Source organism: Shinella pollutisoli (assembly GCF_024609765.1).
Classification (GTDB): domain Bacteria; phylum Pseudomonadota; class Alphaproteobacteria; order Rhizobiales; family Rhizobiaceae; genus Shinella; species Shinella pollutisoli.
The window spans coordinates 1-84,160 of sequence record NZ_JANFDG010000026.1 but is presented as its reverse complement, the minus strand read 5'-3'; the positions used below and the strand labels follow the sequence as shown (position 1 = coordinate 84,160).

At 65.9% G+C, this 84,160-nt stretch carries 102 protein-coding genes, 1 tRNA gene and 1 pseudogene; 68 read left to right on the top strand and 36 right to left on the bottom strand.

What is annotated here, in order from left to right; genetic code table 11:
* The first annotated feature begins 152 nt into the window (after positions 1-152).
* Positions 153-1,649, top strand: coding sequence for a M10 family metallopeptidase C-terminal domain-containing protein (locus NNZ72_RS19670; RefSeq protein WP_257317249.1), 1,497 nt, complete (start codon positions 153-155; stop codon positions 1,647-1,649).
* Between the two features lie 124 nt (positions 1,650-1,773).
* Here the strand turns inward: NNZ72_RS19670 and NNZ72_RS19665 are convergent, their stop codons facing one another.
* Positions 1,774-2,037 (bottom strand): sigma factor, encoded by a 264-nt coding sequence (locus NNZ72_RS19665; RefSeq protein ID WP_257317248.1) that lies wholly within the window; start codon positions 2,035-2,037, stop codon positions 1,774-1,776.
* A 391-nt stretch (positions 2,038-2,428) separates the two neighbouring features.
* Here NNZ72_RS19665 and katE point away from each other — a divergent pair, with 391 nt between their 5' ends.
* Both katE and NNZ72_RS19655 read left to right on the top strand, forming a co-directional pair.
* A complete protein-coding gene (katE, locus tag NNZ72_RS19660) occupies positions 2,429-4,585 on the top strand; it encodes a catalase (RefSeq protein WP_257317247.1) in 2,157 nt (718 codons plus the stop codon).
* An 89-nt stretch (positions 4,586-4,674) separates the two neighbouring features.
* Positions 4,675-4,931, top strand: a pseudogene (locus NNZ72_RS19655) (YciE/YciF ferroxidase family protein); the annotation flags it as partial.
* A gap of 49 nt (positions 4,932-4,980) precedes the next feature.
* Here NNZ72_RS19655 and NNZ72_RS19650 read toward each other — a convergent pair.
* From NNZ72_RS19650 to NNZ72_RS19615, 8 genes are all read right to left on the bottom strand, one after another.
* Entirely contained in the window at positions 4,981-6,738 is a 1,758-nt protein-coding gene (locus NNZ72_RS19650) for a thiamine pyrophosphate-binding protein (RefSeq protein WP_257317246.1), read from the bottom strand.
* A gap of 2 nt (positions 6,739-6,740) precedes the next feature.
* Positions 6,741-7,571, bottom strand: a complete 831-nt coding sequence (locus NNZ72_RS19645) for a hypothetical protein (RefSeq protein ID WP_257317245.1) — start codon at positions 7,569-7,571, stop codon at positions 6,741-6,743.
* The gene (locus tag NNZ72_RS19640) at positions 7,568-8,905 is read right to left on the bottom strand and encodes an aminotransferase family protein (RefSeq protein WP_257317244.1); all 1,338 of its coding nucleotides are present in this window, start codon (positions 8,903-8,905) and stop codon (positions 7,568-7,570) included. Before NNZ72_RS19640 ends, NNZ72_RS19645 begins: the two co-directional genes overlap by 4 nt.
* A gap of 1 nt (position 8,906) precedes the next feature.
* Positions 8,907-10,718 carry an ABC transporter ATP-binding protein gene (locus NNZ72_RS19635; protein WP_257317243.1) on the bottom strand — a complete coding sequence of 604 codons (1,812 nt, stop codon included), beginning with the start codon at positions 10,716-10,718 and terminating at the stop codon, positions 8,907-8,909.
* A gap of 2 nt (positions 10,719-10,720) precedes the next feature.
* Positions 10,721-11,596 (bottom strand): ABC transporter permease, encoded by an 876-nt coding sequence (locus NNZ72_RS19630; RefSeq protein WP_257317242.1) that lies wholly within the window; start codon positions 11,594-11,596, stop codon positions 10,721-10,723.
* Complete coding sequence (locus tag NNZ72_RS19625) at positions 11,593-12,408, bottom strand: ABC transporter permease (RefSeq protein ID WP_306766380.1); 816 nt, start codon at positions 12,406-12,408, stop codon at positions 11,593-11,595. The genes NNZ72_RS19630 and NNZ72_RS19625 overlap by 4 nt, the downstream gene beginning before the upstream one ends.
* Positions 12,409-12,605: 197 nt before the next feature.
* Positions 12,606-14,153, bottom strand: coding sequence for an ABC transporter substrate-binding protein (locus NNZ72_RS19620; protein ID WP_257317241.1), 1,548 nt, complete (start codon positions 14,151-14,153; stop codon positions 12,606-12,608).
* Positions 14,154-14,188: 35 nt separating this feature from the next.
* Positions 14,189-14,983 (bottom strand): aminotransferase class IV, encoded by a 795-nt coding sequence (locus tag NNZ72_RS19615; protein ID WP_257317240.1) that lies wholly within the window; start codon positions 14,981-14,983, stop codon positions 14,189-14,191.
* Positions 14,984-15,285: 302 nt separating this feature from the next.
* Here NNZ72_RS19615 and NNZ72_RS19610 point away from each other — a divergent pair, with 302 nt between their 5' ends.
* Genes NNZ72_RS19610 through NNZ72_RS19600 form a run of 3 tightly spaced genes read left to right on the top strand, consistent with a single transcriptional unit; the run spans position 15,286 to position 16,800 of the window.
* Entirely contained in the window at positions 15,286-16,125 is an 840-nt protein-coding gene (locus tag NNZ72_RS19610; RefSeq protein WP_257317239.1) for an IclR family transcriptional regulator, read from the top strand.
* 13 nt (positions 16,126-16,138) lie between these two features.
* The gene (locus tag NNZ72_RS19605) at positions 16,139-16,585 is read left to right on the top strand and encodes a DUF2721 domain-containing protein (RefSeq protein WP_257317238.1); all 447 of its coding nucleotides are present in this window, start codon (positions 16,139-16,141) and stop codon (positions 16,583-16,585) included.
* A 26-nt stretch (positions 16,586-16,611) separates the two neighbouring features.
* Positions 16,612-16,800 carry a hypothetical protein gene (locus NNZ72_RS19600; protein WP_257317237.1) on the top strand — a complete coding sequence of 63 codons (189 nt, stop codon included), beginning with the start codon at positions 16,612-16,614 and terminating at the stop codon, positions 16,798-16,800.
* Here the strand turns inward: NNZ72_RS19600 and NNZ72_RS19595 are convergent.
* The 3 genes from NNZ72_RS19595 to NNZ72_RS19585 form a co-directional block, all read right to left on the bottom strand.
* A complete protein-coding gene (locus NNZ72_RS19595) occupies positions 16,773-18,038 on the bottom strand; it encodes an MFS transporter (protein WP_257317236.1) in 1,266 nt (421 codons plus the stop codon). The genes NNZ72_RS19600 and NNZ72_RS19595 overlap by 28 nt on opposite strands.
* Before the next feature lie 733 nt (positions 18,039-18,771).
* Positions 18,772-18,978 carry a hypothetical protein gene (locus NNZ72_RS19590; protein WP_257317235.1) on the bottom strand — a complete coding sequence of 69 codons (207 nt, stop codon included), beginning with the start codon at positions 18,976-18,978 and terminating at the stop codon, positions 18,772-18,774.
* 82 nt (positions 18,979-19,060) lie between these two features.
* Positions 19,061-19,474: a transcriptional regulator gene (locus NNZ72_RS19585; RefSeq protein ID WP_257317234.1), complete on the bottom strand. Its 414-nt coding sequence runs from the start codon at positions 19,472-19,474 to the stop codon at positions 19,061-19,063.
* Between the two features lie 254 nt (positions 19,475-19,728).
* On the opposite strand from NNZ72_RS19585, the gene NNZ72_RS19580 reads away from it, so the two are divergent.
* Together NNZ72_RS19580 and NNZ72_RS19575 are read left to right on the top strand one after the other, a co-directional pair.
* Positions 19,729-20,070, top strand: coding sequence for a helix-turn-helix domain-containing protein (locus NNZ72_RS19580; protein ID WP_257317232.1), 342 nt, complete (start codon positions 19,729-19,731; stop codon positions 20,068-20,070).
* On the top strand, positions 20,070-20,351 hold the full coding sequence (locus NNZ72_RS19575; RefSeq protein ID WP_257317231.1) for a hypothetical protein: 282 nt from the start codon (positions 20,070-20,072) through the stop codon (positions 20,349-20,351). Before NNZ72_RS19580 ends, NNZ72_RS19575 begins: the two co-directional genes overlap by 1 nt.
* A 27-nt stretch (positions 20,352-20,378) precedes the next feature.
* On the opposite strand, the gene NNZ72_RS19570 is transcribed toward NNZ72_RS19575, so the two are convergent.
* Positions 20,379-20,759 (bottom strand): hypothetical protein, encoded by a 381-nt coding sequence (locus tag NNZ72_RS19570; RefSeq protein WP_257317230.1) that lies wholly within the window; start codon positions 20,757-20,759, stop codon positions 20,379-20,381.
* A 106-nt stretch (positions 20,760-20,865) separates the two neighbouring features.
* Between NNZ72_RS19570 and NNZ72_RS19565 the strand changes: the two genes are divergently transcribed.
* The 22 genes from NNZ72_RS19565 to NNZ72_RS19460 all read left to right on the top strand — a co-directional run bounded on the left by NNZ72_RS19565 (position 20,866) and on the right by NNZ72_RS19460 (position 32,287).
* On the top strand, positions 20,866-21,225 hold the full coding sequence (locus NNZ72_RS19565) for a hypothetical protein (RefSeq protein ID WP_257317227.1): 360 nt from the start codon (positions 20,866-20,868) through the stop codon (positions 21,223-21,225).
* A gap of 2 nt (positions 21,226-21,227) precedes the next feature.
* On the top strand, positions 21,228-22,079 hold the full coding sequence (locus NNZ72_RS19560) for a ParB N-terminal domain-containing protein (protein WP_257317226.1): 852 nt from the start codon (positions 21,228-21,230) through the stop codon (positions 22,077-22,079).
* Complete coding sequence (locus tag NNZ72_RS19555; RefSeq protein WP_257317225.1) at positions 22,076-22,537, top strand: hypothetical protein; 462 nt, start codon at positions 22,076-22,078, stop codon at positions 22,535-22,537. The genes NNZ72_RS19560 and NNZ72_RS19555 overlap by 4 nt, the downstream gene beginning before the upstream one ends.
* Positions 22,537-22,764, top strand: coding sequence for a hypothetical protein (locus NNZ72_RS19550; RefSeq protein WP_257317224.1), 228 nt, complete (start codon positions 22,537-22,539; stop codon positions 22,762-22,764). Before NNZ72_RS19555 ends, NNZ72_RS19550 begins: the two co-directional genes overlap by 1 nt.
* Positions 22,761-24,761 (top strand): transposase domain-containing protein, encoded by a 2,001-nt coding sequence (locus tag NNZ72_RS19545; protein ID WP_257317223.1) that lies wholly within the window; start codon positions 22,761-22,763, stop codon positions 24,759-24,761. Before NNZ72_RS19550 ends, NNZ72_RS19545 begins: the two co-directional genes overlap by 4 nt.
* A gap of 78 nt (positions 24,762-24,839) precedes the next feature.
* Positions 24,840-25,850 (top strand): AAA family ATPase, encoded by a 1,011-nt coding sequence (locus NNZ72_RS19540; RefSeq protein ID WP_257317222.1) that lies wholly within the window; start codon positions 24,840-24,842, stop codon positions 25,848-25,850.
* Positions 25,847-26,134, top strand: a complete 288-nt coding sequence (locus NNZ72_RS19535) for a hypothetical protein (protein ID WP_257317221.1) — start codon at positions 25,847-25,849, stop codon at positions 26,132-26,134. The genes NNZ72_RS19540 and NNZ72_RS19535 overlap by 4 nt, the downstream gene beginning before the upstream one ends.
* Positions 26,131-26,430: a hypothetical protein gene (locus tag NNZ72_RS19530; RefSeq protein WP_257317220.1), complete on the top strand. Its 300-nt coding sequence runs from the start codon at positions 26,131-26,133 to the stop codon at positions 26,428-26,430. The genes NNZ72_RS19535 and NNZ72_RS19530 overlap by 4 nt, the downstream gene beginning before the upstream one ends.
* Before the next feature lie 12 nt (positions 26,431-26,442).
* On the top strand, positions 26,443-27,096 hold the full coding sequence (locus NNZ72_RS19525; RefSeq protein ID WP_257317219.1) for a DUF3164 family protein: 654 nt from the start codon (positions 26,443-26,445) through the stop codon (positions 27,094-27,096).
* A gap of 11 nt (positions 27,097-27,107) precedes the next feature.
* On the top strand, positions 27,108-27,464 hold the full coding sequence (locus NNZ72_RS19520) for a hypothetical protein (protein ID WP_257317218.1): 357 nt from the start codon (positions 27,108-27,110) through the stop codon (positions 27,462-27,464).
* Complete coding sequence (locus tag NNZ72_RS19515) at positions 27,461-27,718, top strand: hypothetical protein (protein ID WP_257317217.1); 258 nt, start codon at positions 27,461-27,463, stop codon at positions 27,716-27,718. Before NNZ72_RS19520 ends, NNZ72_RS19515 begins: the two co-directional genes overlap by 4 nt.
* Entirely contained in the window at positions 27,715-27,969 is a 255-nt protein-coding gene (locus NNZ72_RS19510) for a hypothetical protein (RefSeq protein ID WP_257317216.1), read from the top strand. Before NNZ72_RS19515 ends, NNZ72_RS19510 begins: the two co-directional genes overlap by 4 nt.
* Positions 27,966-28,277, top strand: coding sequence for a hypothetical protein (locus tag NNZ72_RS19505; RefSeq protein WP_257317215.1), 312 nt, complete (start codon positions 27,966-27,968; stop codon positions 28,275-28,277). The genes NNZ72_RS19510 and NNZ72_RS19505 overlap by 4 nt, the downstream gene beginning before the upstream one ends.
* A complete protein-coding gene (locus tag NNZ72_RS19500; protein ID WP_257317214.1) occupies positions 28,274-29,086 on the top strand; it encodes a DUF6551 family protein in 813 nt (270 codons plus the stop codon). The genes NNZ72_RS19505 and NNZ72_RS19500 overlap by 4 nt, the downstream gene beginning before the upstream one ends.
* Positions 29,079-29,450, top strand: coding sequence for a helix-turn-helix domain-containing protein (locus tag NNZ72_RS19495; protein ID WP_257317213.1), 372 nt, complete (start codon positions 29,079-29,081; stop codon positions 29,448-29,450). The genes NNZ72_RS19500 and NNZ72_RS19495 overlap by 8 nt, the downstream gene beginning before the upstream one ends.
* Positions 29,443-29,781: a helix-turn-helix domain-containing protein gene (locus NNZ72_RS19490; protein WP_257317212.1), complete on the top strand. Its 339-nt coding sequence runs from the start codon at positions 29,443-29,445 to the stop codon at positions 29,779-29,781. The genes NNZ72_RS19495 and NNZ72_RS19490 overlap by 8 nt, the downstream gene beginning before the upstream one ends.
* Positions 29,778-30,257: a hypothetical protein gene (locus tag NNZ72_RS19485; protein WP_257317211.1), complete on the top strand. Its 480-nt coding sequence runs from the start codon at positions 29,778-29,780 to the stop codon at positions 30,255-30,257. The genes NNZ72_RS19490 and NNZ72_RS19485 overlap by 4 nt, the downstream gene beginning before the upstream one ends.
* The gene (locus NNZ72_RS19480) at positions 30,254-30,910 is read left to right on the top strand and encodes a regulatory protein GemA (RefSeq protein ID WP_257317210.1); all 657 of its coding nucleotides are present in this window, start codon (positions 30,254-30,256) and stop codon (positions 30,908-30,910) included. The genes NNZ72_RS19485 and NNZ72_RS19480 overlap by 4 nt, the downstream gene beginning before the upstream one ends.
* Positions 30,907-31,122, top strand: coding sequence for a hypothetical protein (locus tag NNZ72_RS19475; RefSeq protein WP_257317209.1), 216 nt, complete (start codon positions 30,907-30,909; stop codon positions 31,120-31,122). The genes NNZ72_RS19480 and NNZ72_RS19475 overlap by 4 nt, the downstream gene beginning before the upstream one ends.
* Before the next feature lie 3 nt (positions 31,123-31,125).
* On the top strand, positions 31,126-31,317 hold the full coding sequence (locus NNZ72_RS19470; RefSeq protein ID WP_257317207.1) for a hypothetical protein: 192 nt from the start codon (positions 31,126-31,128) through the stop codon (positions 31,315-31,317).
* Positions 31,314-32,048, top strand: coding sequence for an SAM-dependent DNA methyltransferase (locus NNZ72_RS19465; RefSeq protein WP_257317206.1), 735 nt, complete (start codon positions 31,314-31,316; stop codon positions 32,046-32,048). The genes NNZ72_RS19470 and NNZ72_RS19465 overlap by 4 nt, the downstream gene beginning before the upstream one ends.
* Positions 32,045-32,287 (top strand): hypothetical protein, encoded by a 243-nt coding sequence (locus NNZ72_RS19460; RefSeq protein WP_257317205.1) that lies wholly within the window; start codon positions 32,045-32,047, stop codon positions 32,285-32,287. Before NNZ72_RS19465 ends, NNZ72_RS19460 begins: the two co-directional genes overlap by 4 nt.
* 32 nt (positions 32,288-32,319) lie before the next feature.
* Here NNZ72_RS19460 and NNZ72_RS19455 read toward each other — a convergent pair whose 3' ends face one another.
* Positions 32,320-32,700, bottom strand: a complete 381-nt coding sequence (locus NNZ72_RS19455) for a hypothetical protein (RefSeq protein WP_257317204.1) — start codon at positions 32,698-32,700, stop codon at positions 32,320-32,322.
* Positions 32,701-32,934: 234 nt separating this feature from the next.
* On the opposite strand from NNZ72_RS19455, the gene NNZ72_RS19450 reads away from it, so the two are divergent.
* The 29 genes from NNZ72_RS19450 to NNZ72_RS19310 all read left to right on the top strand — a co-directional run bounded on the left by NNZ72_RS19450 (position 32,935) and on the right by NNZ72_RS19310 (position 57,389).
* Positions 32,935-33,324: a helix-turn-helix domain-containing protein gene (locus NNZ72_RS19450; protein ID WP_257317203.1), complete on the top strand. Its 390-nt coding sequence runs from the start codon at positions 32,935-32,937 to the stop codon at positions 33,322-33,324.
* A 101-nt stretch (positions 33,325-33,425) separates the two neighbouring features.
* Positions 33,426-34,124, top strand: coding sequence for an NlpC/P60 family protein (locus NNZ72_RS19445; RefSeq protein WP_257317202.1), 699 nt, complete (start codon positions 33,426-33,428; stop codon positions 34,122-34,124).
* 14 nt (positions 34,125-34,138) lie between these two features.
* Positions 34,139-34,447 carry a hypothetical protein gene (locus tag NNZ72_RS19440; RefSeq protein WP_257317201.1) on the top strand — a complete coding sequence of 103 codons (309 nt, stop codon included), beginning with the start codon at positions 34,139-34,141 and terminating at the stop codon, positions 34,445-34,447.
* Between the two features lie 82 nt (positions 34,448-34,529).
* Positions 34,530-34,865: a DUF2730 family protein gene (locus NNZ72_RS19435; protein ID WP_257317200.1), complete on the top strand. Its 336-nt coding sequence runs from the start codon at positions 34,530-34,532 to the stop codon at positions 34,863-34,865.
* A complete protein-coding gene (locus tag NNZ72_RS19430; RefSeq protein WP_257317199.1) occupies positions 34,862-35,167 on the top strand; it encodes a hypothetical protein in 306 nt (101 codons plus the stop codon). Before NNZ72_RS19435 ends, NNZ72_RS19430 begins: the two co-directional genes overlap by 4 nt.
* A gap of 1 nt (position 35,168) precedes the next feature.
* The gene (locus NNZ72_RS19425) at positions 35,169-35,807 is read left to right on the top strand and encodes a phage protein Gp27 family protein (protein WP_257317197.1); all 639 of its coding nucleotides are present in this window, start codon (positions 35,169-35,171) and stop codon (positions 35,805-35,807) included.
* 34 nt (positions 35,808-35,841) lie between these two features.
* Positions 35,842-37,455 carry a hypothetical protein gene (locus tag NNZ72_RS19420; protein WP_371747788.1) on the top strand — a complete coding sequence of 538 codons (1,614 nt, stop codon included), beginning with the start codon at positions 35,842-35,844 and terminating at the stop codon, positions 37,453-37,455.
* Positions 37,455-39,083, top strand: a complete 1,629-nt coding sequence (locus NNZ72_RS19415) for a DUF935 domain-containing protein (RefSeq protein ID WP_257317195.1) — start codon at positions 37,455-37,457, stop codon at positions 39,081-39,083. The genes NNZ72_RS19420 and NNZ72_RS19415 overlap by 1 nt, the downstream gene beginning before the upstream one ends.
* A 95-nt stretch (positions 39,084-39,178) precedes the next feature.
* On the top strand, positions 39,179-40,264 hold the full coding sequence (locus NNZ72_RS19410; protein WP_257317194.1) for a phage head morphogenesis protein: 1,086 nt from the start codon (positions 39,179-39,181) through the stop codon (positions 40,262-40,264).
* Positions 40,265-40,367: 103 nt separating this feature from the next.
* Complete coding sequence (locus NNZ72_RS19405; protein WP_257317193.1) at positions 40,368-40,874, top strand: phage virion morphogenesis protein; 507 nt, start codon at positions 40,368-40,370, stop codon at positions 40,872-40,874.
* A 63-nt stretch (positions 40,875-40,937) separates the two neighbouring features.
* Positions 40,938-41,972 (top strand): phage protease, encoded by a 1,035-nt coding sequence (locus tag NNZ72_RS19400; protein WP_257317192.1) that lies wholly within the window; start codon positions 40,938-40,940, stop codon positions 41,970-41,972.
* Position 41,973: 1 nt separating this feature from the next.
* On the top strand, positions 41,974-42,363 hold the full coding sequence (locus NNZ72_RS19395; protein ID WP_257317191.1) for a hypothetical protein: 390 nt from the start codon (positions 41,974-41,976) through the stop codon (positions 42,361-42,363).
* A gap of 9 nt (positions 42,364-42,372) precedes the next feature.
* Positions 42,373-43,266, top strand: coding sequence for a Mu-like prophage major head subunit gpT family protein (locus NNZ72_RS19390; protein WP_257317190.1), 894 nt, complete (start codon positions 42,373-42,375; stop codon positions 43,264-43,266).
* Between the two features lie 77 nt (positions 43,267-43,343).
* Complete coding sequence (locus NNZ72_RS19385) at positions 43,344-43,817, top strand: HI1506-related protein (RefSeq protein WP_257317189.1); 474 nt, start codon at positions 43,344-43,346, stop codon at positions 43,815-43,817.
* 139 nt (positions 43,818-43,956) lie between these two features.
* The gene (locus tag NNZ72_RS19380) at positions 43,957-44,391 is read left to right on the top strand and encodes a gp436 family protein (protein WP_257317188.1); all 435 of its coding nucleotides are present in this window, start codon (positions 43,957-43,959) and stop codon (positions 44,389-44,391) included.
* Positions 44,391-44,981, top strand: a complete 591-nt coding sequence (locus tag NNZ72_RS19375; protein ID WP_257317187.1) for a hypothetical protein — start codon at positions 44,391-44,393, stop codon at positions 44,979-44,981. The genes NNZ72_RS19380 and NNZ72_RS19375 overlap by 1 nt, the downstream gene beginning before the upstream one ends.
* A gap of 10 nt (positions 44,982-44,991) precedes the next feature.
* Positions 44,992-45,177, top strand: a complete 186-nt coding sequence (locus NNZ72_RS19370; RefSeq protein WP_257317186.1) for a DUF2635 domain-containing protein — start codon at positions 44,992-44,994, stop codon at positions 45,175-45,177.
* Positions 45,174-46,667: a phage tail sheath subtilisin-like domain-containing protein gene (locus tag NNZ72_RS19365; protein WP_257317184.1), complete on the top strand. Its 1,494-nt coding sequence runs from the start codon at positions 45,174-45,176 to the stop codon at positions 46,665-46,667. The genes NNZ72_RS19370 and NNZ72_RS19365 overlap by 4 nt, the downstream gene beginning before the upstream one ends.
* A 34-nt stretch (positions 46,668-46,701) precedes the next feature.
* Positions 46,702-47,067, top strand: a complete 366-nt coding sequence (locus NNZ72_RS19360; RefSeq protein WP_257317183.1) for a phage tail tube protein — start codon at positions 46,702-46,704, stop codon at positions 47,065-47,067.
* A complete protein-coding gene (locus NNZ72_RS19355) occupies positions 47,064-47,546 on the top strand; it encodes a hypothetical protein (protein ID WP_257317182.1) in 483 nt (160 codons plus the stop codon). The genes NNZ72_RS19360 and NNZ72_RS19355 overlap by 4 nt, the downstream gene beginning before the upstream one ends.
* A gap of 132 nt (positions 47,547-47,678) precedes the next feature.
* Positions 47,679-50,258: a phage tail tape measure protein gene (locus tag NNZ72_RS19350; protein ID WP_257317181.1), complete on the top strand. Its 2,580-nt coding sequence runs from the start codon at positions 47,679-47,681 to the stop codon at positions 50,256-50,258.
* 3 nt (positions 50,259-50,261) lie between these two features.
* Complete coding sequence (locus tag NNZ72_RS19345; protein ID WP_257317180.1) at positions 50,262-51,515, top strand: DNA circularization N-terminal domain-containing protein; 1,254 nt, start codon at positions 50,262-50,264, stop codon at positions 51,513-51,515.
* Positions 51,512-52,714, top strand: a complete 1,203-nt coding sequence (locus NNZ72_RS19340; RefSeq protein ID WP_257317179.1) for a phage baseplate assembly protein — start codon at positions 51,512-51,514, stop codon at positions 52,712-52,714. Before NNZ72_RS19345 ends, NNZ72_RS19340 begins: the two co-directional genes overlap by 4 nt.
* A 2-nt stretch (positions 52,715-52,716) precedes the next feature.
* Entirely contained in the window at positions 52,717-53,229 is a 513-nt protein-coding gene (locus NNZ72_RS19335) for a phage baseplate assembly protein (protein WP_257317177.1), read from the top strand.
* Between the two features lie 59 nt (positions 53,230-53,288).
* Positions 53,289-53,750, top strand: coding sequence for a phage GP46 family protein (locus NNZ72_RS19330; RefSeq protein WP_257317176.1), 462 nt, complete (start codon positions 53,289-53,291; stop codon positions 53,748-53,750).
* Between the two features lies 1 nt (position 53,751).
* Entirely contained in the window at positions 53,752-54,888 is a 1,137-nt protein-coding gene (locus NNZ72_RS19325) for a baseplate J/gp47 family protein (RefSeq protein ID WP_257317175.1), read from the top strand.
* 1 nt (position 54,889) lies between these two features.
* On the top strand, positions 54,890-55,573 hold the full coding sequence (locus NNZ72_RS19320) for a YmfQ family protein (protein WP_257317174.1): 684 nt from the start codon (positions 54,890-54,892) through the stop codon (positions 55,571-55,573).
* The gene (locus NNZ72_RS19315) at positions 55,573-56,805 is read left to right on the top strand and encodes a pectinesterase (RefSeq protein ID WP_257317173.1); all 1,233 of its coding nucleotides are present in this window, start codon (positions 55,573-55,575) and stop codon (positions 56,803-56,805) included. The genes NNZ72_RS19320 and NNZ72_RS19315 overlap by 1 nt, the downstream gene beginning before the upstream one ends.
* Complete coding sequence (locus NNZ72_RS19310; protein ID WP_257317172.1) at positions 56,802-57,389, top strand: hypothetical protein; 588 nt, start codon at positions 56,802-56,804, stop codon at positions 57,387-57,389. Before NNZ72_RS19315 ends, NNZ72_RS19310 begins: the two co-directional genes overlap by 4 nt.
* A gap of 47 nt (positions 57,390-57,436) precedes the next feature.
* Here NNZ72_RS19310 and NNZ72_RS19305 read toward each other — a convergent pair whose 3' ends face one another.
* The gene (locus NNZ72_RS19305; protein ID WP_257317171.1) at positions 57,437-57,667 is read right to left on the bottom strand and encodes a hypothetical protein; all 231 of its coding nucleotides are present in this window, start codon (positions 57,665-57,667) and stop codon (positions 57,437-57,439) included.
* 133 nt (positions 57,668-57,800) lie between these two features.
* Here NNZ72_RS19305 and NNZ72_RS19300 point away from each other — a divergent pair, with 133 nt between their 5' ends.
* On the top strand, positions 57,801-58,190 hold the full coding sequence (locus NNZ72_RS19300; RefSeq protein ID WP_257317170.1) for a hypothetical protein: 390 nt from the start codon (positions 57,801-57,803) through the stop codon (positions 58,188-58,190).
* 138 nt (positions 58,191-58,328) lie between these two features.
* Here NNZ72_RS19300 and NNZ72_RS19295 read toward each other — a convergent pair.
* The 3 genes from NNZ72_RS19295 to NNZ72_RS19285 form a co-directional block, all read right to left on the bottom strand.
* Positions 58,329-58,405: transfer RNA gene (locus NNZ72_RS19295), tRNA-Met, on the bottom strand.
* Positions 58,406-58,537: 132 nt separating this feature from the next.
* The gene (gene mnmA / locus NNZ72_RS19290; protein WP_257317169.1) at positions 58,538-59,734 is read right to left on the bottom strand and encodes a tRNA 2-thiouridine(34) synthase MnmA; all 1,197 of its coding nucleotides are present in this window, start codon (positions 59,732-59,734) and stop codon (positions 58,538-58,540) included.
* A gap of 229 nt (positions 59,735-59,963) precedes the next feature.
* Positions 59,964-60,713 carry a helix-turn-helix transcriptional regulator gene (locus NNZ72_RS19285; protein WP_257317168.1) on the bottom strand — a complete coding sequence of 250 codons (750 nt, stop codon included), beginning with the start codon at positions 60,711-60,713 and terminating at the stop codon, positions 59,964-59,966.
* A gap of 425 nt (positions 60,714-61,138) precedes the next feature.
* Here NNZ72_RS19285 and sciP point away from each other — a divergent pair, with 425 nt between their 5' ends.
* Complete coding sequence (sciP, locus tag NNZ72_RS19280; protein WP_023515011.1) at positions 61,139-61,414, top strand: CtrA inhibitor SciP; 276 nt, start codon at positions 61,139-61,141, stop codon at positions 61,412-61,414.
* Between the two features lie 30 nt (positions 61,415-61,444).
* Here the strand turns inward: sciP and NNZ72_RS19275 are convergent, their stop codons facing one another.
* Positions 61,445-61,888, bottom strand: coding sequence for a paraquat-inducible protein A (locus tag NNZ72_RS19275; RefSeq protein WP_257317166.1), 444 nt, complete (start codon positions 61,886-61,888; stop codon positions 61,445-61,447).
* 125 nt (positions 61,889-62,013) lie between these two features.
* Here NNZ72_RS19275 and NNZ72_RS19270 point away from each other — a divergent pair, with 125 nt between their 5' ends.
* Positions 62,014-62,295, top strand: a complete 282-nt coding sequence (locus NNZ72_RS19270) for a GNAT family N-acetyltransferase (RefSeq protein ID WP_257317165.1) — start codon at positions 62,014-62,016, stop codon at positions 62,293-62,295.
* A 69-nt stretch (positions 62,296-62,364) separates the two neighbouring features.
* On the opposite strand, the gene NNZ72_RS19265 is transcribed toward NNZ72_RS19270, so the two are convergent.
* Positions 62,365-62,715 (bottom strand): flagellar export protein FliJ, encoded by a 351-nt coding sequence (locus NNZ72_RS19265; protein WP_257317164.1) that lies wholly within the window; start codon positions 62,713-62,715, stop codon positions 62,365-62,367.
* 526 nt (positions 62,716-63,241) lie between these two features.
* Between NNZ72_RS19265 and ctrA the strand changes: the two genes are divergently transcribed.
* On the top strand, positions 63,242-63,940 hold the full coding sequence (ctrA, locus tag NNZ72_RS19260; protein ID WP_203424414.1) for a response regulator transcription factor CtrA: 699 nt from the start codon (positions 63,242-63,244) through the stop codon (positions 63,938-63,940).
* A 139-nt stretch (positions 63,941-64,079) separates the two neighbouring features.
* Here ctrA and NNZ72_RS19255 read toward each other — a convergent pair whose 3' ends face one another.
* Positions 64,080-64,442, bottom strand: a complete 363-nt coding sequence (locus NNZ72_RS19255) for a response regulator (protein ID WP_257317160.1) — start codon at positions 64,440-64,442, stop codon at positions 64,080-64,082.
* Positions 64,443-64,544: 102 nt separating this feature from the next.
* Positions 64,545-65,204 carry a histidine phosphotransferase ChpT gene (chpT, locus tag NNZ72_RS19250; protein ID WP_257317159.1) on the bottom strand — a complete coding sequence of 220 codons (660 nt, stop codon included), beginning with the start codon at positions 65,202-65,204 and terminating at the stop codon, positions 64,545-64,547.
* 181 nt (positions 65,205-65,385) lie between these two features.
* Here chpT and NNZ72_RS19245 point away from each other — a divergent pair, with 181 nt between their 5' ends.
* Positions 65,386-65,970, top strand: a complete 585-nt coding sequence (locus tag NNZ72_RS19245) for a DUF1134 domain-containing protein (protein WP_257317157.1) — start codon at positions 65,386-65,388, stop codon at positions 65,968-65,970.
* A 146-nt stretch (positions 65,971-66,116) separates the two neighbouring features.
* Positions 66,117-67,220 carry a coiled-coil domain-containing protein gene (locus NNZ72_RS19240; protein WP_257317155.1) on the top strand — a complete coding sequence of 368 codons (1,104 nt, stop codon included), beginning with the start codon at positions 66,117-66,119 and terminating at the stop codon, positions 67,218-67,220.
* A gap of 10 nt (positions 67,221-67,230) precedes the next feature.
* On the opposite strand, the gene NNZ72_RS19235 is transcribed toward NNZ72_RS19240, so the two are convergent.
* Both NNZ72_RS19235 and NNZ72_RS19230 read right to left on the bottom strand, forming a co-directional pair.
* Complete coding sequence (locus tag NNZ72_RS19235; RefSeq protein WP_257317154.1) at positions 67,231-68,061, bottom strand: TrmH family RNA methyltransferase; 831 nt, start codon at positions 68,059-68,061, stop codon at positions 67,231-67,233.
* A 7-nt stretch (positions 68,062-68,068) separates the two neighbouring features.
* A complete protein-coding gene (locus NNZ72_RS19230) occupies positions 68,069-68,455 on the bottom strand; it encodes a hypothetical protein (protein WP_257317153.1) in 387 nt (128 codons plus the stop codon).
* Between the two features lie 35 nt (positions 68,456-68,490).
* On the opposite strand from NNZ72_RS19230, the gene NNZ72_RS19225 reads away from it, so the two are divergent.
* Both NNZ72_RS19225 and rpoH read left to right on the top strand, forming a co-directional pair.
* Positions 68,491-69,531: an RluA family pseudouridine synthase gene (locus NNZ72_RS19225; protein ID WP_257317152.1), complete on the top strand. Its 1,041-nt coding sequence runs from the start codon at positions 68,491-68,493 to the stop codon at positions 69,529-69,531.
* A gap of 237 nt (positions 69,532-69,768) precedes the next feature.
* Positions 69,769-70,674 carry an RNA polymerase sigma factor RpoH gene (gene rpoH / locus NNZ72_RS19220; protein WP_257317151.1) on the top strand — a complete coding sequence of 302 codons (906 nt, stop codon included), beginning with the start codon at positions 69,769-69,771 and terminating at the stop codon, positions 70,672-70,674.
* Positions 70,675-70,735: 61 nt separating this feature from the next.
* Here rpoH and NNZ72_RS19215 read toward each other — a convergent pair whose 3' ends face one another.
* Both NNZ72_RS19215 and NNZ72_RS19210 read right to left on the bottom strand, forming a co-directional pair.
* The gene (locus tag NNZ72_RS19215; protein ID WP_371747787.1) at positions 70,736-73,003 is read right to left on the bottom strand and encodes a hypothetical protein; all 2,268 of its coding nucleotides are present in this window, start codon (positions 73,001-73,003) and stop codon (positions 70,736-70,738) included.
* A 102-nt stretch (positions 73,004-73,105) separates the two neighbouring features.
* Positions 73,106-74,410, bottom strand: a complete 1,305-nt coding sequence (locus NNZ72_RS19210; RefSeq protein WP_257317149.1) for an adenylosuccinate synthase — start codon at positions 74,408-74,410, stop codon at positions 73,106-73,108.
* 197 nt (positions 74,411-74,607) lie between these two features.
* Between NNZ72_RS19210 and NNZ72_RS19205 the strand changes: the two genes are divergently transcribed.
* Positions 74,608-75,498, top strand: a complete 891-nt coding sequence (locus NNZ72_RS19205) for a DMT family transporter (protein ID WP_257317148.1) — start codon at positions 74,608-74,610, stop codon at positions 75,496-75,498.
* Positions 75,499-75,616: 118 nt separating this feature from the next.
* Here the strand turns inward: NNZ72_RS19205 and serA are convergent, their stop codons facing one another.
* The 10 genes from serA to NNZ72_RS19155 all read right to left on the bottom strand — a co-directional run.
* Complete coding sequence (serA, locus tag NNZ72_RS19200; protein ID WP_257317147.1) at positions 75,617-77,212, bottom strand: phosphoglycerate dehydrogenase; 1,596 nt, start codon at positions 77,210-77,212, stop codon at positions 75,617-75,619.
* A gap of 78 nt (positions 77,213-77,290) precedes the next feature.
* Positions 77,291-78,472: a phosphoserine transaminase gene (locus NNZ72_RS19195; protein WP_257317146.1), complete on the bottom strand. Its 1,182-nt coding sequence runs from the start codon at positions 78,470-78,472 to the stop codon at positions 77,291-77,293.
* A 576-nt stretch (positions 78,473-79,048) separates the two neighbouring features.
* Positions 79,049-79,291, bottom strand: a complete 243-nt coding sequence (locus tag NNZ72_RS19190; protein ID WP_257317145.1) for a hypothetical protein — start codon at positions 79,289-79,291, stop codon at positions 79,049-79,051.
* Positions 79,292-79,360: 69 nt separating this feature from the next.
* On the bottom strand, positions 79,361-79,525 hold the full coding sequence (locus NNZ72_RS19185; RefSeq protein WP_257317144.1) for a Pam3-gp28 family putative phage holin: 165 nt from the start codon (positions 79,523-79,525) through the stop codon (positions 79,361-79,363).
* Between the two features lie 2 nt (positions 79,526-79,527).
* The gene (locus NNZ72_RS19180; RefSeq protein ID WP_257317143.1) at positions 79,528-80,355 is read right to left on the bottom strand and encodes a glycoside hydrolase family 19 protein; all 828 of its coding nucleotides are present in this window, start codon (positions 80,353-80,355) and stop codon (positions 79,528-79,530) included.
* Between the two features lie 127 nt (positions 80,356-80,482).
* Positions 80,483-80,818 (bottom strand): hypothetical protein, encoded by a 336-nt coding sequence (locus NNZ72_RS19175; RefSeq protein ID WP_257317142.1) that lies wholly within the window; start codon positions 80,816-80,818, stop codon positions 80,483-80,485.
* Positions 80,819-80,820: 2 nt separating this feature from the next.
* Positions 80,821-81,114, bottom strand: coding sequence for a hypothetical protein (locus NNZ72_RS19170; RefSeq protein ID WP_257317140.1), 294 nt, complete (start codon positions 81,112-81,114; stop codon positions 80,821-80,823).
* Positions 81,114-82,034 carry a hypothetical protein gene (locus tag NNZ72_RS19165; protein ID WP_257317139.1) on the bottom strand — a complete coding sequence of 307 codons (921 nt, stop codon included), beginning with the start codon at positions 82,032-82,034 and terminating at the stop codon, positions 81,114-81,116. The genes NNZ72_RS19170 and NNZ72_RS19165 overlap by 1 nt, the downstream gene beginning before the upstream one ends.
* Positions 82,034-82,786 carry a hypothetical protein gene (locus NNZ72_RS19160; protein WP_257317137.1) on the bottom strand — a complete coding sequence of 251 codons (753 nt, stop codon included), beginning with the start codon at positions 82,784-82,786 and terminating at the stop codon, positions 82,034-82,036. The genes NNZ72_RS19165 and NNZ72_RS19160 overlap by 1 nt, the downstream gene beginning before the upstream one ends.
* A partial coding sequence (locus NNZ72_RS19155; RefSeq protein WP_257317136.1) for a hypothetical protein occupies positions 82,786-84,160 on the bottom strand: 1,375 nt, incomplete at its 5' end. The genes NNZ72_RS19155 and NNZ72_RS19160, both read right to left, overlap by 1 nt.

Here is an 84,160-nt window from a genome sequence, read left to right as displayed (position 1 = left end):
CCTCAACGCAAGAATGAGAGACCATCTCACAAAAACGCTTGCGGCCTAACACCGTTGCTTTTTCATGCCAACCGCGCCAGGGTGGCGAAATCCCAAATAGAAGTTGCAACCGGCGGCCGTTTCACTGCATGCTGGCTTTGGGATGGAGCCGGATGGCGGAAGTGGAGGAGCGGGAGATGGTAACAAGGATCAACTACGGCAGCGCGCTCGGAAACGACGGCTGGCTGGAAGACTTCTATAACATGGATAGATTGACGCTGATTTCGAAACAGGGCGGCAAGGCAATCTATCGCGATAATAGCGGCGACCAGATCGTGCTATCCGGCAGCGGCCTTTCTTACAGCGGGAGTTCCGTGACAAGCGGAACGTTGACCGCCATCCAGTTTCTCAACAAATCCGGCAAGGCCTATCTGGCTATCTCCAACACGTCGTTCGACGCATCCGGCATCTCGACGCTGATCGAGGCCAAGGATTTCTGGAACCTGATGAGTGGCCTGACTGCAGGGTTAGACATTATCAGGGGAACCAATCGCAGGGACGACATCCTCGTCGGCACGAATGGCGGGAACGACAAGATCTACGGCCTGGGCGGCGACGACTACATCAGAGGCTCGCCGGGCCACAACTACATCGATGGCGGCAGCGGCTTCGACGAGATTTCCTATACGAGCACAAACTGGGACAATGACGGCGTCGTGTCCGGCATCACCGTCAACATCGCGACGAAAAAGATCGAAAATCCTTGGGGCGGGACGGAAACTTTCAAGAACATCGAGCAGTTCTCGGGAACCTATCTGAAGGACACATTCCTGGGCGGCAAGGGGAACGACGTCTTCACAGGCTTCAAGGGTGCCGACGTGATCAAAGGCGGAAAAGGCCTTGACGAAGTGCGATATCATCGCGACGTCGATTACGGCGGCAAGCTCGGCATCAAGGTCGATCTCGCCAAAGGCACGATCCGCGACGGCTTCGGCACGACGGACAGCGTGAACAGTGTGGAGCGCGTCTACGGCACCTTCTTTAAGGACGTGTTCAAGGGGAACAGTGCCGACAACTACTTCCGCGGGCTGAGCGGGAAAGACAGCTTCGACGGTCGGGCCGGAAGCGACACCGTCAGCTTCGAATGGTGGGAAACGCTTGGACAAAAGCGGGGCGTGGTCGTCGATCTGCGCAAGAGCGTGGGCAACATCCTCAACGACGGTTTCGGCAACAAGGAAACCGCCAAGAGTATCGAGAATATCGAAGGCTCGCGGTTCAACGACAAGATCATCTTGGGCAAGGCCGATGGCTGGGCGTGGGGCGGCGCGGGCAAGGACACCATCGTTGCAGGAACCGGAAAGAACTGGCTCGGCGGCGACAAGGGAGCGGACACGTTCATGTTCCTCTCCTCGAAGCACTCCACCGCCTCCAAGCTCGACACGATCGAGGACTTCTCGCGCAAGCAGGGCGATCGGATCGACGTATCGCGCGTCGCGGACTTCGACTTCATCGGCCGGAAGGGATTTTCAGGCGCAGGCGACGAACTGAAGTACAAGATCAAGGGTGGCGACACCTATGTCTCCGGGGACATCGACGGCGACAAGAAGGCCGACTTCTTCTTCAAGCTCGACGGCAAATACGGCCTGGTCGAAGGCGACTTCATTCTTTAGCCACGGATCGGATTGACGACCAGAGACTGATGGGAGTGCGCCGTTCGGAAGCAGCCGGGTGGCGCACTCATGATCCCAAGGATATCTCCGCCCAGGCCCGAGAAAGAACCCCGGCTTGCCTCGCTCAATGAAGATGGCTGGGGCGCCCATCCATTGCACGCTTCCGACGCTTCTCCTCGGACGCGACCGATCGCTCGTCACGAGCCGCATCGAGGAGGTCGAGAAGCCAGGCCTCGATGTTCGTGCCATCGGGCGGAAGCTTCCTCAACGCCATCTCAAGCGCGCAGCAGACGATGTCATCCGCCTCGACCTGCGAGTTCGTCCACGTCCGTGCGATTGCGCGAAGGCGAGGCAGGAGTTGTTCCACCCGCGGTGCAAGCGACGCCATCGACCCGTCTCCTCGAGAAAGATGGTTAACGCCGCCCTCAACGCTATGTTCCTGGCGAAACAAATCCTTCCCTTCCGCCTTGCCAAGCCCAAGGCAAGGTGCCGGCATCGAAAGGACGACTGCTGTCCTGCTCCGGCTCATCAAGACATGGTCAGCCGAGCTTCGGCCGACAAAGTCGTCGAATTGTTCGGTTTCCCTGTATCGTCCGGCCCACGCTGCTCCTCGTATTCCTGAAACGGCTGCGACAAATGCCCTTCGTCGGACCGCCACCGGAATTCAGCGGCGGTACGACGTTTCTGAATGCCTTCGGACAGACGCGGCCTGCACCTGCTTCGCACCGGAACTTTCCGCCGCATGTCTGGTTTGTCCTTCGCGAACAAGGAGCGAACCCATGGCCAAGAACACCTCGCCAAAAGCGTCGAAACCCGAGAAATCCACCGCGGCAGCCGCAGGTATCCACGACCAGAAAATGATGCGCGGCAATGGCGGCGAACTGCACCAGACCGCCGGAGACGGAACGCCCGTCCTGACCACCGCGCAGGGCGGCCCGGTCGCCGACGACCAGAATTCGCTGCGCGTCGGCGCGCGCGGGCCGCTGCTGGTCGACGACTTCCATTTCCGCGAGAAGATCTTCCATTTCGACCACGAGCGTATTCCCGAGCGGGTCGTGCATGCGCGCGGCTACGGCGCGCACGGCTTCTTCGAGACCTACGAGTCGCTGGCCGCCTATACCAGGGCGGATATTTTCCAGCGCGCGGGCGAGAAGACGCCGGCCTTCGTGCGTTTTTCCACCGTCGCCGGCAACAAGGGGTCGTTCGACCTTGCCCGCGACGTCCGCGGCTTCGCCGTCAAGCTCTACACGCAGGAGGGCAACTGGGATATCGTCGGCAACAACATCCCGGTCTTCTTCATCCAGGACGCCATCAGGTTTCCCGACATGGTGCATGCGGTCAAGCAGGAGCCGGACCGCGGTTTCCCGCAGGCCCAGAGCGCGCACGACAATTTCTGGGACTTCATCAGCCTGACGCCCGAGAGCATGCACATGATCATGTGGATCATGTCCGACCGCGCCATCCCGCGCTCCTTCCGCTTCATGGAAGGCTTCGGCGTGCACACCTTCCGCCTCGTCAACGCCAAAGGTGAAACGACCTTCGTCAAGTTCCACTGGAAGCCCAAGCTCGGCCTTCAATCCGTCGCCTGGAACGAGGCGGTGAAGATCAACGGCGCGGACCCGGACTATCACCGCCGCGACCTGTGGAACGCGATCCAGGCCGGCAACTTTCCCGAATGGGAGCTCTGTCTCCAGCTTTTCGACCAGGATTTCGCCGACGGTTTCGATTTCGACATCCTCGATCCCACCAAGATCATCCCGGAGGAGGTGCTTCCGGCGAAGCCGGTCGGCCGCCTCGTCCTCGATCGCATGCCGGATAACTTCTTCGCCGAGACCGAGCAGGTCGCCTTCATGACCCAGAGCGTGCCGCCGGGCATCGACTTCTCCAACGACCCGCTGCTGCAGGGGCGCAACTTCTCCTACCTCGACACGCAGCTCAAGCGCCTCGGCAGCCCGAACTTCACGCACATTCCCATCAATGCGCCGAAATGTCCGTTCCACCATTTTCAGCAGGACGGCCACATGGCCATGCGCAACCCCGTCGGCCGGGCCAACTACCAGCCGAACTCCTGGGGCGAAGGACCGCGGGAATCGCCGGCCGACGGCTTCCCGCATTTCCCCGCGGAAGAGCAGGGCCGGAAGGCGAGGCTGCGCCCCGAGAGCTTCGCCGACCATTACAGCCAGGCGCGCCAATTCTACATAAGCCAGACCCCGCCGGAGCAGCGGCACATCGCGGCGGCGCTGACCTTCGAGCTCAGCAAGGTCGAGACGCCCGTCATCCGCGAGCGGATGGTCTCGCATCTGATGAACATCGACGAGACGCTGGCCAATACCGTGGCGGCAAAGCTCGGTTTCCGGTCGATGCCGGAGCCCGCCGACGCCGCCGTGCCGACGCGGCAGGACCTCGATCCGTCGCCCGCGCTCAGCATCGTGCAACGGGGACCGAAACGCTTCGAGGGGCGCAAGCTCGGCATTCTCGTCACGGACGGCGTCGACATCGACCTTTTGACCGGCCTTCAGGACGCCGTTCTCGCGGAGAAGGCGGAGGTGGCCTTGATCGCGCCGAAGGTCGGCGGCGTGACAGCGTCCGACGGGTCGTGGGTGCCGGCGCATTTCATGATCGACGGCGGCCCTTCGGTGCTCTTCGACGCGGTCGCGCTGCTGCCGGCGAAGGAAGCCGCTGACGATCTCCTGCAGGAGGCGACGGCGCGCGACTTCGTCGCCGATGCCTTCCAGCATTGCAAGTTCATCGGCTATGTCGCCGATGCCCTTCCGCTCATGCGGATGGCGGGGATCGCTGACAGGCTCGATGAAGGCGTAATCGAGTTGCCAGGCGAGCGAGGCCTTTCGGCCTTCGTCACGGAACTCGGCAAGCTGCGCCTGTGGGCGCGCGAGCCTTCCGTCAAGCTCGGCAAGGCCTCCGTTCCGCCCCAGTAACGGGACGGTGCGCTTCGCCATACATGCGGGGAACGGAGGCCCGGAAGGCCTGTCGATTCCCCGCGCGATCGCGCCCGCCAATCCGGCGCGAGGGACAGGTCGGGCGGCCCGTGCAGGTGTTCGAGCTTCTCGGCAAGCCGGCCGGCGGCAAGATCTGTCCCGCCATCGACGGCCTTCTCGCCGCCGCTCAGGCCGTCGCACGCTGTGGGATCGCCCGTTATGGCACCCTGAAGTCCTGGGCCATCCAGCTCGACCAGACGCTCGCCGAGGAAGGCAAAGTGGACCAGCCCTGACGCAGCTTGCGGATGCGAAGGTCAGCCGCGAAGGAAAGACCAAGGCTGCGTGAACCGGCATGGGTGGAGAGACGGCTTCCCCCCTATCGCTGCCGCCTGTCCTCAAATCGGCCTGTCTCCTTTGGTTACTTTTAGGGTGCGGTTATCAACACCCGGGAGCATCCTTGCGGGATCGCGCGTGACAACGACGTCGATGACGGAGGGGCGGTTGCGTTCCTGATTGGCCGCGACGATGGCAGGACCAAGGTCGTCCGGCCGTTCGACCCGGATGCCGTGGCAACCGAAGTCCTCGGCGATCCTGGCATAATTCATCTCCACGAGATCGGACGACTGATAGGCGCCGTACATGGCATGCTGCAACGCCTTGATGTAGCCGGAGGCAGCGTTGTTCACGATCATCAGCGTGAACGGCGTGCCAGCCCGGCGCGCGGTCTCCAGCTCGCCGATCGTCATGTTGAACCCGCCGTCGCCGGTGATGGCGACGACCGGTTGACCGGGCACGGCGAGCTGGGTGCCCATGGCTCCGGGAAGGCCATAGCCGATCGAGGCAAAACCCCGGTCGGCTACGAACCTCCGGCCTGCCGCCTTGGTATCGTAGAGCAGCCCGCCCCAGTGGGCGGCGAAGCCGCCATCGACGACCAGCACGGATTCCGCCGGCATCGCCGCATTCAATTCATGCAGCATCCGGCCCATGTTGATCGGCATCTCGCTTGAGAGGAGACGGTCGGCAGCTCCGTCCCGCCACTTGCGCATGCGTGCGGGAATCTCCGCCGCATAGTCCGCGCGAGCAGCGCGTGCCCGGACGGCTTCGCCATGCAGGGCGGCGGACAGATCCTCCAGCGCCAGCCGCGCATCTCCGACGAGCGCATGGTCCGTCCGGGTGGTCCGTCCGATCTCCTCCGGAAGCACCTCGACATGGATGACGGGGGCATGGCCGTTGAAAAGCTGGAAGCGCCTGGTGGCGATCTCGCCCAGCTTGCAGCCGACGACGATCAGGCAATCGCTGGCTTCGATCAATTCGTTGGCGATGCGCGAGTAGCGGCCGAACAGGCCAGCCGAAAGCGGGTGCGTGCAGGCGATGGCGCCCTTGCCGGAGAGCGTGTGGGCGACCGGGATCGCGTGGGTTTCGGCGAAGGTCCGCAGCGCTTCGTAGGCCTCGGAGATGTGCGCACCGCCGCCAACCAGCAGGAGCGGCCGTCTGGCTGCCGCGACGACGGCGGCGGCGCGCTCCACATCGCGCGCGTCGGGTCGCGAACGATAGGCCGGGAATCGGGTTGTCGCCGCATCGATCCAGAGGTCCGAGACCGGATAGTCGAAGCTCTCATGTGCAACGTCCTCGGGCACATCGACCACGACCGGGCCGGGCCTGCCGGAGGTGGCGACAGCAAAGGCGCGGCGCACCGCCTCCGGCACCCGGGAGGACCGCTCGATACGGATCACCTCCTTGACCGCCGGGCGCAGGATATCGAGCTGCCGCGTCTCCTGCGTCATGTTCTTCCAGGAATGATCGCGGTGGGTATCACCGACGAAGACGATCTGGGGAATGCCGGCGTTGAAGCTCTCGACGAGCGCCGTCACCAGGTTGGTGGCGCCCGGTCCCAGCGTCGCGTCACATACGCCCGGCCGTCCGGACATCCGCGCCCAGGCGTCGGCGGCGAAGGCTCCGCAACGCTCGTCGTTGATCAGATGATGGCTCAGGCCCTTGCGCCGGACGGCTTCGTAGAAAGGCAGGAGCTGGAACCCGCCCATGCCGAACATCGGCCCGACGTCCGCGCGTTCGAGAATTTCGACGATCGCCTCCCCGCCCGTCAGGCGGATCGTTGCGTCGGACGGTGTCGTGGCCAGCTTTGCTTCGGTCATTGTCATGTGTCCCATGTTGGAAATTGGTCAGCGGCGATGCCGGTCAGGCTGCCGATGAGGTGACGTATCCGCACGCCGGGTCTTGCACCGAGGGCGAGCGCTTTTTCGTTGGCGAAGGAGACGATGCCCGTCTCGAAAGTGGACCGCGCATCGCCGATCCGGGCCGACCCGGTGCTGACGCAGGCCGCGGCCACTCCCTGCCGATCCAGCACGGGCAGGCGCGCGATACCCGCGTCGTCGATACCGACGCCGGCGTCGTTGAAGATGGCGATCAAGGGGCGTGCCTTGATCGCGCGGTCCACCGACCCGGCCGGCAGCCCGCCGTGCGATCCCGTAACGACGATTGCTCCGTCATCGAAAGGCGTGATCGACGATGCGCTGTCGAGGAGGACGAGGCGTCGACCGAGGCTGAGCGAGAGCTTCCGGCGACGAAAGATGGCGTCACCGGTTGCTCCGGAGGGCGCCGTTGCCTGCCCTGCCCTATCGGATAGCAACGTTGCCGCATCCGCGGCCCGACCTCCGGGAGAGATGCCCAGTTCGACGGCAGGTGCATTCGCCCGGCTGATCCGGCCGCGGGCCAGCATGTCCTGCGTATCGCCGATGCGTGCCGAACGGTAATCGACCGCGATGGCCGGGACCGACCGGTTCTCGAGGACAGCCAGCCCTTCGACCCCGGCTTCGTCCAGCCCGATGCCGGCGTCGTGACACGTCAGCGAGGCTATCCCGAATGCGAGCGCATACTCGCCCGTCGCACGGCCGCCATGCGATCCGACCAGGACGGCCCGGCCGGCATGTTCGGGGCGAAGGTCCGTCACGGAACCCAGCGTGATCATGCCGGAACGCTCCCGTGCTGCTCCAGCGCCTCGCCCAGGCCTTCGAGCAGGATGTCGATCTCGTTTTCAGTGATGGTGAAGGGCGGGCTGATCTGGATGTGGTCGCCACCCTGCCCGTAATTGATGCCGGGAATGCCGGCGGCGACGAGAATCCCGTTTGCGCGCATGTGACTGACGATCTTCGCGGTGAAGCCGGCCTTCGGATCGAAAGGCCGTCGCGTCTCGCGGTCCTCCACGAACTCGACGCCCCAGAGAAGGCCCCGTCCCCTGATATCGCCGATCGCCGGATGGCGATCCGCAAGCGCACGCAATCCGGCCTCCAGATAGCGCCCGATCTCCGCACCGCGCGTGAAGAGCCCCTCGCGCGACATGATTTCATGCACGCGGTTCCCGATGAAGCATGCGGAGGGCGTACCGCTGTAGGTAAGCCCGTGGACGAAGCGGCCGCTGCCGGCGGCGAAGGCTCCGCGGATCTTTTCCGACACGACCATTGCCCCCAGCGGCGCGTAGCCGCTGCCGATCGCCTTGCCGAGCGTGACGATATCCGGCGCGACATCCCAGGCCGAGATCGCGAAGGGGTGACCGGTGCGGCCGTAGCCGCACAGCACCTCGTCGGCGACGAAGAGCACGTCGTAGCGGTCGCAGATTTCGCGGATGCGGCGATAGTAGCCCGGGTTCGGCGTGAGGCCGGCGGCCGTCGTTCCGACGATGGTTTCGGCAAAGAACGCCGCGACCGTTTCGGGCCCTTCCATCAGGATCGTGCGCTCGAGATCGTCGGCGCAGGCCAGCGTGCAGCGGCCCCCGCCGCATATCCTGCAACGGTATTCGTAGGGCGGGGCGACGCGGGCGACGGGCAGGAGCAGCGGCGAATAGATCTCGCGCCAGCTGGTGCGGCCGGAGAGCGACAGCGTGGCGAGCGTCACCCCGTGATAGCTGAGCCACCTGGCGACCGCCTTGTATTTCTGGGGCTTGCCTCGTTCCACGAAATACTGGCGCGCGAGCTTCCAGGCCGATTCGTTCGCCTCGGACCCGCCCGAGGTGAAATAGACGCCGGCCATGTTGGAAGGCGCCATGGCAAGGATGCGGCCGGCAAGCTCCTCCTGCCAGGGGTGGGTGAAGGTCGCGTTGTAGACGAAGGTGACCTTGTTCCCCGCCGCGGCCAGGGCATCCCATATCTCGGAGCGGCCGTGGCCGATGCCGACCACGCCCGCGCTTGCCGACGCATCGAGATAGCGGCGGCCGGACGCATCCTCCAGATAGGAGCCCTCGCCCCTGACGATGGATGGCGGGACCGCGTTGAGGTCCCGGTAGAAGACGGCAGAACGGTTGTGCATGTTAGGACGGCTCCTGGACCAGATGGCCTTGGGAAACGGTGCGCCAGATCCGTTCGGGCGGAACGAAGTCCGGCGCGCGGACGGGGCTGGGCAGGTCTTCGGCGGGAAGCGGCGGACGCGTGCCGCGCCGTGCGGGATCCGGCACCGGCACGGCGGACAGGAGCTTGCGCGTATAGGGATGCTGCGGGTTCTCTATGATCGCCGCGCGTGGGCCGATCTCCACGATCTCCCCCAGATACATGACCGCGATGCGATGGCTGACCCGTTCGACGGTCGCCATGTCGTGCGAGATGAACAGGTAGGAGAGCCCCAGCGAGGACTGCAGGTCGAGCATCAGGTTGAGCACCTGGGCCTTGATCGAGACGTCGAGGGCGGACACCGCCTCATCGGCAACGATCAGCTTGGGCGACAGGGCGAGCGCGCGGGCGATGCAGACCCGCTGGCGCTGGCCGCCCGAGAATTCGTGCGGCAGCCTGGTCGCCATGCCGGGCTCCAACCCTACCTTCTCCAGCAGATCGGCTGCGCGCTCCTCCGCCTCGCGCCGGCCGGCAAGCCCGTGCACGACGATGGGCTCGGCAATCGCCCTGCCGACGGGAATGCGCGGATTGAGGCTGGCATAGGGATCCTGGAAGATCATCTGCATGTCGCGGCGCAGCGCCTTGAGCTGCGCTCCACCCATGCCGATCGCCTCGCGCCCCTCGAAGCGGACCGAACCGGACAGCGGCTCGACCAGCCTGAGGATGGAACGCCCGGTCGTCGACTTGCCGCAACCGGACTCCCCGACCAGCGAGAGCGTCTCGCCCCGCGCCAGCGAAAAGGAGACGTTTTCCACCGCATGCACGCGGCCGGAGACGCGCCGCAGGAGCCCGCTGCGCATCTCGAAGCGGGTCGTCAGGCCTTTCACCTCAAGAAGCGGCTCGTCGTGGTAGGCCGGCGAGCGATCCGGCGCGGCGGACGGGCCGGCGCTTTCGCCCCCTTCCGTGAAGTCCGGCATCTTTCTCGGCGCCGCCTCGCCGCGCATCGAGCCCAGCGTGGGAACCGCGGCGAGCAGCCGCCGCGTATAGGCGTGGGCCGGCCCGGTGAATATCCGGGCCGTCTCGCCTTCCTCGACCTTGTCGCCGCGCAGCATCACCAGCACGCGGTCGGCGATTTCCGCGACCACGCCCATGTCGTGGGTGATGAAGACCACGCCCATGCCGAACTCGTCCTGAAGGGAGCGGATCAGATCGAGGATCTGGGCCTGCACGGTCACGTCGAGCGCCGTCGTCGGCTCGTCGGCGATGAGGACCTTCGGCCGGCAGGCGAGCGCCATGGCGATCATCACGCGCTGGCGCATGCCGCCGGAAAAGCGGTGCGGGTATTCGTCCAGGCGTTCGCGCGCCGCCGGTATGCGAACCCGGTCGAGGATATGCAACGACTCGGCCCGGACCGCGACCCTGTCCATGCCGCGATGCAGGATCAACGCCTCCGATATCTGGTCGCCGACGGTCAGCACCGGGTTCAGGCTGGTCATCGGCTCCTGGAAGATCATGGCGATCTCGTTGCCGCGGATACGGCACATTTCTCCTTCCGGCAGGGACAGGAGGTTGCGTCCGCCGAGCAGGGCCGAGCCCTCGACCCGGCCGTTGGCCGCCGGCACCAGCTTGAGAAGCGACAGCGCGGTGACGCTCTTGCCGGAGCCGGACTCGCCGACGATGGCGAGCGTCTCGCGCGGCCCGAGATCGAAGGAAAGTCCCTTGACGACGGGAGTCCATCCCTGCGGCCCGCGAAAGGACGTGGTCAGATCTCTGACGGAAAGCACGGGTTCGCCCATTTTCACGCCTCGTTCTTGAGCTTCGGATCGACTGCGTCGCGCAGGCCGTCGCCGAGCAGGTTGAGGGCGAAGATGACGATCAGGATCGCAAGGCTCGGAACGACGGCCAGCCAGGCGCTGTCGAGGATGTTCTCGAAGCCGGAGCGGATCATGCCGCCCCAGGTCGGGGTCGGCGGCTTGATGCCGAGCCCGATGAAAGCCAACGACGCCTCGGTACGGATGGCATTGGCCAGCCAGAGCGAGCCCATCACGACGATCTCGGCGGCGATGTTGGGCAGGATATGCACGAGCAGGATGCGCGCGTCGGAATAGCCCAGCGACCGGCAGGCCTCGACATATTCGCGCTCCTTGAGCGCGATGGTCGGCGCCCGCGCGATCCGCGCGAAGGGCGGGATCGAGGTCAGCGCGATGGCGAAGACGATGTTGGGCGTCGATGCGCCGAGCATGGCGACGATGACCAGCCCGAGGATGAGCGACGGGAAGGCGAGCAGCACATCCATGACCTGCATCATGACGGCGTCGAAACGGCCGCCGTACCAGCCGGCCAGCAGACCGATGGACGAGCCGACCAGCATGGCGATCACTGTCGAGGCAATGCCGATGGCGAGCGAAACGCGGGCGCCGTAGATCAGTCTCGCCCATGTGTCGCGGCCATATTCGTCCGTGCCGAAGAGATGTTCCATTGACGGGCCGGAAAGCTGCCGCGTGACGTCCTGGGCAAGGGGATCATGTGCCGTGAACAGCGGCGCGAAGACGGCGATCACGATCACGGCAAGCAGGATGACAAGCCCCGCCCAGGAGGTCTTGTTGACGTTGAAGACGCGGATCATGGCGTGCAAGGCGCCGCGCGGCGCGCCGGGAAGAACAGCATGGGTCATTGGAGCTTCACTCGCGGATCTGCAAGGCCGTAGGCGATGTCGGTCAGCATGTTCACGAAGACGACGATCAGCGTGTAGATGACCATCATCCCCTGCAGCATCGTGTAGTCGCGCTGGTTGAGCGCGCCGACGATGAGCTTGCCGAGACCCGGCCGGTTGAAGACGATCTCCGTCAGCACCGAGTTTCCGATCTGGATGCCGAGGAACAGGCCGACCACGGTGATGATGGGAAGAAGGGCATTGCGCAGGGCATGCCGCCTGACCACGACGGGCCACCGCACGCCCTTGGCGCGGGCCGTGCGCACGTAGTCCTCGGACAGCACCTCCAGCATCGCCGACCGGGTGACGCGGGTGATGTAGGCGGCCATGATCAGCCCGAGGCTCAGGGCCGGCAGCGTGATCGACTGGAACCAGGCTCCGACGCTGCCGCTCCGGGCGCTGATCACCGGAAACCAGCGAAGCTGGATGGCGAAGGCCAGCAACAGGATGACCGCCGAAACGAAGGCCGGAAAGGACAGGCCGAGCAACGAGGCGACCCGCACCGCATAGTCGACCGCGCGATTGCGATTGACGGCCGCCCAGACGCCGAGCGGAATGCCGGCGGCCGCGCCGAGGAGGAGCGAGACCGCGGTCAGCTCGATCGTCCAGGGCAGCACCGTCATGATTTCGGTGACGACGGGACGGCCGGTGACCATGGACTCGCCCCAGTCACCGGAGAGCGCGCTGCCGACGAAGTCGAGATACTGGGCCGGCAGCGAACGGTCGAGCCCGAGTCGCTGGCGCAGCGCCGTCAGGCTCTCTTCCGACGCCATGTCGCCGAGGATCACCTGCGCCGGGTCTGCGCGGGCAGGATGCGGACGACGGCGAAGACCAGCGTCAGCACCACGAAGCCGGTTGTCAGCGCCAGGGCAATTCTGCGGATGAGGAATGATAGCATGATGAATTTCCGCCTTGCAGGCATGGCCTTCCGCACCCGCCGGCGCGGAAGGACGGACCTCGGTTGTCGCAGTCACTTGGTGAAGTGCGTCTGTTCGGTCAGTTGCGGCACGAGGTTGAGGGAGCCCTGCAGGTCGTAGCCGAGATCGAGCGCGCCGTTCCAGGCCCAGACGACCAGTTGCTCGGAGAAGGGAACCGCACAGACATCCGCGACGATCTTCTCCTGTGCGATCTTCCACAGTTCTTTCTGCTTGGCGGGATCGAGTTCCCGCTTCGCCGCGTCGATCTCCGCATCGGCAACGTCGCAGTGGGAGAAATTGACCACGCCGCCGGGCGTATTGACCGTCGAGCGGGAATGGAAGAACTGCGTCAGGTAGACATCGGCCACGGGGAAGCGGGCGGCCTGGTAGAGCGTGACCTGAGACAGATCCTTGCGGATGTCGGCCATGTAGGTCGGGTGGTCGACGACCTGCATGTCCAGGGTTATGTTGGATTTCTTCAACTCCGCCTGCAGCGTCTCCATGATCTTGAGCAGGACCGGAAGGCTCGACTGGATCGTCTTGAGGGTTATGCCGTCGGGATAGCCGGCCTCGGCGAGCAGCGCCTTCGCCTTTTCGGGATCATGGGGAAGCAGCCCGGCATTCACGACGCCGAGGTTGCCGTCCGGCACGACGGATATCGCCTCGCGCGCCACCTTGTCTCCCGTGAAGGCGACCATCAGCTTGCGGTCGATGGCATGCGCGATCGCCTGACGGACACGAATGTGATCGAGCGGCTTGACCGTCTTGTTGAGATAAAGCGCATTCAGCTCCGCTGGCTCCATTCCGACGACCACCGCGCCGGGGACCGCCAGTGTCCGTTCCACCCATTGGTTGTTCTGTCGCCCGAAGATCATGTCGACCTCGCCGGACTGGAAGGCCAGATCGCGCGTCGCGTCGGACGGTATGTAGCGGTAGGTGACGGTGTCGAGCTGAGGCGTGCCGCGGAAATACGCCGTGTTCGCCTTCAGCTTGATGTATTGCTGCGGCAGATACTCGACGAACTCGAACGGCCCTGTACCGATCGGATGCTTGGCGAAATCCGCGCCGAGCTTCTCGGCCGCCTTACCGCAGACCATCAGGCCGCCATGATAGTTCGACAACAGGCCGAGCAGGCTCGGGATAGGGTTCTTGAGCGTAACCTTCACGGTATACGGATCGGGCGCCTCGACCTTGTCGAATACGGCAAAGTCGCCGGAGAAAGCGGAGGTCTCCTTGCTTGCCGCCCGCCTGATCGAGTAGACGGCGTCCTCCGCCGTGAATTCGCCGTAGCCGCCATGGCACTGCACGCCCTGGCGCAGCGTGAACGTCCACTCCGTTCCGTCGGCACTCGACGTCCAGCTTTCCGCAAGGTCGGGCTCGATGAATTCAGGGCTCGTCTCGCCCGGCTTGATGCGCACCAGCGCGTTGAACACCCAGTTCAGGCCCCCCTTGTCCGCGCCGGCCGAGGCCAGATGCGGATCGAGCCTGCCGGCGTCGGCCTGGGACGTCGCCACGACGAGGTCGCGCTTGGGCTCCTGCGCGACCGCGGGAGCCGCGAGCATTGAGAATGCGATCGCTGCTGAAAATGCACTGCGTTTCATGATCTTCCCCTTGCTTTGTTGTGTGCGGTTGCGGCTCAGGCGGCGGCCAGATAGGCCGGCCCGGCCTCCGGCCCATCGATGAGGGCCGCATAGGCGGCCGAAAGGCGCGCGAAGGCGGGGCCGGGCGCGCCGCCGCCCACGGCGCGCCCGTCGATGCCGCGGACGGGCAGCAGCCCTCCGGCGGTGCTGCAGACGAAAATCTCATCGGCCGTATAGGCGTCGTAGAGGCCGAGATCGCCCTCCTCGACCGCAAATCCGAGGCCAGGCGCCAGCTCGATGACGGCGGCCCGCGTGATGCCGAACAGGATGTCGCGGTTGGGCGTCAGCAGCCGCCGGCCCTTGACGAGGAAGATGTTGCAGCCGGTCGCCTCGCAAAGCTGGCCATCCAGCGTCAGCAACAGCGCCTCGTCGGCTCCGGCCGCCTTGGCCTCCATTTTGGCCATGACGAGATTGAGGTAGTTGAGGCTCTTGACCTGGGGCGCCAGCACCTGGCCGGAGGGCCTCCGCCATGCGACCGTCTTCAGGACGATGCCGCGGGCGGCCCGCTCCGCCGAGACGCGCTGCAGGTAGGGCTGCACGATGATGATCAGGTTCGCAACGCAACCCTGCGGATCCATCAGCGGACGCCCGTTCACACCGCGGGTGACGATCCACTTGATGTAGGCGTTCTCAAAGCCGTTGCGCCGGGCCGCCTCCAGCACGAGCGCCCTCAGTTCGGATCGGGAGAACGGCGGATCGAGGGCGATCGCCGCCATCGACTGGAAGGTGCGTTCGATATGCTCGTCGAGCCTGAAGATGCGACCCCGCCAGCCGAAGACGGTATCGAACACGCCGTCTCCGTAAAGAACCGCATGATCGAGGATCGAAATGGAGGCGCGAGACTCCGGAAGGAACTCTCCATTCACGTAGGCGACGGGCTCTGGCATCGTGTTCAGCCTCATGTTGTTCCAATTTTTATAATTTAAAACACATAAAACGGAACATCGTCAAGTGACTTCCGCATGGAAAATCTGTTCGCATGGCTGCTTGCGGCAAAATTGTCGAGACGCTATCAAACTGAAGGTTCGAGGCCGTTCCGAAATATTTTCTTCTGCGGACGGCCGTTGGTACGAGCGGAACAAGGGATGACAGGGTGAAGAAGCAGGACGATCTGCCCGAGCAGTCGGCGAGCGACAGTCCGCGCAGCGCGGAACGCCTGATGATCATACTGGACGCGCTGTCGCGGGCGTCCACGCAGGGACTGCGTCTGGCCGACTTGGTCGAGGCCACATCGCTCGGGAAGACGACCGCGCATCGCCTGGTCAATGGCCTGTGCGACCATGGCCTCGTCGATTTCGATCCGGAGACGGCCCGCTATTTCGTGGGCATCAAGCTGCTCAGCTTCGCTTCGGCGGCGCGCAACCGTTTTTCCGTCGCCAAGCTTTCCGAGCCGTCCTTATCCCGGCTGGTCCGCAAGACGCAGGACACGATCTACCTGATCGGCAGGTCCGGCGATCACGCGGTCTGCCTGGATGCACGAGAGGGCGCCTTCCCGATCCGGGTGCTGACCCTCAACATCGGCGACCGGCGGCCGCTTGGTGTCGGCGCCGGCAGCCTGGCGATGCTGGCCGCCATGACGGACGCCGAAATCGAACGGGTGCTCGTTCAGCAGAAGATGGAAAGATCGCGCTTTGCGTTCAGCGACGACCAGATCCGGTCCATGATCGCCGCGACCCGGGAGCAGGGCTACAGCTACAACGACACGCACATCTACAAGGAAATGGCCGACATCACCGGCATGGCCGCCATCGCGGTGGCCTTGAGGCGCTCGGACGGACAGCCGGCCGGCGCCATCCACCTCACCGCCATAACGCAGAGAGTTGCCGCGCCCCGCCGCGAAAGTCTCGTCGAGATGCTTCGTACGGAGGCACGGAGGCTGGAGGAAGAGATTCAGCCGGTTCTCGATGCACCGATGCTACAGGGCAGACCATAAAAGCAGAATGAGAATGCTGTCCGACGTGGTGGGTGTTATACAGACAGCGCTGGCACCTGTCTTCCTGCTGGCGGGAACCGCAGCCTTTCTCAGTGTATACACTGCACGTCTGACGAGAGTGGCTGACCGAGTCAACACGGTCGAGCAGAAATACGAACAGGTGCCAAACGGGAGCTTGCCTTCTTCTCAAGACTTGCGGCACTTTGGATATCTTCAGAGGCGCACGCTTGCGCTCGAAGTCGCGGTGATCCTAGCCACATTTTCGGGTTTCTGCACCTGCATATCCATCTTGGCGCTGCTCGGCGGAGCAATCGGAAGAGAGCTGAGCGAAGCCACACTGTTCTGGTTCTTTTCTGGAGCTATTGCGTCGCTTCTCCTCTCGTTCGTGGCCTTTCTATTTGAGATTGTGTCGGCTTGCCTCAGCATGATGGCACAGATGTATCGACTGGGCAGATATTGAAGCACCAATGGAGCTGATCATTGCCGATGACGCCTACCGCCGACTTCGGCGATACGGCGAAGCGCCTCCGAAAAACCAACGACACGATTGCCGGTGCAGACTGGTATGGGCGGTCGATTGAGCGGGAAAACACGCTCTTCGTCGATCTTGATGTGACCGAGACGCAGACACTCGGCGTTGCCATGCCTCAGCGGGCCATCGCCACCTTACCGTGACGGCGCCACCTCGGCCAGATCAGCAGCCAGCCGACCAGAACCAGGTTCACCAAGTTCCACAGGAAGCCGTGCAGGAAGGCAAGCCGGTAAGATTGCGTGGCATCATAGATGAAACCCGAGGCCAGGCCTCCGCAGGCCATGCCAAGCACGGTCGCCATCATCACCAGACTGATGCGCGTGCCGGCCTCGCGCGGCGGCAGGAACTGGCGGATGATCACCGCATACATCGGCACGATGCCGCCCTGGAACAGGCCGAACAGGCCCGAGATCACCCATAGCGACGACAGGCTGTTGAAGATGAGGTAAAGCAGCAGCGCCAGCGCCTGCATGGCCGAGCCGGCCAGCAGCATCGGCCCGGCACCGATGCGATCGGCCAGCACGCCGGACGCAAGCCGGCTGACGACGCCGAGCCCCAGCATCAGGGCGATGATCTGGGTGCCGACGGCGACGCCGTAGCCGAGATCGCCGCAATAGGCGACGATATGGACCTGCGGCATCGACATCGCCATGCAGCAGGAAAAGCCGGCGATCACCAGGATCGTCTGGAGCGCACTGGCCGAAAGCCCGAGTTCGCCGCGCGCGGCCGCCGTGGCGGCCTCGGCGGCCGCGTAGGTAGTGGTGGCGGGCCGGCGGATGAGCGCAAGCGCCAGCGGTGCCATCACGGCCGGCACGAACAAGCCGATGCCGACATGGGTCGCGCGCCAGCCGTAGGCGGACTGAAAATGCTCGATCACCAGCGGCCAGACCGCACCGGCGAGATAGCTGCCGGAGGCCGCAAAGGCAACCGCCAGCGCCCGGCGCTTGCGGAACCAATGCGAGAGATCGGAGATCAACGGCGCGAAGCCCGCCGCCGAACCGAGGCCGATCACCGCCGCAAGCGCGGCGAATTGCCAGATACTGGTGGTGAACGCTGTGAGCACATAGCCCGCGCACAGCAGCGCCGCACCGATCAGCACCGGCACGACGATGCCACGCCGGTCGGCGAGGCGCCCCATCAGGACGCCGCCGACGGCAAAGCCCAGCATCGTGCAGGTATAGGGCAGGGACGCCCCGCCACGCAGCGTATCGAACTCCACCTGCAGCGTCGGCAGGACGACCACGACCGACCAGTTGCCGACGCAGGCGACCGTCCCGAGGACGAGGGTGAGAACGAGGCGCAGCCAGGCATAGGCCGAATCGACGCCTTCAGACCCGCCGGGCTTGTAGCGGATGGCTCCATCCTGCGGCTGACTGACCATTCGTCCTCCTCATTCCCCGCGCCGGGTTCCCGCGCGATCGTGCGCGGTGATTCTCGCCGATCTGAAAGGCATCTTCCCGTCGCGGCTCGAAGTTTTTAACGCCCCATTGCGGAGGATCGGAATCGGCGAACGCGATCAGGCAGACGCCGAAACGGGAAGCACCACCGTGCCGGCGCTCCTGCCCGCGGCGAACTCCACCTCGACGCCATAGACTAATGGTATCTCTATCGAGGGCGAATTTGTTGACAAACCCCATACCGCATACTCAATTCAAGAAGCGGTATGGATTTGCCGCAAAAGCGTGATTGCATCAGGAATCAGCAATTCATTGTTGTCTGACACATATATCCGGACAGGCGGGAATATCCGGGAATATCCGGGAACTCGCGATAATTCAGGGGGTTAAGGGAGAACCGAGCGCGATTGTCGATTCCGGATCGCAACAGTGGAAACGAGGAAAATCGCGGCGCAGGCGATAGTATCGTTAAAAATGCCCCGGGCTTCAAGGGAGGCCTCAAAAATCGTCGAAAGGCGTTCGAGGCGTCTTCAAACCATTGAAAAACATAGATTGGAGATGGCGGGGCGGCGGTGCCAGATGCGCTCGGCGGCGGGCCGAAACTGCAGCAAATTCCAATTTGAGGTTTCTCACCTTGAGAAACCTTGCCGCTGAAACCACACTAAAGCGCTGAAAACAATGGATAAACCTTGAAAAACGGCATCATTTTCAGTCGCCTCAAGGTTTCTCCTGCCCCGGCCGCTCGACGAGGCTTTCGCGCCAGTTGCCGGTGAAGGCGAAATCGGGGGCCTTGATCATCTCAGCATGCCAGAAATCGGTAAAGGCTGCGACGTCCGGCGTGCAATACCAGTGCGCCTTACCATCGGCATCGACGGCCCACCAGCGGGCGCTCTTCGGCGCAAGCCTCCAGTTGATTTCCGCCATTTACTATACCCCAAGTTTCAGATTGAGATCGGCGCGGCCGGCATTAACGTCCCATTAAGGAACAGCCATAGGGTGGTCGACTTCACAAGGATGAAGCCGAGGGTTTGCCGGTGCCCGGCTCAGCGACAGCCTCCCGCAGGCGGGCTTTCAAATCGTCGACCAGGACGGGAATGACGGCGTCCACGATCCGGGCCTGACGGATATCCGAGACCTCCTGCAGGAGGGAATTGTACAGATTGCCGGCCTCGACCGCGATACTGTCCTCATCGGGCACCAGGTGCCCGGCATCCTTGTAGGCAAGCCTCGCAGCGCGGTGGAGCCTGCGAAGCAACTGCGGATCGACGGCGACAGCCGGCGCAGGTGCCTTCGACGGATCGTCGAATATTTCTCCCTCACCTGTAATCAGCCACGACAGACTTACACCATACTTCGTGCGGAACCCAGAAAGAGCCGAGGCTTCGGGTTTTCGATCACCTCGCTCATAGTAGCCCAGCATTGGCTCCGTGAGGCCTACACTTTCAGCAAAAACCGCTCGCTGATTAGGGAACCCCAGCTTCTCTCGAATTTGGATGAGCCGGTCGCCCAGCGGTGTTTTCGACGGCTTCGTTTTTTTCCCCAACGGTCATTGATCTCACAATTTGGTATTTACAATCTACCAATTTGTGATATCCCTTTCCCATAAATACGGACCAAATCACCTTTGAAAAGGGAGGCTTTGCAGAGCCTCCCCGTCCAATACGAGGAATCCTTATGCACCCTGACCGCATCGCGGGCAAGGCCGCGAAAGCGCGCCTTGACGAGGCCACCCGCGTCAAGAACAGGCTCGACGAGCTCGGCTTCTCCCTGCTCGATGTCGACAGGCGCTTCAACCTGCCCCGCGGCACGGCCGGAACGACGCTGCGCGAACCGAACGCGGCCGGGGAGCGGGCCATCGCGGCCCTGCTCAAAACGCGCCCTCACCTCATCTGGCGTTCCCGCTATCACGCGGACGGCCGGCGCAAGAGCCCGCAGCCCTCCGAGAACTACCAGCGCTTCACGAAACGGGACCGCCGCCAGGCCGCCGAGGCGGCAATCGGCGGGGAGGCAGCCTAATGCGTGGCGCCGACAAGAACGCTGCTCTGGCCTTGCGCGGTACGAACCGCAGGACCTCCACCGGTCCCGGCCGTCAGACCCGCTCCGCCGACGCCACATCCGGACAATCGCAGAGGGCGACCGCTGCCGATAGGGCAAAACATGCGGCCAAAATCGACGTCGTTCCTTTTGTGCCTTCGCACTCGGCGTTCTGCCGCAGGGCGGAGGCGCTGCTGCTTTGCGGGGTGCCCTTCGCCTCGCTGGCGGCGGTGCTCGCCATCGTCCTGCAGAGGGCGATGTGATGGGGCACGCCTCGGACTTCGACCCCTTCAATCGGTTCTCTGCGCCGGTGGTGGCCGCTTACGTTTCGAGTTTGCTAGTTTCAGCTGGCTGCGAAGAAACTCTGCGCTCTCTAGTTTGTGGAGTTCTTCCAGCACCTGTCCCTCTTTCCAGTCAGAAACGTCTAGCCATTCACGCAGACGGGACAGGCCAATTTCTGCGTCACCAACATCGCCAAGCGCGCCGACGTAGTCAGCAGCCAAAATTCCGTGGAGGCTCTCAATGATGCCTAGCAGCCTCGCTCGGTCGATCGAGCCTTTGTCGATGAGTGCGAGAGCAACCGCTGCGATCGCCATCTGCTGCCCGTCCAGCATGGATTGCGTAGCCAAAATCAGCTCGTCCGTTTCTTCATCCATTTCAATCGTCTCCAAGTGGTCGCTTCGCTTGGGGATGCCAGGCGCCAGGTCGGGTTGCCGCCCCACCTGGCGCCGCCAGCTTGTCATGAGTCTCGCGGCACAACCAAAGGGAGTTTTTGTTTTGCGTAATCCCTATTCCGAAGACGAACGGCTGACGGCGATGGTGAGCGCCACCTTCCGCGCCACCCGCTCGCACTTCAACCACCTGCCGATCCGGTTTCTCATCGACCCACCCGTCGAGCTTTTCGACGCGAAGCTCGCGCGGCAGATCACGATCCACATCCTCAATGTCGAGTTCGACATCCCGCGCCGCCGGCTGACAAAGCTCATCGGCGTCGGGCGGGCGATGGTGCTGCAGTCGATCCGCACGGTCGACACGCGCCGGCTGGAACCCGTCTTCGAGCGGGCCTACGAGCGCATCGCCGCGCGGGCCAGGGACAATTTCATGACGGCCTTGGCCGAAGACGCGGAGGCCGCATAGGCATGGCCGAACTCATCCGACTGAAACTGAAAGACCTCTTCCGCGGCGAGCGCCTGCGCCCGGTGGACATGGACGTAGCGGCCGCCATCGGCGCATCCTTCGAGGAGCGCGGGCAGATTTCACCTATCACGGTGCGCCGCACGCCCGCGAAGAACAAGGGCGCCACGCCCTTCACCCTGATCGTAGGCGGGCACCGCTGCGCCGCCGCCGACATTATCGGTTGGGAGGAGTTGGACGCGCTCGTGGTGCAGGCGGACGGCGCCGAGGCGCAGATGATGGAGATTGCTGAGAACCTCTATCGCAACGAGCTTTCCGCCCTCGACCGCGCCATCTTCGTGCTGAAATACCGTGAGCTTTGGGAAGATCAGCACGGAAAGATCGAGAAAAACAGTGATCGTGACCCGAAGGGGCATTATGCCCCTTCGGTATTCTCCAACGGACGCGAGCTTGCAAAGAGCGTTCAAGAGCGCCTCGGCTTCAGTCCCGACAAGTATAAGCGCGCCAACCGCATCGGCCAGAACCTGCACCCGATCCTACGCGCGGCCGTGCGCGGCACGGAAGCGGAGACGGACCAGTCGAAGCTCCTGAAGCTTGCAAAGCTGCCGGCCGACGACCAGCTGCGCATCGCCGCCGCGCTGAAGGAAAAGCCGGACCTGAAGCTGGCGCTCTCCTGGCTGAAGCCGGAGAAGCCGGCGGTCGACCTGCAGGCGGCGCTCCTGAACAAGCTCATCGCCGCCTGGGATGGCGCCAGCGAGCAGACGCGGCACGAATTCCTCGTCCATATCGGCGTCGAGCCGGATACCGGCCTTGCCGACCTCATGGGCGAGATCAAGCGGGAAGGGAAAGCGGCATGACAAAGCCCGACCCCGCCCAGGCCGATTTCTTCGCCGAGCCGGTCTATCCGACCCGCTCGCCCGTCGAGCGGATCGACATCGCGCGTTTCCGCAGCCGCCTGCGGCGCGAGATGGCCCGCGCCATCCGCGAATGCCCCTTCGACCGCCCGACGATCGCGGCCCGCATGGCGACCTATCTCGGCCTGCCCTCCATCTCCAAGGCCTCGCTCGACGCCTATACGGCCGAAAGCAAGGAAGGCCACGACGTCAGTTTGGTGCGGTTCAAGGCCTTCGTGCGGGCGACGGGCGCCGTGTGGCTTTGGGACGTCATCGTTTCCGAGGACGGCCTTCTCCTGCTTCAGGGCGACGAGGCACGGCTCGCGGAAGTCGAGCGGCTCCGCCAGGAGCAACGGGCCATCACCGCCGAGATCCGCAAGCTGACGGCGACGCCCGTCCGCATCCGGCGCGGAGAACGCTGATGGCCGGGAAAATCTCCATTATCGGACAGATCGCCGAGGTCGACCGGGAAATCGCCGAGCGGCAGAAGCTCTATCCACGCCTGGTGCGCGAGGGCCGGATGAAGGAAGAGCAGCGCGTCATGCTCATGGACCGCATCATCGCGATCCGGGCCACGCTGATGTTCTGCCGCGAACACGAGGCCGACATTCGTGCCTGGATGGCCGAGAAGAAGGGCGGCCGGGTATGAAGGAGTGGTTCACCCTCGCGGAGCTTGCCGCCGCGAAGCTGCCCGGCCTGCCGGCAGCGGTGCCAAGCCTCGCCAGGATCGTCATCCGCGAGGGATGGCGCCTGAACACGACAAAATGCCGGAAGCTCTCAGGCCGGGATGGTGGCGGCGGCTACGAGTACCACTATTCCCTGCTGCCCGAGGCGGCGCGCTCGAAGCTTGCCTTTCTCGAAGCCGCACCCGCCATCCCCGAAAAGGCGGATTCAAACCTGCTTTGGCGGCGCTTCGAAGCCCTGACGGATGCGCAGCGCGCCGTCTGCCAGAGGCGTCTCGACGTGCTGACCGCCTGGGACGGCATGCGCGCGGCCGGTATCAGCGCCAGGCAGGCCACGGCCTTCTGCGAAGACAAGTTCGAGATCGCCCGCTCGTCGCTCTACGAATGGCGAAAGAAGGTCGAGGGAAAGGCGCGGCAGGACTGGCTTGCCGCGCTGGCCCCAGAGAGCGCAGCCGCGAACGGCGAGGAGACACAGACGGCGGAATGCCATCCCGACGCCTGGGATGTGCTTGCCTCCGACTATCTGCGGCCAGAGGGGGCGACGTTCTCCTCCTGCTACCGCCGCATGGTCGAGGTTGCAAAGGAGAAGGGCTGGGCGCCGATCCCCGCCGAGTGGGCCCTGCGCCGGCGAATGAACGTCAAGGTTCCCCGCGCCGTACAGATCCTCGCCCGCAAGGGCAAGGAGGAGGCGCGCAAGCTCCTCCCCGCCCAGCAGCGCTCGGTCGCCCATCTGATGGCGATGCAGTATGTCAATACGGACGGTCACAAGCTCGACCTGCATGTGCAGTTCCCCGGGCGCGACAAGCCGACCCGCGTCTATCTCATGGCGACGCAGGACCTCTATTCGCGCAAGATCCTCTCATGGACGTTGACCGAGGCCGAGACCTGGGAGGCGGTCCGCACCATCGTCGGCCGGATGGTCGAGGAACACGGCATTCCCGAGCGTCTCTACATGGACAACGGAAAGGCCTTCGCCTCGAAGAAGATATCGGGAAAGACAGGACGCCGTTTCCGTTTCAAGATCACGGAGGACGAGGTCTCGGGCCTCCTGAAGACGCTCGGCATCGAGGGCCGCTTCGTGAAGCCCTATTCCGGCCGATCCAAGCCGATCGAGCGCGCCTGGCGCGACCTCGCCGAGGAAATCTGCAAACATCCCGACATGGCCGGCGCCTATACGGGGCGCAGTCCGGCGCACAAGCCGGAGAACTACGGCAAGTGGGCCGTGCCGATCGAGCAGCTCGAAAAGCACGTCGCCGCCCGGATCGCCGAACACAATGCCCGCATCGGCCGCGAGACCGAGACCGCCAGGGGCCGCAGCTTCGACGCCACCTTCGCGGAGAGCATGGCCGATCCGGCAAACCTCGTGCGCTTCGCCAGCCCCATGCAGCGGTCCCTTTGGATGCTCACCGCCGAGACCGTGACCGCACGCAAGCCCGCAGGCGCCGTCCATCTCTTCGGCAACCGCTACCACGCGCGCGAGCTGAACGAGTGGATCGGCAGGAAGCTGACGGTGCGTTTCGATCCTTCCGATCTGCACGGGACGGTCAAGGTCTACGACAAGGACGATCGGTTTATCTGCGACGCTGCCTGCGTCGCCAAGACCGGCTTCGACTGCCAGGCGTCCGCCCGAGAGACAGCCCGTGCGGAGAGCGCGGCCGCGAAGTCCCTGAAGGCGCAGAAGGACGCTGCGCGCCGGCTCGGCGACGTGCAGTTGAAGGAGTTGATGAGGCGCGGCGAGCGCGCCGACGCCCCGGCGCCGAAAACCGCCCGGCCGAAGGTCACGCGCCTCATCACGCGCCGGCAGGCCGCTCCGGTCGAGACGATCGACGCGCATCAATACCAGGACAATTTAAGCCGGGGGCTCGCGCGCCTGGCAGGCGGCGACGCCGCCATCCTCCCATTCCCGCAAGGGGATCGACCGGCAGCTATCGCGCCGGGCCGCAAGCACAGGGCCGAGAAGTAGTGCGTTCGGTTCCAAAAAAAATAGCGGGCCAAAAGGCCCGCACCAATGAAACAGAAGGAACCCTAAATGAAAAAGCCTATGAACACAATTCCGGAATGGAAGTTTCCCGCCCCGGCGCAGGACTTCGTATCCAAGCACGGTCCCGCCGAGATCGAGCGGTGGCGGAAGCTGCTTTCCCGCGTCATCGACGTCGCCCGCGAACACGGCTGGAACAAGGCCGAGGTCAGCCGCCGTACCGGCGTGAAAGACGGCACCTTCAGCCAATGGTCCAACGGGAACTATCCGGGTGTGCTCGCCAACGTCAACGACGACGTCAACAACTGGCTGGATGCACTGGAGGAGAGCGCGGGCATCGCCGCCAGCCTGCCCGTATCGCCGAAGTTCATTCGCACGGCGACCGGCGCCGAGGTCTACAACGTTCTGCTCCAGTCGCAGCTTACCGCGGGTTTCACGATGGTCGTGCTGCCCTCCGGCGCGGGCAAGACGACCGCCGCGCGGCACTTCGTCGACACACGCCCGCATTGCTGGATCGCGACGGTGAGCCCCCATACGAAAACCGTCCACGGCATGCTGGTCGAGCTGGCGATGGAACTCGACGTGCACGAACACAATCCGGCCCGCCTCGTGCGGGCCATCGGCCGCAAGCTCCAACGGATCGGCGAAGGTTCGCTGCTCATCGTCGACGAGGCGCAGAATCTCGTTCCCGAGGCGATCAACCAGCTCCGGCACTTCGTAGACATTTACAAGTGCGGCGTCACCCTGATCGGTAACGAGGACACAGGCACGGCTTTCCTGAAGGATCGCGGCTCGATCGCCAGCCGCGCCCAGGTCCTGACGCGCTTCGACCTGCGCCTGGCGACGGAACGCGATCCTGCGGGAGACGCCCGTATGCTGATCGACGCCTGGGGGATCGAGGATGCCGATTGCGTCAGGTTCCTTTCGGGCATCGCTTCCAAGCCGGGCGCGCTGCGAAACATCGACCGCACGGTCCGGGCGGCCGCCGTGTCCGCCCTCGGTGCCGGCGAGGATATCTCGCTCAAGCACCTGACGGCGGCCTGGCGCAACCGCGACATGGGGGAACTGGCATGATGTCCCCCGTCTACGACACCACACTCAGCGCCACCATCATGAACGTGACCGGCAGCATCCTGCCGTACACCGCAGAAGGCAAGGCGCTGCCGGCCCACAAGGCGCGGGACATCGTCATCGAGCTTTCGCACGCCCTAAAGCTCGCCTCCCTCCTGGAGCGCGAGATCGCCATCCTTCGTTCCGGAGAAGCGAACGCAATCGCTCGCGCGCTCGAAAGCGAGGCGACGGCCGCCCTGGAAAGCAAGATCGTCCAGGTCGATTTCGACAAGGGGAGGAAGTCATGAACCTCGCCTCCCTCCTTTCCGACCACCTCGCAGATTTGCGGAGGACCGTTGTAGCGGCCCTCCAGCCGGGCCGCGCCGTCGGATACGGCGAGGCCCTTGTCATCGCCGGAAAGCTCAACACGGCCGTCGCACTCGCCCAGGAGATCGAGGAGGAGAACCGCATCCTCGAACATCGCCTCAGGGTCGGCAACGACGCTCTCAGAAACCGGAAGGCGGCAGCGGACATCACGGACGTCGGCACGAGCGACAACGTGACCGCCTTCCGGCCAACTCTCCCCCACCTCACGAAACGCTGAAGGATCTGCGCCATGGACACCTGCATTCTCGAAGAACAGCCCGAAACCGGCGTCGTCATCGTCAACGGCAAGGAATACATGCCGGACGCCAAGGGCGCCCTGGTGCCGCTTTCCCTCATCAAGCCGCAGGACAAGCTGCAGGACGAGGTGGTGCGCAAGATCATGGGGCATGCCATCGCGCTCAACGCACAGATCAGCCGCTTCCTCGGCTACAGCAATGTCGATCTCGGCGACCTCGACGCGCTTCTCGCGCAGGAATACGGCGCGAGGATCGGCGGCGTGAAGGGCAACCGGACCTATCAGACCTTCGACGGCCTCATGAAGGTCCAGGTGCAGGTTGCCGACCAGATCGATTTCGGGCCGGAGCTGCATATCGCCAAGAGCCTGATCGACGAGTGCCTCAACGAATGGTCGGCCGAGGCCCGGCCGGAAATCCAGTCAATCGTGACGCGTGCCTTCAATACCGACAAGGAGGGCAGGATCAACCGGGCCGAGATCTTCATGCTGCTACGCCAGGACATCGCCGACGAGCGCTGGCAGCGGGCCATGGACGCGATCCGCGATTCGATGCGCGTCACCGGCACCAAGCAGTACATGCGGTTCTATCGTCGCGATAGCGTCACCGAAGGGTGGCGCCCGGTGACGATCGACCTCGCCAAGGCGTGAGGGGCGGGACGATGGAGAAGATCTTCACCTTGCCTTCCGCCATCCGCGCCGAGGCGGCGCGGATGATCTGCGCATGGTCCAACCCGTTGATGTTCAGCCTTGCCGAACAGTTAGAGGCGATCGGCGTGCAGAAGGTGCTGGCCTGCCAGGTCGAAATCGGCGCCTTTATGACCTGCGCCGCTCGGGTGGGAATGCTTTCCGCCTGCAGCTTGGAAGGGCGGTCACCAAAACGCGAGTGGTGGATCGAGGCCACCGCCGAGGATTTTGACCGAGCCGTCGATTGGTTCGTCGGAAAGTTCCCCGATCAGGCGAACAAGCTCGGCTTGAGAGCCAGAAATGCCGCTATCGACGCGAGGTTTGTCCTGTGACCCGCGCCCTCGTCTCCGCGCGCGAAAGCGCTCTCCTGAAGCTGACGCGGTGCCCGTGCTGCGGCGCCGGCCGCGTCTCCTCCTCCGGCGGCCGGGCCGCGGCCGTCGCCTTTGCATGCAACGCTGTCTTCGGCCTCGACGCCAATGCCGAGGTCATGCCGATCAGCGTCTGCCCGTCCGGCTCCTACGTCGCCGCCCGCGCGCTCAACCAGCAGGCTCTCAAGGCCGTGCGGGAAATGGCAGGTGCGCCATGAACCGCGAAACCAATGCACCCCGCGCTCGATACGCGGCAGACCTCCTCAAGGTGGGCGTCCGTCTCCCATTGACGGTTTCCGACGAATGCCATGCGACGCTCGTCGATGCCGACGGCCGCGACGTTCTGACCGTCGACCTTCACCGCCAGCGCTCCGACGACGAAGCCTGCAAGATCGCTCTCTGGATTGCCCTGGCTGTTAACACCTGCGGTGGCTACGCCCTCGACACTTCCGGAAAGGATCAGGCATGAGCGTTTCTCGCGAAGAAGCGGTGCATTTCCTTGAATGCGCCACCCGCAACTGGGCGAATGTTCCCCCTTTGTCGGAAGACGACATTGGCGACGTTGCGAGCGAATTGCTGCGGTGGAGAATTGCCGCCGTCGAGACAGCCGATGCCAGCCGCATCGATGGAGGGCGTTTCGAGGCATGGACACTGATGGATTTTGCAGCTGAGTGCCGCGCACAATCCCGCGAGCAGCTTGATCCGGACTTCAGTCGCTTCATGGCCGAACTGGCGAAACGCCTCACCGCCCTATCCACGGGCGGGAGGCAGCCATGAGACAGATCGCTCCTCTCCAGCTCGGCGACCTCGTACCGGCGACTGCGCCCGGAACACCGCCGGAAATCGAGATCGTGCCGCCCGCGTCGCTCTTCATCGATCCGCGCTACCAACGCGACCTCTCCGAACGGTCGATCCGTCTCATCCGCAAAATCGTCTCGGAATGGGATTGGACGGCCTTCAAGCCGCCGGTCGTTGCGCGCGTCGACGAGCGGCTCGACGTGCTCGACGGCCAGCACACGGCGATCGCCGCGGTCACGCACGGCGGTATCCCGCTGATACCTGTGCTGGTCGTCGCAGCCCCGGAAGAGGAGAAGCGGGCCGGGGCGTTCGTTCGGCATAACCGCGACCGCATCTCCGTGACGCCGACGCAGCTCCATTCCGCCCTCGTCGCCGCCGGTGACGAGGACGCGATGACGATCGCCCAAGTCTGCGAGCGAGCGGGTGTCACCATCCTCAAGAACCCACCGCCGTACTCCCGCTTTCGCCCGGGCGACACGATGGCGATCTCCACCATCGCCAGCCTGGTGAGCCGGCGCTACGCGGTAGGCGCCCGCCGTGTTCTGGACATTTGCGTGAGATCGGGTGCCGCACCCGTTTCCGCCCACATGATCCGAGGCGTCGAATGCCTTGTTTTCGCGAAAGAGTATGCGGGCGAGATCGACGACGACCGCATTTCGCTGATCATCAGGGTGAAAGGGGAGGAGCTGGAAAGGGAGGCCAAGCGCTTCGCGATCGAGCGCAAGGTTCCCTTCTGGCGCGCTTACGCCTCCGTCCTCTTCATGAACAGGAGGAAGGCCCGTGGATGACCTCATTCAGGCACAGCAGGACGAGATTGAGGTTCTGCGTCAGCGTGTGAGGGAGCTGGAAGCTCTCCTCGTTCCCGACGATGTCAACATTCCGGTCGAGTGGAGCCTCACCAACGCCGAACGGCGCGTCTTCGCCGCTTTGACAGTGCGCGACATCGTCACCAAGGACATGCTCTACCAAGCGCTCTATGGCGACCGGCTCCTCTTCGGGGAGTCTCCTGCGAGCTCCGTCGTCGAGAGCCACGTAAGCAAACTTCGGGCCAAGGTGGGACCGTTCGGTGTCGTGATCACCGGTGAGCGTTTCGTGGGCTATCGGCTTGCCGATCGGCAAAGCTATCGCCGAAAGGCGGCCAGCCATGGATGAAATGGTCGCAGCCCTGATCGCCAAGAACGAGAGCCTCGCCGAACGCGTCCGCCAGTTGGAGGAATTGCTCGTGGCCGAGTGGCATCCCCCGGTCGAGTGGGGGCTGACGCCGACCGAAAGCCGGCTGGTCGGCGCCCTGATGAAGAGGGAACTCGCCACAAAGAGCTACCTGATGTCCGTGCTCTACAGCGACCGGATGGAGGAACCCGAAGAGAAGATCGTCGATGTCCTCGTCTGCAAAATCCGCCGCAAGCTTCAGCTCCACGGTGTCGCTATCGAGACCGTCTGGGGCCAGGGCTACAGGCTCAAAGACAGGGAAAACCGCGCATGACGGCCACGGCTCGCAAATGCCGCGAGTGCGGCATCGACCATATCGAACCCGGGATGGAGATCGACGGTCAGCCCCTCTGCTGGCACGATAACGACCTTTGCTCTCGATGTGCCGATTACCTGCACGAGCAGCTCGTGAAGGATGCCGCCCGCTATCGCCACCTGCGCGACCGCCAGACGCGGGCGATCGACATTGCCTGCGGGGGGATATTCGCCGGCCAGATACCGGAAAACCGGATTCTCGGCGGCGAGGACCTGGATCGCGCGATCGACCGCGAGATGGGCGTCGACGTTCCGACCGTCGAGCCGCTGGAGCGCCGGCTGGCAACTTGCCTCGCAGCCTGCATCGACACGCCGCTGCTGACCGGCCGGGACGAGGTCGGTGGCTTTTCGTCTCCGCTGGAAATCCGGCTCGGCTTTTTCCGGCCCGAGATCTCGGAGCAGGCGGCAACCTTGCTTGAGGAGGCGGGACTGTGAGCACCGCAATTCGTGCCATCCATACCGGCTTCCGCCAACTCGGCATCACCGAGGACGATGACAAGCGGTCGCTCTATGTCCGCGTGACGGGCGAGCCGCGGCTGTCGCTGATGAAGCCGGCCCAGCAGGACGCCGTGCTGGCGGAGCTGCGCCGGCTCGGCTTTGCCTCGGCCGACGCTCGGCCGGCCGGCCGACGCCAGCTCACCGGCAAATACGCGAAAAAATTGCAGGCGCTCTGGATCGCCGGTTGGAACCTCGGCGTCATCCACGACCGCGACGACAGGGCCATGCTTGGCTTCGTCAAGGATCAGACCGGCGTCGACGATACGCGCTTCCTCCACGACCCGGCCGATGGCCGCGCCGCCGTCGAGGGGCTCAAGGCGTGGCTGAAGCGGGAGGCGGGTGTCCGGTTCGGCACGACCTGCGGCCAGGAGTGGCTCGCAGCCGATGGCGCCAAGATCGCCTGGGCGCAATGGCGCATCCTCCATCCGGGCGTCGATCTGATCCTGCGCCGCGGTTTCGACGAGGTCGTCTATTCGATCCTCGGCGTTCGCCGTGCGTGGCTCGGCGATCTGAAGCCCAAGGACTGGCAGGCAGTCATGAACGCGCTCGGCGAAGAGGTCCGCGCGGCGAAGAAGGGAAAGCGGACATGACCAGGCCAGTGCAAAAAATCGACACGAAGGGGATCGCCGAGGTCCTCGCCACCGGCATGAAGCTCAAGAGCGTGATGAACAAGAAGGGCCTGAAGCGCGCCCGCTGCGTCTGCCCGCGCTGCGGTGGCACCATCCGGGCCACGCTTGCCGGCGCGCGCAATCACTTGCACATGGCCTGCGACGGCGGTTGCGGCATGCAGATGATGGAGTGAGGCATGTCGGACATCTCCACCCTGCAGGCTATCATCGACGATGCCGAGCGGACCGTTGCGGCTGCCCAGGAGGAACTTGCGTCGGCCGCGGCCATCCTCGCCCACAGGGTGGGCCCGCTGGCCGCCGCGCACCGGCTTGCGGAGCTGGCGCTGGAGTTTCACGAGCTCGCCGCGCAGGAGGTCCCGACGCCGTGACCTCCAGCGCCCGCCAGTCCAGTGCCGTGATGCAGTCCCGCACATCGCCAAAGGATGCGCTGGACTATTTCCCGACGCCGCCCTGGGCGGCGCGCGCGCCTCTGCACGAGCTTCTGTTGCCCCTCGGCCTCGACCTTGGCCGAAAGCGCGTGCGCGACCCGGCCGCCGGCGGCGGGCACCTGCTCGGACCGCTCGGCGAGGTGTTCGGCGCTGTCGACTATTCGGACGTCGCGGATTGGGGGATCAATCCGCCGATCCGCGATTTTCTCTTCGAGACGCCGGCGACGCTGGCAGCCGATGGCATAGAGCGGCCGGACTGGATCATTACCAACCCGCCCTTCAACGTGGCCTCCACCTTCTTCGAGCGGGCCATAACGATCGCGGCCGAGGGCGTGGCCTTCTTCTGCCGGCTCGGTTTCCTTGCCGGGCAGGACCGCTACACCAGCATCTACCGGCCGCAGCCGGTCACCTATCTCTGCGCGTTCGCCGAGCGTGTCTCGCTCATCGAGGGCGCTTGGGACCCGGAGGCTTCCAGCGCGACGGACTACGCCTGGTTCGTGTGGATCAAGGGCATGGCGCCGCAGCCCGTCTTCCACCTGCCGCCCGGGATGGCGCGGAAATATTCCCGCATCGAGGATCTCGCGCTTGCCACGCCGGGCGAGGCCGCCCGCCGCGCGAAACTGCGCAAGCAGGGCGAAAGGCCCGATCATTTCGGGGGGCTGTTCGGATGACTCCTCCCGTCCAGGTCACCGACCATGCCGTCCTGCGCTACCTGGAGCGCGCCCACGGGCTTGATGTGGAGGCGATCCGCCGTCACATCGCCGGCCAGTGCGCGACCGGTGCGCAGCTCGGCGCGATCGGCGTCGTGGTCGAGCACGTCAAGTTCGTCCTCGCCACCAGGGACGGAGACACCACCGTCATCACCGCGCTCAAGGCCACGTGGCCGACGCGCCCAGGAGGTGGCAGATGACGACGCTGCCCCATATCGTGACTGAGCATGCGTCAGTTTCTGACGACCACATCACGGTAGATGTTCTCAGGGTCCGCGAGCCCCTTGAGAACACTGGCGCAGGCCCATGCCGATATCTGCCTGTCATCCCGTCCTTCGTATTCCAGAAGTTTGAATTCTCGCTCCATTTTGAGCGAACCGCTGGACCAGTGTTCATCGAGGTCGGCGTTCCTCCGCGGGTCCGGCATCTCCTCACTCTGCAAGAACGCCGCGAGACGGTCTTCGTCGATAGAAAAGTCTCCGCATCTAGCAGTCAAAGCGGCCAAGATACCAAGGCCGCTGGAGATGATCTCCGCCCGCGATCGGGTTTCCTCCGCCGCTTCCGTTGCCGTGATCGAGAGGACGAGGGTGCAGGCGACAACGGCGATTCTCATCGATCATTCTCTCGGCTTGCAAACGGAGTACTCAACTAATGACGACTCCGCTTCCGCTTTTCAACTGGCAGCTCCAGGCAGAGCACGAGCGGGCACTGCAGGATCGCGAGCGCCTACGCGAGCGGATAGCGAGACTCCGCCCTCATGCCCACAAGCGGATCTCGCTCGAAGAGCGGCTGCGCGTGCTGACGCTACGTCTCATCGTCCTGGAGACGCAACTGGGTGGAGGCCGGCATGGCCGACCTCACTAACGAGCTGCTGGACATTCTCGGCGAAGCCGATTTCGTGACGCTGGTCGAGCACTATGGCGGGCTGCGCCTGTTCGTGCCCGGCGACATCGCCAGATCCGAGCTGACCACCATCGTCGGTTCCGACATCGCCACCCGGCTTTCCAAGCGATATCCAGGCGGATATATACGGGTTCCGCTCGCCCGCGAGCTCCGGGCCGGCCGGTATAGGCAGGCCGGCATGAGCAACCGCGACATCGCCAAGGCGCTCGGTTGCACGGAAAGCTCGGTCGACAAGATTGTTCGGCGTGGGAAAAGGCGCTCACCCAAGGCCTTTGCAAGGCCGAAGGACCCGCGACAAACCAGTCTTCTCGATCTGCTCGGCGACGAAGAATAGCCACATGCCCGCCATGGCGGGCATGAACCCTGCACCCTCTGCGAGGGTAGTTTGCCTCCGATGCCGCCCATCTGCGGGCGCTTCCTCCCGGAGGTTTTCTCATGGATTTCGTTATCTGGCTGCAGACCCGGCTCAAGGAGCTCGGCTACTACAAGGCCGAGATCGACGGTGACTGGGGCGCCCTGTCCGTCGCCGCGCTCAAGCAGTTCCAGATCGCCTACGGCCTGCCGGCCACCTGCGTTTCCGACGCAGCCACCATCGCCGCTCTCAAAGCCGCCGTCGCCAAGGGCGTGCCGGCCGCGCCGGCGCCCGCCGAGACGATGCCGCCCTGGATGGCGGAGATGCACCGCCGCATGGGGCTGCACGAGGTGCGGGACAACAAGACGCTCGCCGAATGGCTGCGCTTCGGCCGGTTCCTGGGCAACCCGGCGAAGCTACCCTGGTGCGGCGACGCGATCGAGACCTGCATCGCCAAGACCCTGCCGAGCGAGCCCGTACCGTCCAATCCCTTCTGGGCGCAGGCCTGGAATACCTTCGGCGTCGACGTGAAGGACCCGATCGTCGGCTCGATCGGCGTGATCCGGTGGGATCCGTCCTCGGGCCACGTCGGCATCGTCGCCGGCTTCACCGGCTCGACCGTCCATCTGCTCGGTGGCAACCAGTCCAACGCCATCACCGTCGCAACCTTCGCACGCTCGGATTTCATCGGGTGGCGCTGGCCACGGTCCTATCCCGTCAAGGCCTATCCGGCCCTCAAGGGCTCCGCCGTCAAGATCTCCGGCGCAGCCGCAACCCGGTAGAAAGGAAAGCGCACATGCGCGACCTCTTCCTGATCCACGTCCTTCCACTTCTCATCGACCTGCTCTTGCCGGTGCTGATCGGCTTCGTCCTGGTCACGTTTCGGCGCTATGCCGGCGTCCAAATTGAAGGCAAGCATATGGCGACGCTTCAGAGCGCGCTCGGCAATGCGGCCAAGCTGATGCTTGCCGGCGGCTCGATCGACGAGGCGGTGATCTATGTCCGCAAGGCGGCTCCGGATGCGCTCGACGCGTTCGGGATCAGCACCCGACAGCGAATCGAAGAGCTGCTGCGGCCTCACATGGCGGCCCTCAAGGTGCTGTGATGCGGATCGCAGCCCTTCTCGTCGTGGCGGCGATGATATTCGCCGCCACGCTCGTCCTGACATTCGCGCCGGATACCTTCCCATGAATTTCGATATCGCGACCGCCACGCCGATCGTCGCCTTTGTGCTTTCCCTCATCGCACTCGGCACGCAGGTCCGATCCATCCTGTCGTCAGGCGAGAAGAAGCTCGACGAGCGCTTGACGAAGGCCGAGAGCAAGCTCGTCGAATACGACCGCCGCGTCCAGACGCTTGAGAGCGAGATGCGCCACATGCCGGACCGGGACACGGCGCACCGCCTGGAACTGACGATGGAGAAGATCTCCGGCCGCCTCGACACGCTCGACGAGCGGCTGAAGCCGATCGCCGCGACCAGCGGCCGGCTGCAGGAATTCCTGCTGGAACAGGCGCAGAAGTGAGCTTGGAGAGCATCATGGAAGAAGAAGCCCGTCTCGCCATCCTCAGGGAACTCGCCAACGAGGACAACAAGGCCATGTCGTCGGCCAGGATGCAGAAGATCCTGCTGACGAAGCTCTGGATCGACAAGCCGCGTGAGTGGGTGGAAGTCCAGTACCTCTACCTGCGCGACATGAACGCCGTCACCCTGCTGCAGGCGGATACCGTCAAGATCGCCCGACTGGCGGAGCGGGGCGAATACCATCTCCAAGGCATCGTCACCATACCGGGCGTGCAGCCCCCCAGCGCTCGCGATCGGGTGTAGCATGGCCAGGGGGCGCGGCCGTCTCACCGCAATCGATATGCTGCCGGACGAGTGCGACGATATCGTTGCCTGGGCCCAGCAGGAGTTGGCCGGCCGCGAACGTTCACAGGTCGATATCTACGGCGATTTCAAGGAGAAGCTGATCGCGCTCCAGGGCGAGCAGGGCCTTGCCTTCGACATCCCTTCGTTTTCTGCGTTCAACCGCTATTCGATCCGCCTGGCCATGCTCTCGCGCCGGCTGGAGCAGACCCGCGAGATCGCCGCCACCCTGTCGGATCGGATGGATGCGGCCGGGTCCGACGATCTCACCCTGATCGCGGCCGAGGCGATCAAGACGCTCATCTTCGAAGTGCTCCAGTCGAGCGGCGAGGCAGGGATCAGCCCGAAGGGCGCGATGGAGCTGGCGAACGCGCTGCGCGCCGCATCGGCCGCGCAGATCACGTCGTCGAACCGCCGTCTGAAACTGGAGGCAGCACAGAAGGCCAAACAGATCGAGGCCGACATGAAGGCCAAGGCGGAGGCGGCGCTCGACCTGCTGGAAAGCGAACCCGGCGTCTCCAAGGCAGCGATCAAGCGTGCCCGCGAGAAGTTCCTCGGCGTCCGCCCGAAGAAAAAGAAGGTGGAGAGTGGCGATGACTGAGCTGCCGCGAGGCGAATGGCGTGATCCTCCGGTCATGGCGATGGATCCGGAGGAACTGCCGGCCGAGCTGCCGCGCGGCGCCGACATCCCGGACGATCTCGATCCGCTGGCCGAAGGCGTCCTGATGGCGCACCAGGCTGAGTGGATCGGCGACGACAGCACCTTGAAGATCTGCGCGAAGGGGCGACGTACCGGCATCACCTTCGCCGAGGCGCTCGACTGCACCCTGATCGCCGCAGCGCAGCGCTCGGCCGGCGGGCAGAACGTCTTCTACATTCCCGACACCAAACCCAAGGGCCGCGAGTTCATCGGCTATGCGGCGCATTTCGCGAAGACGGTGGCCGGCGAGCTGCTCACGATCGAGGACGGTATCTTTTTCGACCAGAAGGCCGACGGGTCGACGAAAGCGATTTCCAGCTACATCATCCGCTTCGCCTCGGGTTTTCGCATCGAGGCGCTCTCGTCCAGGCCGGAGAACATCCGCGGCCTGCAGGGCACCGTCGTCATCGACGAGGCGGCCTTCCACCGCGACGTCCGAGATGTCATCGATGCCGTGGGCGCGCTCCTCATCTGGGGCGGCAAAATCCGCATCATCTCGTCCCACAACGGCGTTTCCAATCCCTTCAACGAGCTGATCAAGGAGGCCGAGGCCGGGAAGAACGGCTTCAAGGTCCACACCTACAGCTTCCACGATGCGGTCCGCAACGGCCTCTACCGGCGCGTCTGCCTGATGAAGGGCGAAGACTGGAGCGCGGAGAAGGAACAGGCGTGGGAGGCGGAGATCCGCAGCGCCTACGGCAACCGAACCGCCAAGATGCGCCAGGAGCTGGACGCCATCCCGGCCGAAGCCGAGGGCGCGGCGCTGACGCGGGTACTGATCGAGAGCTGCATGTCGGCAGACATTCCCGTCATCCGGTGGGATCGGCCGGACGAATTCAAGGACTTGGAGGATTTCGAGCGCGAAGAACAGGCGCTGGAGTTTTGTGAAACGGTTTTGAGACCACTTCTAGACCGTCTCGATCCGGAGCGTGAGCACTGCCTGGGAGGAGACTTTGCGCGTAAGGGCGACAAGACGGCCTTCATGCCCGCCGAGATCGGCACGGACCTTGTCCGCCGCGCATGCTTCATTCTGGAGCTGAAGAACGTCCCTTTCGATCAGCAGCGCGACATCCTCTTCTACATCGTCGATCGTCTGCCGCGCTTGATGGGCGGTGCGCTCGATGCCACGGGCAACGGTGCCTTCCTCGCGGAGAAAGCACGCCAGCGTTACGGCGAGTGCATCGTCGAGGTGTGGCTGAGCCAGAAATGGTATTCGCTGAATATGCCGGCCTATATCGAGGCCTTCAGCGACAAGACCATCCTCTTGCCGCGGGATGCCGATGTGCTCGCTGACCATCAGGGGCTTGCCTATGTCAAGGGCATCATCAGAGTGCCCGACGATCACAGGACTGTTGGAGCTGATGGATACGAGCGGCACGGCGACACCGCGCCCGCCGGCGCGCTGATGTATTTCGCGAGCAATCAGGACTTCATCGCCTACGCCTACGAAACCACGCGAGCAGCCGCAGCGCAGGCAGAAGCCGCCCGCCGGCGTCACGATGACGAGCCCCGCCGGTCGGTCGACGTCTACCTGAGAGGATCGCTGTGATGGCGTCGCTGCGCGACTGGCTGAACCACATCGTCAACGCGTCGAGCCTGAAGGAGATGATCGCCGGACCGAAGATCGGCGGCGTTCGCCAGGTGATCTCCGGGCACCCGGCAGAAGGGCTGACGCCGCAGAGGCTGGCCTCGATCCTGCGCGCTGCGGCCCAGGGCGAGCCGGAGGCATATTTCGAGCTCGCCGAGGACATCGAGGAGCGCGACCTGCACTATGCGGCCGTAATGGCGACCCGAAAGCGTTCGGTGGCGCAGCTGCCGATCACGGTGAAGGCCGCCTCCGACAAGCCGGAGCACAAGAAGCACGCCGAGCTCGTGCAGACGTGGATCGACAGCGGCGTGTTGCGCGCCTCGCTCTTCGACATGCTGGATGCGATCGGCAAGGGCATCTCCGTCATGGAGATCGACTGGCAGGCGCAGGGCGGCCATCTCCTGCCGCGCAAGCTGATCTGGCGGACGCCGCGCTGGTTCACCTTCGATCCCGATGACGGCGAGACCGTCCTGCTCCGCGAGGGTGCTTCGGGCGTACCGCTGCTACCGCACAAGTTCATCGTCCACCGCCACAAGACGAAGTCAGGTCTCACCATCCGCAGCGGCATCGCCCGCGTCGCGCTGTGGGCATGGATGTTCAAGAGCTTCACGACGAAGGACTGGGCGATCTTCGTCCAGAACTACGGCCAGCCGATCCGAATCGGCAAGTACGGCCGCGGGGCGACGGAGGCGGAGAAGGACGTCCTCTGGCGGGCGGTCACGGGCATCGCCGGGGACTGCGCCGCCATCGTTCCCCGCGAGATGCTGATCGAGTTCCACGAGGTCGGATCGAAGAGCAGCTCCACCGACATGTTCGAACGGCGCGCCGATTGGCTCGATCGGCAGGTGTCCAAGCTCGTGTTAGGCCAGACGACGACGACGGATGCGATCTCGGGCGGACACGCCGTCAGCCAGGAGCACCGCCTGGTACAGGAGGACATCGAGCGGGCAGACGCCGGCGATGTCGCCGGCAGCGTCAACGAGCAGGTGGTGTACAATATCGTCGCATTCAATTTCGGGCCGCAGGATGCCTATCCTACTGTCCATATCGGCCGGCCGGACGAGGTGCCGCTCGACAAGTTCGCCGATGCATTCGCCAAGCTGGCGCCGCAGGGCCTGACCGCGTCTGCGAGCTACCTGCGCGACCGGATGGGCATCCCGGCCCCGAAAAAGGGCGACGAGCTGGTGGGCGGGAAAGCGCCGTCGGCCGCAGCTACCGGCGGCGATGGGGGCGAACCACCGAAGCCCAAGGACGAGACGGCCCGCCAGGCCCTCGATCGACTGTTCTCGGAGCCGAGGCTCTCGCTCCATGCCTCCGCCGATCCGGACCCCGTCGATCGTCTCACCGCCCGCCTCGAGGAAGAGGCGGCGGACGCTATGGACGGCCTGGTCGGAGAGGTCCGCGCCGCGTTGATGGCGGCGACCGACCTGCGCGACGCGGCCGGCCGGCTGGCGGCGCTGGACCTGTCGGCCGACGAACTCGCCGAGGCGATGGCCCGCGGCATGGCGCTCGCCCATCTCGCCGGCCAGGCGAGCCTCATGGACGAGCTAAAAAAAAAGGCCATAGAAGCGTCCACACGGCGCGCCTGACGCCCCCGGACGGGGCATCAACCGTCCGCCCCCCTGAAAGCCTCTCCACGGGCTTCAAACCATCTTCAAAATCGATCCGGGGTTTCCTTGCTCGGATGGCTTCGGCGGTTTCGGCGCTCGACCTGCCGTTCGACGAGGCGATCGCGTTCCTGCGCGAAAAAGCCGCCGTGCCGACGGAGAGCTGGCGCGACGTCTGGGATGCGGCGCATGCCAAGTCGTTCATGGTGGCCGGCGCCAACACAGTGGCGCTCGTCGAGGACTTCCAGGAGGCGATCGCCAAGGCGCTGGAGCAAGGCACCACGCTGGAGACGTTCCGGGGCGATTTCGACGCGATCGTCAAGAAACACGGCTGGAGCTATCGCGGTGAGCGGGGATGGCGGACCCGTACGATCTTCGAGACCAACATGCGCACCGCCTATGCCGCCGGGCGGTACGCGCAGATGACAGCGCCGGACACGCTCTCGGCCTTTCCGTACTGGCAATACAACCATTCCGGCGCGCTCCATCCCCGCCTTGATCACAAGGCCCTCGATGGCCAGGTGTTCGCAGCCGACGACCCCGCCTGGTCGGTGATGTATCCGCCGAACGGCTTCGGCTGCGGCTGTTTCGTGACACCGGTTTCGCGCGCAGAGCTGCGACGCCGCGGCAAGGCCGGCCCGGACACCATGCCCGATCTCGACCAGCTCGGAACCGACCAACCGCGCGGCGTCGATCCGTCCTTTGCGTACAATCCCGGCATGGCCTGGCTGCAGCAGACGGCGCCCGGGCCGGTGGCGGTCAGCGCCAGCGAGGCGACCGTTGCCGCTTTCGTACGATCGGCACTCCGCGGCAAATGGCCGGACGGGAGCTGGACACCGGTCGCCGTCACCTCCAAGGCGCAGGCCGCCCTGCTCGACGTGCCGGCCGGGACGGAGGTGCGTCTGTCGGCCGACACGATCCGCAGTCACGTCAAGCACGCGATCGCCACGCCCGATGCCTATGGCGTGCTGCCCAAGTGGCTGGCCGAGCATGGCGAGCTGATCCAGGACGCAGACGGCCGCTGGTCGATGGTCGGGGAACATGAGGGCCAGGCCTATCTCGCCGCGGTCAAGATCGTGCGGCGGGAGAAGCGCACGGAGATCTATCTCACGTCGCTCAGGCGGACGAACAAGGACCAGTTGAGGCGGCTGAAGGGGAGATGACGCGCCGGGGAGCCGGAAATGCTGATCCCAATCCACCTGAAGGCGGTCCTTCCTGGTCGGCGCGACCCTTCGAATATAGGCCCGGCAGGGCGGAAAGGCAAACATGAGCGGCGCCAGCATCTCGGTCACCGTCAGCGGTCCGGCTCTTGAGGGTTTCCGCCGCCTCGAAGGCGCGATGGAGACCACGACGCCGGTGATGTCGGCGATCGGGACCGGCCTCGTCGGCTCGACACACATGCGGTTCGTGCGGCAGACGGACCCGGACGGCGCAGCGTGGGCGGCGCTCGATCCGGAATACGCGCAAGGCAAGCGCAACACCCGCATCCTCACCGAGAGCGGTCGGCTGCGCGACAGCATCAATTCACGGCCTGGTCCTCGGGAAGTCCGCGTCGGGACCAACGTCATCTATGCCGCGATCCACCAGTTCGGCGGGACGATCAAGCCGAAGAACGCCTCGCATCTCTGGTTTCGCTTCGGCGGCGCGCTCGTCCGGGCCGACAGCGTCACCTTGCCGGCGCGGCCGTACCTCGGTATTAGTGCGGACGACGAGACCATGATCGCGGAGACGATCATCGACTTCCTCGAACGGTACGTCCCCTCCTCACCGTGACCCTCTCTCATGCCCGCCTTGGCGGGCATGAACGCGGCCGCGCCGACATGGCAGTTTCCGGCCATGTCGAATGTTCTCGGAACCCATGTCCTTGCCCTCAACGCCGCCGGCGCCGATGCGCCCGAGTGGCTGCAGCTGTTGCCGGCAGCATCGTTCGTCGGTGCGGACGGCCGTGGCCCCTATGCGGCTCCGGACGCGGCCGCGATCGTCGCCCGCTTTCAGGCGGAGGGACGCCGGCTCCCCGTCGACGAGAACCATTCCATCGACCTCGCCGGCAAGGCCGGTCACCCGTCGCCGGCGCGCGGCTGGATCGTCGAGCTGCAGGCCCGTGCCGACGGCGTGTGGGGCAAGGTCGAGTGGACCGAGGAAGGTCGCAGCCTGGTCGCCGGCAAGTCCTACGGCTTCGTTTCGCCGGTGTTCTTCCACTCGCGCTCGAAACCCCACCGGATCGGCAGCATCGAGCGTGTCGCGCTGACGAACGATCCGAACCTCCCTTTCCTGAAATCACTCCACTCAAAAGAGGATCAAACCATGCTTGAAGAGCTTCGGAAGGCGCTCGGCCTTCCCGAGACGGCGGACGAGGCGGCGGTGATGACCGCCGTCACCGCCGCGCATGCCGCCTCCACCAGCCACGCCGCGCTGATGGCGCGGATCGCCGAGGCGGCCGGGGTCGCGAAGGACGTTGCCGCCGACGACCTGGTCAAGGCTGTCCAGGCACGCGGCGCCTCGCCGACCTCCGAGACCGAGAACGCCGAGCTCAAGGCGCAGGTCGTCTCGCTGCAGTCGCAGATCTCGACGCTCGTGACGTCCACCGCGCGCGAGAAGGCGGAGGCGACCGTCGACCAGGCGATCAAGGACGGCAAGATCGTGCCGGCCCTGCGCGACCACATGATCGCCCGCCACATGAAGGCACCGGCCGAGGTCGAGACGGAGATCCAGCATCTGGTCTCCATCAACGCCGGCGGGCTCGGCGGCCGCAAGCCACCCGAGGGCGGTGATACCGCAACGAGCGACGAGCTCTCCGTTGCCGCCGTGATGGGCGTCGACCCGGAGGCGTTCAAGAAAGAGCACAAGGCTCTCTTCGGAAAGGGGCAGTGACATGGCGGCAAGCGCAGACATCCGTCGCAAGTGGCGCAAAGGGGATAGCTACGGCTACCCGGTCCTCGCCAACGTCCGCATCTTCGGCGGCACCATGGTCGGTGTGACGGCCGCGCTCGCGGCCGTGCCGGCCGGCCATGCGGACGCCGTGGCTCTTGTCGGATTTGCCGAGGAGAGCGTGAACAACGTCGGCGGCGCCACCGGCGACCAGACAGTGACCCTCCGGAAGGGCATCACGCACATTCCGCTTGCCGGAGCGACGCCCGCCAACATCGGCGCGACCGTCTACGCCTCGGCCGACGATACGTTCACCCTGACGGCAGGCTCGCTGCTTGTCGCCGGGACCATCGACGCCATCGACGCGGACGGCGTCTGGCTCAAGACGCGCTGAGGGAGCGAAATGGATATCACGATTGCCAACCTGCGGGGCATCTACACCTCGCTTTCGACGCTCTTCAACACGGCGATGGCGGCGACGCCTTCCTTCTATCAGAAGATCGCAATGACCGTGCCGTCGACGACGTTCGCCAACGAGTACCCGCGCCTCGACGATCTGCCGGGCTTCCGGGAGTGGATCGGCGATCGCATTGCCCATGACGTCGGCGCCACGCTCTACTCGATCCAGAACCGTTCGTTCGAAAAGACGATCGCCATCAGGCGCCGCATGATCGAGGACGATCAGATCGGCATCTTCACCCCGATCGCGGCGCAGTACGGGCAGGACGGCGCCGCCTTCCCGGACACGCTCGTCTGGCCGCTCTTCAAGAAGGGCGAACTCACCAAGTGCTATGACGGCCAGTACTACTTCGACACGGACCACCCCGGCTACAACGAGCAGGGCAACCAGATTTCGGTGTCGAACTACGCGGCAGGCGCGCAGCCGGCCTGGTATCTCGTCGACGATACCCAGGTGGTCAAGCCGATGATCTGGCAGAGCCGTAAGCCGATCAAGCTGACGCAGATGTTCGCCGAGACCGACCCGAACGTCTTCTGGCGTGACGAATACGTCTGGGGCGCCGACACCCGCGGCAATGCCGGCTACGGCCTCTGGCAGATGGCTTACAAGTCGAAGCTGGAGCTCACGGACACGAATTTCTCGGCAGCACGCACGGCAATGCAGAGTATCCGGCGCCGCGACGGCACCATCATGCCGATCCGTCCGACGACGCTGTTCGTGCCTCCGACGCTCGAAGCTCCCGCTCGCAAAATCGTCGAAGCCGCGCTCATCAACGGCGGCGAGACGAACGTCTGGGCGAAGACGGCCAGGGTGGAAGTCATCCCGCATCTCGCGTGATCCCGGGAGGCGGCCGCGCGCCGCCCTACCGCCGCCGGCGCTCCTCCCAGCCGGCGGCGGGTCTTCGGAAAACGGCGGTGCCGCCGCTTTCTCAAGACCCGCAGCGCAACCTGAAGGAAGAAGCTCCCATGTCGAAAATCCAGATCATCTGCTCGTCGCCCGGCATGCGTCGCCATGGCATCGTGCATCCCTCCTCGGCCATCTACGAAGCCGGCCGCTGGACGGAAGACCAGATCGAGGCATTCAAGGCCGACCCGGCATTCACGGTCCTGAAGGTCGCCGAAGCCGGCGTCCAGGTCGAGGGCGCGGACATCGAAGCCGCCGTCGCCGCCCGCGTGAAGATTGCGGTCGATGACCTCCAGGCGCGGTTCGACAAAGCCGTCGAAGACAAGGTTGCGGAGAAGCTCGACGAGGCCACCGACAAGGCCGTGAAGGAGTACCAGGGCAAGCTGCTCGATCTCCAGGCCGAGCTCGGTGCGGCCAACAAGGAGATAACGAAGCTTTCCGCCGAGTTGAAGGCGTCGGCCGCGAAGGCCGGCGCGAAGAAGTAGGAATACCCCGAGAGGGAGGTCTGGTCCGGCTCGCGAGGCCGTCAGCACCCATCGATCCGGAGGCCAGAGGTCCGGTTAGGGGACGTTACGAACGTAGGGGTTCATCCCGCCTCCCGCATTTTCTGAAACAGGAACGTCAATGTACGCCACCGTCGCCGACATGATCGCCCGCTTCGGCGAGACGCAGATCATCCGCCTGTCCCGGCCCGAGGACCGGACGGCGGAGACCGTCGACGTCGCCAAGGTCGAGATCGCGCTTGCCGATGCGACGGGCGTGATCAACGGCTATGTGCGCGGCCGCTATCACGTGCCGATCGCCAGCCCGCCGGAGGAGATCGTCCGCGCCGCGTGCATCCTCGCCCGATACGACCTCGCCCAGGGCGAGCATACGGACCCGTCCGAGGAGATGGGCAAGGGCCGCAAGGACATCATCACCTGGCTGGAGAACATCGCGAAGGAGCTGGTGCATCTCGACCTGCCCGCCGCGGCCCCGGCCGGTCCGGCCGTCGGCTCCGGTCCGCGCATGTCGGACCGCCCGCGCATCTTCACCGACGAAACCTTGCGGGGCTTCTGATGGCGCTCGACCTCGCCCGCCAGCCGATCCGCACCATGGCCCCGAAGATCGTCGAGCGCCTGCGGCTCGCCTTCCCGGAGAAGGACTTCACGATCGAGCGTATCCCGCAGGTGCTGACGCTGAAGGAATTCGAGCGCCTCTCGCGGCTGTCGCCCTTCATCGGTCTTGCCTGGACCGGGTTCAAGCCGGACGGCGACAACAACCGCATCACCAAGGGCGTCATGCTCTGGCGGCTCATTTTGATTTTCAAGGCGTCGAGCTCCCTTGAAACCCGCTTCAAGGGCGATGCGAGGGGCCTCGGCCTCGACGCGATGGTCGACGTGTCGATCGTGCTGATGAACGGCGCGGAGTTTCCGGGCATCGGCACCTCGCATGTCACGCTCGCCAACAGCGTCATCGCCGACGGCTGGACCGACGACGCCCTGGTCATCGCCCAGGTGGATTTCGAGGTCCGCTTCACCTCGACGCCCGCCGTCTACAAGCTCGTGGATCTCGCCGATTTCGCGGCGATCGGCGCGAGCTGGATCGTCAATCCCGCCGTCGAGGGCGCGCCGTCGCCCGCCGACGACATCGACCTTACACAACCCTGAGAGGCCCGAGATGGCGAAGAAAGCCCGCACCCTCAAACCCGGTCCCGGCCGCACCGTCCTCCAGGAGGACGGGACGCCCTGGCCGGCCGATGGCATGGAGGCGCCCGACACGGCCTTCGTGCGCCGCCGGATCAGGGACGAGGACCTTGTCCCCGCAGCCCCGAAACCCGCGCCGAAGGAGGCCAGTGAGAAATGACGTTCACGTTCGACGAAATCCCGGCCGACTGGCTGGCCCCCGGCACCTTCATGGAGGTGAAGCCGAACTACCGCACCGTAGGCGTCCTGCCCTGGCCGGTGCGCAACCTGATCATCGGCCAGAAGCTCGCCGCCGGCACGCTCGCGCCGGGCCAGATCGTCGAGATCACGCGGCCCGAGGAGGCGATCGCGCTCTTCGGCCTCGGCTCGATCGGCGCGGAGATGGTCTCCGCCTTCAGGAAGGCGAACAAGACCCAGCCGCTCTTCGTCACGGCACTGGCCGACGCGGTCGATTCCGTCAAGGCGACCGGCACCTTCACCTTCGCCGGCGCCGTGCCGCAGCCGGTCGTGCTGCGCTTCCGCGTCGGCGGCCGGCAGGTCCGCATCACGGCGGCGCCGGCGGACACGGTGACCCAGCTCGCAACCAAGCTTGCCGCGGCGATCAACGCGGACACGGCCTGCGCCGCCACCGCCGCCTCGGCGCTCGGCGTCGTCACCTGCACGGCGCGTCACGGCGGCGAGGTCGGCAACGACATCGACCTGCGCGTCGACGTCGCCGCCCAGGCGGTGCCCGCCGGCCTGACGGTGACCGTCGCCGCCATGGCGGGCGGGACCGGCAATCCGGACATCGAGGACGCGCTCGATCTGCTGCCGGGCGCCTGGTACACCGACGTCTCCTTCCCGTTCAACGACGCGACCAACGTGCAGGCCTTCGCGGCCTGGGCGATCGGCCGCTTCGCGGCGCTCGCCCGGCTCGACGTGCACGGTTATGTCGCCAAGCGCGCAACCTACGGCCAGGCCGGCACTTTCGGCCAGCTCACCAACTGCCCGTTCCTTTCGGCGTTGGCGCTCAAGGCCTCGCCGACGTCGAGCTGGGAGATCGCGGCGGCGGCACACGGCATCGCCGCCTTCCATCTCACCAACGATCCGGCCCGCCAGCTCCGCTCGCTCGTGCTGCCCGGCGTCGTCGCCCCGGACCCGGCCGACCAGTATTCGGACCTCGAAAGCGAACTCCTGCTGCGCACCGGCGTCACCATGCTCGAATGCCTCGCGGACGGCACGGTGACGATCGGGCGCATGATCACCACCTATCGCAGATCGGCGCTCGACATCGCCGACCGCGCCTGGCTGGACATCATGGTGCCCAAGACCATGAGCCGCATCCGCTACGACTGGCGGGGCTACATGTCGCTCATGTATCCGCGCGCCAAGCTGATCGAGGACGAGCACGAGGCGGCCTTCGCCACTCGCGAGGATGACGACGAGGAGACCGGCAATGCGGTCGCCTCGCCGCGCCGCGTGCACGGCTCCTGGGCGGCGCGTTGCCGGCTCTACGGCGAGCGTGCCTGGATCACCGACGTCGACCGCACCATCAAGGAGAGCGCCTTCGAGGTCGACGCGGACGATCGCAATCGCCTCAACTCGCGCCAGCAGGTCATGATCGTCGGGTCCCTGATGGTCTCGGCCGGCTCGCTCGAATTCCAGGTCTGACCGGCGCCGCCGGCTGAAGGAGAAAGGAAACGTCATGGCTCAGGTATTGGGCATCGTGGACATCGTCTGGCGGGGGCGCAACCTGCCGGTCGAGAAGGGCGCGAAGCTGCGCAAGGGCGGGATGAAGAACAACCCCGTCACCTACGGCCGCAAGGTCGGCCGCGCCCAGGAGTTCCAGGGTTCGCAGGTGACGGCGACCACCAACCTGGAACGCGGCCAGCGTCTCGGCAACCTGCTTTCGCCCGGCGAAGGCGAGCTGCAGGTGCTCTGCGACACCGGGCAGACCTTCGTCATCCCGGACGCGTTCCTCTCCGACGACATCCCCGATGTAACCGGCGGCGAAGGCGGCAAGATCGAGCTCAAGTGGGAAGGCTCGGCGGCAGAGGAGATCGTCGGATGAAGCCGAACACCCACGTCACCATCGACCTCGACGAGGACAAGCCCGGCCGGACGGCAGACACCGACATCGTCGAGGAGGACGCCAAGCTGCCCGCCGGCGACCTCGTCGACCCCGACATCGTGGACGAGGATCTCTATCCGGAGGACCGCCTGCCGGACCGCGCCGTGCGCAACCGCGACGGGTCCGTGACGCTGCCGCTCCTCTATCCGCAGACGATCACGTCGCGCAAGGACGGCAAGATCCGCGAGCGGGAGTATCGCGAGCTGGTCTTCCACCGGCTGACGGGCGCCGACCAGCGGGCGATTGCGGCGGCCGGGGACGCGGACATGGCCGTCGTCGCGATCGGCCAGTCCACCAAGACCAACCTCGCCGTGATGAACAAGCTCTACGACAAGATGGATGCCGCCGACATCACGGCGGCCGGCCAGGTGCTCAACCATTTTTTGGCGAGTGGCCAGAGGACTGGCAAACGCGCCTAGGTGCGATTGCCAGCGCCACCGGCTTCAGCGCGGCCGAGCTCGAAAGCTTCGACATCGACCGCCTGAGCTTCTGGTGGAACTGCGTCATGTCGTGGCGCGCGGAGGAGCTGGAGCTCTCGAAGGGAGACTGACATGGCACGGTCGATGAACCTCGACGTCCTTGTGCGCCTGCGCGACCGGCTGACCGGCCCGCTGCGCCGGCTCACCGGCACGCTCAAGGGGCTCGCGTCCTTTGCCACCAAGATCGGCGTGCTCGGCACGGCCGTCGCCGCCATCTCCTTCATGGGCCCGATCAACGAGGCGGCCGCGTTCCAGCAGAAGCTGATCGACATCGCCGCGACGGCGAATCTGTCGGGCAAGGCCGCCTTCAGCTTCGTGGCGCAGGCACGCTCCGAATACGAGGAACTGGCGCTTTCGATCGGCCAGGTCTCCGACACGATCGCCGCCGGCGCCGGGGAGATGATCGCCGCCGGCCTCGACCGCGCGCTGATCGACCAGTCGATCGGCACGATCGGCAAGGCCGCGACGGCGGCGAACGCCGAATTCTCGGACATGTCCAAGGTCGCGACCTCCATGCTCCAGACGCTGAAGCTTCCCGCCGACCAGCTTAACGATGCGATCGGCGCCCTTGTCGTCTCCGGCAAGGAGGGCGCCTTCGAGCTCAAGGACATGGCGCGCTACTTCCCGACGCTGACCAGCCAGATGGCCAAGTACGGCGTGGTCGGCCGTGAGGCCGTCGACTTCCTCGGCGCCGCGCTGCAGATCGCCCGCAAGGGCACGGCCGACCCGAGCGAGGCCGCCAACAACCTGAAGAACTTCCTGTCGAAGATCGCGGCGCCCGCGACGATCAAGAACTTCAAGGACGCCGGCGTCGACATCCAGGCGGTCATGGCCGACGCGGCGGTGAAGGGCATCAACCCGATCGAGGCCGTCATGCAGAAGATCGTCAAGCTGACGGGCGTGTCCGGCGGCGAAATCGAAAAGCTGATGAAGAAGGCCAAGGCCAACGGCCTGGAAGGGGCCGATGCGCTCGGCTTCGTGCGCGAGCAGCTCGAAGCGATCCACGGCGCCGGCGCCCTCGGCAATCTCTTCTCCGACCAGCAGGTCATGGACTTCCTGATCCCGTTCCTCACCAACGTCGACGAGTACAAGCGCATCAAGGACGAGGTCGCGAAGGCGAGCGGCGCGATCATCGACGAGGACTTCGAAACGCAGATGGCCGGCATGAACCGCCAGCTCATAACGTTCCGGGAGATCGGCACGCAGGCCGCGCGCGAGGTCGGCTTCGGCTTCGGCACGTGGCTGCCGACCATCAACGGCTACCTGATGGACGGGCTCAAGTGGTATCGGGCGTGGAACAAGGAGAGCGGCGGGCTCGGCACCCGCATCGTCGCGCTTGCCGGCGGCGGCGTCATGCTGGCGGCGGCCTTCGGCGCGCTCGGCATCGCTCTGCCGATCATCGGCGCGGGGTTCGCCGCGCTTGCCGCCCTGATCTCGCCGGTCGGGATCGCGCTCGGGCTGATCGCGGCCGCCGGCCTGCACGTCTACCGCAACTGGAACACCTACGGTCCGCGCGTCATGCGGATATGGGATCGCGCAAAGCAGGGTTTCCGCAGCCTGGCCGAGGACATGCGCGCCCGCGGGCGGCGCATCGTCCAGGCCGGCCGGGAGACATGGGAGCGGTACGGGCCGACGGTGCGGCGGGGACTGGCCAGCGCCTGGACGGACGTGAAGGCCGGTCTGAAGAACCTTCGAGGGCTCTTCGAGGGCTTCGGCAGGGGCCTCAACCTGGACGTCGATCTTTCCGGCATCACGATCGACGACGTGAAGATCGGAGCATTCAGGGTGCTGGAGACGGCACTGACGGGGATCGCCGACGCGTGGAACGCGCTGAAGGACTTCGGCTCCGGCTTCGCGCCCTGGCTGGAGAGGATCGGCGAGAACGTCGGCTCCACGTTCAAGTCGATCGGCCGTTTCGCCGATGCGTTCAAGCGGATCGGCGACGCCCTGGACACGATCTACGGCCTCGACAGCGGCAAGGGCACGGGGCTCTTCAAGTTCATCGGCGACCTCGCCGGCGGCTCGATCGCGCTCGCCACCCAGCTCGTCAGCGGCTTCGCCGACGGGCTTGCGAGCGGCGCGGAGGCGCTCGCCGATTTCATCGAGAGCGTCCGCGACGGCAAGCCGGACTGGTCGGCGCTGCTGCCGCAGACGGTCATCGACCTGTGGCGGGACTTCACGGGGCTTATCGACAAGGTGATCGCGCTCCACCGCAATCTCGCCGCCACCGTCGCGGAGGGGATCAAGTGGGAAAGCCTGCTGCCGCAGACGATCATCGACGCCTGGAACAGCTTCGCCGGCGCGATCGAACGGGTGAAGAGCGCGCTCTCCGGCCTGAGGGGCAATGCCGCGCCCGGCGACATGCTGCCCAACGGCGGCACGGCCGGCTCCAGCGAGGACGGCAGTGACCGCGATGCCGCCCATGACGACTATATGGGTGGCCCGCCCAAAATCCCCTTCAAGAAGGCCGCTGCCAACTCCAACACAGCCGCGACGCGGTTCGCCCAGGCCGTTCCGCGCCAGCAGGTCGATGTCGGGGGAACGGTGCGCATCGTCGTCGACGGCCCCGGCAAGGTCGTGAGCACCGAGAGCGACAATCGCAAGGTCGCGATCGCCGCCGGCAATACCGGCCGCAGCGTCGGGAGGGTGTAAGGCGTGTTCGGCGACGACGGCGCGCTTCTTCCCGGCCTGTTGCCCGGCTTCTGGCGGGGCGTCGGGTTCCACGTTCCGGACACGTCGACGGCCGCCGGCCGCCGGATTGCCGAGCAGCTCTTCCCGGGCGTCGACCTGCCCGCCTATGACGACTTCGGGACGGCGCCGGCGATCGTCTCCATCGAGGGCCTGATCGTCGGCGACGACTATGCGGCAAAGGGCGCCGCGCTGATCGCGGCGATGGAGATGCCGGGGCCGGCGACCCTCGTGCATCCGTGGCTCGGGCCGATGACCGTCATGCTGGAGGAGCCCGGGCAGGTCTTCTTCTCCGACCGGGAGCTGCGCGTCACGCGCTTCTCGGTGCAGTTCAAGCGTCTTCCCCTCGGCGGGCTCGGCGGGCTCGGCCGCCTCGCCGGAAGCCTGTCGGCGCTGACCGCCGCCGTCACGTCGATCGGCGCCGTCGTCGGCACGCTCGCCGCCGCCCACGACCGGCGGACGATCTCAGCCGCAAGGCAAAGATCGGTCAACCGCGCCACGCGCATCTTCCGTTCGGCCGCCGCGGCGCTCGCCCCTCCGGCCCGTGCACGGCGGGCGCTGCCCCGTCTGCTGGCGTCGATCCCGACCGTCGCTCCCACGGGCGCGCACGGCTATGACGTGATGGTCTCCTCGGCCGTCGCCATTCTCGCGGCGCCGGCGTTGACGCCGGCCGTCTCTCCCGCAGCGGGCGCCGCCGTCGAGGCATCGCCGTCGCCGCTCGCCCTGATGACGATGGCGCTCGACCTCGGCGAGGCGCTGACGACACAGATCCTCTTGGCGCCGTCGCCGCCGGATGCGGTGCTGCTGGCGGCCGCAAGCGTGCGGGCGCTGGCGGCGGGCGCGGGCCAGTCGATCTACGCCTCCTATGAGAGCCGCCGCGAGGCACTCTCCTACCGCAGCCGGTTCGGGGGGGCGATCGGCAACGTGGTGGCTGCGCTTGAGACGATGAGCGCCTCCGCCTACGCCGGGGAGACCGGCAGCCTGCGCCGCGAGCTCGCCACGCTGCAGGCGGCGATCGCCGCCGACATCAACGAGCGGATCGGCCGTCTCCCCGACGTCCTCTTCATCCGGCCGGACATGCCGGTGGAGGCCTGGCAGGTCGCCCATCATCTCTTCGGCGACGATCCGCAGAGCGTCGAGCCGGCCTTCCGCGACATCGTCCGCCGCAACCGGCCGCGCCATCCCGCCCATATGGACGGGCCAGTCGAGGTGCTCAGATGACCGGCCTCACGGTCTCGATCGGCGGCGGACCGTTCACGGCCTGGACGTCCTGCGAGGTGAGCCGGGACATGGAGGACCTCTCCGGCTCCTTCACGATCGAATTGCGCGATCTCCGGATCAACGCCGCGCTGCCGAACTCGACCTACGCCGCGGCGATCCTCGCGCGGCCGGGCATGGACGCGACGATCTCGGCCGACGGCGCGCCGGTGCTCGTCGGCTATGTCGACAAGGTCAGCACGTCGATCGGCGAGGGCGAGGCGCGCGTCACCATCACCGGACGGGACAAGACCGGCGACCTGGTCGACTGCGATGCGATCGGCGACGGCAAGGTCGCCGAGTTCAAAAACGTGAAGCTCGAAGAGGCCGTGAAGCGCATTTCAAGCCCCTTCGGGCTGTCGGTCAACTGCGAGATCGATACCGGCGAGCCGTTCCAACGCTACTCGATCGACCTTTCGGAGACTGCGCATTCGGCGATCGAGAAGGGCGCACGGTCCCGTCACGCGCTGATCCTGTCGGATGGCATCGGCGGCATCGTAATCACCCGTACCGGCGCGACCCGGGCGCCGGCCGACCTGTCCCTGCCGGGCAACGTGCTCTCGGCTGAAGGCGAGTTCGACCATTCCGGCCGCTATTCCAAGACCATCGTGCGCGGCCAGTCGGAGCGCGCCTCGAAGGAGCGCCGCGCCGCGCCCCTCGATGTCACGGCAGAGCCGGTTTCCGTCGAGGACCGCGAGCCCACGGACGGCTCGGCCACCGAGCGCGAGCGCAAGGGCACGGCCGCCACCGGCATTGCCGAGGACGGCGAGATCACGCGCTACCGGCCCATCACGCATCTCGCCAGGTCGAAGGCCGACCAGATGAGCGCCCGGGACGAGGCCGACTGGCGCATGCGCACGGCCCGCGCCAAGGGCGAGCAGCTCTCCTACACGGTACACGGTTTCGGCGTCGGCGGGCGGCCGTGGCGCATCAACGAGCTGACGACGGTCTCGGACGTCTACAACGGCATCAACCGCGACATGCTGATCTCGCGCGTCGAGATGCGCGAGGACGACGGCGGGCGGACGACCACGCTGACGGTGACCTCGCCGGAGGCCTTCGACAAGGGCAGCACGGGGTCCCGCCGCGCCAACGCACCGTCGCGCGGCACGCGCCGGGCTTCGTCTTCGGGCGCGCTCGACGGAACAGCAGAGAGGCTTTGAGCATGGACAAGGAAACGGCGGACGCCCTGCGCGGCATCGCGCGGCGCGTGACGATCAAGAAGATCAACGATGACGGGGAGATGCAGACGGCCTCCGTCGAGGTCGCCGACGGCATCGTCCGCGAGGACGTCGAGGTGCTCCAGGCTTTCGGGCAGGTGTCGCACGCGCCGGAGGACGGCGGGCTGGCGATCGCATTGTCGCTCGGCGGCGACCAGGGCGACATGGTCATCCTGCCGATAGGCAACCCCTCGACGCGCACCGGCAAGACGGACCCCGGGACGGTCGGCATCGCCAATGCCAAGGGCGACAGGGTCGTGGTCCTGCCGGGCGGCGGGATCGAAGTCGTCGCGGCTGGCTCCATCACGTTCAAGGCCGGCGGTTGCACGCTCACCATGTCCGGCGGCGGCTTCGCCTTTTCCGGCGGCACGATAACCCACGACGGCGTCATCATCGACAAGACCCATGGGCACGTCTCCGCACCCGAGGGGCCGCCCGGTCCACCGGTTGGAGGCTGACGACATGCCCGCCATGGCGGGCATGAACGCTCTTTCGCGCGCGCGATAGGTTGGCCCGCATGTTCTTCGATCTCGCCCTCGTCTTCGACCCCGACACCCGCCGGTGCGATCTCGCGCTCGGCGACGACTGCGACCTCCTGATCGACGAAACACCCGTTACGGCCATGCTGATGTCCGTCGGCCTCGAACGCCGCGCCGCTCCCGACGACGAGCTTCCCGAGGGCCGCTCCGCGTTCCTGGCGCCCGTCAGCTTTTCCGAGCGTCGCGGCTGCCCGGGCGACGCCCTCGACCCGTTCGGAGATCTCACCGGCTGCCGCACCTGGCTGCTCGACCGCGCCAAGGAAACCGAGACGACGCGCCAGCTCTACAGGTTCTGGCTCGACGAGGGGCTCGGCTGGGTGGCGCGCGAAACCGGCACGGCCGCCGAGGTCGAGGTGGAATGGCGGGAGGGCGCGCGCCTCGCCTACCGCGTCCGGATCGCCGACGCCACGCTGTCGCTCTCGCGCAGACTGGACGCCTGACATGGGCTTGATCATCCCCAAAGCCAGGGAACTCGCCGCGCGCTTCGCGGCATCCGTCGAGGACGGGCTCCTCGCCATCCGGCCGGATCTCGACCCGGTGGCCTTGTCGCGCGCCGTCCGCTCGCCGCGCGGCGTCTTCGCCCAGCTCGGCCGGGCCGTCGTCCTGGTCGTCTCCGAGATCCACGAGCATGTCGCCTACTGGGCGCGGCAATATTTCCCCGACACCGCCGAGGACGAGCACGTGCTGCGGCATGCCGGCATATGGGGCATCGATCAGCGTACGCCGGTCGCCGCCATCGGCTCCGTGCTCCTCGAGGGCGACCCCGGCTTCCCGATCCCGGTCTCGACGGAATTTTCCTCCGGCGACGGCGTGCTCTATCGCACCACCGAGGCGGCCGTCATCGGACCCGCTGGAACGGTGACGGTCGCAGCCGTCGCGGTGGAGGCCGGTCCCGAGGGCAACCTGGAGGCCGGCATCCGCCTGACGACAGTCGTGGCCGAGCCGAGGATCGCTCGCGCCTCGGTCGACGGTCCGTTCGTCGGCGGCGTCGGCGAGTGGACCATGGAGGAGCTCGCCGCCGCCACGCTCGCCCATATCCGCCAGCGCCCGCACGGCGGCGCCGCCTTCGACTATCCGACATGGCTTGCCTCCCGGTTTCCCGTCGCCGCCGTCAACGTCGTCGAGGACTGGATCGGCCGCGGCTCGGTCGGCATCGTCGTCATGATGCGGGACGCCGACGGCTCGCCCCGCGTACCGTCCGCAGGCGAGGTCGAGGCCATGCAGGATTTTCTCGGCGCGCCCGGCAGCCAGACCGGCGTGCGCCCCGTCACGGCCCGTGTCGTCGTCGTCGCCGGAGAGATCGTCGAACTGCCGCTGACAGTCCGCGTGCGTCCCGACACGCCGCTCACCCGCGCGGCGGTCAAGGAGGCATGGAAGCGCTTCGTCGCGACGATCGGCGACGCGGAGGACGAGGAGAACGCTGGCCCCATTGGCGCACGCATCGAGAAATCGCGCATCGGCGAAGCGATCTCAGCGGCCGCGGGCGAATATGCGCACGATCTGATCACGCCGGCCGCAACCTACACGCTCGCCCGCACCGAGTATCCGGTGGCCGGCGAGCCGGTTTTCGGAGTTTGACATGGCCCGCGACCTCCGGACGATCAGCCAAAGCCTCATCCGCAAGCTGCCGACCGGCTTTGCGCTCGGCCGCCGCGACGGGGTCCTGGACACGGTGCTTGGCGCGGCCGGCGGTCTCCTGCATGATGCAGAGGGTGCTGCCGAACGGATGATGGACGAGATCGACCCGCGCACGGCAAAGGCTCTCCTACCGGATTTCGAGCGGGTGCTCGGGCCGGACCCCTGCGGCCGGGATCGGCAGACCCTGACGATCGAGCAACGCCAGCGCCTCGCCCACCAGCGCTGGACCGCCCGTGGCGGACAGTCGATCCCCTACATGGTGGAGACAGCCTCCAGGCTCGGCAGCGCCATCACGATCGACGAGTTCTGGCCGTCCAGGGCCGGCAGCATGCGGGCCGGCCAGCGCCTTCGGCCCGAGGGCAGCCAGTTCGTCTGGCGCGTCAACCTGCCCGGTCGCTTCACGCCCGTAAAGTTCCGTGCGGGCGTTGGCCGCGCCGGCCACAGGCTCGGTTCTTCCCTCATCGGTGGGATCGGCTCGGATTTCATTACCGTCACCAAGTTCCGGGCGGGTGTCAGCCGCGCAGGCCACAGGCTCGGCACCTTTGAGCTGTCCCCCATCGAGTGCGAGCTGCGCCGGATCAAGCCCGCGCACACCCACGTCGTCTTTAACTATGGAGCGCCCTGATGGATCGCATCAACGCAGCAGACTGGATCGACCTCGGCGGCGGCCGCCGGGGGTTTCGCGACGAGAACCTCCCGAACGGCATTCTCGGCACCGTCGCGGACGCACTCTGGCTCAACGCCATCCAGGAGGAGCTGGCCTCCATCATCGAGGGTGCGGGCCTGCCGCTATCCAACGCCGACTGGACGCAGCTCGGCAAGGCGCTACAGCGCAGCGCCCTCAATTATGTGGTCGCCGGCGGCACATCGGAGGCCCTCACCGGGGCGCTCACGCCAGCACCCTCCGCAAACACGCCGGGCATGGTCGTGCGCGTACGCACCGGCGCGGTCACCAACAAGGGACCCGTGACGCTCGACCTCGGCGCGGGCGTCCTGCCTGTCCTCAGCATGTATGGAGAGCCGCTCCTTCCCGCGGCGCTGCCGACGGACGGTATTGTCGAGTTGGTCTGCACCGGCACGGCCTGGGTGTTCACCGGCCTGCTCGCTGATGCATCGCCCACGCCGTTGCGCGCCGACACGACGCTCTACGTCCGTACCGACGGCAGCGATCTCAACGACGGCAGCACGGACTCCGCCGCTGCCGCATTCAAGACCATCCAGGCGGCCATCAACTTCGCGCAGCGCCGGTTCGTCGCGGCCGGCTTTGCCGTCAAGATCAAGGTCGGCAGCGGCACCTACGCGGAAAATGTGACCGTCCTCGGCTCGATGCTGCGCGTCATCCTGGAGGGCAATCCCGCGTCTCCTGCGCTGTGCGCCATCAACGGCACGGTCTATGCCACCCGCGGCGGATCGTTATATATAGACGGATTTCAGATCAACGCGGCCGGCAACAATGACTGCCTCGCCGCATCCGACCGGGCCGGCATCGAATTCGCCAACCTCCGCTTCGGGACGGCCGTCCGGGCACACATCTACTGCATCAACCTGAGCACCGTCTGGGCGCGATCCAATTACCAGATCGTCGGCGCGGCTCCGTTGCATCTCAGCGCGAGCGCCTACGGCCTGCTGTCCATCCTCGACGTCAATGTGGGCATCAATGCCGGCCTGACATTCTCGAATTGTTTCGCATTCGCGAACAACGGCACGATCATGTCATCCGGCTGCACCTTCGCCGGCACCTCCGGCGTCCGTTATCGCACTGCACTCAACGGCCTGATCTACACCGCCGGCTCCGGCGAAAACTATTTTCCGGGCAATGCAGCCGGCGTCGTCACCACAGCGGGGAATTACATATGATGACCTACAATCCGCGAGACTGGTACTGGCTGGCCGACGACGGCCGGCTCTATTCGTCGGCCGCGCAGGCGCTGCTCGATTCCGATGAACCCGCGTATATGGAGTGGTCGCAAGAGCACCGTCCGACGCGCTGGCCTATCGACGGGGAAGGCGAGCAGACGGATGCAGCGCTCACCGAGGTGCTCGCGCCCTATGGGCTCTCGCTCTGGGCACCTGGCCTTGATGAGGTCAAGGCGCAGTTGCGCCGCACGATCGATGAGGCGGCCGAACGGGAGCGCCTCAAATACATCACACCCGGCGCCGGCCAGGCGATGACCTACGCGGAAAAAGCCGCGCAGGCACGTCAGTGCCTCGCCGCCGAGGATCCGCAGCCGGAGCATTATCCGCTGCTCGCCGGCGAGATCGGCATCACCGCGGAGACGCTGACCGGCGTCGCGGAGGTCGTTTCCGCCGCCTACGGGCAGTGGCTCGTCGTCGGCGCACTGATCGAGGCGGCTAGGCTCGGTGCGAAAGCGGCCGTGGAAGCGGCGACGACGGCCGAGGAAGCGAAGGCCGCAGCTGTTGTGCCTTGGCCATCGCAATAAGCTGCCGCGTCGATACGATGCTGACAGCAAGCTCGCGATTGCCCCTCTCAATCGTTGTTATCTTCGGCGAGCTCCTTGAGCAGCTCAAGAGCCATTGCCCTCACCTCGTCGGGATCATATTCATCCGCATGATCGTTGTCGTGTAGGTTACGGATTTTTAGATCGCCGACGTCTTTCTTATCCTTGTACGGATAGGTAGATATTTTAGTTCCGCTGGGCAGATGGATAACGCAGACGGAACTCTCGACCTTAAAATGATCACGGATAACTTTGGCCATGTTTTCCTCCTCCAGAAGGGGCGTACCTTATCATGAGCCTGGAGAGACATATAAGGGAGGAAGTACCGGGAAACCGCATTTCAACTCCGACACGCGAATTCGTGTCTAGCCACAGACACAAAGGGAGTGCCCCGTGCGAGACGACCTTGCCGAACATCTTTACATCCGGATGCTGACCGCGCCCAGGACCCTCATCAGGGCGTACGGCGGCACGAGCACGTCGCGAAGGCGCGAACCGTCATCCGGCCTGATGATCGCGGAGCGCCTCGCTGATACCCTCCTCAAGATTTGGATAGTCGCCGATCGAGATGGCGAGCGGGTGACGAAGCCCTGCTTCGTTCCTTGGTTGGCCGACGTCCTCAATGGCATGCCGGACGATCTTAGCAAGGACTTCGCAGGCAAAGACGGCGAGGCGTCCCGGAGGGCGGGGAAGGAGATAGGTCTGCGGGCGGCCGACGCCATCATTGAGCGGTATCAAGTGTCGCGGGAAATCAGGACACCCGGACATCTTCTCGGGCATTAGGCTACTCGATGGCCAGCGAGTGATTTTGACACCCCGATCGGAAAAACGAAAATTCCGATTTCTCGTGTCAAAATTCCGAAATTTCGCGGCAAGCTACATTCATAAAGCCCGCAGACATCTAGTTTATAAGGAAGCTTATGGTAGCGGAGGAGGGATTCGAACCCCCGACACAAGGATTATGATTCCTCTGCTCTAACCTACTGAGCTACTCCGCCGCCGGGCTGGACGGTTCGAGAACGTCGCCGTTCGCCGTCCGGGTGGGCGGCTTATAGGATGGCGGTCGGAGGGGTGTCAAGCGACGTTTCGCACAAAAATCGCGCCTCCGCAGGCGCCTCCGGCGCCGGGCTTCAGGCGGCGGCGGGCGCGGCGAGGATGCGCTTCAGGGCCGCTTCGGCAGCCGGCTCGCGCTCCGAGCGCAGGATGAAGCCGCCGCCGTAGATGCGGGCGTCCTCGCCCTCGCCGGAATAGAGCGCGCAGGCCTGGCCGGGGGCGACGCCGGGCTCGCCCTCGGCGAGCTCGACATAGAGGCCGCCGTGGCCGGACAGCAGGCGCGCGGGGCGCGGCGGGCGCGTCGAGCGCACCTTGGCGTAGCAGTCGAAGCCCTGCTCGGCCGCCGCCTCGATGGCGCCGTCGCCGAGCCAGTTGACGTCGCGCAGATAAAGGCGGCGCGTCTCCAGCGCCTCCTTCGGGCCGACGATCACCCGGCGCGAGCGCGCGTCGAGATAGACGACGTAGAGCGGCTCGCCGGTGGCGATGCCGATGCCGCGGCGCTGGCCGATCGTGTAGTGCAGGATGCCCTCGTGCCGGCCGAGCAAGCGCCCGTCGATATGGACGATGTCGCCGGAAAGGGCCGCGTTCGGCTTCAGCTTGCTGACGATGTCGGAATACTTACCCTGCGGCACGAAGCAGATGTCCTGGCTGTCCGCCTTCTTCGCGACGACGAGGCCCATCTCCTCGGCAAGCGCCCGCGTCTCGGCCTTGGAGAGATGGCCGAGGGGAAAGCGCAGGTAGTCGATCTGCTCCTGCGTGGTGGCGAAGAGGAAGTAGCTCTGGTCGCGCTCCGCGTCGACGGGCCGGTAGAGCGCGCGGCGATGCGGCGCGTCCGGCGTCGGGTTCGGGCGCGAGCGGATGTAGTGGCCGGTGGCGAGCGCGTCGGCGCCGAGCTCCCTAGCGGTCGCCAGCAGGTCGGCGAACTTGACGGTCTGGTTGCAGGCCACGCAGGGGATCGGCGTCTCGCCGGCGACGTAGCTCTCGGCGAAGGGATTGATCACCGTCTCGCGGAACCGCTTCTCGTAGTCGAGCACGTAGTGCGGGATGCCGAGCGTCTCGCAGACGCGGCGGGCGTCGTCGATGTCCTGCCCCGCGCAGCAGGAGCCGGCCCGGTGCACGGCGGCGCCGTGGTCGTAGAGCTGCAGCGTGATGCCGAGGACGTCGTAGCCCTCGCGTTTCAGGATCCCGGCCACGACGGAACTGTCGACGCCGCCCGACATGGCGACGACGACGCGCGTATCTTCTGGCTTCCGGTCGAAATCGAGACTGTTCACGCGGGGTCCGTTCCGGCGCCGCCCGCCGCCGTCACGGGCGGTCGCACGGGCACCTTTTCGCTGGGGCCGCAAGCGGCCGCGGCGCCTGCTGGCGCCTTCGGGGCGACATATAGAAACTTGCCGCCCCGAGGGCAAGAGAAGGCCGGAAGCCTCGATCTTCCGGCGGCACGGAACGCGCCGCCCTCCCGGTCCGCCTGGAAGGGAAACGGCTCCGCGCGATCGGGAAGGATCAGATCAGCTTCAGCCGCAGCGCACAGGCGATCGCCTGCATGCGGTTGACCGCCTGCAGCTTGCGCGTCGCGCTCTTGAAATAGCTGCTCACCGTGTAGGCCGAGATGCCGAGGATGATGCCGATCTCGTCGCTGCTCTTGCCGGCCGCCGCCCAGCGCAGGCACTCGATCTCGCGGCTGGAGAGCTTCTCGCGGCTGGCCGTGCCGGTGGAGAAGGTCTTCTCCAGGCATTCGAAGAGCTGGACCGAGGTATAGTAGAGGTCGGCAAGCTCAGGCCGCTCCAGCGGCGGGCGCGTTCCGGCGAAGACCATCAGGTAGGGATCGGCCGCCGTCGAATGCAGCAGGAAGGCGGTGAAGCGGTCGAGGCCGTAGCCGTCGGCAAGGGCTATTGCCGCACGTACCTCTTCGCCGCCGCCATCGGCCGGTGCAAGCAGCGCGGTGCCGCCATGCACCGGCAGCTTCGTCGCGCCGGCCTCCAGCGCGAGCCGGCTGAGATGGAAGATCTCCGCCGAATCATATTTGCGCACGAGGTCGGCCGGCCAGTTGCTGACGAGGAGCCGCTCGGAAAAGCGATGCTGCCCGCTGCCCGGGTGGCGCGAGACGAGAAAATGGCTGAAGTTGAAATGGGCGGCGCAGCGGCGCATGAGGTGGAGCACCTCATATTCGGTCTGCACGGCTTCGATATTGGCTGTAGTCAGGACGTCCGGCGACCAGCCCTGCTGCATGAGCATCTTGTCTGGGTCTCTCATTTTCCGTTTCCAACAGCCGGCGCGGCGCGCCGGCGCATGTGCATTCCCGGTCCGGAAAATTTCAGGAGCACCCGTACGGAATCGACAACGTCAAAAACACCGCCTACGCCATTCCCCTCTTTTGGAAAACGGCGTATCGGGCACGAACTTGTGGATGCGTCCTGGAGGCTTCCGGTGGCATCGAACCGATGCCGGCCTCCGATTTTGCGCTGCTCCTATCAGAGTTCGACTAAAATTGGAACCGTTTATTTCTGCGCGCCGTCAATAATGCGCCGGAACGCGGGAAAGCCGGGGCTTGGCGCGCCGGGCCGCGGGGAGCGAAGCTGCTCAAATGATTAGAAAATTGTTACGCCGGGCTTAGGCAAATCTTAAATGTGGCGGGCTAGAGTGCCGGCATATGGTCTTGAGTTTATGTAGAGAGTCCAATGACCGACCTGATACGACCCCGCGTGAAATACGTCATCGGCCCCGATGGCAGCCCCCTGACGATCGCCGACCTGCCGCCCGCCAACACGCGGCGCTGGGTGATCAGACGGAAGGCGGAAGTCGTCGCCGCCGTGCGCGGCGGTCTGCTCAGCCTGGAGGAGGCCTGCGAGCGCTACACGCTGACGGTCGAGGAATTCCTCTCCTGGCAGTCCTCCATCAACGACCACGGCCTTGCCGGCCTGCGCACCACGCGCATCCAGCAGTACCGCCACTGACAGCTTCGTTATCCTGCTCCTGCGGCCGCGCTACCCGCGCGGCCGCAGTCGCATTTGCAGGAGCCCGGCGAGGATCGCGGACGCCGCGTAGAACCACAGGCCCGGCTGCGTGAAGGCCGTCGCCATGCCGCTCGTCTTCGCCGCGACGATGACGAGCGCCACCAGCATCACGTCCATCATCGACCATTTCGACAGGAGCGGCAGCAGGCGGCGCAGAAGCGCGCCCTCCCCGTCCCTCGCGGTCGCCTCCACGGCGATCCCCACCAGCTTCACCGCCGGAAAGACGATGGAAAACAGCGCGACGAGTGCGGCAAGCCCCGCGTTGCCGCCGGTCCAGAGCGACAGCATCAGGTCGATGAGCGAGGGCGTTTCCTTGAAGACGTAGAGCTTCTCGAAGCGGACGAGCGGCAGCACGAGGCCGAGCGCCAGGCAGAAGGCCGAAAGCACGAGGAGGACGGGAACGATCAGGACCATGGGCGCGCCGGAGTTTCGATTCGCTCCTCCATAGCATCCCGCCGCCGCCCGCGCATGTTGCGCCTTGCGCCGGCGCCGCGAAAGCGGAAGGATGGCCGGATCGCAACGAAGCCACGGAAACGGCAATGGACATCCTGACGGAAGACAACGGCGCCAAGGGGCGCTACTACGCGATCGTCGACGGGCACGAGGCGGAGATCACCTATTCGCGCACCTCGCCGAAGCTCGTCATCGTCGACCATACCGGCGTGCCGGACGCGCTACGCGGCAAGGGCGTCGGCCAGGCGCTCGCGGCCCATGCGGTCGAGGCGGCGCGGGCGGGCGGCTGGAAGATCATGCCGCTCTGCCCCTTCTTCCGCGCCCAGGCGATGCGCCACAAGGACTGGCAGGACATCGTCGATCTTTAGAACGCAAGGAACCCTCGCGGGCGGTCAGCCATCGCCCGCGAGGCTCCTCGCCTCATGAAACCCGTACGCTCAGGCGCGCATCCGCACCGCGTTGTCGCGCTCCTCGAGGGCGGCGGCCTTGCTGTATTCGGCTTCCGCCTCCTCCAGCGCCAGCTCCGCGGCATCCTGCTGGACCTTCAGCTCGCGGATCGAGACCTGAAGGTTGTCCGAGCGCTGGCGCGCGGCCTTGGCGAACGTTGGATAGGCGAAGTGGTTCGGATCGGTGATCCCCGATTTCTTCTCCTCGACGGCGATCTGGCTTTCCAGTTCCTTCGACATCCGTTCGAACTCGGACATCATGAGCTGGAGCTGGGCCAGTTGCCGTCTTTTTTCTTTGACCTGAAATTCCTTCAGGCGGACTAGGCTCTCACGCGACTTCATACGCAATACTCCCGTGGATAGCGAGACCCCGGCATTCGGGCAGGCGACGCCCGATGGACGGCAACCGCATGCCCCGCATTCGAACGGCCCTCGCCGCGCGGCCTGTTGCCGCATCGCCGATGGCCGGCATTTTCGCCCGCGGACCGTTCCCCTCCGGGCCGGACCGCAAAAAATCTAGCGATATTAATAAAACCCTACCGCTGGTAACCTTTCGTTTACGGGCATCGTTAATCATAGGTGCGATGATTTAAGGCTCGGTAAATGGTCGGCACGAAAAAACAGGTGCTCCCATTGATGAGTCGAAAGAGTCGGTTAGCGGCGTTTCCTAATCTATAAGATTAAGAATTCCGTTTCCAATTCATGTATGAAATCAGGAGTCTGCCTAAAATATTTAACATTCCGATACACCTTGCCAGAGGGAATCAGAATTTGTTAACCATTCCGTGGCAGCCTCCAAATCAGGCAACGACTGGATCCGTATCGCGTAGGGGGCCAGGGACCTTTAGCGGCGGAAAAGGGGACAGATATGCGGGTTCTACTCATCGAGGATGACAGCGCGACGGCGCAGAGCATCGAGCTGATGCTCAAGTCCGAAAGTTTCAACGTGTACACGACCGACCTCGGCGAGGAAGGTGTCGATCTCGGCAAGCTGTACGACTACGACATCATCCTGCTGGACCTGAACCTGCCCGACATGTCCGGGTACGAGGTGCTGCGGACGCTGCGCCTGTCCAAGGTCAAGACGCCGATCCTCATCCTCTCCGGCATGGCCGGCATCGAGGACAAGGTGCGCGGCCTCGGCTTCGGCGCCGACGACTACATGACCAAGCCCTTCCACAAGGACGAGCTGGTCGCCCGCATCCATGCGATCGTGCGCCGCTCCAAGGGCCATGCCCAGTCGGTCATCGCCACCGGCGAGCTCATCGTCAACCTCGACGCCAAGACCGTCGAAGTGGGCGGCCAGCGCGTGCATCTGACCGGCAAGGAATACCAGATGCTCGAGCTGCTCTCGCTGCGCAAGGGCACCACGCTCACCAAGGAAATGTTCCTCAACCACCTCTACGGCGGCATGGACGAGCCGGAGCTGAAGATCATCGACGTCTTCATCTGCAAGCTGCGCAAGAAGCTCGCCAACGCCGCCGGCGGCGCGAACTACATCGAGACGGTCTGGGGCCGCGGCTATGTGCTGCGCGAGCCCGACGGCGATTATCTCGAAAGCGCCTGATCTCCCTTCCCCGCCCCATGCAATCGCGAACCCGCCGGCGACGGCGGGTTTCGTTTTGCCGGGATATCGCCCCGCAAACGAAAACGCGGCCCGCTTCGGTCGGGAAGCGGGCCGCGTCGGGTTTAGGGATGTCCGGCGTTCAGGCAGCGGCCGAGAGGCTGCCGAACACCTGGGTCAGGATCTTGCGGTCGAAGGGCTTCAGCAGGAAGTCGTCGGCGCCGGCGCGCTTGCCCATCATCATCTTCCTGAGGTCCGCCTCGACCACGCAGTAGTAGATGCGCACCGACTTGCCCTGCGGCATGGCCCGGACGTTGGAGATGAGCTCGAGCGCGCCGTCCATCGTCGCGTCGACGATGAGGATGTTCGGCAGCTCGGCTTCGCAGCGGGCCAGGGCCTCGAGCGCGCTGGAGGCTTCCAGCACGAGGAAGTCGAGGCCCGAGAGGATGCGCTTGCCGACCTTGCGGACGACATCGGAACCATCGGCTATCATCAGTCGCTGCATTGTCTGCTCCTAGGTCTCCCGCACGCAGGACGGGAACGATATGACAGGCGACTCTACCGACGTCTGGAAAACAAACCGTTAGCGGACATGCCTAACGCTCCGTTACGCCGCGTCCCCGGTCGCGACGGAGCGGGCCGAGAAGACGATCTCCTCCGGGCCCGTCTCGACGTCGAGCGCCATGCCCGCCTCCTCGGCCAGCAGCACGGTGTAGTAGGGCTGGATCGAATGGGCGTCGACCGCCTCCTCCGGCGTGCTGGAGAGGATCTCGGTGAACTTCGGCGGCACGCGCAGCATGCGCCCCTTGGCGACGAGGCGGAAGGTCGCGTCGAATTCAGGGTTCTCCAGCGTCACGTCGATCGAGCCGCCGCGCGGGATGGCGCCGTAGGCGACGAGGAACAGGTTGAGCAGCAGCTTCACCCGGTTCTTGGCGACGATGGCGCGCGGGCCGGTCCAGGTGATCTCCGTCTTCTTCTCGGCGGCTGCGAAATCGCGTGCCGCCTTCTCCGCCTCGCCGGTGTCGATCGACGCGCCGACCGAGCCGGAGGCGCCGAAGGCGAGCCGGGCGAACTTGAGGCGGACGGAGGCGTTCAGCGCGCTGGTGCGGATCAGGTCCATCGCCTCGGCGTCCGCGCCGCCCTCGTCGAGCAGTTCGAGGCCGTTGTTGATGGCGCCCACCGGCGAGATGATGTCGTGGCAGACCCGGCTGCACAGGAGCGCCGCCAGATCGGGACCGGTCAACGTGAGGTTCGGATTCTTCGCCATAAGGTTTCTCCCAAGGCCGCGCGACCAACCGGCGCGACGCATAGCACGCCGCGCGAATCCGCGGCGTGCCCGAATTGAAGACAGCCATAATGACACCACATTTGGTAAACCGATTGTTAAGACCCTGAGGTCAAATTGCTGCATGGAACCGCGTCCGGAACAGAAGGAAGGCGAACGGGACATGGGTGTTTCGAAACTGTTCACGGCGGCCGCCCGGCTCGTGGCGGCCCTTGCCCTGATCGCGGCAGCGGCCCTTCCGGCTTCCGCGCAATCCTCCGGCGGCAACCAGTACTCGATGCAGGAGATCGTCGACGCCGGCCACGGCTTCTTCGGCTCCACCTCGGGGGGGCTTGCCAAGGTCGTCGAGCGCGCCTTCGAATCTTACGGCCTGCCGAACGGCTACATCCTCGGCCAGGAGGGCTCCGGCGCCTTCGTCGCCGGCCTCACCTACGGCGAGGGCACGCTGAACACCAAGAACGCAGGCCAGCACCAGGTCTTCTGGCAGGGCCCCTCCCTCGGCCTCGACTGGGGCGGGCAGGGCAGCCGCGCGATGATGCTCGTCTACAATCTTCCCGACGTGAACAGCCTCTACGACCGCTTCGCCGGCGTCTCGGGCTCGGCCTACGTCGTCGCCGGCGTCGGCATGACGGTGCTGGTGAAGGACGACCTCGTGCTGGTGCCGATCCGCACCGGCGTCGGCGCCCGCCTCGGCATCAATGCCGGCTACCTGAAGCTCACGCAGCAGCCCACCTGGAATCCCTTCTGAGCGCGTTTCGCATCGGCGGGCGAATGAAAGGCCGCCCTCGCCCGTCCGGTTAACCGAGAGTTGAAAACGCGGGCACGCCCCCTGTGCAATCGCGGCGGGGCCGCTATAGTGCGGGCGTCCGCGGACCGTTTTGGAACGAATTGACCGTGATCGAGTACGCCCTCCTCTTCGCGCTCGGCTTCCTCGCCGCCACGCTCGCCGGCCTGATGGTCGCGCCGGCCGTGCACAAGCGCATCGTCCGCTTCACGGAAAGCCGCCTTCTCGCGACCATGCCGCTGAGCCCCCAGGAGGTGCGTGCGCAGAAGGACATGGCGCGTGCCGCCTTCGCCGCCGAGAACGCGCGCCTTGCCCAGAGCGTGGCGCGCGAGCGCGAGAAGCACACGCTCGAGCGGGTGCGCAACGAGAAGCTTCTCGCCCAGGCCGCAGCGATCGGCACCGAGAACGCCGAATTGCACGCCCAGATCGCCGACATGAACATCGAGGCCGCCGACATGCGCTCGGCGCTGCGCCGGGCGGAGCTCACCATCGTCCAGCTCAAGACCGCCCTCAATGCCGCCGACCGTGAGAACCGCAACAGCCTGCTCGAGATCGAGCGGCTGACCGGCCAGGCGAACCATCTCGTCGCCGACATCGACAACATGCGCATCGATCTCGCCACCCACGACACGACCGAGGAGAACCTGAAGAGCCGGCTCGCTGGCCTCCGCGACGAGCGCGACCGCCTGCGCGAGGAGCTGAAGGCCGCCGCCGAGCAGGCGAAGGCGCTGGAGATCCGGCTGTCGAACGAGGAGGAGCGCGTGCGCCGGCTCGAAGGCCGCCTGTCCCGCGCCGTCGCGGGCAATGCCGACAGGGACAGCGTGATCGAGCGGCGGACCGCCGAGATCGCTCGCCTGCGCGACAAGGTGAAGGCGCTGACGGGGGACGGCAAGACACCGGCGAAGACCGCCCGCACGAGCCGCAACGCCGTCAAGGCGCCGCCGCTCGTGGAGGTGAACGCCCTCGAGGAGGACGTGCGCAACCAGGCGACGGCGCTCTCCGAGCGGCTGCTTTCCGCGGCGGACGGCAGCAACGACGCGGCGCTGCGCGAGGAGATGGCCGACATCGCCACCAAGATGATCGTGCTCACCGCCACGCGCGAAGGGCCGTCCTCGCCGGTGCGCACGCTGATCGGCTCCATCGACCCGGCGCTCGAGGGCGACGGCAAGAGCCTCGCCGGCCGCGCGCGCGAGCGGCTCGGCGACGAGGCCTGACGGGCACCGCTCAGTCTATCCGGCCCATGGCAAGGGCGATCTGGTAGAGCGCGATGCCGCTCGCCGTCGCGACGTTGAGGCTGTCGAGCCCCGGCCTCTGCGGGATGCGCGCGGTACGGAAGGAGGACAGGATCGCCTGCGGCAGCCCCTCGCCTTCCGCGCCGACGACGAGCGCGATGCGCCGCGCCGCCGGAATGGCGCCGACGGGGACCTCCCCGCGCGGCGACAGGCCCCAGATCTCGAAGCCCGCACCGGCGAGCGTCGCCAGCAGTTCCTCCGCCGGGAGGCCGCGCGAGAAGGGCACCATCAGCACCGAGCCGACCGACACACGGATCGCCTTGCGGTAGAGCGGATCGCAGGAGGTCTCGTCGAGGAACACCGCATCCGCGCCGAAGGCGGCGGCATTGCGGAAGATCGCCCCGGCATTGTCGTGGTTCGACAGGCCGCAGCCGACGAGCACGAGGCTTTCCGAAGGCAAGGCCGCGACCCGGTCGGCGGCCGTCACCCCCTCCGGCTTGCGACCGAGGGCCAGCACGCCGCGATGCATGTGAAAGCCGGCGATGGCATCGAAGACGGCGGCCGAGGCGACGTAGACCGGCACGTCTGCGGGGAAGCCGGCAAGGATGTCCGCAACCCCCGCCACGCGGTTTTCGAGGAGCAGGATCGCCTCCGCCTCGAAGCCCCGCCCCCCGGCCCCGGCCTGCGCGAGCACCCGGAGGACCACGGTGCCCTCGGCGACGAAGCGGCCCTCGCGGCCCGTCAGGTCGCGCTCGCGGATCGCGACGAAGCCGGCGATGCGCGGGTCCGACGGATCGTCGATACGGATCGCGAGCGCCGCCATGGCGGGTTCAGTCGCCCCTGACGTCGACGTCGGCGACGATGCGGCCGGCGGCGATGTCGAAGAGCAGCGCCTTGCGGCCGCCGTCGGGCATCACGCCGTAGAAGAGGATGCGCCCGCCGTCCTGCGAGACGGCGGAGACGGCGAAGCCCGCCGGCAGCGTCGCCGTCGCGGTGAGCGGCGCGTCGCTCGGGATAGTGAGCGTGCTGCCGGCGTCGGCGACCGGCTTGCCATCCCGCGTCGTGACCTTGTAGACAATGGCCGCGAGCACCGCCATGAACATGAGCAGCATGAGGCCGCCGGAGACGAGCTGGAGACGCATCAGCTTGCGGCGGACATTCTCCATCACCGGATCGAGCGGCTTGTCTTCCTGATCTTCGTTGTCGACGTTGGTCATGAAGCGCCCTTCCGCAAACCAGGTTTGATCGAACGATGAACGACCCCTTTAAAGAAGCCGAGGCGACAAGGAAAGTCCTGACGGTGCCGCAGGACGCCAGCGGCCGCATCGACGCCTGGCTCGCCGCGACGCTCGCCGGCGATCATTCGCGAAGCCGCATCAAGACGCTGATCGAGGAAGGGGCGGCACTCGTCAACGGCGAGCCGATGAGCGAGCCGAAGCGCAAGGTGCGTCCGGGCGACGTCGTCGAGTTCACCATGCCCGCGCCGCGCGATCCCGAGCCGCGCGGCGAGGCGATCCCCCTCGACGTGCTCCACGAGGACGACGACCTGATCGTGCTGGTGAAGCCGGCCGGCATGGTCGTCCATCCCGCCGCCGGCAACTGGACGGGCACGCTCGTCAACGCGCTGATCCACCATTGCGGCGCGAGCCTCTCCGGCATCGGCGGCGTGCGCCGGCCGGGCATCGTCCACCGCCTCGACAAGGAGACGAGCGGCGTCATGGTCGTCGCCAAGAACGACGCGGCGCACCGCCACCTCTCCGAGCAGTTCGCCGACCACGGCCGCACCGGGCCGCTGGAGCGCGCCTATCAGGCCGTCGTCTGGGGCAGGCCGCGGCAGCTGCGCGGGGTCATCGACGCACCGCTCGGCCGCTCCGCCGACCGCGTCCGGCGCGCCGTCAAGCACGAGGACGCCGAGGACGCCCGCGAGGCAATCACCCATTACGAGGTGGTGGAGCGCTACGGCGAGGCTTCGGACGGCACCGCGCTCGCCGCGCTGGTCGAATGCCGCCTGGAGACGGGCCGCACGCACCAGATCCGCGTGCACATGGCCCATATCGGCCATCCGCTGATCGGCGACCCGGAATATGGTGCCGCCTTCCGCACCAAGGCGAACCGCCTGCCGGAGGCCGCCCGCGCCGTGGTGAACGGCTTCCGCCGCCAGGCGCTGCATGCCTTCCTGCTGCAGTTCGAGCACCCTTCGACCGGCGAGACCCTGCATTTCGAGACGCCGCCGCCGAAGGATATGGCCCGGCTGATCGAGGCGCTGCGGGCGATGGAAACCGCCGACCCTTGATTTGCGCCGGCCGATCCCCAGATTATGGGGACATCGCCGCAGGACCGTCTGCCTCGCCCGCTCTCACGCGCATCGTGAAGCCCGCGAACCTTGAATCATTGTTTCGCCATACCTATCTGTAAGCTCGGTGGGGTCGCAACGACCCACGGGGAGCATGGTTGCACACGGGGTCCGCTCTGGATCAGGCTCCCGGCCAAGGCTTGCCGGAATGGAAGCCGTCTCAGAAAGGGGTGCTGAATGGCCCGAAACACATTGCCGTCGATCACGGCCGGCGAAGGCGGTCTCAACCGCTATCTCGACGAGATCCGCAAATTTCCGATGCTTGAGCCGCAGGAAGAATACATGCTGGCCAAGCGCTACCAGGAGCACGGCGACCGCAACGCCGCCCACAAGCTCGTCACCAGCCACCTCCGGCTCGTGGCGAAGATCGCCATGGGCTATCGCGGCTACGGCCTGCCGATCGGCGAGGTCGTCTCCGAGGGCAATGTCGGCCTGATGCAGGCCGTCAAGAAATTCGATCCGGAACGCGGCTTCCGCCTCGCGACCTATGCGATGTGGTGGATCAAGGCCTCGATCCAGGAATATATCCTGCGCTCGTGGTCGCTCGTGAAGATGGGCACGACCGCCAACCAGAAGCGCCTGTTCTTCAACCTGCGCCGGATGAAGGGCAAGATCCAGGCGATCGACGACGGCGATCTCAGGCCCGACCAGGTCAAGGAGATCGCGACCAAGCTCAACGTCTCCGAAGACGAGGTCGTGTCGATGAACCGCCGGCTCTCCGGCGACGCCTCGCTCAATGCGCCGATCCGCGCCAGCGAGGGCGAATCCGGCCAGTGGCAGGACTGGCTCGTCGACGAGCACGACAGCCAGGAGGAGACGCTGATCGAGCAGGACGAGCTCGAGACGCGCCGCGCCATGCTGGCGCGCGCCATGGGCGTGCTGAACGAGCGCGAGCGCCGCATCTTCGAGGCCCGGCGCCTGTCGGAGGATCCGGTGACGCTGGAGGAACTCTCCTCCGAGTTCGACATCAGCCGCGAGCGCGTCCGCCAGATCGAGGTCCGCGCCTTCGAGAAGGTGCAGGAAGCCGTGCAGAAATACGCCCTCGAGCAGGCGCAGTCGCTGCGCGTGATCGAAGACGCCTGAAGCGGGACAGACAGAGACGGAAAGAGAAAGGCCCGGCAGCGATGCCGGGCCTTTTCGTTTGTCACTGGCTGTTCGGCGAGCCTTGCGTCCCCCAGGCCTTCATCACGGTGTCGAAGGCTTCCGCGCCGCTTGCGCCCTTGTCGAGCGTGATCAGCGCGCGCCGGCCGTTGCGATAGGTGATCGGGATGTCGATCCACTCGCGGGTGCGCAGGAGCTCGGTGTTCTTGGCGATCGCCTCCGGGAAGTCGTTGAGGGCGATCATGTGGAAGTCGTCGGTGATCTTCGCCGGCACGGCGATGAGCTGGTCGCCGCGGTCCTGCTCGGTCCGCTTCATCGCCACGCGCTGCACGCTCTCGATGCCGCCGCCCTCGAAGGTGGCCGGCAGCGAGAAGACGATCTCGATGATATGGCTCGCCGGCAGCGACTGGTCGGCGTTGCGGCGGAAGGTGATCAGCGCCGTCAGCCCGCTCGCGGGCACGTTGATCTGCGCGCGCACCACCGGCTCCGCCCGCGCGTCGGCGCCGGGCGATTCCTCGGCCTGCGACCACATCACCGTTCCCTCGATCGCCGTCGGGCCGGTCTGGCCGAGCCGCTCCTCGTAGAGGAACATCTTCTGCGCCACGCCGAGGGCGGCCTGGCCGGCATCCGCCGCCGGCACCTGCGTGTCAGTCGTGCCGGAGGACGCCGCACCGGTGCCTCCGTCCTGCGCGACGTCCGTCCCGCCGGCGGCACCGTCGGTCACGGCCGGGGTTTCCTCGGTCGCGAGCGCCGCCGTCTCGTCGCTCTGCGGGGAGACGGACTTGCCTTCCGCCGCCTGTGCGTCGAGCGACGGGGCCGGGCCCTCGTCCACCTCGGTGCCGTCGGCAAGCAGGCGCTGCGTGAACTTGCCGCTGCTGTCCTGGCCGGTCGCCACGGCGGCGACCTCGGTGCCGCCGGCCGCCGGCTGCTGCCCGTCGGCGGAGGCCGAAGGCAGGCTGCGGTCGGCGCCCGCATCGTCGGCGGGCGTCGTGTCGGCCGTCTCCGTCGTCGTGGTCGCCGGTCCCGTGGCCGACGCCACCAGCTCGCCGACCCACGCGTCGACCTTGTCCCGGTTGAACCAGTAGGCCGCCCCTGCCCCGCCGACGACGGCGAGCAGCGCGACGAGCGCCACGGCCGCGCCGAGGTTGCGCCGCGACTTGCGCGGCTCGGCCCGGAAGGAGCGCTGGGGCCCGCGGGCGGCCGTTTCCGCCACCGCGGCCGCGGCAGCGCCTTCCGCAAGGCCGGCATCCGCCGCGGCGGATGCCGGCTCATCCGCCGGCACGGCCTTCTGCGGCGCGCCGAGGAGATCGTCGAGATCACCCCATTCGCTGGCGCCCGCGGACGGCATTTCCTGCCGCGCCTCGGTCGGCGCGGGCTTCTCCTCCGGCCAGTCCCAGCTGAAATCCTCGACGGGCCGCGCGGCGGCCTCCTGCGGCTGTTCCTCCGCCGGCGGCGGCTCGGGCGCCGGGTCCTGCCAGTAGAGATGCTCGTCCGTCTCCGGCCCCGACGCCTCGGCGGCGGCCGGCTCGTCCGCATGGTCGCGATCGGAGGCCTGGGCCTCCGGCTCCGGCGCGGCGGCGACGGGCTCCTCGTCAGTCTGCCAGGAGGGAACGTAATCGTCGGCCGGCTGGGGCTCCGCATGCCAGACGGGCTCGGCGGTCGCCTCGACCTCGACGGGAGCGGCCTCTTCCGGCGGAAGGCTCTCTTCGGCGTAAGCCTGGGCTACCGGCTCTTCCGGCTCGATATAGGCTTCCGCAGCGCTCTCCTCCGCGGCCGGCTCGGGCGCGGCATGCTCCGCCTCGACCGGCACGGGTTCCTCATAGGGCGCAGGCTCCTCGTGGGACGCAGGCTCCTCGTATCGTGCGGGCTCTTCGTAGGGCTCGGGTTCCTCGTAAGACGGGGGCTCCTCGTATCGTACCGGCTCCTCGTAGGGCTCGGGTTCCGGAACGGACCGGGGCTCTTCCCAGGCCTGCGGCTCCTCGGCGACGGGCTCCGGTTCGGGTTCGACCGGTTCCGGCTCGGACTCGACGGGCTGCGGCTCCTCGGCCTGCGCCTCGACGGGTTCGGGCTCGGCGGGCTCCGGCTCCACGGCCTCGAAGACGGGCTCGGGCGTCGCCTCCTCGGCGGGCAGGGCCTCGGCATGCTCGCTCTCGACGCTGCCGATCGCCGCTTCCAGCTTGTCGAGCTGGCGCTTGATGAGGTCATCGGAAGGGCGCGGGTTCATCGCCTCGAGCTGCCGGCGCACCGCGCCGCGCGCTTTCTCGTAGACCTTCGACCGCATCTCGGGATTGTTGTCCGAGAGGCCGTCCACGGCCCTCCGAATGACTGCTACAAAATCCGCCATCAGAACTTTCCGTCGTGTCCGGCCGTCTTTCTGCTGGGATAGGGCACGGAACTGGTGTTGAGCTTGAGATTAGTCTTCAAAGGGATCGGTCACAAGTATGGTGTCGTCCCGCTCCGGGCTGGTCGACAGAAGCGCCACCGGCGCGCCGATCAGCTCCTCGACCTGGCGGACATACTTGATCGCCTGCGCCGGCAGGTCCGCCCAGCTTCGCGCGCCGACCGTCGATTCCTTCCAGCCTTCCAGCGTGATGTAGACCGGCTCCACGCGCGCCTGCTGGCCCTGGCTCGCCGGCAGGTGGTCGATCTGCTCGCCGTCGAGCCGGTAGCCGACGCAGATCTTCAGCTCGTCCAGCCCGTCGAGCACGTCGAGCTTGGTAAGCGCGATGCCGGTGATGCCGTTGGTCGCCACCGACTGGCGCACCAGCGCCGCGTCGAACCAGCCGCAACGGCGCTTGCGCCCGGTGACGGTGCCGAACTCGCGGCCGCGCTCGCCGAGGAACTGGCCGATCTCGTCGGTGAGCTCGGTCGGGAACGGTCCCTCGCCGACGCGCGTCGTATAGGCCTTGGTGATGCCGAGCACGTAGCCGACCGCCCCGGGCCCCATGCCGGAGCCCGCCGCCGCCTGGCCCGCCACGGTGTTGGAGGAGGTCACGAACGGATAGGTGCCGTGGTCGATGTCGAGCAGCGAGCCCTGCGCGCCCTCGAACAGGATGCGCGCGCCGCGGCGGCGCTCCTTGTCCAGCATCAGCCAGACCGTGTCGCGGAAGGGCAGGATGCGGTCGGCGACCGAGGTCAGCTCCTGCATGATCGCCTCGTGCTCCACTTCGGCCTCGCCGAGGCCGCGGCGCAGCGCGTTGTGATGGGTGAGAAGCCGCTCGACCTTGGCCGACAGCGTGTCGAGGTCGGCGAGGTCCATGACGCGGATCGCCCGGCGGCCGACCTTGTCCTCGTAGGCCGGGCCGATGCCGCGGCGCGTCGTGCCGATCTTGATGCCGGAATTGGTGGCGGCGGCCGCGTCCTCGCGGATGCCGTCGAGCTCGCGGTGCAGCGACAGGATCAGCGTCGCGTTGTCGGCGATGCGCAGGTTCTCCGGCGTCACGGTGACGCCCTGGCCGGCGAGCTTGTCGATCTCGGCGATGAGCGCATGCGGATCGACGACGACGCCGTTGCCGATCACCGCCATCTTGCCGGGGCGGACGACGCCGGAGGGCAGCAGCGAGAGCTTGTAGCTGATGCCGTCGATCACCAGGGTGTGGCCGGCATTGTGGCCGCCCTGGAAGCGCACGACGATGTCCGCGCGCTCCGACAGCCAGTCGACGATCTTGCCCTTGCCTTCGTCACCCCATTGCGATCCGATCACCGCGACATTCGTCATTTCGTCTTTCCCGTTTTCGCGCACATCGCCGTGCGCCTGACACAAACCCGCGCATCTATACTGTGTTGCTCCCGGGAAAGCGACTCCGTCCGGCAAGCCATCTTTTCTTTTTGCATGACATTCCGCCGTTTTTGGGCCTATGTGGCGCGGCCCGCCAGCGCGCCCTGCGCAACCTTGCCTTCTCCGGATGATCCGCCGTGAACAGAAGAGCCTATGCCTATCTCACCGTCACCATGCTCTTCTGGGGCGCGAACGCCGTCGCCGGCAAGATCGCCGTCGGCCATATCAGCCCGTTGGCGCTGACGACGCTGCGATGGGCCGCGGCACTGCTCGTGATCCTCGCCTTCATGATGCCGCAGGTGCGGCGTGACTGGACCGAGATCCGCCGCCACTGGCTGCTGCTCTTCCTCTACGGCGCGGCCGGCTTCACCGGCTTCAACGCGCTTCTCTACTCGGCGCTCAACTACACCAGCGCCATCAATTCCGTCATCGTGCAGGCCGGCATCCCGATGCTGATCTTCGTCTTCAACTTCTTGCTCTTCCGCGTGCAGGCCTCGCTCGCGCAGGTCGCGGGCTTCACGATCACCTTCGTCGGCGTGCTGTTAACCGCCTCTCATGGCGATTTCTCGGCATTGCGCAACCTCGAGCTCAATTTCGGCGATGCGTTGATGCTCGTCGCCGCCGTGGTCTACGCCCTCTACACGATCTCGCTGCGCTGGAAGCCGGCCATCCACTGGCAGAGCTTCATCGCCGCGCCCGCCTTCGGCGCGCTCATCAGCGCCCTGCCGCTGCTCGCCTGGGAGATAGCCCGCGGCGACGTGATATACCCCGACGCGACCGGCTGGCTCGTCGTGCTCTATGCGGGCCTCTTCCCGTCTCTGATCTCGCAGATCTTCTATGTGCGCGGCGTCGAGCTGATCGGCGCCAACCGCGCGGGCCTCTTCATCAACGCGATCCCCGTCTTCGGCACGCTGCTCTCGGTGCTGATGATCGGCGAGACGCTCCACATGTTCCACGTCATCGCGCTCGTCCTCGTGCTCGGCGGCATCGCGGTGGCGGAATGGGGGCGGCCGAAGACGGCGCGATGACGAAGGCCCGCCCGGCAGACCGGACGGGCCCTCGCATCTTCCGTCTTGGGAGGACGAACGCGTATTTGTTTCCCGCAATTCCCCGCGGAATACCGGCTCCCGCCTGTCCGGGAGTTGCTCAGTCGACGTTGAAGACCAGCGACTTCACCTGGCGGATCGCCGGGTTCTCGCGCAGCCTGGCGAGCACCTCTTCCGACACCGGGCCGTCGACATAGAGGAGCGCGATCGCGTCGCCGCCTTCCTTCTCGCGGCCGAGCTGGAAGTTGGCGATGTTGACCTTCGCCTCGCCGAGCATGGTGCCGATGAAGCCGATCATGCCGGGCACGTCGGTGTTGGTGATGTAGACCATGTGGCTGCCGACGTCGGCGTCGAGGTTGATGCCCTTGATCTGGATGAAGCGCGGCTTGCCGTCGGAGAAGACGGTGCCGGCGACCGAGCGGGTCTGGTTCGCCGTCTTCACGGTGAGGCGGATGTAGCCGTCGAAGACGCCCGACTTGTCGCGCTTGACCTCGGAGAGGATGATGCCCTTTTCCTTGATCATCACCGGCGCCGAGACCATGTTGACGTCCGCCACCTGCGGGCGGATGAGCCCTGCCAGCACCGCGCTCGTCAGCGCCTTGGTGTTCATCGCCGCGGTCGCACCGTCGTAGAGGATCTCGATCTCCTTGATCGCGCTCTCCGTGACCTGGCCGACGAAGGCGCCGAGCACGTCGGCGAGCCGGATGAAGGGCCTCAGGATCGGCGCCTCCTCCGCCGTGATCGACGGCATGTTGATGGCGTTGGAGACAGCGCCCTTGACGAGATAGTCCGACATCTGTTCGGCGACCTGCAGCGCGACGTTCTCCTGCGCCTCCGTGGTGGATGCGCCGAGATGCGGCGTGCAGACGACGTTCGGCAGGCCGAAGAGCGGGCTGTCGGTGGCGGGCTCGACCTCGAACACGTCGAAGCCGGCGCCGGCGACGTGGCCCGACCTGATGGCATCGGCGAGCGCCTTCTCGTCGACGAGGCCGCCGCGCGCGCAGTTGACGATGCGCACACCGGGCTTGGTCTTCGCCAGCGCCTCGGCCGACAGGATGTTGCGCGTCTTGTCGGTGAGCGGCACGTGCAGCGTGATGAAATCGGCCTGCGCCAGCAGTTCGTCGAGCTCGACCTTGGTGATGCCCATCTCCTCGGCGCGCTCCTTCGACAGGAACGGATCGAAGGCGATGACGTGCATCTTCAAGCCGATGGCGCGCGCGCAGACGATCGAGCCGATGTTGCCGGCACCGATGACGCCGAGCGTCTTGCCGGTGATCTCGACGCCCATGAACTTCGACTTCTCCCACTTGCCGGCCTGGGTGGAGCTGTCTGCGGCGGGAAGCTGGCGGGCGACGGCGAACATCAGCGCGATGGCGTGCTCCGCCGTGGTGATCGAGTTGCCGAAGGGCGTGTTCATGACGATGATGCCGCGGCGCGAGGCGGCCGGGATGTCGACATTGTCGACGCCGATGCCGGCGCGGCCGACGACCTTGAGGTTCTTCGCCGCGGCGATCAGCTTCTCCGTGACCTTGGTGGCGGAACGGATGGCGAGGCCGTCATAATTGCCGATGATCTCGGCGAGCTTTTCCTTGTCCTTGCCGAGCTTCGGCTGGAAGTCTACTTCGACGCCGCGATCGCGAAAAATCTGGACGGCGGTTTCCGAGAGTTCGTCGGATACGAGTACGCGAGGTGCCACGATAGGCCTCCTTCAATAAGTCCTGGAAGATGAGATCAAAGGTGGCTTCGCCCCGGGGACGAAGCCGGTCGCGAAAGATCAGGCCGCAGCCTTGGAAAGGGACGCCTTCTGCGTCTCGAAGGCCCAGGTGAGCCAGGGCATCAGCGCCTCGAGATCGGCGGTGTCGATGGTCGCCCCGGCCCAGATGCGCAGGCCGGACGGTGCATCGCGGTAGGCACCGATGTCATAGGCCACGCCCTGCTTTTCCAAGAGCGCCACCATGCCCTTGGCGAAGGCGGCCTGCGCCTCGGCGTCGAGGGCGAGAACGTCCTTGTCGGCGATGGTGAGGCACACCGAGGTGTTGGAGCGCGTCGCCGGATCCCGTGCGAGGTTGGCGATCCAGTCGTTCTTCTCGACGAAATCGAAGATCACCTTCGCGTTCGCATCGGCCCGCGCCGTCAGCGCCTTGAGGCCGCCGATCCGCTTTGCCCAGAGGAGCGCGTCGATATAGTCCTCGACGCAGAGCATCGACGGGGTGTTGATCGTCTCGCCCTGGAAGATGCCCTCGATCAGCTTGCCGCCCTTGGTCATGCGGAAGATCTTCGGCATCGGCCAGGCGGGCGTGTGGCTCTCCAGCCGCTCGACGGCGCGGGGCGAGAGGATGATCATGCCGTGCGCGCCCTCGCCGCCGAGAACCTTCTGCCAGGAGAAGGTGGCGACGTCGAGCTTGGCGAAATCGAGGTCCTGCGCGAACGCCGCCGAGGTGGCGTCGCAGATCGTGAGGCCCTTGCGGTCGGCGGGGATGAAATCGGCGTTCGGCACGCGCACGCCGGAGGTCGTGCCGTTCCAGGTGAAGACCACGTCACGGTCGAAATCGATCGTGGAAAGGTCCGGAAGCTCGCCGTAGCCGGCGGTGATCTTGCGCACGTCGGGAAGCTTCAGCTCCTTGACGACGTCGGAGACCCAGCCCGAACCGAAGCTCTCCCAGGCGACCATGTCGACGCCGCGGGGGCCGAGCAGCGACCACAGCGCCATCTCGACCGCGCCGGTATCGGAGGCGGGCACGATGCCGATGCGGTAGTCGGCGGGCACTTCGAGGATGTCGCGGGTGAGATCGATCGCCTGCTTCAGCTTCGCCTTGCCGACCTTGGCGCGGTGCGAGCGGCCGAGCGGGGCATCGGCAAGGGCATCGAGCGACCAGTCGGGACGCTTCGAGCAGGGACCTGAGGAGAAACGGGTATTGTTCGGACGCACGTCCGGCGGGGTGACGGTCTTCGTCATGATGGCTATCCTTCCAGATAGAAAGCCCTTCGTTGGGGAAGGGTGTCCCGCCGCCGCATATACGGAAGCGCCGGAAATCTGGCAATAGGGAAAATGAGATAGCTGTGAGATTCTGCAAGTTCATGCAGAACGATGCGCGAACGATATTCGGTTGGCGACACACCAGCGACACAGCGCTGTTCTCTAGCCGTTCACCCCTTGACTCTTCCTCTTACCCGGATCATCTACCCCACAGGGGAACGTGAACACATAGAGAACGAAGGGTGCGGCCTTCGTGTTGGAGAAGCCGCATGTCCGAAGAACGTAAGCACACGTCGAACTCCACCTGGGCTGGGATGATAGCGCTGCGAATGCGTGTCACAGTCTATTGCACGCCATGCAATCGCAGTGTCGAGCTAGATCTGACGAAATTCCCGCCGGAGGGGAAAGCCATTGGCGTGAAGTTCCGGTGTAGCCAATGCGGAGGGCTCGGGCACAGCATCGTGTCGCCGATATTTGAGGGGCCGATGTCGAGCAACCTTGTTAGGCGGAGGTGATGGCGGCCGGCGGCTCCTCTCCTCAGAGGCGAGATCGACCCTACCCTCTCACCCATCCATATAGCTTGACCACGGAATCCCAGAACATCTGGACCCCGACCACCAGGCCGAGGATGCCAACCACCAGCCATTTGACGAACTTGCCCACGGTCAGGACGGAGTTGATGAGGCGCAGGCCGTTTTCGAGGGTTTGCAGATCCTCAGGCCGGAGGCGCGCCAAGAACTCCCTTGTCGCCTCGGGAAGTTCGGCCATTGCGCGTACGGGTTCTGCTTGGTCTTTCATGCTGGCCTCACAGGAGAAGGGAAGCGGCGGCCGTGATCCAGGCCACCGCGAAGAGGATGTGAGGCGAGATCATGCCGCCCTGCGGTTCCGGTAGAGCCACCACGCGAAGGTGACGACATGGATCAGGCCACCCACGGCCGCCTGGTACTCTGCGCTGTTGGCGATCCCGTCACCGAGGACAAAGCCGCCGACGGTGTAGAGGGCGATGCGGATGAGTTGCTCGTAGTTTCCCATGGTCATGCTCCTTTCAGGAGGTTGGCGAGCTTGATGAAGAAGGCGGAGAGCCAGTTGCCGGACGGAACCGGTCCTTGCTCGATGGTGGCGGGGGTGGCCGGCGGCTCTGGTGTGGGCTGCACGGCGGGGATGGCCGGCGCTGGAGCGACCTGTGTGACGGGCGTAGGCGGCGCTGAAGTCGGTTCAGCGCCGGGGGCAGCCGGTTTCACGGCCTTGTAGCCGGCGTCCGTCAACGCCTTCTCGAAGGCTCGTGCGTAACCAGCGATCAGCGCGGCCTTATCCGTGCCGTTGACGATGCGGCGGGCACCCTCGTAGTCGGCGCGGCCGTCCACGATGTAGTCGCGAAGGCTCTTACCCGTGAAGCTGCCAAGCTCCATGCCCTCGAACAGGATCTGGACGGCCGTCCCGAGGTCGAGCGCCTTGGACGGGTCCTTGACGAGATCAACGCCGATGATGAGGCCCAGCTTCTGGTAGTTCGCCTTGTGGGTGATCTGGACGAGACCGCGGCCGAACCACGACTTGCCCTCCGCGTCCTTGCGCCAGTAAGGCGTCTTCACCCACTTGAGCTTCCCGGCCTTCCACGCCTTATCCAGCGCGTTGATCGCGCCGTCATCGGTCTTGGCCAGCGTTTCCCGCACCGCCTGCATGGTGTGGGCGGACTCGTGGTAGGCCGTGGCGAGGATGTAGGCGAGTTGCTTCAGCGACGTCCCTCTCCTCTCCGCTTCATTCAGGATGGCCTCGGTGCCATCTACCTGCCCCTCAGATAGAGACGTGCCGAAGACCCCAGACGTGCGGGAGCGCACGCTGGCATAAAATGCTGCGCGGTTCATGGTGATGTCCTTTGGTGTTGGAACAGAAATGCCGTCCGGCCGTTACGCCGGCACGGTCACAGCACCCTCCAGTGACCGTGAGGGGGACCCGGTCGAGCGTACGAGGCGCTCCCGGGTCTCATTCGTTTCAGGCCGTCGGCCACACGATGGCCGGCAACTCCGTCAGGAAGTCCTCGATGGCCGGCTGCTCGCGAATACCGTCCTGCACCTTCGCGAGTTCGCCGTAGGCGTACGCCCAGATGCCGTCCCGCCAGGCGACGAACGCCTGCGCCTCGGCCGCCCATTGCGGATTGGTCGAGGCGACATAGGAGGCGAGCGTCACGCCGTCGCGAAACGTCCGCTCTCGCGCCGTGGCGTCGACGTGCGCCTGGATGGCCTCCTCAAAGGCGTGCAGGGTTGCCGCGGTGGCAGCGGCGGCCTTGGCCTCGGCGGTGATGATTTTTGCAGGATCAACAGTCCACATGATCAATCTCCCGGGAACACGATCGGACCGTCGGCCGGATCGACGATGGGTTGCGGATAGAGCCTCTCGTGCGGCGCGTCGTAGCGACAAGGCAGCAGCAGCGTGAGGTGCAGATCGCCGTCGATCCGCTCGACCGGGCCGGTGATCCAGTCGGACGGCACCTCACCGGCCGGGATCGTCGCGCCATCGGGCAGCGTGGAAAAATCGTATGCCTCGCCATCGATGGTCAGCGCGTCGCCGGACCTGGTGACCGCCAGAACGCCGTCCATGATGGCCGGGGAGAAAGAGATAATCATCAGAACCACACCCCTTCTGCAGAGCAGACGGCCGTTTCGGAGAAGCCGCTCGGAAAGTTTGCGTTCATCGACATGGCGAACAAGCTGCTCGACGTTCCGGGCGCATTGCCCCAATACGAACGCTCACGGGCGCCGGCGGCTGGCGCTGCGGTTGACCGGAACGTCGAGAACGGCGCGGCCGAGAACGGCGCCGGATAGTTCCACGTGGCCGACACGGTAGCCGTATCTCCGCCGGTGAATGTGATCGTCCCCCAGCACTTCTGCACGCCGGAGGCGTAGCGTACGTAGGAGCCGTTGCCGTTGCTGCCGCGATACTCCGTCCCGGCCTCATCGAGGACATACCATTTCGTGCTGTCGCAGATCAGAGTGACGCTCTGGTTAGGCAGGCGCAGGACAAAGGTCGCCGCGCCATCGATGGTTTCCGAACCGTCGGCAACGATCGTCACGGTGTTGAACGAGCCGTCGGTTTTCTTGACGACGATCCTGAAGCCTGCACCAGCCGTTGCGGCCGGCGGCAATGTGACGGTGCGCGCCGCTCCGCTTGCGTCGACGGCGATGACGGCGCCGAAGTCGGCCGCAACCACCGTGTAGTCGGCCGACTTGCTGGCGAGGCCCGGATTGATGTGCCTGCCGAGAGGGCCGACGATCACCTTCTTGGTGCCGGACGAAAACGACACCTTGTTGTTGTTGTTGCTCGACTGGAACACGGTCGTGCGCTCAAGGCGGCCCGTCGTCTCGTTCCAGGTACCCAGCCCCGTCTCGAATTCGTCGCCGTAGGAGATCGCATAGGGCACCGTGTCGCCGTCCGACAATACGTCGCTATACGCCCGGAAGCCGGCGACGGCGCCGGCGAGCTCCATGTCGTTCGTGCCGGTGGTGACGGAGGTCTCCGCCACCATGTCAGGAAATCTCAACGCCATCAGCGCCGCTCCTCTATTCGGTATTGCTTGGTGAAATCCTCGATGAAGGGCTGGACGATCGCTGTCGTTTCGCTCATCAGGCCCCAGATCGTGTCCCGCGCGAGATTGTCGCTTTCAGGATCGGTGGTGAAGAGAACGTCCCGCTGCAGGGCATTCTCACGCTCGATCGTCTCGACAAAAGAATATCGGTCGGCCGCCGTCACGCGCGGGAAGGTCACGTCGATCGTCCGATAGGGCCGGCGCGGCGTCACCTGCGTCTGCCCGCCGCGGGTCTTCGAGCGCGTCGAGGGATCGACGTAGCCGTAGCTCCAGCCGTAGTCGAAATTGTAGGCGAAGGTCGACCGGAGCCCGATGCAGACCCGTCCGGCCTCGACATAGGGCGCTCCCTCGTTGGAGAGGTCGATCCGCACATACCGCCCGGAGACCGGCGCCTCGCTCAGCACGACGAGCGCAAGATAGGCCTGATCCACCGTGAGCTGGCCGCTGTCGAAGAGCTCGCCGGCCGCACCCGAAGGATCGGCCACTGAGACGCGCACGCGGGCCGCGGTCGCCGTCAGCCCCATCGCCGCGACCGTGTCGATCGGGGTCTCCGCGCCGAGGTCGAGGACGAGCCAGGCCACATTGTTGAGCGCGCGCCAACGCCGCTCGACATGGACCTGCTGCACCAGCGTCGGCTGGGCAAGCAGGATGCTCGACGAGGCGCGCACCGAGGCGGCGTCCGCCAGATTTTCGAAGACGACAGCGGCGGGCATCAGCCATACCCCACGATTTCGGCCGCATCCTCGGCGGCGTTTTCGTTGATCTCGACGACGGTCAGCAGCCTGCCGGCGGCCAGGTCGAAGCGAGGAAACGCCACGAACACGTCGTCGCCGATCTCCAGCCCGAACGGTTGCGCGTCGAGCGACAGGCGGTAGAGCGAGGCGGACGTGGCATGCATGGCGAGCAGCGCCTGCGCCTCCGCAAGCGCGTCGGCCTCGTTGCGGAGATAGCCGCCCACCTCGCGCTCCTGCGCGAAGGGATGGTTCGTCCTCACGCCGTTGCTCTCCGCAATCGCGAAGCGAATCTCCTCCTTCAGGAAGGCCCGTCGCGCGGCGGAGACCGAGCCGGCCACGTCGCTGTCCTGGACGGTCCAGTTGCGCCCGTAGCCGACACGCCAGCGCCACGGCGGCGGGGAAAGCCCCGAGGGCAGCTTCTCCCGGCGGATATCGCGGATATGCGTCTCGTCGAAGCGCATGGCCGGCGGCCCGACAGGCCGCGCGAAACGCGCGATCTGCAGCTTGCCGTTCCGCCGGAAGCCTATATAGCCGCCGAAACCAACCAGCAGGGAAAGGACCTCCGAGACGGTCGCGCTGCTACCCTGGTCGGCGTAGTAGCCGCAGTCTCGCCCGTAGGCAGCGTCGAAGGCCGCGAAGGACGGCAGGTAGAGGCCGTCCGGATCGGCGATGACCGTCGCAAGCGACAGGATCCTGCGTACGACCTGCCCGACGGTCGCGGCAAAGCCCGATCCGCTTGCGTCCCCCTCGACATCGCATGTGATGACCTGCCCATCGAGCAGGAAGCGGATGCGAAACAGTCCCTCGGCGAGGCAGGTGGCATAGCGCCCCTCGGTGATCGTCGCGGCGAGCAACGCCGAAGCTGACGGATAGTCCCCATCATGGCCAAGGGCAGCTCCGTTGGCGTAGACGGCCGAGACCGCTCGCACCGGCCCGTCATTGACCTGATAGAGCTGCGCCTGCGCGCGCACCAGCACGGGCATTGCATTGGAGACGTAGCCGAAACACCGCGGCTTACGCTTGCCCGCAAGGTCGGCGCCGCCGTCGACGCCGCCTCCCCCGCCATAGGTCGCCGTCTGCAGCGGCACGTCGAGCTTGTAGCCATAGTCCTGCAGCGAGATCCGGAAGTCCGTCTCGTCGATGTGCGAATCCGTCGCCGTGCCGGTAAAGATCACATGCCACTGCCGGAACGGCAGGTCGGCGCGCCCCAGGCGCACCTGCTGGTCCCGTCCGTCAAGCGCATAGAACTGCGGCAGGAAATCGTAAGCGCCGTCCGCATTCGAGATGACGAGCTCGCCCTGCCCCTGGACGAAGCCGGAGAAGCCGTCACTGCCGACGATCGAGCGCTGGAAC

Excerpts from the sequence above, each read along its gene's own strand:
- NNZ72_RS19315 (WP_257317173.1), top strand. The coding sequence starts at position 55,573 with ATGGATCGCATCAACGCAGCAGACTGGATCGACCTCGGCGGCGGCCGC.
- NNZ72_RS19330 (WP_257317176.1), top strand. The coding sequence starts at position 53,289 with ATGTTCTTCGATCTCGCCCTCGTCTTCGACCCCGACACCCGCCGGTGC.
- NNZ72_RS19165 (WP_257317139.1), bottom strand. The coding sequence starts at position 82,034 with ATGGCGTTGAGATTTCCTGACATGGTGGCGGAGACCTCCGTCACCACC.
- NNZ72_RS19265 (WP_257317164.1), bottom strand. The coding sequence starts at position 62,715 with ATGAAGTCGCGTGAGAGCCTAGTCCGCCTGAAGGAATTTCAGGTCAAA.
- NNZ72_RS19540 (WP_257317222.1), top strand. The coding sequence starts at position 24,840 with ATGAACACAATTCCGGAATGGAAGTTTCCCGCCCCGGCGCAGGACTTC.
- NNZ72_RS19325 (WP_257317175.1), top strand. The coding sequence starts at position 53,752 with ATGGGCTTGATCATCCCCAAAGCCAGGGAACTCGCCGCGCGCTTCGCG.
- NNZ72_RS19390 (WP_257317190.1), top strand. The coding sequence starts at position 42,373 with ATGGATATCACGATTGCCAACCTGCGGGGCATCTACACCTCGCTTTCG.
- NNZ72_RS19170 (WP_257317140.1), bottom strand. The coding sequence starts at position 81,114 with ATGATTATCTCTTTCTCCCCGGCCATCATGGACGGCGTTCTGGCGGTC.
- NNZ72_RS19520 (WP_257317218.1), top strand. The coding sequence starts at position 27,108 with ATGGAGAAGATCTTCACCTTGCCTTCCGCCATCCGCGCCGAGGCGGCG.
- NNZ72_RS19375 (WP_257317187.1), top strand. The coding sequence starts at position 44,391 with ATGGCGCTCGACCTCGCCCGCCAGCCGATCCGCACCATGGCCCCGAAG.
- NNZ72_RS19445 (WP_257317202.1), top strand. The coding sequence starts at position 33,426 with ATGGATTTCGTTATCTGGCTGCAGACCCGGCTCAAGGAGCTCGGCTAC.
- NNZ72_RS19455 (WP_257317204.1), bottom strand. The coding sequence starts at position 32,700 with ATGAGAATCGCCGTTGTCGCCTGCACCCTCGTCCTCTCGATCACGGCA.
- ctrA (WP_203424414.1), top strand. The coding sequence starts at position 63,242 with ATGCGGGTTCTACTCATCGAGGATGACAGCGCGACGGCGCAGAGCATC.
- NNZ72_RS19630 (WP_257317242.1), bottom strand. The coding sequence starts at position 11,596 with ATGACCCATGCTGTTCTTCCCGGCGCGCCGCGCGGCGCCTTGCACGCC.
- NNZ72_RS19635 (WP_257317243.1), bottom strand. The coding sequence starts at position 10,718 with ATGGGCGAACCCGTGCTTTCCGTCAGAGATCTGACCACGTCCTTTCGC.
- NNZ72_RS19525 (WP_257317219.1), top strand. The coding sequence starts at position 26,443 with ATGGACACCTGCATTCTCGAAGAACAGCCCGAAACCGGCGTCGTCATC.
- NNZ72_RS19395 (WP_257317191.1), top strand. The coding sequence starts at position 41,974 with ATGGCGGCAAGCGCAGACATCCGTCGCAAGTGGCGCAAAGGGGATAGC.
- NNZ72_RS19620 (WP_257317241.1), bottom strand. The coding sequence starts at position 14,153 with ATGAAACGCAGTGCATTTTCAGCAGCGATCGCATTCTCAATGCTCGCG.
- NNZ72_RS19235 (WP_257317154.1), bottom strand. The coding sequence starts at position 68,061 with ATGGCGGCGCTCGCGATCCGTATCGACGATCCGTCGGACCCGCGCATC.
- NNZ72_RS19255 (WP_257317160.1), bottom strand. The coding sequence starts at position 64,442 with ATGCAGCGACTGATGATAGCCGATGGTTCCGATGTCGTCCGCAAGGTC.
- NNZ72_RS19305 (WP_257317171.1), bottom strand. The coding sequence starts at position 57,667 with ATGGCCAAAGTTATCCGTGATCATTTTAAGGTCGAGAGTTCCGTCTGC.
- NNZ72_RS19180 (WP_257317143.1), bottom strand. The coding sequence starts at position 80,355 with ATGAACCGCGCAGCATTTTATGCCAGCGTGCGCTCCCGCACGTCTGGG.
- NNZ72_RS19545 (WP_257317223.1), top strand. The coding sequence starts at position 22,761 with ATGAAGGAGTGGTTCACCCTCGCGGAGCTTGCCGCCGCGAAGCTGCCC.
- chpT (WP_257317159.1), bottom strand. The coding sequence starts at position 65,204 with ATGGCGAAGAATCCGAACCTCACGTTGACCGGTCCCGATCTGGCGGCG.
- NNZ72_RS19440 (WP_257317201.1), top strand. The coding sequence starts at position 34,139 with ATGCGCGACCTCTTCCTGATCCACGTCCTTCCACTTCTCATCGACCTG.
- NNZ72_RS19380 (WP_257317188.1), top strand. The coding sequence starts at position 43,957 with ATGTACGCCACCGTCGCCGACATGATCGCCCGCTTCGGCGAGACGCAG.
- NNZ72_RS19490 (WP_257317212.1), top strand. The coding sequence starts at position 29,443 with ATGGATGAAATGGTCGCAGCCCTGATCGCCAAGAACGAGAGCCTCGCC.
- NNZ72_RS19600 (WP_257317237.1), top strand. The coding sequence starts at position 16,612 with ATGACGCCTACCGCCGACTTCGGCGATACGGCGAAGCGCCTCCGAAAA.
- NNZ72_RS19245 (WP_257317157.1), top strand. The coding sequence starts at position 65,386 with ATGGGTGTTTCGAAACTGTTCACGGCGGCCGCCCGGCTCGTGGCGGCC.
- NNZ72_RS19225 (WP_257317152.1), top strand. The coding sequence starts at position 68,491 with ATGAACGACCCCTTTAAAGAAGCCGAGGCGACAAGGAAAGTCCTGACG.
- NNZ72_RS19435 (WP_257317200.1), top strand. The coding sequence starts at position 34,530 with ATGAATTTCGATATCGCGACCGCCACGCCGATCGTCGCCTTTGTGCTT.
- NNZ72_RS19500 (WP_257317214.1), top strand. The coding sequence starts at position 28,274 with ATGAGACAGATCGCTCCTCTCCAGCTCGGCGACCTCGTACCGGCGACT.
- sciP (WP_023515011.1), top strand. The coding sequence starts at position 61,139 with ATGACCGACCTGATACGACCCCGCGTGAAATACGTCATCGGCCCCGAT.
- katE (WP_257317247.1), top strand. The coding sequence starts at position 2,429 with ATGGCCAAGAACACCTCGCCAAAAGCGTCGAAACCCGAGAAATCCACC.
- NNZ72_RS19210 (WP_257317149.1), bottom strand. The coding sequence starts at position 74,410 with ATGACGAATGTCGCGGTGATCGGATCGCAATGGGGTGACGAAGGCAAG.
- NNZ72_RS19190 (WP_257317145.1), bottom strand. The coding sequence starts at position 79,291 with ATGAAAGACCAAGCAGAACCCGTACGCGCAATGGCCGAACTTCCCGAG.
- NNZ72_RS19575 (WP_257317231.1), top strand. The coding sequence starts at position 20,070 with ATGCGTGGCGCCGACAAGAACGCTGCTCTGGCCTTGCGCGGTACGAAC.
- NNZ72_RS19460 (WP_257317205.1), top strand. The coding sequence starts at position 32,045 with ATGACTCCTCCCGTCCAGGTCACCGACCATGCCGTCCTGCGCTACCTG.
- NNZ72_RS19555 (WP_257317225.1), top strand. The coding sequence starts at position 22,076 with ATGACAAAGCCCGACCCCGCCCAGGCCGATTTCTTCGCCGAGCCGGTC.
- NNZ72_RS19640 (WP_257317244.1), bottom strand. The coding sequence starts at position 8,905 with ATGCACAACCGTTCTGCCGTCTTCTACCGGGACCTCAACGCGGTCCCG.
- NNZ72_RS19195 (WP_257317146.1), bottom strand. The coding sequence starts at position 78,472 with ATGACGAAGACCGTCACCCCGCCGGACGTGCGTCCGAACAATACCCGT.
- NNZ72_RS19285 (WP_257317168.1), bottom strand. The coding sequence starts at position 60,713 with ATGAGAGACCCAGACAAGATGCTCATGCAGCAGGGCTGGTCGCCGGAC.
- NNZ72_RS19605 (WP_257317238.1), top strand. The coding sequence starts at position 16,139 with ATGCTGTCCGACGTGGTGGGTGTTATACAGACAGCGCTGGCACCTGTC.
- NNZ72_RS19535 (WP_257317221.1), top strand. The coding sequence starts at position 25,847 with ATGATGTCCCCCGTCTACGACACCACACTCAGCGCCACCATCATGAAC.
- NNZ72_RS19470 (WP_257317207.1), top strand. The coding sequence starts at position 31,126 with ATGTCGGACATCTCCACCCTGCAGGCTATCATCGACGATGCCGAGCGG.
- NNZ72_RS19415 (WP_257317195.1), top strand. The coding sequence starts at position 37,455 with ATGGCGTCGCTGCGCGACTGGCTGAACCACATCGTCAACGCGTCGAGC.
- NNZ72_RS19320 (WP_257317174.1), top strand. The coding sequence starts at position 54,890 with ATGGCCCGCGACCTCCGGACGATCAGCCAAAGCCTCATCCGCAAGCTG.
- NNZ72_RS19365 (WP_257317184.1), top strand. The coding sequence starts at position 45,174 with ATGACGTTCACGTTCGACGAAATCCCGGCCGACTGGCTGGCCCCCGGC.
- NNZ72_RS19670 (WP_257317249.1), top strand. The coding sequence starts at position 153 with ATGGCGGAAGTGGAGGAGCGGGAGATGGTAACAAGGATCAACTACGGC.
- NNZ72_RS19310 (WP_257317172.1), top strand. The coding sequence starts at position 56,802 with ATGATGACCTACAATCCGCGAGACTGGTACTGGCTGGCCGACGACGGC.
- NNZ72_RS19530 (WP_257317220.1), top strand. The coding sequence starts at position 26,131 with ATGAACCTCGCCTCCCTCCTTTCCGACCACCTCGCAGATTTGCGGAGG.
- NNZ72_RS19595 (WP_257317236.1), bottom strand. The coding sequence starts at position 18,038 with ATGGTCAGTCAGCCGCAGGATGGAGCCATCCGCTACAAGCCCGGCGGG.
- NNZ72_RS19625 (WP_306766380.1), bottom strand. The coding sequence starts at position 12,408 with ATGGCGTCGGAAGAGAGCCTGACGGCGCTGCGCCAGCGACTCGGGCTC.
- NNZ72_RS19580 (WP_257317232.1), top strand. The coding sequence starts at position 19,729 with ATGCACCCTGACCGCATCGCGGGCAAGGCCGCGAAAGCGCGCCTTGAC.
- NNZ72_RS19475 (WP_257317209.1), top strand. The coding sequence starts at position 30,907 with ATGACCAGGCCAGTGCAAAAAATCGACACGAAGGGGATCGCCGAGGTC.
- NNZ72_RS19585 (WP_257317234.1), bottom strand. The coding sequence starts at position 19,474 with ATGCTGGGCTACTATGAGCGAGGTGATCGAAAACCCGAAGCCTCGGCT.
- NNZ72_RS19420 (WP_371747788.1), top strand. The coding sequence starts at position 35,842 with ATGGCGATGGATCCGGAGGAACTGCCGGCCGAGCTGCCGCGCGGCGCC.
- NNZ72_RS19185 (WP_257317144.1), bottom strand. The coding sequence starts at position 79,525 with ATGGGAAACTACGAGCAACTCATCCGCATCGCCCTCTACACCGTCGGC.
- NNZ72_RS19400 (WP_257317192.1), top strand. The coding sequence starts at position 40,938 with ATGTCGAATGTTCTCGGAACCCATGTCCTTGCCCTCAACGCCGCCGGC.
- NNZ72_RS19560 (WP_257317226.1), top strand. The coding sequence starts at position 21,228 with ATGGCCGAACTCATCCGACTGAAACTGAAAGACCTCTTCCGCGGCGAG.
- NNZ72_RS19665 (WP_257317248.1), bottom strand. The coding sequence starts at position 2,037 with ATGGCGTCGCTTGCACCGCGGGTGGAACAACTCCTGCCTCGCCTTCGC.
- NNZ72_RS19485 (WP_257317211.1), top strand. The coding sequence starts at position 29,778 with ATGACGGCCACGGCTCGCAAATGCCGCGAGTGCGGCATCGACCATATC.
- NNZ72_RS19370 (WP_257317186.1), top strand. The coding sequence starts at position 44,992 with ATGGCGAAGAAAGCCCGCACCCTCAAACCCGGTCCCGGCCGCACCGTC.
- NNZ72_RS19505 (WP_257317215.1), top strand. The coding sequence starts at position 27,966 with ATGAGCGTTTCTCGCGAAGAAGCGGTGCATTTCCTTGAATGCGCCACC.
- NNZ72_RS19645 (WP_257317245.1), bottom strand. The coding sequence starts at position 7,571 with ATGATCACGCTGGGTTCCGTGACGGACCTTCGCCCCGAACATGCCGGC.
- NNZ72_RS19450 (WP_257317203.1), top strand. The coding sequence starts at position 32,935 with ATGGCCGACCTCACTAACGAGCTGCTGGACATTCTCGGCGAAGCCGAT.
- NNZ72_RS19350 (WP_257317181.1), top strand. The coding sequence starts at position 47,679 with ATGGCACGGTCGATGAACCTCGACGTCCTTGTGCGCCTGCGCGACCGG.
- NNZ72_RS19650 (WP_257317246.1), bottom strand. The coding sequence starts at position 6,738 with ATGACCGAAGCAAAGCTGGCCACGACACCGTCCGACGCAACGATCCGC.
- NNZ72_RS19175 (WP_257317142.1), bottom strand. The coding sequence starts at position 80,818 with ATGTGGACTGTTGATCCTGCAAAAATCATCACCGCCGAGGCCAAGGCC.
- NNZ72_RS19590 (WP_257317235.1), bottom strand. The coding sequence starts at position 18,978 with ATGGCGGAAATCAACTGGAGGCTTGCGCCGAAGAGCGCCCGCTGGTGG.
- NNZ72_RS19425 (WP_257317197.1), top strand. The coding sequence starts at position 35,169 with ATGGCCAGGGGGCGCGGCCGTCTCACCGCAATCGATATGCTGCCGGAC.
- NNZ72_RS19410 (WP_257317194.1), top strand. The coding sequence starts at position 39,179 with ATGGCTTCGGCGGTTTCGGCGCTCGACCTGCCGTTCGACGAGGCGATC.
- NNZ72_RS19335 (WP_257317177.1), top strand. The coding sequence starts at position 52,717 with ATGGACAAGGAAACGGCGGACGCCCTGCGCGGCATCGCGCGGCGCGTG.
- NNZ72_RS19360 (WP_257317183.1), top strand. The coding sequence starts at position 46,702 with ATGGCTCAGGTATTGGGCATCGTGGACATCGTCTGGCGGGGGCGCAAC.
- NNZ72_RS19510 (WP_257317216.1), top strand. The coding sequence starts at position 27,715 with ATGAACCGCGAAACCAATGCACCCCGCGCTCGATACGCGGCAGACCTC.
- NNZ72_RS19340 (WP_257317179.1), top strand. The coding sequence starts at position 51,512 with ATGACCGGCCTCACGGTCTCGATCGGCGGCGGACCGTTCACGGCCTGG.
- NNZ72_RS19355 (WP_257317182.1), top strand. The coding sequence starts at position 47,064 with ATGAAGCCGAACACCCACGTCACCATCGACCTCGACGAGGACAAGCCC.
- NNZ72_RS19550 (WP_257317224.1), top strand. The coding sequence starts at position 22,537 with ATGGCCGGGAAAATCTCCATTATCGGACAGATCGCCGAGGTCGACCGG.
- NNZ72_RS19275 (WP_257317166.1), bottom strand. The coding sequence starts at position 61,888 with ATGGTCCTGATCGTTCCCGTCCTCCTCGTGCTTTCGGCCTTCTGCCTG.
- NNZ72_RS19405 (WP_257317193.1), top strand. The coding sequence starts at position 40,368 with ATGAGCGGCGCCAGCATCTCGGTCACCGTCAGCGGTCCGGCTCTTGAG.
- NNZ72_RS19230 (WP_257317153.1), bottom strand. The coding sequence starts at position 68,455 with ATGACCAACGTCGACAACGAAGATCAGGAAGACAAGCCGCTCGATCCG.
- NNZ72_RS19270 (WP_257317165.1), top strand. The coding sequence starts at position 62,014 with ATGGACATCCTGACGGAAGACAACGGCGCCAAGGGGCGCTACTACGCG.
- NNZ72_RS19160 (WP_257317137.1), bottom strand. The coding sequence starts at position 82,786 with ATGCCCGCCGCTGTCGTCTTCGAAAATCTGGCGGACGCCGCCTCGGTG.
- rpoH (WP_257317151.1), top strand. The coding sequence starts at position 69,769 with ATGGCCCGAAACACATTGCCGTCGATCACGGCCGGCGAAGGCGGTCTC.